Origin of the sequence: Myxococcus sp. XM-1-1-1, assembly GCF_020037095.1 — a bacterium.
GTDB lineage: Bacteria > Myxococcota > Myxococcia > Myxococcales > Myxococcaceae > Myxococcus > Myxococcus fulvus.
Genome location: NZ_JAIQDH010000013.1, coordinates 171,533 through 265,390 on the forward strand (window position 1 = coordinate 171,533; position 93,858 = coordinate 265,390).

The following is a 93,858-nucleotide window of genomic DNA, read 5'->3' on the forward strand; positions in this document are numbered from 1 at the left end:
CGACGCCGTTCCGGGCCTCGAACCTGGCGCGCCGGTACGACGTTCCCCGGGAGAACCGGTGGCTGGGTGGAGTGCGGGTGCGGTGAGGTCCGTGCTCGCCGTCCTGTGCCTGCTGGGCACGGCGCCTGTCGCCGCGAGCACGCCGGGGGGCGAGCAGGAGCCCGTGAAGCGAGGCTCGCCGAGCACGGGCATCTCGGAGCCGAAGTCTCGGCGCGCGGCCCGGGCGAGCGACCTGGCGCGGCCTGATTCAAACCTGGTGCGCCCTGGTGCGAGTCCGAACACCGCGCCATCGGGCACTCCGAGCGTCGTGGGCGCGGGCACTGCCACCGCGAAATCGAGCACTGCGCCATCGAGCGCATCACGCGCAGGTCGCGCGGGCACGCCCGCAGCGAAGTCGGGCCCCACGTCATCGAACGCGTCTCGTGCCACAAGCGCGAGCGACGCCGCGAAGTCCGGCGCAAGCCCCTCCGCGGACACCGGACCACGCTTCGCGTGGCCGTCGCTGCGCGTGCTCGAACAGGTGGACGCCAGCGAGGTGCTCGACGCCAACGGCGTACCCGTGGTGCTCCGCGCCGTGGTGGTGAAGGACTCCGCGCAGGACCTGGTGCAGCGCTTCGCGGATGCCTTCCGCGCGGGCGGCCTCCACGTCCCTCCAGGCTCCGAGCAGCCGCAGCTCGCCAGCGGCGCGGCCATGCTCACCGGCGTCGACATGTACCGGGGGCTCACCTACACCGTCATCCTCCAGCCTCAGGAGGGCGGCGTCACGCTCGTGTACCTGGGCGAGGCCAACCACGCCCTGGCCCGCGAGCCGAGCCTCGCCGGTGACGTCGCCACGCTCCCTCCCGGCGCGCACGGCGTGATGCGCGTGAGCGACGAGAGCTCCAGGACGCTGTCCTTCCAGGTCCCCATGTCCGAGGCCGAGGTGCGCGCCTTCTACGCCCAGGCGTTGGGGCGCGACGGCTGGCGGCTCGCCGACGGGGAGACGTCCGTCTACACCCGTCCCGGTGAGGAGCTGCGCATCATCCAGGCACCCGCCGAGAAGGGGCTGCGCTCCGTGGTGCTCGTGCACCGGGGTCGACTTCGCGGGCCCTGAGGCGCGTGTCGTCGCGCCACGTCCCGTCGGACACCACCCTTGCGACTCAGGCGCGCAGCTTCTCGCGCAGCGCCTTGGCGCGGCCCTGCATGTCCGGGTCCATGCTGGTCAGCTCCACCGACTTCAGCCGCTGGTCCAGGCTCTGCGGCTTCTTCTGCAGCTTGCCCTCCTCCACCAGCACCTCCAGCCGGGCCAGCGCCTTGTCGACGATGCGCTCGCGCGGGTGGTCCAGCAGGCTGTCGAGGAAGTACGCGTCCTCGGGCAGCTCCGGGTACTTCTCCAGGTAGTCCACCACGGCCTTCACCCAGTCGGCGCGCGTCTCGGACTCCGTCACCTTCTGCATGGCCTGCTTCTGGGCCTTGCGCTTGCCCTCCGGGTCGAACGTCTTCGCCAGGCCCTCGGGCAGCTCGCCGCCCGTGAAGAGCGCGTCCGCGGCGGCCTTGTACTTCTGGTAGCTCGCGCTGCGTTCAATCTTCTGCTGCGCGGGGTCATCCTGGCGCGAGTGGTACTTGCTGCCCTTGGCGCGGCCCGCGTCGATTTCGCGCCACGTCTTGTTGCGCTTCCCGGAGAAGCCGCCGCCGTCGTCGTTGTCCTTGGCCATCCTTCATCTCCCCTTGCGTGCGCCCCAGAGCGCCGCGAGTCCGCGTTGGACGAGGGTGCGCACCACCTCCAGCTCCTGTGCGGTCAGGGGCTGCTCCTCGTCCTGCTCCGCCTCGAAGAGCGCCTCGGCCGCGTACGTCCGCAGCGACTCGGGCACCGGTGGAGCCGTCGTGTCCGCCACCAGCGCCGCCGGGCGCACCGAAGCGACTCCCGGCGACCAACCCAGCTCCAGCATGGCGTACAGCTCGAAGAGCAGGTGGCGGGCGACCCCGTATCCTTCGTCCGTGAGCCCCGCGGCGTCAAGCGCGCCCAGCAGGGCATCCTGTCGGTTCTCGAAGGCGTGCATCAGCCGCGTGCGCGCCTTCTCGTCATCCTCCAGATAACGCCAGGCCGTCTCGATGAATTCGCTCGAGGGCTCGCCCGGGTGGAAGTCCGCAGGCGCGACGGGCCGGCTCTTCTTCGGCCGGGGCGGCCGCTCCCCGTCCTCCAGGCGCACCCCGCGCCCCTCCACCACCAGGTCCCAGAGCCCCAAGAGGTTCTGGTAGAGCTTGCGCGCGATGTCCGGCGACGGGAAGCGCGGCTCGCCCTCGAAGAGCCCCGGGATGACGTCGCCCTGGGGGCGGCCCCTGGCGTGCGCCGCCTGCATGCGGGCGAACACCTCCGCGGTGTCGTACGGGCTGCCGGACAGCTCCAGCAATCCATCCAGCATCGACGCGCCCTCGAACTGGCGCTGGAAGTCACTGCCTCGGTCCTTGGAGCGGCTCATGGCGGCGGGACGCTTACCCCGGCGGGCTGCCGAGCGCACGCGGCATCAGGAGTCCTGGGGCCACTCGCCCATCAGGTCGTCCTGGCGCTCCTTCGGGTTGGACGTCCACTCGAAGTCCTCCGGGACGTGGCCGCCGCCGTGCTGGCGCGTGCCGTCCCAGCTCACCTGTCCGGTGAGGAAGTGCTCGTCGGGCTCCCCCGTGATGGGCGCGCGCTCGTCGGGCAGCGTGAAGGGCGTCTCCAGGGGTTCTTTGGGGATGAGGATGGGCATGGCGGACCTCGCTGCGCAGGCGTCGGGCGCGCCAGGTGTTGGCTGGCGCACGCGCCCGTCACCCCTTCAACGTGGGCAGGCGGCCGCGGCCGCGGGAGCCTTTGGGGGCGGGCGGGCGGGGGCATGGCCGCCTTCCGTTTCGGAGCCGGCGCACTTAGTCTCCCATCCCGAATGGCCGAGTCCTCGCCGGAGACGTTGAAGACCGCGGTGCTGGCCCTCTCCCGCGTCCACGCGGTGGAGGGTCCGCCGGGAGAGAACGGGCTGCGCACCGTCTGGCACATGGGGACCGACGGCGCGGAGCTGATGTCCCAGGTGGACTCCGACGGGCGCGTGCGCAGGCAGGAGCTGACGCTGCTGGAGGACCACTACATGTGGGCCAGCGGCGAGGGCGTGCGCACCGGCCGCGTGGAGGCCCACGGCGGCCCCACGGTGCCCGTGGTGAAGGCGGACCCTCAGCTGGTCCCCCACCGGCTCGTGCGCGCCGCCCAGGCGATGGGCACGTACACCGGCCAGGACCGCTACATCCTCCACATGCAGCGCGTGCTGGCGCTCGCCCGCGAGGGCCTGGAGATGGCCGGCGCGGGCGTCATCGTCCGCGAGTCCCAGCGCCCGTCCGAGCCCACGTTGCCCTCACTGGAGTCCGCGCCCGTGTCCCCGCCCGTCACGCCCGAGCCGTCGTCGCAGGAGGAGCAGGTCCAGTACGTGTTCGGCGCGCCGCATCCTCACGAGGTGGCGCCGCCGGTGTCGCGAGGCTCCGAGGGCATGGTGATGCTCGCCGTGTTCGGCGTGGGGGTGGTGGTGGGCCTCCTGTTGCTCATCTGGCTGCTCTGAGCGGGGGCGATTTCCAGGCCGAGCAGTCGCAGCATGTCCAGCGTGGTGGGCACCGTGTCTCGGGGCAGGGTGACGTGGGTGGTGCGCGCCACCGAGCGCACCGGGTGCAGGTCCATCACCAGCAGCGCCGTCACGGCGGCCGCGGGCACCAGCCTGGGGACCCAGCGCGGCCTGCGGTGGGAGGGGTCCTGGCGGCTGAGGCCGCGCGCCAGCAGCATGATGCCCAGCACGACCAGCACCGACGTGCACATCCACCGCAGCTCGCGCAGCCGCACGGCGGACTCCATGCCGAAGGACACCCACTCCTCGCGCCCGGCATGGGGCACCTCTCCCAGGCCGGTGAGCATCTCCAGGAAGTGACGCGCCTCCAGCGCGCCCACCGCCGCCACGGACGCCAGCGCCGCCGTCACCCCGCTGGCCAGCAGCAGCCCCCGGGCACGCCGCGCGCCCCCGGCCTCGTCCGCGCACGCAGGGCCGAAGCGCGCCAGCGCCAGCCCCAGCGAGAGTCCCAGCAACAGCGCGGTGCTCGTCCACGCGCCCAACAGTCGGGGGGCCATGGCCTGGCCGGTGCTCAGGGCGACATCCAGCGCGGTGTCCTGCGTGGACAGCCGAGTCAGGCTGGACATCGCGCGGCCCACCAGCACCTCGGTGCCGAGCAGCCCCACCATCCACGGCAGCGTGGCCATGCCCAGCATCACCGCCAGCGGTACCCGACGACCCAGCCCCGTGCTCGCCAGGGCCAGCGACAACAGCGGCAGCTCCACCAGCAACGACAGGGCCACCATCGCGGCGAAAGGACCCGCTGCGTCCACCACCTCCGCCAACGCCTCCGGGCCGTTCATCAGCGGTGCGAGCGTGAAGCACCACACGACGACAGTGACCGGCACGGCCGAGGCGACGCAGAGTGCAGGGGCGAGACGGGGCCGCAGAGTAACAAGCATTCCCGGATAGACTAGTCTCTCCAGGTAATTCTTGGAATTCAGACTGGGGGACGACCGATGAGCCAGTACACGACGGTGGAGAGCGCGCCGGCGATGGGGGAGGCGAGCACACCCAGCAGGTAGAGCTGCGGGCACCCGCCCTCGGCGCAGCCGATGCGGCCGTAGGCGAGGGCGCCGGCGAGCAGGAGCGGCACGTGCATGCCGATGAAGAAGATGCCCAGGCCCCGCACGACGAGCCCGCGGTACCAGGTGCGGGTCCACAATCGGAAGACGACGGGGACCAGGACGAGGGTGCTGGTGGTGGCGGCGGCGAGCACCCCCTGGCGCGCGGACACCGCCACGCACGCGAGGGCGGCGAGTGCCAGGGAGGGCACCAGGAGCAACGCGTTGAGGGACAGGGGCTCCCGGTGACGCATGACGCGCTCGGGACGCTGGCAGAGCAGGTGCCCGGAGGCAAGCACCGCGCGCGCGGGTGTCCGGCACTTGCCGCGAGGCGGGAGCGCTCCTTCTGGTATCTGCGTGAAGGAGAACCCACGGAGGTCGCGGATGCTGGAGCGGGGCGAGGGGAATCTGTTGGACGCGAAGGTGGACGCGCTCGTCAACGCGGTGAACACCGTGGGCGTCATGGGCAAGGGGCTCGCGCTCCAGTTCAAGCAGGCCTTCCCGGAGACCTTCGCGCCCTATGTGCATGCGTGTGAGACGGGAGCGCTCTCCATCGGACGTGTGCACGTGGTGCGGCGCACAAGCCCTCCGCGCTTCATCATCCACTTCCCGACCAAGGCACATTGGCGAGAGCCGTCGCGGCTCGAGTACATCCGCGATGGGCTGACGAGCCTCGTCGCCGTCGTGCGCGAGCAGGGGATTGGCTCGTTGGCGCTGCCAGCGCTCGGCTGTGGCCTGGGTGGGCTCGACTGGGCGGACGTGAAGCCAAGGGTGGAGCGCGCCTTCGCGGACCTGCCCGACGTGCGCGTCGTGGTGTTCGAGCCCGGTGGACCCCAGGCGCCGGCGAAGCAATCCCGGCGGCGCGGTCCGACACGCAAGCCCTGACCCGCGCGCGCCCTTGCTTGCGGCCTCGCGGCGCGTGTGCGGCTTCCGCGTGAGTGTTCTCCGCGATGAAGCGGGCCTTACGCTGCGACCGCGCCCTCACCCAGCAGTCGCGTGTACCGGCCGCGCAGCGCGAGCAGCTCCGCGTGGGTGCCCGCCTCGACGATGCGGCCTTCTTCCACCACGGCGATGACGTCCGCGTCGCGCACGGTGGACAACCGGTGCGCAATCACCAGCACCGTGCGCCCGCGCATCAGCGTCTCCAGCCCCGCGCCCACCGCGGCCTCGCTCGCCGCGTCCAGCGCGCTCGTGGGCTCATCCAGCAGCAACACCGACGGCTTGCACAGGAACGCGCGGGCCAGCGCCAGCCGCTGCCGCTGGCCACCCGACAGCCGCGCGCCGCGCTCGCCCACGGACTCGTCCAGTCCCCCCGGCAGCGCGCGCACGAAGTCCTCCGCGTGCGCCAGCTTCAGCGCCTCCCACAGCTCCGCGTCCGTCGCCTCCGGCCGTCCCAGCCGCAGGTTGTGTCGCACCGTCCCCGAGAACAGCACCGGCTCCTGCGGCACCCACGCCAGCTGCCCGCGCACGCTCGACGGCTTGAGCGACGACAGCGGCGCGTCGTCCCACAGCACCTGTCCGCCCGATGTCGGCAGGAAGCCCAGCAGCACGGAGAACAGCGTCGTCTTCCCCGCGCCGGACGGCCCCACCAGCGCCACGCGCCTGCCCGCGGGCACCACCAGGTCCACGCCGCGCAGCGCCTCGCGCCCGTCCTGGTACGTGGCCCTCACGTCCTTGAGCACCAGGGCCCTCGACAGCGGCCGGGCGTCGTCCCCCGTGTCCGGCGGCGAGGGCTCGTCCGCGATGGCGAACAGCCGCTCCGCCGCGGCCAGGCCCGTGAGCACCTGCGACAGCGTGCCGCTCAGCGACTTCACCGGCTGGTACAAGAGCAGCGCCGCGGCCAGGAACGACAGCAGCCGTCCGGCCAGCTCCGGGTCCGCCGACACCGCGCGCGCCCCCCACGCCACCGCCATGGCCACGCCCGCGATGCCCAGCAGCTCCACCGTGGGGCTCACCGCGCCGCGCAGGAACAGCGAGCGGCGCATCTCGCCCAGGTACTTGTCCGCCTCCACGTCGAAGGCCTCGAGCGCGCGCGCCTGCCCGCCGTAGGCCTGCACCACCGGCAGGTTCTGGAGCTGCTCGGCCATCAGCGACGTCTGCACGCCCAGGCTCTGCAGCGAGCGGGCGGCGACCTTCTTCAGCGAGCGGGCGAAGCGATTGATGGGCAGCACGGTCACCGGCACCACGATGAACGTGAAGAGGAAAAGCTTCGCGTCGATGAGGAAGCACGTCGTCAACAGGGCCAACGCCTGCAGCCCGTCCTTCACGTACGATGACAGCGCCTGCGTGATGGAGAACTCCACCAACGGTACGTCCGACGTGAAGCGCGCGAGCAGCTCTCCCGAGTGACGCCGCTCGAAGAACGCGGGCGGCTGTCCGAGCAGGCGCCCGTAGAGGAAGCCTCTCAAATCCGCCATCACCCGCTGGCCCAGCCGCTGCATCAGCCCGCCCTGGAGGAACTGGGCCGCGGCCTTCACCAGCGCGAGCGCGATGACCACCAGCGGCAGCCGTCGCAACAACGCATCACCCGGCAGCGACACGCCCGCCACCGTGACGGGCTGACTCGTCAGCACCGCGCGCAACAGGGGGCCGACGACCCACGCGTACGCGGACGTGGCCATCGCGGCCACCAGGGACGCGCCCACGCCCGCCGCGAGCAACGGGCGGTAGGGTCGCAGATAGCCGAGGAGTCGGCGGTAGACGTGTGCGGAAGGACGAGGAGCCACTGTTCGGCGGCGGACTCTGTCACCGAGTCGTCGGGAGGTCCACGTCCAGGGGCGACCGGAGCGTCGTGCCTCGTCGCCTGCCCTGCCACCAAGCATCATTGGCAGGCAAGCCCATTCCATTGCCCCCCTCCATCCCTGCGGACAGCTTCAGGGGAGCCATGGACACCAATAACGAAAAAGAGGTCCTTTTCAATCCGGGCTGCGAGCCGGTGGTTGAAGACGAGGAGCGCCGCCGGCTCCTGTGGCTCATGGCCGAGTACTTCCGCACCATCGGATACACGGACATCAAGGCCCGTCTCCCCGGCTTCATGCCGCCTCCCATCCTGTCGGGCACCATCGAGGATGCGCGTCCCGACTTCACCTGCCGCCAGTCCGACTCGGCGCGCACACCCATCATCCTGGAGATCGTCACCCCGAGCATGGTCGAGGAGCCGACCGCGGAGAACCGCTGGAGCCTGCTCGCCAGCGCCGCCAAGCTCTACAACGCGGAGCTGCACTTCGTGGTGCCCAAGTGGGCCTCCACCGGCGCCGTGGACCCGACGCTCAAGCGTCGCCTCGCCCGCATGGAGCTGACCGCCAACCGCGTGTGGACCGTCTAGGCCCACCCGCCCCAACCGAGGCTCGACGCCCTCTTCGACCGCCCGGCGGGCCCCACGGCCCCCGGGCGGCCCTCGTTTCCGCCCCCTGGATTGCTGGCGCGTTCGGCTGCGTTATAGTGACTCAGAGTTTTTCGCTGAGTCAAAAAGTCCAGCAAATTCCAGGGGTTGAAGCGAATGCCAGCGGCGGCGGGACAGAAACGCGACTACTACGAGGTCTTGGGTGTGGCCAAGACCGTCTCCGCGCAGGAGCTCAAGAGCGCGTTTCGCAAGGTGGCGCTCCAGTACCACCCGGATCGCAACCCGGGGAACAACGAGGCCGAGGAGAAGTTCAAGGAGGCCTCGGAAGCCTATGAGGTGCTGAGCGACCCCGACCGGCGGGCGAAGTACGACCGCTTCGGGCACTCGGGCAACCCCTTCGAGGGCTTCGGCGGCGCGGGTGGCGGGTTCCAGGGCGTCAACATCAACGACATCTTCGGCGAGATCTTCGGCGACATCTTCGGCGGCGGCCGGGGTGGCGGACGTCGCACCAGCTCGCGTGGCGCGGACCTGCGCTACAACCTGGAGATCACCTTCGAGGAGGCCGCGTTCGGCAGCCGGCCCAAGGTGACGATTCCCCGGCCGAAGAAGTGCGAGACGTGCAGCGGCTCGGGCAGCAAGAGCGGCGCGGGTCCGCGGCCCTGCGGCACCTGCGGTGGCAACGGCGAGCTGCGCTACACCCAGGGCTTCTTCGCGGTGTCGCGGCCGTGCGGTGACTGCGGCGGCACGGGCGCGGTGGTGCCGGACCCGTGCGCGCGCTGCAAGGGCTCGGGCAAGACGCCGTCCGAAGAGGTCATCGAGGTGGCCATCCCCGCGGGCGTGGACAACGGCACCCGCGTGCGGCTGACCGGCATGGGCGAGCCCGGCGACCGGGGCGGCCCCGCCGGCGACCTCTACGTCACCGTCATCGTCAAGGAGCACCCGCTCTTCCAGCGCGAGGAGTACGAGGTCTTCTGCGAGGTGCCCATCTCCTTCACGCACGCGGCGCTGGGCGCGAAGATCGACGTCCCCACGCTCGACGGGAAGGTGAAGATGACCATCCCCGCCGGCACCCAGTCCGGAAAAGTCTTCAGGCTCAAGGGCAAGGGCATCCCCCATCTGCACAGCCAGCAGCGCGGAGACCAGCACGTGCGCGTGGTGGTGGAGACGCCCACGGAGCTGTCCTCCAAGCAGCGCGACCTGCTCGAGAAGCTCGCGGAGCTGTCGGGCGAGGAGTCCCATCCCCAGTCGAAGAGCTTCTTCGCCAAGGTGAAGGAGCTGTTCGGCTGAGGCGTGTGAGGCCGGACCTGCCGTGTCCGGCCGGCCGCCCCACGTGGAGGCCCGGGAATCCATGGAGCGTGGCCCCCGGGCCGCGCGGGCGTGGTCCGGGTGCCGCGCCAACGTGAGGAAGTCAACGCGGCCTGGGGCAAGCGGCCGCATGGGCATGAAGGGTGCAGCAGGGGAGGGGTTCCGCGAGGAATCTTCTCCCCGCTCCGTTGTCGACGGAGGCGCGTCGCCGCTGCTATGCACCCCACTGCCATGGAAGTCCTGCCTACCTTGCGCCGCTCGCTCATCGTCGCGCTGGCCCTGCTGCTGACGGCCTGTCCTCGTTCCTCCCGCATCCCGTCCGGTGGCACCACGGGCGAGGACGTGCCCACGGGGGACCCGTTCCCGAAGAAGCCCGCCATCGAGGTGCGCAAGGACGCGTCCGCGGACGCGGCGCTCGCCCAGGCGCGGCAGACGGCCCAGGCCACGCCGGACAAGAAGCGGGCCGCGGAGGCCTACCTGTCCGTGCGCAAGGCGTACCCGGCGACGACGGCGGGCCAGGACGCGCTCTATCAGGCGGGTGTCCTGTTCTTCGAGTCGAAGGACTACGTCAACGCGCGCAAGTCCTTCAACGAGCTGCTCTTCGAGAACCCGCTCTACACCCAGGCCGAGGACGCCAAGCGCAAGCTGGCGCTGTCCGCCATGGAGGTGGGCGCGTACCGGGACGCGTACCAGACGCTGTCCAGCCTGGCCGAGCGCGCCGAGGGCGCCGAGAAGGAGCAGCTGCTGCGTGACGCGGCGCGCGCCGCCGAGGGCGCGGGCCTGTACGGCCAGTCGCTGACGATGGCGGTGGAGGAGGCGGGGCAGGCCAAGACGCAGGCGGAGCGTGACGCCGCGGTGGCCCGGGTGGAGGCGCTGGTGGAGGGCCGCGCGGACTTCGTGGACATCGCGCGCGTGGCGGACGGGCTGTCGCCGTCCAACCCGGCCTGGCCCGTGCTCACCTTCAAGCTGGCGCGCGTCTACTACCACCTGCGCGAGTGGAACCGGCTGGAGGAGACGCTCAACCGCTTCCTCGCGGAGGCGCCTGGCAGTCCGTTCGCGCCCCAGGCCCGGGAGCTGCTCGCGCGCGCCACGCGGCGCGTGGAGGCCAAGCCCCGCACGGTGGGCGTGCTGCTGCCCATGACGGGCCGCTACCAGCCCATCGGCGAGGCGGTGCTGCGCGGCATCCAGCTGGGCCTGGAGGGCAGCGACATCGAGCTGGTGGTGAAGGACACGCAGGGCGACGTGAACAAGACGGGCCAGGCGATGGAGCAGCTCGCGTTCGACGACGGCGCCATCGCTGTCTTGGGGCCGGTGCTCGCGGAGGACTCCAAGCGCGCGGCGCTGGTGGCCGAGGAGCTCCAGGTGCCGCTGCTGACCATGACGCGGCAGGATGGCGTCACGGACCTGGGCGCGTACGTCTTCCGCAACATGCTGACGAACGCCGCGCAGGCCAACGCCGTCGCGGACTACGCCATCAACGTGAAGGGCTACAAGAAGTTCGCCCTGCTGTACCCGAACATCCCCTACGGCGTGGAGCTGGCGAACGAGTTCTGGGACCAGGTGGTGGACCAGGGCGGCGTGGTGCGGGGCGCGGAGCGCTACTCGCACGACCAGACGACGTTCACCCAGGAGGCCAAGAAGCTGGTGGGCCGCTACTACCTGGAGGACCGCGGCGACTACGTCGAGGGCGTGAGGGATTTGCAGGGCGAGAACCTGGACGCGTTCCGCCGCCGCAAGGCGCTGGAGAAGGTGAAGAGCAACGTCGAGCCCATCATCGACTTCGAGGCCATCTTCATGCCGGACGACTGGCGGCGGGTGAGCCTGGTGGCCCCGGCGCTGGCGGTGGAGGACATCGTCACCAACGCGTGCGACCCGCGCGATTTGGAGCGCATCCGCAAGACGACGGGCAAGAAGGAGCTGAAGACGGTGACGCTCTTCGGCGCCAACCAGTGGAGCAGCCCCAAGGGGCGCTCGGGCCTGCCGGAGCTCATCGAGCGCGGCGGCAAGTTCGTCACCTGCTCGGTGTACGTGGACGGCTTCTTCGTGGACTCGCAGCGGCCGGCCACGCGCAACTTCGTGCGCAAGTACCGCGAGTCGTACAAGCAGGAGACGGGCAAGGACCCGGGCCTGCTGGAGGCCATCGGCTACGACTCCGGCCGCATGCTCCGCCAGCTGGTGGAGAAGAAGGAGGGCGCTCCGCGCACGCGCGCGCAGATGCGTGAGTCGCTCGCCAACCTGAAGGACTTCGACGGCGCCACGGGCCGCACCTCGTTCAACGACAAGCGCGAGGCCGTCAAGCAGCTCTTCCTCCTGTCCATCGACAACAAGGGCGTCACCGAGATCAACGTGGACAAGGAGCGCGAGAAGGCGGCCTCCGCGACGGGAGGCTCGGGTTCATGAGGGGTGGGGTGGGGCTGCTGGCGGCGGCGCTGCTGGCGGCGGGCGGTGGTGGGTGCGCGCATGGTGTCGCGACGCTGCCTCCGGACGTGGTGTCCCGGCTGGACGAGACGCCGGGCGCCTATGTCACGGGCGCGACGGCGGGGCTGGGCAAGGGCGCGGTCCTCAACCGGACGGACTTCATCTGGGGCCTGGACTTCTCGCCCCGGCAGCGGCGCGTGGCGTACACGCGGCTGGGCTCGCGCTCCTACTTCCTGACGCTGTGGGCGCTGGAGACGCCGCCCCGGAAGCTGGGCGACCCGGCCATCAACCCGTACGAGTTCGACGTGGAGGGCGTGGCCTTCTCGCCGGACGGCAGCCTGGTCGCCACCGCGGGTCGTGACGGCGCGGTGCGCCTGTTCGACGCGGCCACGGGCGAGCCCAGGGGCGTGCGCGCCACCGAGGAGCCGCTGTCCGTCGTGGCCTTCCACCCCGAGGGCCAGTGGCTGGTGGCGGGCGGCGTGAAGGGCCTGCTCACGGTGCTGGCGGTGCCGGACCTGGCCTATGTGTCCGAGGAGCGCGGGCACGAGGGGCCGGTGAGCGGCGTGGCCTTCTCTCCGGATGGGACGCTGTACTCGGGCGGCTGGGACAAGCACGTGCGCGCGTGGACCACCGAGGTCCAGTCGCTGTCGCCCCAGGAGGCGCGCGTGCGCTTCGAGCGGCGGGGGGGCTCGGCCATCGTGGTGGGCGCGCTCAACGGCAAGACGCCGGTGGGCTTCACGCTGGATGCGCGCGTGCCCCAGGTGGTCATCACCCGCGAGGCCGCGTCGCAGGCGGGCATCGACCTGTCGCAGCTGAAGGACACGGTGGATGTGCCGGGCGCGCTGGGCACGACGCAGGCGCGGGTGGCGCGGGGACAGTCGCTGCGCTTCAAGTCGCTGGAGGTGCGCGACGTGGACGTGTCGGTGTGCGACGCGTGCGTGCCGCAGGGCTTCCAGGGCGTGCTGGGCGCGCCGTTCTCCGACAAGGTGGACGTGGCCTTCGACGAGCAGACGCTGGAGGCGCGCCTCGCGCTGAAGGGCGGTGCCCAGGCGGGCGCGGCGGTGGTGGACACGCTGGTGCTCGCGCGGCGCTCGGACTTCACGTTCCCCGCGTACGTCAGCGACGTCACGGTGGACGCGCGGGGCGCCCGGCTGGGCGTGGGGTTGTCGGAGCAGAAGCCGGAGAGGGACCGCGCCGTGTACGAGCGCGAGCGCAAGGGCGTCGAGGAGCCTCGGGGCGACTTCAACGCGGGCGCGCTGGTGGACGCGGCGACGGGGAAGGTGCTGCACAAGTGGCCGGTGCACCGGGGCGTGGTGTCCACGACGGCGATTTCTCCGGATGGGCGCTCGCTCGTGTCCGGGGGCTGGGACAAGCAGGTGCACCTCTTCACCGAGGGACAGGAGGCCGCGCGGGGCTCGTACGGCTTCGATTGGTCCGTGCGCCGCGTGCGCTTCAGCCCGGATGGGCGCATGGTGGGCGTGGCCGCGTGGACGCCGCAGGTGGCCAGCAGCTCCGGTGAGAGCGACCCGTCCGCGGTGCTGCTCGACGTGGGCTACGTCGACGGCGCCACCGTGGTTCCTCCAGGGGCGCCCGTCGCTCAATAGTTGAAGAAGATGTGCTCGCGGGGCACGCCGCGCTCACGCAGTGCCTCGATGACGCCCTGGGACATGCCGGGCTGTCCGCAGACGAAGGCGCGGGCATCCGCGACGGCCTCCTCGCCCAGGTGCGTCTGCACGTAGCCGGTGAGCCCCTGCCAGCCGCTGGCGCCGGGCTGGCTGACGGTGCGCACCACCTGGACGCCGCCTTCCTCCCACGTGTGCAGCTCGCCCTGGTACGCGAAGGCCCCGGGCGTGCGCGCGCCGAAGTAGAGCTTCACGCGGCCGAAGTGCGAGCGGTCCCTTCGCACGGTGGCGATGACGGGCCGGATGGCGGAGATGCCGGAGCCGGTGGCGAACAGCAGCACGTCGTGCCCGCGCGCTCGCTCCACGGGGAAGCCCTTGCCCTCGGGCGCGGACACCTGCACCGGCGCGCCGAGCGGCAGACGGATGAGCGCGTCGGGCAGCGGGCTGCCGTCCTTGAGCAGGAACTCCCAGCGAAGCCCCTGGGCCTCGGGCGGGGAGGCGATGGCGAACATCCCCGGCTGCAGCCCGGGCAGGCACATCCGGACGTACTGGCCGGGGTGCGCGTGGGTTCCCACCAGGGGTGTGCCCTGGATGTCGAGCACGAGGTCGGTGAGCCCATCGGCTGCGGGGGTGCGGGCGGTGACGGTGGCCGGATGCCAGTCGGGCATGGTGAGTGCGGTTCTAACCCGTGTGTCGGGCGCGTGCTGCCCCTGGTAGCCTGGGGCGGTGAAGAGTCTCTTGTGGATAATCCTGTTCATGCTCGGCCTGGCCGGCGTGCTCATTCCGCTGACGTATCTCTATACGGCCAGCAAGCTGCCCCAGCTCGAGAGCGAGTTCGACGTCGAGAAGCTGCTCAAGCACAGCATCGAGGGCGAGCGGATGAGCCTGCGCGCGGGCCAGTTCGAGCGCAACCCGCGCCCCATCACCTTCAACCGGCCTGACTTCTCCCGGCTGCCCAAGGACCTGGTGGCGCTCTACATCCGCCACATGGACTGCCCGCGCTACTTCCAGACGCCGCGCGAGGACGGCGCGGCCTGGGCCTGGCGCTTGTTCGTGGGCGCCACGATGGGCTCGTCCCCGCCGGGTGAGGGCGCCTGTGAGCGGCTGCTGGCCATGCGCATCGCCCAGTCGCTGGGCATCTCCGGCAAGCTGGAGCTGACGGTCGCAGCGCACCGGCTGCACACCTTCATGCAGAAGGACCAGCTCATCGCGTACGACCTGGCCATCCTCTACTTCGAGCGAGGCATCGTCGGCGTGGAGGACGCGGCCTTCCGGCTCTTCAAGAAGGAGCTCAACGAGCTGCAGCTGGCGGAGTTCGCCGAGCTCCAGCTCGCGCTGCCGCCGTTCTACCGCTACTGGGACATCCGCCAGTGCAAGAACCCCACGGTGCTGCGGCAGGACCGCGACACGCTGCTGGGGGACCTGGCCGGGTGGAAGCTGGTGAGCGAGGACCGCGCGCGCAACGCGACGTCCCAGAAGCTGGGCTGCATGGAGTGAGCGGGACGCTCGGGCGCGCGTCGGTCCGCCCGGGCCTCACTTCTTGATGAACATCCTCTCCAGCAGGTCGATGCCCTGCTGGACATTGCGGAGGGACTCGGCGTCGCCGGCGTCCTTGGCGGCGATGCGGAGGTTGTCCAGCCGATTCAACATGGCGCCCGGGCTCGTCACCCGCTTCTGAGCCAGGAGCTCGGGCAGGGCTTCCTCCAACGATTCGATGCGCTTGAGCACCTTGGCGCGCGACTGCGGGTCCAAGGGGGTGGTGGTGGGCTTGCTCGCGCTCGAGGGCCGTCCGGCACGGGCCAGTGTCTCCGGCTCGTCGGTGGTGGAACTCGTCTCTCGCGTGGACTTCGCGAGGGCCAGTGATTTCCTCGTGGCGGTTGCCGAGCCCTCGGACCCTGCTTCGGACTCGGACGGGGCTGCGACGGGCGCGCTCGCGACGGTGGGAGCCTGCTGTGCGGTGGAGCCCGCGGGATTCTGGCCATCACCGACGGCCGAGGTTCCGACGGCGCCACCCACCCCAGGGACCTGCTGCCCGGCGCGGGTTTCATCCCGGGGAAGCGCGGCGAGCTGCGAGGTGCCAGCCTCGTTCCGAGCCGCCCCGGCGAGCTGCGCAGACCCAGCCTCGTTCCCCGCCGCCTCGGCGTGGGCTTCGTCCCGAGCCTCCGCTGCGAGACGCTCGGCGGGAGCTTCGTTCTCCGCCGCCGCGGCGTGGGCTTCGTCCCGAACCTCCGCGGCGAGCCGGTCGGCGCGAGCGTCCACCTCGCGCTGCGGCGTGAGCGGCACGGCGCGGGCCGGCTCGCGCAGTATCAACGCCGCGGCGCCGACGAGCAGCAGCGCGGCCGTCCCCACCGCCACGGCCACGGGCAGGTGCTTGCGCGCGGGCGCATCCAGCACGGCCGTCGGCCGCAGGCTCCGCTCCGCGCCCAGCTCCGTCGGCGCGGGCACGGGCGCGGTGGGCCTGCGCGAGGCGGCGTCGTCCGGGACGGACGGCTTCGGCTGGGTGGGGGCGAGCGCGCTCGCGTTGGAGTGCGTGGTGGAGCGCAGGGAGCGGCGCAGCTTGTGGAGCTGCTGCCGGAGCGCGTCCGCCGAGTTGGGGCGCGCCTCCGGGTCCTTGGTCAGCATCTGCAGGATGAACGCATCCAGCGCGGGCGGCAGGTCGGGCACGAACTCCGACGGCCGGGGCGGACGCGCCTCCACGTGCTTCATCAGCAGGTCCACCGGCGAGCTGCCGATGAAGGGCAGCCGCCCCGTCACCATCTCGAAGGTGACGACGCCCAGCGCGTAGAGGTCGGTCATCGGACCCACCTCCTGGCCTCGCGCCTGCTCCGGAGCCATGTACTCCGGCGTGCCCACCACCATGTCCGTGCGCGTCTGCGCGGTGCGGCCGGTGGGGCCCTGGCCCCGCTTGGCGAGGCCGAAGTCCAGCACCTTCACGTACCGCGAGCCGTCCGGCTGGTGGACCATGAAGATGTTGCTCGGCTTCAAATCCCGGTGCACCACGCCCGCGCCGTGCGCCGCGGCCAGCGCCGCCAGCACCTCGTCCAGGATGGGCAGCGCCTCCAGCACGGGCAGCCGCGTCCGCTCCGAGAGCACCGCGTCCAGCGGCTGGCCCTCCAGGTACTCCATGACGATGTACTGCCGGCCGTCAGGGACCTGGCCGAAGCCGAAGATGTCGATGATGCCGCGGTGGCGGATGGCGTTCACCGCGCGCGCCTCGGCGAGCAGCCGCTCCACCTGCTCGGTGGAGTGCGCCAGCTCCGGGCGCAGCACCTTCACCGCCACGCGCTTGCCGATGAGCGGCTGGATGCCCTCGTACACCAGCCCCATTCCGCCCACGCCCACCCGAGCGCGCAGCTCGTACTCACCAAGCTTCAGGCCGATGAGCGGGTCCCGCAGGGACTCCGCCGAGGCCTCCAGGGTGCTCTGCACGATGACCTTCGGCTCGTCGGCCTCCGGCGATGCCGGTGCCGGCGGTGGGACGTGGAACGCAGCGAGTGCCACGGTGCCATCCCGCGGGCACACACCGGTGTCGGCGGGGACGGGGAGACCACAGGTTTCGCAGTTCAGCTCGGAAGCCATCTCGGGAAGAAAGGCCAGCGTAGCAAGACCGGGAGGGGGGCGCGATGGGCTTCGGACCTGGGTGCAGGGCGAGCGTTCAGGCGACGCACACCCCAAGTGTCCCCGACGCCCCTCCAGCGTCGGTCAGCCGACGGATGTCCCTCACGGTGAGGTCGGGCAGCCCAACGTCGGCACCGACGCGCCGGGTTCGCCCGCAAGGCCCGTGCTCGGTCCACCATCGCCGCCCGGACCCTGGGTGATGGTCGTCCCCGCGTCGTCCTGCGTCACCTGCGAGCGTGTGCACCAGATGCCCACCGAGGGGCCGCCGCCACCACCGCCGCCAGGCCCGCCCGCGCCTCCGTTGCCGCCCTTTCCGCCAGGGCCGCCGGCGCCACTCTTGTAGGTCATGTCCTCGAGGTTGGTGCGCCCCACGGTCAGGCCTCCCTCCCCGCCGGCCCCCCCGCGTCCACCCGTGCCTCCCCGGCCACCCGCGCCGCCGCCGAGCGTCTCGATGGACGTGGCCGTCTCCAACGCCACGTTCGAGTCGAACACCAGCAGGCCGATGGACGCACCGCCGCCACCGCCACCCGCGCCGCCCTGGCCGCCGCAGCCGCCCGCGCCGCCGCCGCTGCCTCCGGGGCTGGCGGGCTCGGTGATCTGGGGGCTCGACTGGATGAGGCAGCTGCCACCGCTGCCGCCGCCGCCACCACCCGTACCGGACGTCCCCGGCTCACCCGCGCCGCCGTTCTGGCCCGCGCCCACCGTCCACGTCCCGTCGACCTCCGACAAGGTCCCCATTCCCGCGCCGAACGCGCCCGCGTCCCCGGGGATGCCCGCGACGCCCGCGTCTCCCGCGAAGCCGTCGCCAGCGGTACAGCTGCAGGAGGAGGGGGAGGCCCGGCAGTCCTTCGTGTCCAGGGCGCCACCCGCGCCGCCCGTCCCTCCCGTCGGAGGACCTCCCGCCTGGGGCTGCCCGGGGGCTCCGTCGTTGCCCACGGTCTTGTGGACTCCGGGGGCGCCGTCTCCGCCTGAGCGCGAGCCCTCCTCGCCGGGGCACGCCAGGTTGATGCCGCCCGCGCCACCCTCACCCGGCACGGTCGGGCTTTCTTGGAGGGTCTTGGTGCCCTCGCCGCCGTCGGGGCCCGGTGCTCCGGCGTCACCGTTCGCGCCATCCTGTCCCGCGGCGCCGTGTCCCGCCGTGAGCACGGTGTGGCGCAGCCGCACGTCCGAGCCGATGACGCGCAAGGCGATGGAGGGCTGTCCCGGCGCCTGTCCATCCGCGGAGCGCACGCGCAGGTACTCCAGCACGATGCCGGCGTCCGACAGTCCGCGAACGGTGAGCGCGGTGGGGCCGGCCTCCAACCGGGCCACCTGGGTGCCGGCGCGGCGCCAGCCGCCATCGCGTCCCGCGTAGCCGCCGTGGAGCGACACGGGCACGTCCAGCGTCAGCTCACCCTCCTGGTACTCCCCGCCCGCCAGGTACACCCGCGTGGGCGCGCCGCCGTCCCACTGGCGCACGAGCGACAGCGCGTGGCCGAGCGTGCGCAGCGGCGCGTCGCGCGTGCCGGTGCCGTTGACGTCGTCGCCCGTCACGGGGTCGACGAACAGGCCCTCGCTGGCGCGGCCGTCCACGCCGTCGCAGTCGGAGTCCTCGAAGGTGTCGTCCGGGGTGTCGTCGATGGCGGTGTTGGGGATGCAGCGCCCGGCGTCGGGCACCTGCTCGCACCGGCCTTCGTCGAGGCAGCGCTTCCGCGCGGCGTCGAAGTCGTAGCAACCGCCGGCGGCGAGCACCGCGCCGAGCGCCGCGCCCAGGGCGCCGAGCGTCCAGGTCTTCCGCATGGGTCCTCTCGAGGTCATGGCCACGTCCCGGACAGGCCCACCATGGCGCCACCCGACGTCACGGCGGCGGAGGGGACGACCTTCGCGGGAGGGTCGTCCTCCGGCCACAGGAACATCACCGCGCCGGCGACGAGCCCCGCCGCGCCCACCCCGAAGGCCACGCGGCTCACCGTCTGCGCGCTCTTGCCCTGGGACACCAGCGCGTCCGAGTCACGCAAGGGGATGTCCGCGCCGCCGGTCTCCAGCGTGTCGTAGCGGTCCTTCGCCTTCAGGTAGAACACCGTCCCCACGCCCGCGAGCACCACGCCGCCCGCCGCGGGCAGCCAGGCCCAGCGCCGCGCGGAGGAGGAGGTCTGCGCGAGGGCGGGCTCTGGCGGCACGGGCGTCGGCTGGGAGCCGGGGTCGGAGGTGCCAGGCCGGGTCACTCGCGTGGGCGGGGGAACGTCGTCGATGCGCGGCGGGGGAGGCGGTGGCCGCAGCGCGCGCAGCGTCGCGGGCAGCACCACGTCCAGCGTCTGCGTGAGCGCGTCCAGCAGGCCGTCCTCGAGCACGTCGGAGACGAAGTGCTCGGCGATGAGCGCGCCGTCCTTCGCCGCGTGGAGCTTCATTCCCGCGCGGTACCCCTGGGGCTTTCGCACCAGCTCCGTGACGAGCACGACCTCCGCCTGGCTGGTGGTGCCCAGCCATTGGATGCAGGGCGCCTCGGTGCGCTTGCAGCGCAGGAGCGCGCGCCGCTTCGTGGCGGGCAGCCTGCGGGTGACGTTGTCCATCCGGATGACGCGCACGCCTCGCGACTCGAGCTGCTCCGTGATGTGCTCGCGCGCGAAATCCACGACGTGAGTGGGAGTTCCCGTCGCGTCCGGGGGCGCGACCAACACGCTCAGGGGCCCCTGCGGGGCGGGGAGCGCGGGCGCCTGGGCGGCGACCACGGTGAAGACGGCGACGAGGGAGATCAACACGTGAGCACTTTCCCCCCGACAGGACCTCCTCGCAAGAAGGGGAATCAGGGGCGACCCACCTCGGGTGGCGTCACGCTCGCGGGCGGTGCGTGCGGTGACGGGAGACTCCACCACCCGGGTAGGGCGGCGGAGTCGTGACCCGTGGCCTCAGCGCCGAGGCCGCTCCGACGGAGCGGGGCGGATCTGCGTCTTCTCGGCGCCGCCCTGGGGCTCGGCCGTCGCGCCCGTGTCCTCGTCCTCGTCGTCCACGTGGGCGGGCATGGCCGGCGGGGGCCTGCGCGCGGCGAGCGCGGGGCGGGCCCCGGGAGGCGGAGGCCTGGGCGGCGGCGTGCCCGGGCGACGCGGCGGGGGAGGCCGGCCCGCGTCGGTGAGCAGCTCCTCGTCCACCTCCACCTTGGCCTCGGCGGCGTGGTCCATGCCGCTGGCGAAGGGGCTGCGGGTGGGCGGCGGCGTCTTGTCGTCGTCGCTCTCGGGAGGAGGCGGCGGGCGCGCGGCGGGAGGCCGGGCGGCGGCCTGTCCCGCGGGCGGCGTGGCGCTGGCCACCCTGGGAGGCGCGGCCGTCGTGGCGGGCTTCGAGGTGGGCAGGTTCGCGGGCACCTGCACCTGCACGGGCGCGGCGGCGGGCGCGGGCGCTCCACCAGCCTTGGCGGCCTTGGCCTCGCGCGCGCTCTGCTTGAGCTTCTCCTCGAACGCGGACCACTCCTGCTTGTAGTGCGCGGGGTCCGGCTGTCCCTCCTCGCGGTGCTTCAGCGAGGGCGCCCACCGCACGGTGTACGACTCACCGGCGTGGAACGTGGGCGGAGGCGGCAGACCATAGGTGGCCGGGTCGAAGAACGAGTCCTCCAAATCGCTGAAGCCATACGCCTTCGCCTTGGCGACGAAGTTTGGGATGATGCCCGTGGGCGCGTGGTAGCCGAGGATGTGGTCGTCCTCGTCCTTGGCCACCGGCGTGAAGACGAAGATGTCCTGCGTGCGGTAGTCGCCCTTCTCGTTGAGCGGCAGCACCTCCGACAGGGCAATCGTCTTGCGGCTGCCGTCGTGCAGGCGCTCGCAGCAGATGACGAAGTTGATGGCGCTGGCCACCTGGGCGCGCACGGCCACCATGGGCAGCTCCACGCCGGACATGAGGCACAGGGACTCGATGCGGCGCAGCGTGTCCGTGGGCGTGTTGGCGTGCGTGGTGGCCAGCGAGCCGCCGTGGCCCGTGTTCATCGCCTGCATCAGGTGGAACGCCTCGCCGCCGCGCACCTCGCCGACGACGATTCGGTCCGGACGCAGACGCAGCGCCGAGTGCAGCAGGTCTCCCATGTCCACGCCGCCCTTGCCGAACTTGTCCGGCGGACGGCTCTCGAAGGCGACCACGTGTGTCTGGTTGAGCTGGAGCTCGGCCGAGTCCTCGATGGTGAGGATGCGCTCCTCGTCGGGGATGAGCGAGGAGACGATGTTGAGCAGCGTCGTCTTGCCGGAGCCCGTGCCGCCGGCCACCAGCATGTTGAGCTTGGTGGCGATGCCCGCCTCGATGAGCCGCGCCATCTGCGGCGTCAGCGAGCCGAACTTCAGGAGCGACTGGACGGTCAGCTTCTCCTTGAAGAACTTGCGGATGGAGATGGTGGTTCCGCGGCGGGCAATCGGCGGAATCACCACATGGATGCGGCTGCCGTCCGGAAGGCGCGCGTCCAGGCGCGGGCGCTCCTCGGTGAGCATGCGGCCGACGAACTGGGCCATGTTGCGCGCGGCGCCGATGAGGCCTTCCTCGGTGAAGGCCGCGTCCGTCTTCGTCAGTCGGCCCTTCTTCTCGATCCACACGTCGGTGGGGCCGTTGATCATGATCTCCGACACCGACTCGTCGTCCAGATAGGGCAGGACGGGCTTGAGGAAGGCGCGGAGTGACTCGGTGTACATCGTCATGGCGCCTCGCAGGCTAGCGCGCCCGGGGCCTTCCCCCCAAGAACCCGTCCCGCCCGCCCGGTCGCTTCCAGTGCGGCTGTCACCCCCTGGACGCCGGGACGAAAGCGATGGGCCCCCCGCGCGGGCGGTGCTTCAATGCCCGACCTCGCAGGTCGGACGGGGAGTCACGCCATGTTGAAGGACGGGTTGCCGGAGGACTGGAAGCGGGAGCTGAAGTCCGCGCTCGATTCACCCTCGTTCCAGGAACTGGAGCGCTTCGTCGCCCAGGAGCGCGAGGCGGCCACCGTCTTCCCCTCGGAGGAGGACCTCTTCTCCGCCTTCCGGCTGACGCCCTACGCGGACGTGCGCGTGCTGCTTTTGGGCCAGGACCCGTACCACGGGCCCGGGCAGGCACACGGGCTGGCGTTCTCCGTGAAGCCCGGCGTGCCCTCGCCGCCCTCGCTGGTGAACATCTTCAAGGAGCTGGAGGCGGACGTGCAGGAGCCCCGTCCCAAGACGGGCTCGCTCATCCCCTGGGCCGAGCAGGGCGTGCTCCTGCTCAACGCCGTGCTCACCGTGCGCCAGGCCCAGCCCAACAGCCACGCGGGCCACGGCTGGGAGGACTTCACCGACGCCGTCATCCGCGCGGTGAGCGCCAAGCAGGACGCCGTCGTCTTCCTCCTCTGGGGCAAGTACGCCCAGAAGAAGAAGAAGCTCATCGATGCGAAGCGCCACGTCGTCATCGAGGGCACCCACCCCTCGCCCCTGTCGGCCAGCAGCGGCTTCTTCGGCAGCAAGCCCTTCAGCAAGGTGAACCAGGCCCTGGAGTCCAAGGGCCGGCCCCCGGTCGACTGGCGCCTGTCCCGGTGAAGCGGCGGGCCGCACCGCGCGTCCGGGCACGAAGGCCGTGCCTCCGGGACGAGGCTTGATACGGTGCGTCGCGACATGACCGCCGCCTTCGTCGCCGCCTCCACGCCCGAGCTGCTGGAACCCAACGTCTACCGCACCCGCTTCCACGCGGACTGGTACCAGGGGAGGGGGGCCTATGGCGGCGTGGTGGCGGGCACGGCGCTGCGCGCGCTGGAGCACACGCTGGCGGACGCGGCCCGGCCGGTGCGCTCCTTCACCATGCACTTCTGCTCTCCCGCGGTGGAGGGCGAGGCGCGGGTGCTGACGCGCATCGAGCGCGCCGGGAAGCTCGTCACCCACGCCACGGTGCGCGTGGAGAACGACGCGGGCGTGGTGGCCGTGGGCAGCGCGACGTTCGGCGCCTCGCGCGGCGGGGCCCTGGAGTACCTGGACCTGACGCCCCCCAAGGTGCCGCCCCCGCTGGACGTGCCGGCGACGCCCGACGACGTGCCCATGCCGGACTTCTGCCGCCACTTCGAGTTCCGCTTCTGCCTGGGCTCGGCGCCGTACTCGGGCTCGGACGTGGCCGAGACGGGCGGCTGGCTCCGCCCCCGTCAGCCCACGGTGCTGGACGCGCCCCTGTTGGTGGGGTTGATGGACGCCTACCCCCCGGCGGCCCTCTCCCGCGTGGAGGGCTTCCGCCCGGCGGCCACGGTGGACTTCACCGTGCACTTCTTCCACCCGCTGCCCAGGCCCGGGCTGAAGCCGGACGCCCACTTCCTGCGCACCGGGCGCTCGCGTCAGGCGGGCGAGGGCTACGCGGACGACTACCAGCAGCTGTGGACCGAGGACGGCGTGCTGCTGGCCCAGTGCCGCCAGCTCTTCGTGGTGATGGGCGGCTGAAGTCCCGCCATCTGGTAGTGTCGGCGGCGTGCAAGTGCTCTGGGTCGTCGTCACCGCCATCGCCGCGCTGCTCGCCGCGGTGGGTGTCCTCTTCGTGGTCGCCGGTCTCAAGGACGTCCAGCGCGCCCGGCGCACCCTGAGCTGGCCCACCGCGCCCGGCACCATCCGCTCCGCCGAGGAGTTCGAGCGCCGCCTCCCCGTCGCCGGCCCGGCCGAGCCCCGCATCCACTACGAAGCCGTCATCCAGTACGAGTACACCGTGGGCCGCGTCCTGGTCGGCACCTCCACCCTGCGCGTGGACCCCGCCGCGTACACCAACCCGGAGCACGCCCAGTCCGTCCTCCGGCGCTATCCTCCGGGACAGGCCGTCCGGGTCGCTTACAACCCGGCGGACCCCACCGACGCGGTGCTGGAGCCCGGCGCGCACGCGCCCAGCTTCGTGCGGCTGGGCGTGGGGCTGGGGCTGGTGGCGCTCGGCGCCTGCATCCCGCTGGTGGCGCGCTGGTTCGCGGCGCGCCTGTAGGAAAATCTCCGTCCTGGACGCAACTGATCCACGTCCCCCGCGACAATCCCTTCACATTCTTTCCCGGCCAGTCCCCGGCCGAGGTCCGCCATGAGCGATCGCTCCTCCATCCGTCGCGGTCAGCAGAACCCGGTTCGCACCACCCAGACGCCGCAGAACGCCGCGGTGGTGAAGAACACGACCACGGACAAGGTCGTCAAGGACACCAACACGGGTGTCCAGACCACCTTCGAGAACGGCCGGCTCCAGAGCCACTTCGAGCGTGAGAAGAGCACCACGCAGAACTGGAACACCAGCTACAGCCACGAGTCCCAGCACGAGTCCACGGGCCGCGTGACGGGCGCCATGGCGAGCCTGCTGGGCGCCATCCCGAAGGTCGGCATCGACGGCCAGTTCACCAAGGGCGCGGCGGTCAAGAAGTTCGAGGGCGGCTTCGGCGACGCCAACAGCGTGGCCCAGGGCTACGGCAAGGTGAGCCTGCTCGAGGCCGAGCTCAAGGGCTCCGGCGAGGTGGGCATCGAGGGCGGCAAGCTGTTCGCCCGCGGCGACCTGGACGCGAAGGCCACGCTGGTGGACGCCGAGGGCACGCTGCGCGCGGGTGTCGGCCCCATCCAGGCGGAGCTGCAGGGCAAGGCGTGGGTGGGCGCGAAGGCGGGTCTCCACGGTGAAGTGACGGTGGACCCCATCAACGGCAAGTACGCGGCCCGCGTCGGTGGTGACGCGTTCATCGGCGCCCGCGCCGGTGCCACGGGCACGGTGAAGCTGGGCGACTACGGCGGCGTCACGGGCCGTGCGGAGGCCTGGGCCGGTGTGGGTGTCTCCGCCCGCGCAGAGGCCAGCTGGGACAACGGCCGCTTCAAGGCCCGCGTGGACTTCGGCGCCGCCCTGGGCGTGGGCTTCAAGCTCGGCTTCGACGTGGACATCAACTTCGGGAAGATCGCCGACGCGGTGAAGAGCGTCGTCGAGAAGCCGGTCGAAGTGGTCAAGGATGTGGTGAAGTCCGTCGGGAACTTCTTCAAGGGGCTGTTTGGCTGATGGCGGAGACCGCCAGGTACGACGCACTTCTCGCAGCCGGGGAGCTGGACCAGGCACGTCGGGAGGCCGAGGCCGCGCTCAAGCGCGATGCCTCGGACCTGGCGGCCCGGGTCGCGCTCGCCCGGCTCGCGGCATTCGATGGCAACGAGGCCCAGGCCGAGTCATGGCTCGCGGGCGTGAGCGCGGAGGAGCCGGACGTGCAGCTGGTCCGGGCCGCGCTGCTCACCCGGCGAGGTGACGCGGCGGGCGCCCTGGCGCTCTACCGGAAGGTGGCGAAGGCGCGCCCCCAGAAGGCCGAGGCCTGGTTCGGCCAGGGCTACCTCCTGGCGGAGCAGGGCGACAACGCGGGTGCCCGCACCGCGCTCGAGCAGGCGGTGAAGCTGTCGCCGAGCACGGCCATCCATCACTTCCACCTGGGGCGCGTGCTCTTCGCCCAGGAGAACCTGAAGGACGGCTTCCACCACCTCCAGGAGTCGCTGCGCCTCAACCCGAGGCACGGGCCCAGCTACCTGGTGCTCGCGGTGGCGCTCCAGGCGGGCGGTGAGCTGGGCGCGGCCGAGGAGCTGCTGACCACGGGCATCAAGGCGCTCGACGGCGACCCGTACCTGCTCAACGCGCTGTGCAACGTGCAGCTGGCGCGCGGCAACCTGAGCGGCGCGGTGGCCACGGCGGAGACGCTGGCGCGCGTGGAGCCGGACGCTCCCGCGGCGCAGGCGAACCTGGCGCGGCTGCGGCTGGCGCAGGGGCGGCTGACCGACGCGCTGGAACTGTGCAGGAAGCTGGCGTCGCGCGGACAGGCCACCTCGCAGAGCCGCATGGTCGAGGGCATGGCGCTGGAGGCCATCGAGCCGGTGGACATCCCCGCCGCGCTGACGGCGTGGCGCGAGGCCATGAAGCTGGACCCGGACGACTGGGCCCCCGCCAACAACCTGGGCAACCTGCTGATGCGCATCCCCGAGGACGAGCTCCCGGGCGCGGGCCAGCAGGCGCTCGAGGCGCTGGAGGAGGCGCACCGCCGCGCGCCGGAGCGTCCCGAGCCGCAGCTCAACTTGGCGCTCGTGAGCGCGCGGCTGGGCGACAAGCAGCGGGCGACGCAGCTGGCTCAGTCGCTCTTGAAGCTGGAGCGCCTGGACCCCGAGTGGCGCGAGCAGGCCGAGCGGCTCATCAAGGCGCTGGCCTCCTGAGCTGAGGTGACGGACGGGCGCTCACGGGCGCCCGTCCGGTGGCGTCGCGGCACGCGGTGTGGTTCCCGCCACGGCGCGACAGCCGGGCCAGGCCACCGCACGGGTGTGTCGATGTCTCTGGCCTGCCGCGCGTGGCCGCCGTCCGAGCGCATCGATGCATCCGGCGCTCCGCTCGCGCGCGTGGCCATCGACCCGCCGCGTGGCGTGGCACCGCCTCCGCCTGTGAAACATGTATCGAGCCCGTCGCCGGTGGCTGTTTTCACCGCACGGGGCTCGGCGTTCACGCCGCCACGTTGGCGAGCTGCTTCATGAGCAGTCGAATCAGCTCCACGGGATGGATGGGCTTGGGCAGCAGCTCCGCGCCGTAGCGGATGGCGACGGGGATGAGGTCATCGAGCTGCTCGTGGCCGGTGAGGAAGATGAAGGGCGCGTTGCACTCCTTCAGCTCGCGCATGGCGATGAGCACGTCCGCGCCGTTCATCGACGGCATGTTGTAGTCGCACAGGATGGCGGAGATGTTCCCCAGCTCCTCCTGGAACGCGCTCTCGGGTGACTGCACCGTGCGCACCTGGAAGCCGGCGCTCTGCAGGATGTCCGTCACCAGCGAGAGCACGAACAGGTCATCGTCAATCACCAGCACGGTCTGCATCGCGCGCTCTCCCGGCAAGCCTGTCTCATCCTACGAGCCGGGCCAGCCAGGAGAGTAGGGCGAGCAACGCATTCCGTCAGCGCGGTGCGGGAGCCACGGGGTTCTGCTGACCCGGGGTGCCCGGCGACGGGATGAGCACCAGGTCCTCCTGCGGCGGAATCAGGTACTCGGCGCCCGTCTCGGTGACGACGGCCATCTCCTCCACGGAGAGGACCCGCATCGCGTCCGGGCCCTCCTTCCACGCGAAGAACCCGTCGAAGGCGAACACCTGTCCCGTCCGGATGATGCGCGTGGACTGGCCCTGCTTGGGCTTGTCCTTCGCCCCACCGGAGAGCGCGGGCCCCACGTCATGCGCCCAGTAGCCCACGGGGTGGCCGGTGCCGAACATGTTCATCGGCTCCGAGCCCGCCTCGTTCATCCACACGCGCTGCGCCTTGTCCACGTCCCAGCCGCTGGCGCCCGGCTTGAGCGCCGCCAGCGCCACGCGGTTGCCCTGCCGGCCCTTCTCCCACTTCTCCAGCGCGTCCTTCGGCACCTCTTTCTGCCCCGGCGCGAGCACGTAGGCGAAGCGCTGGATGTCCGTCACCCACAAGTGGCCCACGCGGATGCCGAAGTCCGTCTGGATGAAGTCCCCGGGCTGAATCACCTTCTCCGTGGCGTGCGAGTGGCCACGCAAGGGCCCGCTGTTGACCGCCGGGTTCTGGTCCGGCGCCCACGCGTCCCCCACGCCCAGCTCCGCCATGCGCTTCTTGAGGAAACGAGCGACGTCCGAGTCCCGCGTCTTGCCCGGCACCACCGTGGCGTACGCCTCGACTTGCAACTGCGCCGTGAGCGCCGCGGCCTTGCGCAGGATGTCCACCTCCTCGGGCAGCTTCACGGACAGCCACTCGGAGACGACGTCCTCGGACGACACCAGCTTCTTGCGCAGCGCGGGCGACAGCGCCTTCTCCAGCGCCGCGCGCTGCGAGGACGACAGCCCGTCCGCCACCGTGACGGACGTGGACGCGTTGATGGCGATGCGCGCGGGCTTCGCCGCCGCCAGCCGCGCGGCAATCTGCGCGTACAGGTCCTGCCCGCGCTCCACCGAGATGACCTCGTCCAGCGGCGCCACCTCGCGCAGCGCCGTGGCCTCGCTCACCGGCGACAGCGCGAGCGAGCGCACCGTGTCCCCCTGCCGCAGGAACAGGAACGCCGCGGTGCCGCCCGCGTTCTCCCCGCCGACGTGGATCGCCAGCGGGTCGTTGTCGTTCTCCCGGCAGAGCACCACCCAGGCGTCCACGTTGGCGCGCGCCATGGCCTGCGGCAGCAGCTTCTGGATGCGCTCCTTGCGGATGCGCGGCCACGGGTCGCCAGAGACGATGGAGTCCTTGCCCGCCGCGCTCGCCAGGGGGGCGGCGAGGAGCAGGGCGGTGACGAGAGCGGACCGGACGCGCTTCATGCTTCGGGAATCCTTTCGGGAGAAGGCGCCGCCATCATCCCCGACCTCGTCCGCCCCAGGCACCGCCCCCGTGTGAAGTCCCGTCGCGCCGTCATGAAGAAATGCCCGGGCAAACCGGAGAAAACCGCGAGCGCAAGCGCCACCGCCGTCGCTCGTTTAAGGTGATGACCATGGCCAAGAGCTCCTCTCGCAAGTCCGCCGCGAAGGCGAAGGTGAAGGTGAAGAAGCCCGCCGCCCCCCGTGCCGCCGCTCCCCGGAAGAGCCAGGCGAAGCGGCCCGCCCGGCCCCCCGAGCCGCCGCCCATCGTCCTCGAGGCCGAGCCCGTCTTCCCCGAGGAGCCCACGCTGGAGGACACCCCCAAGGCCCTGCCCGCGGGCGAGGAGGGCTCAGGCCGCGTGCTCCCCTTCGAAATCGACCCCAAGCGCATGGAGGAAGGCCTGCGCAAGCTCCAGGGCGAGGTGGTGCACTGGGCCAACAAGGGCCGCTACACCCGCGTGCGCTTCAAGTTCCGGGGCAAGCAGCTCTTGCCGGACCTGCCGCTCGCCGCCGTCGTGGCGGCGGAGGGGCTCACGTTCTACTGGGGCGGCATCCTGCGCGTGCTCATCGCCAACGTGGTGGGCGGCAGCGTGTTCCAGGTGGAGCTGGTGAACGACGCGGAGAAGCGCGTCCAGGCCGGCAAGGAGGCCCTGCTGTCGGGCGACGTGGACCAGGCCCTGGCCCTGTTCCGCGAGGCCGTCGCCATGGACCGCGACTCCGCGCCCGCACACCTCAACGTGGGCGTGGCCCTCAAGCTCAAGGGTGACAAGCAGGGCGCGCTCGCGGCCTTCGAGAAGGCCCGGGAGAAGGACCCCGAGGGCCCTGTCGGCACCGAGGCCGAACGCCTGGCCGCGCCCCTCCGTCCCTCGCCCGTCTAGCGTCCGTCCCGGGCGGCTCGGGAGGCCCGTTTTTCTTCGTCGGAAGCGGGCTGAAAACGGGGTGTTCGAGCGTTCAGTAGGGGGCGTTTTCCAGCGCTCCGTTGACTTGATTCCGGACCCCATCGCATGTGGGGTGTCCACCCCCTCGTTTCCCTTGTTGACGTAGGGAAATCCAGGGGTTACGAACGCTCCCTCACTGGACGGCGGCCCTTCACGGGGTCCCTCCGCGAACCTCCCAGAGCCCATGGCTGACGACACCACCGACAAGCCGGCCCCGCCCTCCCCGCCTCCTCCTCCGGACGGCGCTGGAGAGCTCATTCCCGTGAACATCGAAGACGAGATGCGCCGCTCGTATCTCGACTACTCGATGTCCGTCATCATCGGTCGCGCGCTGCCCGACGTACGCGACGGCCTCAAGCCCGTGCATCGCCGCGTGCTGTTCGCGATGAACGACCTGGCGAACTACCACAACCGCCCTTACAAGAAGAGCGCGCGCGTGGTGGGTGACGTCATCGGTAAGTACCACCCGCACGGCGACTCCTCCGTGTACGACGCCATGGTGCGCCTCGCGCAGCCGTGGAGCCTGCGCTACCTGCTGGTGGACGGTCAGGGCAACTTCGGCTCGGTGGACGGCGATATGCCCGCCGCCATGCGCTACACCGAAGCGCGCATGGACCGCCTGGCCGAGGAGCTGCTGGCGGACATCGACAAGGAGACCGTCGACTTCGGCCCCAACTACGACGACTCCCTCGAGGAGCCGCTCGTGTTGCCGGCGCGCTTCCCCAACCTGCTCGTCAACGGCAGCAGCGGCATCGCGGTGGGTATGACCACCAACATCCCGCCGCACAACATGACGGAGGTCATCAACGGGACGCTGCACCTCATCGAGAACCCCACGTGCACCGTGAGGGACTTGATGGAGTTCATCACCGGCCCGGACTTCCCCACCGGCGCGTTCATCACCGGCCGCGAGGGCATCCACCGCGCCTACGAGACGGGCCGCGGGCAGATCACCGTGCGCGCCCGGTCGGAAATCGAGACGTCGAAGAAGGGGGACCGCGAGTCCATCATCTTCACGGAGATTCCGTACCAGGTGAACAAGGCGCGGCTCATCGAGAAGATCGCCGAGCTGGTGCGGGAGAAGAAGCTCGAGGGCATCAGCGACATCCGTGACGAGAGCGACCGTCAGGGCATGCGCATCGTCATCGAGCTCAAGCGCGACGCGATTTCGCAGGTGGTGCTCAACAACCTGTACCAGTCCACGGCGCTGGAGACGACGTTCGGCGCGGTGATGCTGGCCATCGACGGTGGCCAGCCGCGCACGCTGAACCTCAAGGAGCTGCTGGACCGCTTCATCGCCCACCGCCGCGACGTGGTGACGCGCCGCACGCGCTACGAGCTGCGCAAGGCGCTGGCGCGCATGCACATCGTGGAAGGTCTGCTCGTCGCGCAGGACCTCATCGACCTCGTCGTCAGCCTCATCCGCGCGTCCAGGGATCCGGACGAGGCGCGCTGGGGCCTGATGAACATCCTGTCGCCCACGCTGTACGAGCACGAGCGCTTCGCGAACCTGCAGCGCATCGACTACGACAAGGCGAAGGCGCAGATGGAGCTGCTCGTCTCGCGCGCGCGCAACGAGGAGCCGCAGTACCGGGGGCTGGCGCACAAGTACGAGGGCGCGGGCTTCAGCCAGGAGCAGGCGCAGAACATCCTCGAGATGCGCCTGCAGCGGCTCACCGGCCTGCAGCGCGAGGAGCTGTTCCGCGAGCTCATCGGCCTGGTGCGCGACGTGGCGCGCCTGCAGGACATCCTCGCCAACGAGAAGAGCCTGCTCAACGTCATCAAGACGGAGCTGATGGAGATTCGCGAGCGCTACGGCGACAAGCGCCGCACCGAGATCATCGGCGCCGTGGACGACATCACCAGCGAGGACCTCATCGCCGAGGAGACGATGGTGGTCACGCTGTCTCACACCGGCTACGTCAAGCGCTCGCCGCTGTCGGAGTACCGGGCGCAGAAGCGCGGTGGACGCGGCAAGACGGGCGCGGCGACGAAGGAAGATGACTTCGTCAGCAAGCTCTTCGTGGCGAGCACCCACGCGTACCTGATGCCGATTACGACCAAGGGCAAGCTGTACTCGCTCAAGGTGCACCAGATTCCGGCCGCCAGCCGCACGTCGCGCGGCAAGGCGATGGTGAACCTGGTGCAGTTCGGCGAGGGCGAGAAGCTGGCCCAGGTGCTGGTGACGCGGGACTTCCCGGAGAGCCGCTACGTCTTCTTCGTCACGAAGAAGGGCGTGGTGAAGCGCACGGACCTGAGCGCGTTCGAGAACGTCCGCTCCAGCGGCATCATCGCGCTGGGCATCGACGAGGGCGACGAGCTGGTGGCGGTGATGATCACCGACGGCTCGAAGGACATCCTCCTGTCGACGGCCAGCGGCATGAGCATCCGCTTCCCGGAGTCGGAGGTCCGCTCCATGGGGCGTCAGGCCTTCGGCGTGAAGGGAATCACGCTGGAGGAGGGCGACGAGGTGGTGGGCGCCGTCGTGGTGGAGAACGAGTCCGCCATCCTCACGGTGACGGAGAACGGCTACGGCAAGCGCACCGAGGAGGCCGAGTACCGGCAGCAGGGCCGCGGCGGCAAGGGCATCATCGACATCAAGACCACCGAGCGGAACGGCAAGGTGGTGAGCGTGGTGCAGGTGAAGGAGTCGGACGAGGTGATGCTCGTCACCAACGGCGGGATGCTCATCCGCATGAAGGTGAAGGAGATCTCCGTCATCGGCCGCAACACGCAGGGCGTGCGCCTGATTGCGCTGGAGAACGACCAGGAGAAGGTGATGGCCCTCTCCAAGCTCCCCGAGGGCGAGGAGTCCGAGGAGGAGTCGGAGACGGCGACGCCCGCCGAGGGCGCTCCGGAGGGTGTGGTCGCGGAGGCCGTGGCCACCGAGGCCGAGGCCGCTCCCGCCGCCGAGGAGGCTCCTGCCTCCGAGACGCCGACCGAGGGCGGTGGCTCCGAGGAGCCGCAGGCCTGAGTCGGACCGTGATTTGAAACACCGAGGCCCCTCTTCCCCGTGCGTGGGGAGAGGGGCTTCGTCTTGGTGGGCGTGAGGCTAGAGAAGCCCGAGGAAGGTGAGAGTGGAGGGGCCGCTCAAGCGCCGCAGTCCCTCCGGGCCGCTGCACGCATCCAGGTCCGTGGAGAGGAACGTGGTGGTGCGCAGCACGGTGGCGCCCTGGAACTTGCCGGACTCCACCGAGCCGACGTGGGTCAGCGTGAGCAGGAGTCCCTCGACGCGAGCGGCGACGCGGGTCTGCACGAGCGTGGAGGTCTCGCCAGTGTTCCAGACGAGCGTCCCACGAGCCCGTCCGACCTCCAGCAAGTCGAGACAGGAGAAGGGCGAGGCCCCCAGGTTGCCCACGGTGTACGTGGCGGACGTCAGGGTGGGGTCGAGCAGGGCCAGGCAGTTGCTGAAGACCGACGTGCCCGAGATGCCCACGTCCTGGCGCTCGTTGCGAAGCGGCGGTGCGTAGTGGAGGTCTCCCGAGCCCACCGGGCAGCTCGCGAGTGTCAGCAACGCCTGCTCCGCTCGCGCGGGCGCCTCCGCTGGAGTGCCTTCGTTGTCCCGGGGCTCGGGAGGAGATCCGCAGGACATCAGTGCTCCACTGACGAGCAGGGAGATGGTGATGCATCGCAGCAGGTGTTTCATGCGCGTGCTCATGGCAGCCCCAGCAGTGTCAGCGTCGTCACACCGGACATGCCCGGGACGCCACGAGACGAGAAGCAGTCGAACAGGTTCACATCGAAGTACGTCAGGGTCCGGATGGCGGTCGCTCCCTGGAACTTCCCGGACTCGACCGTGCCCACGTAGGTGATGGCGACGGTGGCGTTGCTGACCTGGACGGAGCCTCGCGTCTGAAGCAGGGTGGAGGACTCGCCCGTGTTCCAGGTGATGTCCGCGCGTGCCGAGCCCACCTCCAGCAGGTCCTGACAGGCAAAGCCGGGCAGCTCGACGTGAACAGAGAGCTCGCCGGACGTCACCTCACCGGACAGTGAGACGCAGTTGGAGAACGTCGACGTCCCGGTGACGGTCGTGTCTCGAGGGACCACCGAGAGGGGCGGTGAAAAGCGATTCATCGTCGAGCCCACCGGACAGCTCATCACCGTCGGCAACTGCTGCCCCTGCGCGATGTCCTCGGTTGGCACGGGCGCGGGAGCTTCCCCACCGCAGCCCGACAAGACGCTTCCCATGAAACCTGACAGCAGCAGGGCGAGCCTGGACCCTCGACGCATGAGTGAACCTCCACGGAGTGCAAAGAGGCCGCAGGGATAGGGAGGACTTTCGACGTGGGCGACGTGGGACCCACACGCACCGTTCGCGCGTGGGCTCAGGGGTTGGACCTTCGTCCACTCCGGGAGGAGGAACGGTCAGGTCGAGGGCAGGACGTCCAAGCGCTTCGAGACATCCCTGCGGAAACGCCGCCCCGCACCACCGCCCGCATACGGTGTCTAGAGCAGCCCGAGCAACGAGAGGGTCGCCGTGCCGCTGTGCCGGGCGAGGCCCTCTGGGGAGGAGCAGGCGTCCAGGTCGGTGTTGAGCACGGTGGTGGTCCGAATCGCTGTGGCGCCCTCGAACTTGCCCGAGACCACCGAGCCCACATGCGTGAAGACGACGGAGAGCCCCTCCACCCGCGCGCCGAGCCGCGTCAGGGTCAGGGTGGAAGTCTCGAGGGTGTTCCAGGTGACGACCGAGTTTGTCGTGCCGATGTCCAGCAAGTCGGAGCAGGCGAAGCTGGGCCGGAAGACGTTGAGGGGGGTGTTGCCGGAGGTCACCCCGCCGAACAAGGAGTAGCAGTTGGAGTAGGTCGTCGTGCCCGTGGTCGTCACTGCCTGGGAGGTGTTCTTCAAGGGCGGGGAGTAGTCGAGCACCGTCGAGCCGATGGGGCAGGAGACGAGCGTCACCAGGCCCTGCTCCGCCGTCGCGGGCTCCTCGATGGGTTGTGGCGCGGCACTCTCCTCGAGCCCTCCGCAAGCGGTGAGGACACTTCCTGTCAGCATGAACACCACGACCGTGCCCCATGATGGGTGACGCATGATGGCCTCCTGGATGTGAGGCATTGGCTATAGTTGTCTCGGTTTGGCGCGTGCCAGTCACGGCGCGAAGCGCTGTTCGAGACGGCTCAAACGTCTTGGACTCCAGTACAGGCGTCCAGGCTCAGCGCAAGGGGGCCGGCAGCTTCGAGACCTCCACGCGCGGGACACCGACCTGTGTCACCGCCTGCGCGCCGAACCAGTTCGCCAGCTCCGCGCACTTCGTCATCGGCCAGCCCCGCAGCAGGCCCAGGGTGAAGCCCGCCAGGAAGCAGTCCCCCGCGCCCGTCGGGTCCACCTCCTCGACGGGGCTCGCAGGAAGCTCGAGCGAGTCCTTCGCCGTGAGCAGCGTGCACCCGCGCTTGCCCCGGGTGATGACCACACACGTCCTCGTGCGCACGGCGTCGAGGTCCAGCGCGCGCGCCTCCTCCTCGCTCGCCTTGAGCACGCGCAGGTGTCCCAGCAACTCCGCGTAGGGCGTGTCCTCCAGCCGCTGGTTCCACACGCGTCCTTCGTCATCCAGCGCGCGCAAGAGGCCCTGCGCGTCGGCGAGGACATGCCGGGCCCGCTGCGACATCCGGACGAGCGTCTCCGGGGACACCTCGCCCATCACCCCGCAGGCGAGCGCCACGCGCGCATCGAAGAGGATGTCCTCGGGAGCAATGCTCGCCGAGCGCGCGTCGACACGGAGCACGCGCTCCTCCCGGCTGAAGTCCGCGAGGAACCGCGTGGTGCGAGTCCCCGGGACGATGCGCGGTGGGTACCGGACGCGGTCCGCGTAGGCGAAGTCCTCGCCCGCCACGGCCACCACCGCGTGGTCCACCCCGGTGGCGTCAAACACCGAGGAGATGTACGCCGCCGAGCCGCCGAGCGTGTGCACCTCCCCACCTCCGACCGAGGGCAGCACGTCATGGCAGTAGTTGCCCACCACCAGCACGTCGCACGAGGAGCGTCCCGCCACGGGCGGCTACTTGCGCGTGAAGGTCGCGGGCACGGGCGCGCCGGCGGCCTTCTCGTCCGTCCAGGAGATGTGCAGCACCCACCAGCGCTGACCGTCGAAGACGAGCTGGATGTTGTTGACGCCCTTCGTGAGCACCGCGCCCTCCGGCGCCTCGCGGGCCTCGTACGCGCTCAGCACGTTGACCAGGTCGCCATAGCCATACACCTGACGGTGCGTCTCCTTCTCGAAGAAGCCGTGCGTCTTGAAGAACGTCTCGCCCCAGGCCACGTAATCATCCGGGGTGATGGGGGACACACCCGGGAGCCCGCCGGGCTTCGCGCGATGGACGGACGCCATCTGCGCGCCCGGATAGAACAGCGAGCGGAAGCGCTGCCAGTCACGCGCCTTGCCCGCGGGGCCGCTGATGACGTCATAGAGCGCGGCCAGCAGCGCCTCCTGCGTCTTCACGTCCTCCGGACGCCCGGGAGGATGTTGCTGGAGCGCCGCCTGGGTGCGCTCCGCCGCGAGCTTCATCGGGCTGGGCGCGGCGGGCGGCTTGGGCGCGACGGGCGGCGGCTTCGCGGACTGCGCGAGGGCGGAGGCGCAGCTCAGCAGGACGACGACGGGGACCGCGGTGATGAAGCGGGGCATGGGATGGACCTCCAGACGTCGAGGAAGCACCGCGCGGCACGTTACCCTGACGTCCGGGGAATGTCTGACGCGGTTCGAAGCGGGCGTGTGTGTTCGCGCTTCGACACTCGACGCACGGCGCAAAAGCCCGGGCTCCGGGTGGCACGGTGAGGGCCCGTCCGTTAGGGTGCCCCGCCATGATGCGACGACTCCTGCTGACCCTGTTGTTGTCCGTGTCCTCCACCGCGATGGCGGCGGAGACGCTCACCGTCTACTCCGGCCGCAACGAGAAGCTCGTGGGGCCGCTCCTCAAGAAGTTCACGGAGAAGACCGGCATCGAGGTGAAGGTGCGCTACGGCGAGACGCCGCAGCTGGCCGCCACGCTGCTGGAGGAGGGCGACAAGACGCCCGCGGACGTGTTCTTCGCGCAGGACGCGGGGGCGCTCGGCGCGCTGAGCAACGCGGGCCGCCTGCAGGCGCTGCCCAAGGCCACGCTCGACAAGGTAGACGCGCGCTTCCGCTCGCCGACGGGCCAGTGGGTGGGCGTCAGCGGCCGCGCGCGCGTGGTGGCGTACAACACCCAGAAGGTGAAGGCGGCGGACCTGCCCGACAGCATCCTGGGTTACACGGATGCGAAGTGGAAGGGCCGGCTGGGCTGGGCGCCCACCAACGCGTCCTTCCAGGCCTTCGTCACCGCGCTGCGGCTGCTCAAGGGCGAGGACGCGGCGAAGCAGTGGCTCCAGGGCATCCAGGCCAACGGCGCGCGCGTCTACAAGAACAACGCCGCCATCATCGAGGCGCTGGGCCGCGGTGAAATCGACGCGGGCTTCGTCAACCACTACTACCTGTACGCCGCGAAGAAGAACAACGCACAGCTGCCGGTGGCCAATGACTTCTCCGCGCCGGGCGACCCGGGCGCGCTGGTGAACGTGGCGGGCGTGGCCATCCTGAAGGGCTCGAAGAAGGTGGACGCGGCGCGCAAGTTCTCCGCGTGGCTCCTGGAGAACGACGCGCAGACGTACTTCTCCCAGCAGACGCACGAGTACCCGCTGGTGGCCGGCGTGAAGACGGCGCAGGACCTGCCGGCGCTGTCCAAGGTCGGCTCGCCGGACCTGGACCTGTCGAAGCTGGATGACCTGCGCGGCACGGTGAAGCTGCTGCAGGACACCGGCGTCCTCTAGAAGGAGCGGGCTTCGTGACACGGCGGGCTCCGCGGTGGTTGTTGATATCGGGCGGGCTGGTGGCGGCGCTCGCGGTGCTGCCCGCCGTGTACCTGGGGGTTCGCGCGGCGGAGGCCGACGCGAGCGCCTGGGGGCTGCTCTTCCGGGAGCGCACGTGGGGCCTGCTGTGGCGGACCTTGGGGCTCGCCGCGGCGGTGACGGTGCTCGCCGCCGCGGTGTCCCTGCCGCTCGCGTGGCTCACCACGCGCAGTGATTTGCCGGGCCGTCGCCTGTGGACGGTGCTGTTGTGCGTGCCGCTCGCGGTGCCCACCTTCGTCAGCGGCTATGTGCTGCTGGCCGCCTTCGGCATCGGTGGAGTGCTGGAGGAGGTGCTGACGCGCTGGGGGCTGCCGGTGCCGCCGGTGTATGGCTTTCCCGGCGCGCTCGTGGCGCTGACGGTGTCCACGTATCCGTACTTCTTCCTGGCGCTCCGGGCGGGACTGCTCGCGCAGGACCCCGCGTGGCTGGAGGGCGCGCGCAGCCTGGGGATGAGTCCGACGCGGGCCTTCTGGAAGGTGACGGCGCCGCTGTTGCGTCCGGCCTTCGTGTCCGGCGCGCTGCTCGTCGGCTTGTATGTGTTGTCGGACTTCGGCGCGGTGGCGCTGGTCCAGTACGACGCCTTCTCGCGCGCCATCTATGTGCAGTACGAGGGCGCGTATGACCGCGCCTACGCCGCGCTGCTCGGGCTGGCGCTGGTGGCGGTGACGGTGGTGGTGCTGGTGCTGGAGGTGCGGCTGCGCGGACGTGCCGGCTATCACCGCAGCTCCAAGGGCGCCGCGCGGGCCTCGGCCCCGGTGACGCTGGGGCGCTGGCGGGTGCCCGCGCTGCTGTTCTGTGGCGCGGTGGTGCTGGCGGGCGTGGTGCTGCCGGTGGGCGTGCTCCTGTACTGGGGCGCGCGAGGGCTGGCGCAGGACGAGGCGTCGCTGATGCAGCCCGCGCTGGGCTCGCTGCTCGCGTCGGTGCTGGGCGCGGTGGCGTCGGTGCTGGGCGCGCTGCCGCTCGCGTTCCTCGCGGTGCGCTACCCGAGCCGGCTCACCCTGGCGATGGAGCGCGTGTCCTACGTGGGCTACGCGCTGCCGCCCATCGTCCTGGCGTTGTCGCTCGTCTTCCTGGGCGTGCAGGCGCTGCCGTTCCTCTACGGGACGTTGGTGATGCTGGTGCTCGCGTACGTGGTGCGCTTCCTGCCGCAGGCGGTGGGCACGGTGCGCTCGGCGCTGCTGCAGCTCAACCCGCACCTCGCGGAGGCCGCCGCGTCCCTCGGCGAGGCCCCGGCGGGGGTGTTCCGCCGCGTCACCGCGCCGCTGCTGCGTCCGGGATTGCTGGCGGGAGCGGCGCTCGTCTTCCTCACGGCGATGAAGGAATTGCCGGCGACGCTGCTGCTCGCACCCATCGGCTACGAGACGCTGGCCACGCGCGTGTGGGGCGCCACCGCCGAGGGCCGCTTCGCCGAGGCCGCGCTGCCCGCGCTGGTATTGATGGCTGTCTCCGCGCTCGGTGTGGGGTTGCTTGTATCGCAGGAGGGTGACGCACCTCGGGGCTGAGACACGGCCTCGGAATCCGAGACACTGAGAGGTGCTTCATGTGGCTTGGCCTCCCCCTTTGCAGGCGGTATCACGTCGGGCTTCATGTCCCTGCCAGAGTCTGTCCTTCCTCCGCTCGCCGCCGACGCTTTCGCCACCACGGAGAATGCTCTCGGTGAGCTGCCCTGTGGCCCGCCGTACTCCGCGCGGCACGTCCAGTCCGTGCTCGAGGAGAAGAAGCCCACCACGTTCGACGGCGCGGTGAAGGCGCTGGGGTCCGCGGGCAGCTCCACGCTCGCGTTCGTGGCCTCCGTCTACAAGGACGCGCCGCGCACGGCCGCCACGCTGGCGGGGCCCTTCATCGTCACCGAGCCCACGGGGCATGTGGGGGATTTGCACGTCCAGGGGGACCTGACGCTGGAGAAGTCGCTCGTCGTCGTGGGCGACCTCACGGTGGACGGCGTGCTGCACGATGGCGAGCACACGAAGCTGGTGGTGGTGGGGCAGGTGCGCTGCCGCGCGATGCACACCTCGGGCTGGGTGACCATCATCGGCGGGCTGACGGTGGAGCACGCGCTGTATGGCCGCTACAACGATGACTCGGTGGAGGTGCTCGGCCCCATCACCGCGGGCCTCATCGTGAGCGACGACCACCTCATCTACGGCAAGCCGAAGACGGCGAAGCTGCGCCCGTCCCAGGGGGGCGCCTGGGGGCCGGACACCTTCGACGCCCGGGACCGGGCCCACAAGGCCGAACTGCCCAAGGTCCTGGTGGACGGCATCACCTCCCTCGACGAGGACGGAGAGGTGAAGGTGGACGGGGAGAAGCTGGTGGCCGCTCGGCCGCCCTGGAAGTAACGGCGGAACGCGGTAGGGTGCGTGGCGCTTTCGCCATGCCCCTGCTCTCGCTCGAAGCCCTGTCCCTTCGCTACTCCGCCAGCGGCACCGCCGCGGTGGATGGCCTGTCGCTGTCGATGGAGCCCGGTGAGGTGGTGGCCCTGCTGGGCCCCTCCGGCTGTGGCAAGACGACGACGCTGCGCCTGGTGGCGGGCTTCGAGCGCCCCGGCGCGGGCACCATCACCCTGGACGGCCGCGTGCTCGCGGGCCCCGGGACGTTCGTCGCGCCCGAGCAGCGCAGCGTGGGCATGGTGTTCCAGGACTACGCCCTGTTCCCGCACCTGTCCGTGCTGGAGAACGTGACGTTCGGCCTGTCGAGAATGCCGCGCGCGGAGGCCGAGAAGAAGGCGCGCGCGATGCTGACGCTACTGGGCCTGGGTGAGTTCGGCGCGCGGATGCCGCACGCGCTCTCCGGTGGACAGCAGCAGCGCGTGGCGCTCGCGCGGGCCTTGGCGCCGGGGCCTCGGGTGCTGCTGTTGGACGAGCCCTTCTCCAGCCTGGACAGCGCGCTGCGCGCCTCCACGCGGGTGGAGCTGCGGCGCGTGCTCAAGTCGCTGGGTGTCACGGTGCTGCTCGTCACGCATGACCAGGCGGAGGCCATGGCCTTCGCGGACCGGATGGCGGTCATGCGCTCGGGGCAGGTGGAGCAGGTGGGCACGCCGGAGGCCGTCTACTCGACGCCGCGCACGGCCTTCGTCGCGTACTTCCTGGGGGGCACCAACCTGCTGCCCGGGATGGGCTTCGGCGGCGCGGCGCGCACGGTGCTCGGCAACCTGCCGGTGGTGGGGCAGGCGCGCGGCAAGGTGCTCCTGTCGCTGCGCCCCGAGTCGCTGCGCCTTACGCCGGACACGGACACCGTGGCGGTGGGAGGCGCCCTGCGCGCGGAGGTGTTGTCGCGCGAGTTCCAGGGCCCCAGCGCCGAGTTCACCATCGCCTGCGGCGGCATGGAGCTGGTGGTGCGCGGCGCGCCGGAGCTGCCCCTGCGGGCCGGCGACAGGGCACGCCTGGAAGTGGTCGGCCGAGCGGGCGTCCTGGAGGACAGTCCCGACTAGCTCGGCTGTCCTCCGAGCGTGCGGACGGCATACGCTGTCGGTGTCCCCCGGGTGCAATCACCCGGGCTCTCCGTGCGTAGAGGTGGGTATGAACATCGCAGGTCTTCGTGGCATGGGCACCCGCTTCTTCCGGTACGTGAGAGACCCTCGCGTGTCGCTCTGGCGCAAGCTGGCCGGAGTGCTGGCGGTGGTCTACTTCGTGTCGCCCGTGGATGCGGTGCCGGACGTCATCCCCGTGCTGGGCTGGATGGACGACCTGGGCGTGCTGTCCGCGGCGGCGCTCTTCATGATGCGCGAGGTGCAGCGCTACCGACCCGAGCAGCCCTGGGACGGTGTGCCTCGCGACGAGGAGGGACACGAGCGCGTGCCGCCCACCGTCCGCAAGCACGTCTGAGCGGGAAGGTTCCGCCGGGAATCCCCGGCTCCAGCACTGTCCCAGGAATGTGACGCCGCGCGTCCGCGAGTTCCCGTGGTGCGCGCGGAAGGGACGCGGAATCATGGGCGTGCATGGACACGTCCCAGGGAAGCAAGGTGGTCCTCGTCACGGGAGCCTCCTCGGGTATCGGCGAGGCGTGCGCGGAGCTGCTCTCGGTGCGCAAGCACGTCGTCTACGGCACCAGCCGTCGTCCTCCGGAGACGCCGACGGTGGGCTACCGGATGCTGGCGCTGGACGTTACCCAGGAGGACTCGGTGCGCCGCGCGGTGGCGGAACTCCTGGAGCGCGAGGGCCGCATCGACGTGGTGGTGAACAACGCCGGCCACGCGCTGGCGGGGGCGCTGGAGGACACCTCCGTGGAGGAGGCCTGGCGCCAGCTCGACACCAACGTGCTGGGCGTGCTGCGCGTGTGCAAGGCGGTGCTGCCGCACATGCGGGAGCGGCGCTCGGGTCTCATCATCAACATCGGCTCGCTGGGCGGCGTGGTGGGGCTGCCGTTCCAGGGGCTCTACAGCGCCAGCAAGTTCGCGCTGGAGGGGCTGACGGAGAGCCTGCGCCAGGAGGTGGAGGCGTTCGGCATCCAGGCCTCGCTGGTGGAGCCCGGCGACGTGCGCACGCGGCTGACGGACAACCGCGTCCGCGCCGAGGGCTCGCGTGACGGGTCCGCGTACCGCGAGCCCTTCGAGAAGGTGCTGGCCATCATCCAGAAGGAGGAGCGCGAGGGCGTGCCCGCGGAAGCGGTGGCGCGCAAGGTGCTCGAGGTGATGGAGGCCAGGGAGCCCGACGTGAGGTACTCGGTGGGGAAGCTCTCCCAGCGCGCCGCGGTGGTGGCGAAGACGCTGCTGCCCGCGAGGACCTTCGAGGGCCTCCTGATGTCCATGTTCGGCCTGAAGCGCCGCTGAGCACGGTGCGACGTCGTCAGAACTGACCACCCATGGCGAGGCCCGCGCCGTTGCGACCCATCAGCGTGGGCGTCACCGCCACCGGAGGCAGGCGGCGGGCATCGAAGTTGCGCGTCAGGTAGGCCGTCAGCGCCAGGCCGCCCATGACGCCGATGCCCGTGCCGATGAGGATGGGGTCCTCGTCGTTGTTGCCCGTGAGCAGCAACATGGAGCTCGCGCCCATCAACCCGCCGATGATGCCGCCCGCGTCGATGATGAGCATGCGGCCCCGGCTCACCGGCAGGTTCCGCGACAGCAGCGAGAAGGCGATGATGCCCGCGGACGCCGACGCCATCTGCGCGCCGAACAGCGTCTCCGTGCTCTCTCCGTCGACGGTCCCCAGGAACAGCGTCGTCAGCACGCCGGCCCACAGGCCACCCGAATTCGCCATCGACACCTGCCCCGCGGTGGGCTTCAGGGTGGTGGCGAGCACGATGCCGATGCCGGTGAAGGCCGCGCCGCCCAGCGCCACCGAGCCGAACGCCTCGTCCTCCTCCAGGTCGAGCGCGATGAGCGAGGCGACACCGAAATAGAGCCCCCACATCGTGCCGGAGTTGATGACCGAGGCCTGCCCCGGGGTGACTCCGTCCTGGACCAGCAGCAGCGTGCTGAGCGTGCCCAGGCCCGCGCCGAGCAGCGCGGAGGCCGGATAGGCCCGGTCCGCGCACTCCGCGATGGCACACAGCAGCAGCCCCTGGACCGCGCCATGCATCGTCTGAATCACCGTGAGCGAGGCCGCCGCGCCTCGTGTCGGGCGCTCCGTGTTCTCGAACACCGCGGCCTGCGCCAGCTTCGCGCCGGGCTTGAGCCGCGCGCGGGCCAGCCGCTCCAGCTCGGGCGCATGCGAGTGCTGCGGACACAACTCCAGGACCTGGCGGAAGCGCTCCGCGGCCTGCTCGTCGTCGCCCTTGCTGAGCGCGTCGAAGCCTTCCTTGTAGAGCGTCTCCGACTCGGGAGGACACGCGTCCGGCGTGGCCATCAGCGGCGGCGCCGTGAGCGTGTCCGACGGGCGGACAGGGGCTTCGTCGTGGGAGGGGGAGACCTGGGCGGCACCGAGAGCGACGAGCAGGAAGGTGGCGAGCGTCATGTGCACCCGCCACTTTACGCGACGACCCCGGCCCGTCCACGAGGGGAGGGGCCGAGGTCGCCGATGACTTGCAGCGTCGAGCCAGACGACCCGGGGTCAGCGCGTGGCGAGCGTGTCCACGTGCTGACGCAGCTCGACGTCATTGCCCAGTCGGGCGGCGAGCCCGGACAGGGGCTTCGCGGCCTGCTCGATGCGGCCGCGGGTGCGGGGCCCCGCCGCCACGAGCCAGGCCACGCCCAGCGCCAGCTCGGCCACCTCGGGCGCGCCGGTGAGCTGGCTGGCGAGGTTGAGCAGCGCCTCCACCGCCTTCTTCACCTGGGCGCCGTGCAGCGCGTGGCCGCTGGTGATGCCCTCGCGCAAGAGCTCCAGCAGGGCGAGCGCCGTGCCGCGGGCCTGCCGCACGGGCTCGGGACCCGTGCCGGTGCCATCCCAGAGGCCGTTGGCCAGCTGGCGGCCCAGCAGCGCCTCCACGCCGCCCTCCTCGCGCTCCTCGGCCACGGGGGCCAGGTCGCGCGACTCGCGCATCACCGCGTCCTCCGCCAGCGAGTCGTCGTACGAGTCCATGGGCGCCATCTCCGCGCGCTCCATCTCCTTCGCCTGCTTGCGGGACTTCTTCATCCCGCCTCCGCCGAAGATGCCGCCGAGCAGTCCGCCCGCGCTCTTCGCCATCTCGCCGACGGCGCTGCCGCTGGGCATCATGGGGGACGCAGGCGGAGGCGCCATGGGCGCCGCGGCGGCGGGCGCGGGGATGCGCATGGGCGGGGGCGGAGGCGGAATCTGCGCCGAGCCTCCACGGCTGCGCGCCCCGGGGCGCTGCACGACGTTGCCACCCCCCTCGGCGGCCTCCTCCTGCTTGTCCTTGCCGAACATGGCCCAGCCCGCGGGCGCGTTCACCGGGACGACGCGCGTCTCCGGCTGGCCCGAGGCGCGGCGGTCGCCCGTGCGCTCCTCGACGACGACGAAGGACGTGTAGCGCGTGACGATTTGATGGGCGACGGCGAGCTCGATGATGCGCTTCTTCATCGACTCGGCGCGCCGGCCGATGAGGCCCGTGGACTCCCAGCCCTTGATGCGCTCGGCGGCCCACAGCTTCTCCACCGCGGGACGGTCCGACTCGGCGGGGAAGCTCACGCTCACGGTGAGCGCGAAGGGCTCCTTGCCCGAGCGTCCACGCAAGGTCAGCTTGCCCGAGCCCGGCGTGGTGTAGCGGCCGAGCAGCGTCCAGGGCACGCCGTCCACCATCGTCGGCAGCTCCGCGGGCGCCAGCTCCGTGCCCTCCACGCCCTCGAACGTCGCCTGCAGCTCGGTGACGCGGGGGGCGAGCGCGCGGGCGAACTGGGCCACGACCTTGTCGTCGATGCGCTCGCCGGGGTGGATGAACTCCACGTCGCCGCCCGTCTGGCGGGCCAGGTCGCGCAGCAGCGCGTCGCTCACGTTGGTGCCGATGCCGAACGAGTACACGCGCGCCGTCTTGCGCTCGGCGAGCACGGCGCGGAGGATTTCGTCCTCGTTGCCCACCTGGCCGTCGGTGAGCAGCACGAGCACGCCATCCGGCGCGGTGCGCGCGGCGGCCTGCATGGGCCCGAGCAGCTCGGTGCCACCGTCGGCTTGCAGCGCGGCCACCCACCGGTCCGCGTCCTCCAGCATGCGCTGGGTGAAGGGCACGGGCTGCGGCTGGAAGGAGCGGAAGCTGCTCTCGAAGGCGATGACGTTGAAGCGGTCACCCTCGCGCAGGTGGCGCAGGCACAGCCGGAGCGCGGCCTGGGCCTGGGGCAGGCTGTCGCCGTCCATGGAGCCGGAGACGTCCACCAGGAAGATGACCTCCTGCTTGGGCGGCGTGGACGCCATCGCGAGCAGGTCGGGCACCACGGTGAGCGCGAAGGTGCCGGGGTTGTCACCCTTGCGGTGGGTGACGAGCGGCACGAAGACGGCGCTGGTGTCGGGGCTGCGCAGGGTGAGGACCAGGTCGCGGTCCAGGGCCACCTCGCCGCGCGCGAAGCTCACGCGGCCCCGGGTGCTGCTCTCGCGGGTGAAGGTGATGGCGTGCGAGGGGCTCTCGACCACCACTTCGCGGCCCAGGTCGACGAGCAGGTCCAGGCGCAGGCCGTACTGCACCTGGCCGATGGGAGGGCTGATGCGGTCCGCGTCGGGGACGCGGGCGGTGGGCTCGGCGGCGCCGTGGCCGGTGCGGTCGCCGGAGGGGGCGCCGGGGATGTAGCGCGGGGCGACGAGCGTGGGCAGCATCCAGCGCACGCTGCCCTCCTCGGCGGTGACGGCCTGGAGGAGCTCCACCTCGATGACGGTCTCCTCGCCGGGCAGCAGGTTGCCCACCTGCGCGGTGAAGACGTTGGAGCGCTCCTCGTCGAGCAGCGCCGCGCCGTGGCCGGCGGTGACGGCGTCGTCGTAGGTGCGGAAGGCCTCCTCGCGCTCCTTGACGACGCCGTCGATGCGGCGGCCCGCGCACGTCATGGAGAAGGCGGACAGGGTGCCATCGGAAGGAAGGGGGAAGGTGTAGACGGCCTCGACGGGGCGCTTCTCGTCGTTGAGGTAGCGCTGGCGCACGCGCACGCGCGCATGACCGCCGAGCAACTCACCGGTGACTTCGACGCCCTGCAGCGGCACCTGCTTGCCTTCGCGCGTGAACAGCCCAGCTTGCTCCTTCGTCATGGCTTCTCCTTGTCCTGGAACTCTTCGATGAGGGCGCGCACCCGCTCGGCGAGCGCGCGAGTCTTGGCTTCCGCTGAATCCGACACGTGCAGCTCCAGCCCGGGAGCCAGCTCCCACCGCTGGTAATTCGACGCTCCGTTGGGACGCCGGACGGGCGGCGCCGGTGCCACGTTTTGTGGCTCAGGCGAGGTCGCCGGCCCGTACGTGGGCGGCGTGGGGGTGGGGGCCGACTCGGCGAGCTTTCGCAGTTCGTCGGGTGTCAGCCGGAGCAGCTCCGCCTGGATGGCGTCCAGGGGCAGGAACCGCGCCTGGAGGACCCGGATGGCCTTGAGCCGGATGAGGTGCTCCTCGCCATACACGGTGTCCGGTCCCTTGAAGGGAGGCGCGGGGAGCAGGCCCCGCTGGACGTAGTAGCGCACCGTGCGTGGCGAGACGCCCGCCTCCTCGGCCAGCTCCGCCAGCTTCCACTCGCTCTGTGTCTTCCGCGTGTTCACGACACGAACAGTAGGACTCGACATGGATGCTGTCAAGTCGACAGTGTCGAATTGTCGCGAGGGGAGTGTCGAGATGTAGGGCGGGTTGGTGTCGGATTGGACAGTGCTGGTGTCGAGATGGGCGGATGGGTTGCGTGGGGTGGGGAGGGGTGGAACAGAGGGGGGATGAACGGTGCGGAAGGGTTGGACGTCTCGTCGATACGGTTGATTGGGACGGCGGTGACGCCGGCGGTGATGGTGTCGGCGTGCGGCATCGTGGCGACGGGGTTGGACAATCAGATTGCGCGGATGACGACGCGGATGCGGGAGATGTTGAGGGAGGTGCGGCTGTTGCCGGAGGGGCACACGCGGCGGGAGGTGTTGCGGCAGGAGGTGGACATCCTGGACCGGCGGCACGCGATCCTGGCGAGGGCCATCGCGCTCACGTACACGGCGCTGTTGTCGTTCGTGGTGACGTCGCTCTTGTATCTGACGAAGCGTCAGCTCGACATCCCGGAGCCGTTGCCGGTGGTGGCGTTCGCGTTGGGCGTGTTGCTCCTGGGCGCGGTGGCGGTGCTGGCGCTGGCCTCGCTGCGGCTGAGCCGGCTGGCCATCCAACTGGAGCGCGAGGAGCTCTTCGGGAGCAAGCGCAGGCCGCGGTCGAGTTAGGTGAGTCCGCCCGCGGGAGGGCTCTCCTCATCGTCATCGAGTCCATGGCGTGAGTCGTCACGCGAGCCGAAGCCGCTCCGGGCCGCCGCGGCGCCGACGGCGCGCAGGATGTCGAGCGGGATGGGGAGGATGGTGTGGTTTCCGCCCGTCGTGATCTCCACCAGCGTCTGGAGATAACGAAGCTGGAGCGTGGCCGGGTTGCGGCTGAGCACGTCCGCCGCCATGGAGAGCTTCTCCGCGGCCTGATGCTCGCCCTCGGCGGCGATGATCTTCGCGCGGCGCTCGCGCTCCGCCTCGGCCTGTCGCGCGATGGCGCGCTGCATCTCCAGCGGCAGGTCGATGTGCTTCACCTCCACGTTGGAGACCTTGATGCCCCACGGGTCCGTGTGCGAGTCGAGCACCTGCTGGATTTCGCGGTTGATGCGCTCGCGCTCCGTGAGCAACTGGTCCAGCTCCACCTGCCCCAGGATCGCGCGCAGCGTGGTCTGCGCGAGCTGACTGGTGGCGTAGAGATAGTCCTCCACCTGGAGCACGGCCTTGTCCGCCTGGATGACGCGGAAGTAGACGACGGCGTTGACCTTCACGCTCACGTTGTCCCGCGTGATGACGTCCTGGGGCGGCACGTCCCGAGCCACGGTGCGCAGGTCGATGATGACCATGCGCTCCACGAAGGGGATGAGCCAGCGGAAGCCCGCGCGCTTCAGTCCCACGTAGCGTCCCAGCCGGAACACCACGCCGTTCTGGTACTCGGTGACGATGCGCACGCCGGAGAGGAACAGCAGGAAGACGGCGCCCAGGGGGATGAGGAACCCGAGCAGTCCGAATACGTCGGTCATGGCTTCACCTCGTCGACGAAGAGGGTGAGCCCGTCCACACGACGGACCACCACGTGGGTGCCCTGGCGGAGGGGCTTGGGAGAGGTGGCGCGCCAGCGCTCACCGTGGACGAAGACCTCGCCGTTCTCGGGCGAAGTGGGCGAGAGCGTGGTGCCCTCCTCGCCGACGAGCCCCGCGTCACCGCCGAGCTGCGGCAACTTGCGCGTCTGCGCGCCTCGCCACGCGATGTAGGCCGTGGCCCCCGCGAGCACCAGCGTGGTGGGAATCAACCAGGCCCACGTCACGCGGAAGGACGGGTCCACGAACCAGCCCGGGTCGAACCGGTCCACGAGGAACAGTCCACCCAATCCCAACAACACCACGCCCGAGGCCCCGAGCAGTCCACTGGTGACGAACAGCTCCGCGACGATGAGCGCCACGCCGAGCAGCAACAGCAGCAGCGCCCCCGTGCGAACGGGCAGCGCGGAGGACGCCATGAGCGCGAGCACCAGCGCCACCGCGCCGAGGAGCCCTGGAGCGATGCCGCCCGGATGGGTCAGCTCGACGACGAGCCCGAGCGCGGCCATGAGGAACAACAGGTAGACGAGCGAGGGATGCGCGAGAGCATGGACCAGTCTCTGTGACAGACCGGGCGTCAGCTCCACGAACCGCGCATCGCGGGTGTCCAGGTGCACGGTGTCCCCGCTGGCCACCTGGACCGCGCGTCCATGCACCTGGTCGAGGAACCCCTCTTCACTCGAGGACAGGTACTCCACCACGCGCAGCTCACGGGCCTGGTCCGCGCTGACGGCGACGCTGTCGCGCACGGCGGAGGCGGCCCAGGAGGCATTGCGCCCGCGCTGCTTCGCGATGCTCTCCGCGAAGGCGACGGTGTCGTTCTCTACCTTCCGCGCGAGCTGCGAGCCTCCCGCCGCCTCCGGGTCCTCGCCGGTGAGTCCCACCACGGGATGTGCGGCGCCGATTCGGGTGCCCGGAGCCATGGAGGCCACATTCGAGGCGAGGGTGATGAACACACCTGCGCTGCCCGCATGCGCACCAGAAGGGCCCACCCAGACGAGCACGGGCACGGACGAGCCCAGGAAGGCGCGCACGACGGCGTGCGTGGCCTCCAGCGAGCCACCCGGCGTATCCAATCGGACCAGCAGCGCCGAGTGCCCACCCAGCTCCGCGCGCCGAACGCAGTCGACCAGATATGCGCCCGAGCCGGAGTCGACCACGCCATCCAGCTCACAGCGAGCCACCGTGTCGTGAGGAACCTCTGTCGGCGGTGTCGCCGCGAGCAACCCCAGTGACAGTGACAGCAGGAGCCCCATCGCTCCGAGTCGCCGCGTGTGCTGGAGTGTCGAGGCTCCCATGGAACGAGAGGGCCACACGTCACACCTCCTGGAACTGGAGCGAGCCCTGGAGGGCGCCCCGCGGGGCGTCGAGCCGTCGCGGACAGACGTTGCTGCGCCGCCGCCAATCCGCCTCGGAGCCGGTGCTGTTGCCGCACGACCTCGGCCTCCACGCGGCTTCGACGCACCGGTCGATGTCGCGCGACCTCCGAAGGAGGAAGTTGCCGAGGCGCAGAGCGGACACTCCATCACCGTGGAAACCCTCCCAGTCAGTCTCGAGGCAATGGACGGAGCCGCGTGACTCCAGGGCGCGCAGGATGGCCGCGACGTAGCTGTCACCAAGCACTCCGCTCAGCGGCTCAGCGCGGCCTCCACGCAGGAGCGCGGCGCGGCGCGGAAGCACGTCGAGCGCGACGCCACGATGAATGGCGGGTGCTCGCTTGCCGGCATCGACGACATCCCGCATGGCCGTGAAGCTCCCAGGGGTGAGGCCCTCCCGACACAACGGTGCTCATGGCCGACGGCCTCTTCCTCCAGGGCGCTCCGCATGTCCGGTATCCGGCATCGTGAGCGGGCGCCCGCCTGCCAGGCCGCTCAACGGCTGGTGGGACCCGGCGTCATGCCCAGATTGGGTTCAGGAGGTTCGCGCGGCATGGGCCGCCACAGGCAGTCCCATCATCTTGGACGAGGAGGATTCATGCGCCGTGTCGTTCTCATCGCAGCCCTGGGCTTGGGTGCCACCGCAGCGTTCGCCTGTAAGACCACGCAGCCGCCCGGGACTGAGACGCAGGCGCCGATACAGGGACCCGATCAGGTGAGAGAGCCCGTGCAGACGGTGCCGAACGAACCGCCAGGTCCCGCCACGCCCATGCCCGCCGAGGCGGACGCGGGCACGACGCAGACGCCGTAGCGGCGAGCGCATGGCGGACCCTCGTCTTACGCAGCCATCATGATTCGAGCGGCACGGATGCCTCCGTAGGGACGTCCGTGCCGAGCCATCTGGATGCGGCCCGTGACAGCACGCCGAGGCTCGCGCACAGTGCGCGGGCACAGGCAAGCACCCACGGAGGCGCACGGTGGCGACCACGGTCTATCTGGCGGAGCGAATCTGGACACTGGATGCCGAGCATCCCCGGGTCCGAGCCCTGGCCGTGCGCGATGGCCGCGTGCTGGCAGTGGGCTCACCGGACGACGTGCGAGCCGCGGCTCCTGGCGCGCGAGAGGTGGACCTGGGTGACGCCACGGTGGTCCCCGGTCTGGTGGATGCGCACGCGCACATCCACGGGCTGGGCCGGAGCCTCACCACGGTGCGCCTGGAGAAGGCGCCCTCGGTGGACGAGGTGGTGCGTCGCCTGGCGCAGGCGCCTGCCTCCAGCTTCCAGGGGGACTGGTTGCTGGGACGTGGATGGGACCAGAACGAGTGGCCCGGCGGAGCCTTCCCAGGGCGCGAAGCGCTCGACGCACGCTTCCCGTCGACGCCGGTGTTCCTCACGCGAGTGGACCACCACGCGGCGTGGGTGAACGGTGAGGCGCTCCGACGCGCTGGCATCACCCGAGACACCCAGGACCCGGAGGGCGGCCGCATCTTGAGGGATGCGCGGGGAGAGCCCACGGGAGTGCTCGTGGACAACGCGATGGACGTGGTCGCCGCGGCGATGCCTCCGCCCACGAAGGACCAGCTCGAGACGCGACTGCGCGCGGCGCTGGAGCGCTGTGCCCGGGTGGGCCTGACAGGCATTCACGACGCGGGCATGGACCTGGAGGCCTTCCGCGTCCTCCAGCAATGGGACGCACAGGGCACGCTGCCCCTGCGAGTCTACGCGATGGCGGCAGGGCAGGGCGACGAGCGGCACGCGTACCTGGAGCAGGGTCCCTGGCAGGGGCGGATGCTGACGATGCGCGCGGTGAAGTTCCTCGCGGATGGCGCGTTGGGGAGCCGAGGCGCCGCGCTCCACGAGGACTACAGCGACGAGCCCGGCCAGCGCGGGCTGTTGTTGATGTCCCCCGAGGAACTGGAGGCGAGGACGCGCGCGTTCATGGCGAGGGGCTTCCAGGTCTGCATCCACGCCATTGGAGACCGTGCCAATACCTTGGTCGTGGACGTGCTGCTGCGAGCCTCCGAGGCGACGGGGACTCAGGCACTGCGACACCGTGTCGAGCACGCGCAGATACTTCGACGCGAGGACATCACGCGCCTGGGCGCGGCGAAGCTCGTGGCGAGCGTGCAGCCCACCCACGCGACCAGTGACATGCCCTGGGCGGAGGCGAGGCTGGGCCGCGAGCGGCTGCGCGGCGCCTACGCGTGGCGCAGCCTGAAGGATGCGGGAGCGAACCTCGCGCTGGGCAGCGACTTCCCCATCGAGAACCCGGACGTGCTGGCGGGCCTGTACGCGGCGCGCACTCGGCAGGACGCCACGGGCAGGCCCGAGGGCGGCTGGAGGTCGGAAGAAGTCCTGACCGGACAGGAGGCCCTGGAGGGCTTCACGCTCGGCCCCGCGTGGGCGTCGTTCGAGGAGGCACGGCGCGGACGACTGGTGACAGGGCAGGACGCGGACTTTGTGGCCCTGTCCGTGGACCCGGTGGAGGGCGCCGCGAGGGGCCTGGTGGACGCGCGAGTCCTCGCGACGGTGGTGGCGGGCGTGGAGGTGTTCCGCGAGTCGCCGTGACTGCCGCTCACACGCTGAAGATCTGCGAGCGCGCCGCCTCGGCGATGGCGACGACGGCGGGGTGGCGCAGGCGTCGCTCGACGGTGATGGCGTAGAAGCAGGTCTCGATTTCGTCGGTGCGCCCGATGACGGAGCAGTTGAAGGCGCGCTCCATCTGCGACTCGATGACGGAGGGCATGGCGAACACGCCGTGCCCGCTCTGCCCGAAGGCCTGGAGCAGCGCGCTGTCGTCGAAGTCGCCGGCGATGAGCGGGCGCAGGTTCTGTCGCTCGAACCAGAGGTCCAGCGAGCGGCGCACGGAGGACTCGTCCGAGGGGAGCAGCACGGGCGCGCCGTCGAGCGAGCGAGGGAAGTCCTTCTTCAGGTGGCGCAGGTTGTTGGCCGCGAAGAAGGACACGCCGCATTTGCCCAGCAAGTGATTGAAGGAGCGGACGCTGACCGGCTCGGAGCTGGGGGCATCGGCGAGCACCACGTCCAGCTCATGCAGCGCCAGGGAGGCGAGCAGTTGGGGCAGTGGGCCCTCGCGGCAGATGATGCGCAAGGAGGGCCCCGCCTCGAGCGCGGGCTTGAGGAGCTGCTCGGCCACCAGCTTCGGGATGACGTCGAGGATGCCCACGTTGAGCCGCAGCTGCTGACCCGGGGGGAGGCCCGCGACCACGTTCTTCAGCTCGTTGCCCAGGCGGAAGATTTCGTCCGCGTACCGCATGACGGTGCGACCCACGTCCGTGAGGACCAGCTTGCGGCCCTGTCGCTCGAAGAGCTTGTGGCCCAGCGACTCCTCCAGCAGCTTGAGCTGGCTGCTGATGGTCGGCTGGGCGAGGTGCAATTCCTCGCCTGCCTTGGCGATGCTGCCCGCCCGCGCAACCGTCCAGAAATACAGGAGATGGTGGTAGTTGAGCCAGCTCATGGACTTAGAAATAACCTATGGATTCAGTTCAAACTACCTAATTTTTTTAAGGATGGCGGTGGCTTATCTCTTGGGGCGTTCGCGGCGATTGGTTCGCCGCGAATGACCCGGAGGAGGTCCATGGAAGCCATCAAGGTGAGCGAGTTCTGCGAGTCCCCTGAGCTTGAGGTGCCGGGCGCGGTGGTCGAGGCGCGGGTACGAGAGCACCTGAATCTGGTGGAGCGGTTGGCATGGAAGTACCGCTGGACGGGGCTGCCGCAGGACGAGCTGGTGGCGGAGGGCAACGTCGGGTTGATGGAGGCGGCGGGGCGGTTCGAGGAGCGGGGGGTTCCGTTCGGGGCGTACGCGAGTCAGTGGATTCGGGCGCGCATCCGGGCGTACGTGGGGCGCAACTGGAGCATGGCGGGTGGGCGGGCGCCCTGGGTGGTGTTCCAGCTGCGGCGGGAGCGGGCGCGGCTGGAGGCCCGGTGGGGGGAGGGGCATCCGGAGGTGGTGCGGCGGCTGGCGGACGCGCTGGGCAAGAAGGAGGAGGACGTGGCCCGGGCGGCGGAGTCGCTGACGCGCGATTTGTCGCTGGACGCGCCGGTGACGCAGGACGGGGACGTGACGCGGCTGGAGGTGTTGGAGGGGGACTTCGAGTCGCAGGAGGACTCGGTGGACCGGGCGCAGTGGGCGGCGAGGCTGCGGGCGAGCGTGGAGGCGGCCTGGCCGGAGCTGGACGCGCGGGAGCGGGCGTTGGTGGAGGAGCGGATGATGGTGGAGGAGGGGGTGAGCGCGGAGTTCCTGGCCCAGCGCTTCGGGGTGACGGCGGTGCGCATCCGGCAGATCGAGCAGGGGCTGAGGGCGAAGCTGAAGAAGAGGCTCACGGCCAGTCTGACGACCTGGGACGCGGAGGCGATGCCGCGGGCGGCGTGACGTGGAGGTGAAGGGCCGTCAAATGGGTGCTTGACGGCCTGGGGACGGGCTCGATATGAGAGCGCGGCTTCTCGCGGTGACCCGTACGCCCAGGTAGCTCAGTCGGTAGAGCAGGGGACTGAAAATCCCCGTGTCGGTGGTTCGATTCCGCCCCTGGGCACACGTTGAAGACTTCAGGGCCCTGGACCTCTCTGGTTCAGGGCCCTTTGTTTTTCCGGCGGGTGTGCGGATTGAGCAGGGGCGGGCCGCAGGAGAGGGCGCCACCCTTCACCTGGTTCTCCAGGCTCAGGGCGGAGGCGCCGTCCGGGACCTGAACGAACCGGTAGCCGAGGTGCGCGTGGATGAACGCCTGGGTCCGCTCATCCAGTGACAGGGCTCCGCTCGAGACTTGCTGGATGTCCTCGGGTGACAAGGTGGGGAGCACCAGCCGGTCGCAAACATAGACACAGAACTTGTCTCCGCTGCGCCGTCCGCTGGCGTGGCTCCTGAGTCGGTCCGCCAGTCCCCTGGGTTTGGTGGAGGAGGGCTCTTCCACGAGCGGACCTCTGCCTGCCATTCCCACGTAGACGAGCTGCTGGTCTCTCCAGATGGAGTACACGCCCGCGGCGATGCTCGGCAGGGTGCGGTGGGGCCAGCCGGAGAACGCGAACAGCGGCCCGTGCTCGAGATGATGGAGTGCGGCCGTCCAGTCGGGTCCCTGGAAGCGTGGGCTCGTCATGATGTGTGCAGGCTATCCCGCGCGGCGTGGTGGGCCCATCGTCGAGCGAGGTGACGGCGAGCAGACGACCTCGTGCGAAGCCGGGTGCACAGGACGCCTGGGGCAGGGTAGAGAGAGGGCTCGGAGGAGTGACTCGAGATGGACGCGAACGCAGTGGCGGAGCTGGAGAAGGCGGGCGTGAAGGCGGATGCGCCGGACCGGCTGTTTGTCGCCGTGGAGTGGGACGCCGACAAGAAGCACGTGGTCCCCGTGGGCCCCCGCGCCCTGGTGCGTGATGGCGAGAAGCTCGCGCACGTCACGCTCCAGACCATCTCCAAGCTGTGGACCGGTGACAAGGTCCCCCCCGACTTCACCAAGACTCCGCCTCCCGAGTATCACCCGTTCTTCATGCTCCTCGAGGCCACGGCCGCCGGCTACTGCCGCGCCGTGCGCAACACGGAGACGGACCAGGAGTTCGAGCGGCTCTATCGCCACCTCGCGCGCCGCCCGGATGGCACGGACCGCAACCCCCTGTTCTCGTACCTGCAGGGCGCCGCGCGCCTCTACATGTCCCTGCGCGACGTGAGCAAGGCCGAGTTCGAGGCCGTCGTCCTCCGCCTGCACCAGTCCGCCAGGCACCACCAGACGCACGTCGGAAGCATCAACTACTTCCAGGACGTGCTGCGCGGTGTGCTCGGCGCCTGAGCGCGTCATCCTCCCCGCTCGGTAGGCCCCCCGCCCGAAAACGGAATATCGTGCCCCGCCGCCCGTTCCCGGGCGTCTTCCTCACCTCAGGAGCACGGATGTTCCGTCAGTCCCTCCTCTGGACGTCGTGCCTGGCGCTGCTGGCGGCTCCTGTCGCCGGCGCCCAGGCACAGGCCAAGGCCCCCAAGCCCGCCGCCGCGTCCTCCCAGAAGCTCGGCGCCAACGTCGAGACGCGCACCTTCAAGAACGGCCTCAAGGTCGTCGTCTGGCCGGACCACGACATCCCCAACGTCGCCCTCTTCAACTGGTTCCGCGTCGGCAGCCGCAACGAGTACCCCGGCATCACCGGCCTGTCCCACTTCTTCGAACACATGATGTTCAACGGCGCCAAGAAGTTCGGCCCCGGTGAGTTCGACCGCGTCATGGAGGCCAACGGCGGCTCCAACAACGCCTTCACCTCCGAAGACGTCACCGTCTACCAGGACTGGTTCCCCCGCTCCGCCCTCGACATCATCTTCCAGCTCGAGGCCGACCGGCTCCAACACCTGTCCTTCGACCCCAAGGTCATCGAGTCCGAGCGCGGCGTCGTCTACTCGGAGCGCCGCTCCAGCGTGGACAACAACAACATGGGCGCCCTCGCCGAACAGGTCCAGGCCACCGCCTTCGTCGCCCACCCCTACCAGTTCCCCGTCATCGGCTGGCCGTCCGACATCGAGTCGTGGCGCATCGAAGACCTCCAGCGCTACTTCAAGACCTACTACGCCCCCAACAACGGCACCCTCATCATCACCGGCGCCGTCACCCCCGCCGAAATCTTCACCCTCGTCGAGAAGTACCTCGAGCCCATCCCCTCGCAGCCCGCCCCCGAGCCCGTCCGCACCCAGGAGCCCGAACAACAAGGCGAGCGCCGCGTCGTCGTGAAGAAGGTCTCCCAGTCGCCGCTGCTCCAGCTCGCCTACCACGGCATCGCCGGCAACGACGCGGACGCCGAGGCCCTCACCCTGCTGCTCAACATCCTCGGAGACGGTGACTCGTCCCGGCTCCACCGCCGCCTCGTGGAGGAGGAGCGCGTCGCCATCCGCGCCGGCACCATGTACTCGCCCGGCTTCGACCCCGGCCTCGTCTGGCTCACCGCGGACCTGCCCGCCGGCGGCGACCTCGCCCGCGCCGAGGCCCTCCTCACCGAGGAGGTCACCCGCGTCGCCAAGGACGGCGTCACCGAGGCCGAGCTGCGCAAGGCGCGCAACATCACCCTCGCCAACCACTGGCGCTCGCTGGAGACCATCAGCGGCCGCGCATACACGCTCGGCGCCTCCGAGGTCTTCCGCGGCGACTACCGCAAGGTCTTCGACGCCCCCGCCCGCTACGAGCGCGTCACCCGCGAGGACGTCCGCAAGGTCGCCGCCCGCATCTTCGTCACCCAGCGCCGCACCGTCGGCTGGCTCGTCCCCACTGACGCCGCCGAAGTCGCCACCCCCGCCGCTCGCAAGGACGCCACGCGATGATCGCCCCCCTCACCTGGAAGACGGTCCTCGCCGCCGTCCTGCTCTCCTCGGGCACCGCCGCCGCCCAAGGCGCCGCGCCGTCCAAGCCCACCCCGACCGCCGCGCCCGCCGCCACCCAGGGCGTCAAGCTGCCCAAGCCCACCACCGTCACGCTCAAGAACGGAGCGAAGCTGCTCCTCGTCGAGCGCAAGGAGGTGCCCCTCATCGCCTTCAGCGCGTGGCTGCGCGGCGGAGCGCTCGCGGACCCGTCCGGCAAGGAGGGCCTGGCCGCCCTCACCGCGGAGCTGCTCCAGAAGGGCGCCGGCGCCCGCGATGCCCGCCAGTTCGCCGAGGCGGTGGACGGCGTCGGCGCGATGCTCGACACCCGCGCCGACCTGGAGAACCTGGTCGTCAACGGCCAGTTCATGTCCCGCGACAGCGCGCTGATGGTGGAGCTGCTCGCGGACCTGCTCACCCGCCCGCGCTTCGCCCAGGATGAGCTGGAGAAGACGCGCGAGCGCATGGCCTCCGAAATCACCGCCGCCAAGGATGGTGACCCGCGCGGCCTCATCAACACCTACTTCGAGGCGTACCAGTTCTCAGGCCACCCCTACGGCACCCCCGTGGGTGGCACCGAGGCCTCGCTGCCCACGCTCAGCCGCGAGGACGTGCTCGCCTACGCCAAGAACCAGCTCGGCGGTGACAGGCTCATCCTCTCCGTCGTCGGTGACTTCGACAGCAAGGCGCTCGCGGCGAAGCTGGAGGCCGCGCTCGGTGGTTGGGCCAAGGCGGCGAGCCCCGCGCCCCAGGTGCCCGCCACCACCGTCTCCCAGGGCCGCCGCGTCCTGCTCGTCGACAAGCCCGACGCCACGCAGACCTACTTCACCATCGGCAACACGGGCATCGCGCGCAACGACGCGGACCGCGTCACCGCCAACCTGGTGGAGACGGTGCTCGGCGGACGCTTCACCTCGCTGCTCAACACCGAGCTGCGCGTGAAGTCCGGCCTCACCTACGGCGCCCGCGCCTACTTCGCTCCGAGCGCCCACCCGGGCACCTTCGCCATCTTCTCCTTCACCCAGACGGAGAAGACGGACAAGGCCATCGACATGGCGCTGGAGGTGTACAGCCGCTACCGCAAGACGGGCATGGATGACGCCATGCTCGCGTCCGCCAAGTCCTACGTGCTGGGCCAGTTCCCGCCCCGGCTGGAGACGGGCGGCCAGGTGGCCAACAAGCTGTCGGAGCTGGCCTTCTACAACCTGGACGCGAGCGACGTGGATGGCTTCGCCACCGCCGTGTCCGCCGCCACCCGCGAGTCCGTGGGCGCCGTCCTCCAGCGCACGCTGCCCGCGCCGGAGAACCTGACCTTCGTCTTCATCGGCAAGGCCTCCGCCATCCGGGAGATGGCTCGCAAGTACGGCCCCGTCACGGAGATGAAGATCTCCGACAAGCGCTTCGCCCCGGCGGCCGCGCCCGCCAAGCGCTGAATCCCAGGCGGTCCCATCGCGCCCTCCGGGTCCGCCGACACCACGTCGGCGCCGGGGGGCGCGGTGCGTCCGGTCCATGGACAGACATCCTTGCGAGGAAATGGCCCGCAACACCTGACGGGCCTGGATTGCGCAAACCTCGCACGGATGCTTGCTGGATGTGATTCATCGCGAGCGCCCCCTGGGCCGTCTGGAGGGCCTCGGCTAGCGTGCCGGGGCTTTCTTCCGAAGGGGGCTCTCATGAAATCGCCGCGATGGTCTTTCCTGCTGGGCGCGACGTGCGTCGCGTGGCTGGCGGGATGTGGAAGTGGTGCGCCCGAGTCGAGCGGACTCGGCGCCGGGCTGGCTTCCGTCGATACGGACACGGACTCGACCGGGGATGGGACGTGGATGGGGGAGCCCATCGCCGAGGGCTGCGAGCCGGATGGCGGCGTGCCCACGGATGGCGGCGTGCCCTCCGTCGACGGGGGCGTGCCCTCGGCTGACGCGGGAGTGCCCTGGGGGTTGGTGTGGGTGAAGAGCACCACCCGTTTCCACACCTCCGTGGGCGTCGCCCAGCAAGAGGAGGACCTGTCCGCCAATCCTCCCGAAATCCTCGTGCCCACCGGCTCGACGTTCGAGCTGCACCTGGGCTCGGCACACCCGGAGGGTGGCTGGCTGTTCACCGGTATCCGCCAGGGGGCGTACTACCTGCGCAGGGGGTCCACCTCCCTCATCACGAGCGCGAGATACGTGGACGTCGGTCGCAACCGCCTGGGTCGCTCCGACGCGCAATACGTGGACGTGGCCTCCTCGCCGCTCCAGGTCAACCTGCTGAACCTGGCGCCGTGGCAGAACTGGGAGAGCGGCACGCAGCCCGGCTCCAGCCTCCAGCTCACCTCGTCGCAGGTGGACCTGTACTCCACCGCGAGCGTCTTCGACTTCATCCCGGATGGCGCGACGTCCATCGTCACGTCCAACGCCGTGATGGACTCGGGCCTGGGCAACCTTCCGGTCTTCGAGGCGGACAAGGGAGACCGGCTCTACGTCAACCAGCTCAGCGAGTTCAGCGCGGGCTCCCTCCCGGATGGACGCCCGCTGGGCTACACCGCCGTGGAGCGCTCCGCGCAGGTGGGAGCCTTTGACTTCCTGCCGGATGGCTTCACGCCCATGCCTGTCACCGGGCTGCTCCAGCCGGCGCGGATGCGGGAGTTCCCCATCGAGTGGCGGCTGCCTGACTTCGCGCGCTTCGCCTCGCACGTCCACCCCAATGCACAGCCGGGGATACCGCGCCTGGACCTGGTGCCCGGCCCCCACGGATTGCAGGAGGGGTGGATTGGCTATACCGGCGAGCTGCTCAGCCTGAGCCTGCCGCGTGGCACCGCGTATGACCTCACGGCGCGTCTGCGGTTCGGCAATCCCTATCCGTCGAACTGGGGCGTCATCGGCGTGGTGTCCTATTCGTTCCGCAACCAGGAGCGCATGCCGGATGGCTCGGGCCGGCTGGGCAGCATCACCGGGGGCTATACGGAGTGGGACTCCATCGACAACCTCATCGCCGGGCCCCTGGTGCCCAAGCTGTCGCCTCCGCTCGCCTTCACCATCGATGGCGTGCCCGCCACGATTCCGCGCAGGGTAGGGACCGTCAGTCCGGTGCTCGCATGGACGCCGCCGCTGGTGGGCACGCCCAGCGCCTACCGGGTCAGCATCCAGCGGTTCGACCCGGACCTCGGCTTCGCGTTCACCTGGCGGGTGCTCTACATGCCCGGCTCCGTCACCCAGGTGCGCCTGCCTCCGGATACCCTGGAGCCCGCGACCAGCTACATCGCCACGGTGAGCGCCATCGACAGCCCGAACGTCGCCATCGAGAACTTCCCCTTCCGGACGTTGGATCGACTGCCGTATCGCTCGTTCGCCACCACGAGTTCGTACTTCACCACGCCGTGACGCTCGGCGCGTGAGCTCGCCGGGGGCCCTCCGTGTCCGGGGCTCCCGGTGGACGGGTCACTTCGCGCCCTGGATGTCCCGGGCGCGAGGTGGCGGCTTCGTCGAGTCGCGGTAGCGGCCCTGGCACTTCTGGAAGCGCGCGTCGACGGAGCGGGCGAACCAGGCCGTGGTGCGCTCGCCCTTCAGCTTCGGGCTCTGGAGCGTCACCTGCGGCAGCTGCGCGTAGACGGGGGACTGGCCCGTCTGGTTCGCGAAGACGCGCTTCACCGCGCGGAAGGTCTCCGTGGACTCGAAGGACTCCTCCTTCTCCTTCTTCACGTCGCGGCGGACCTGGCGCTCGCTGAGGTCCGGGGCGAGCGTGCGACGGAAGGTGAGCAGCGCGGTCAGCGACTTGCTGTCCTGGCTCTTGGGCTCGCCGTTCTTGTCGTAGAGCTGGAGGTCTCCGTCGAGCACCAGCGACACGCCGGTGAGCTGGCTGACCTGGGCCTGGAGGGCGGTGTTGCGCGAGGCGTAGACCCCGGCGTTGTAGTCCGCGAAGCGGAAGAGGGGCTGGGGGTAGGCGGCCTCGAAGCCGAGCAGTCTCGCGGTGCCGTAGCGCACGCCGCCCGCGCGGGTGTACAGCGCGTCGCGCACCTTCACCGGGTCCGCGTCCTCGCCCGCCTTCTCCACCGCGTAGCGGACGCTCACCTGCATGGAGCCCGCGGTGGTGACGGGGTTCAAGTCCTCCAGTCGCCGCGAGGAGAACAGGGCGCTGGCCAGGTTCATCGTGGCGTAAGTGGTGGGGTACTCGGCCTCGTAGAACGCGAGCATGTCGCGGAAGAGCTTGTCGAGGTCCCGCTCGGTCTGCACGGCGCGCAGCCGCTCGTCGAACGTGCGCTTCTGGCCGGGCGCCTTGCCGGAGAGCACGGAGGCCAGGGCCTTGTGACCGAGCGGGCCCAGCGTGTCCGCGTGCTCCTCCAGCTTCGCGCGCACCATGCGCGAGAGGTTCGGCACGGCGGGGTCCGCCTTGTAGCCGGACTCCTGCTCGATGATGGCGAGCACGGAGCACACCGCGACGGGAGAAGGCGGCACGTCCTCCGCCTCCAGCGCGGCGAGCACGTCGCGGGCCCAGCCCTCCTTCTCCTTCACGTGCGTGGGGATGAGGCGGGTGACCTGCTGGACGGAGAGCCTGGGAGGGGGCGGGACGGTGGGCTCGGGCGTGCCCGCGCCTCGGGGGGCGCAGGCGGTGACGAGACACAGCAGGGCCCAGGCGACGCGCTGAGCTCCGCGGCGTCGCGTTCCGGTTCCACCTGGGCCTGGGTCATCCATCCGCGCGCCTCCGAGATGCGGCACACCGCTCCACCGATGTCGGACGGTGGAACAGCCCGTACGGCGACTTCCTCCCGCCGCCGTGCTCGTCGACGGCGGGACCGCGGAGGCATTCAGTCCGTGACTCGGGGCGTCATCCTACCTTGGCTCAGGTGGAGGCGGAATGTGTTCGCACGGGAGCGCGGGTGGGTCGCACCTCGCGTGCGACGTGGTGACGACTCCAGGATGGCGAAGCCCGATGGCTCGGGCGTGTCCTCGTGGCGTGATCGTCTGCACCTGCTTGGCCGTGGCGGAGGCGTGCGTCGCGGGGCACCGCGACCTTCCATGAAGACGAAGCCCGATGGCGCTCGGGCGTGTCCTCGTGGCGTGGTCGTGGACTCGGCTCGGCGAGAGGCGGACGTATGCTCCCGTCAGCAACTGCCTGTCAGCGGCGGATGCGCACGTCGCGCGCGACGCTGCGGCCTCCCATGAGGACGAAACCCGCTCGCACCGGCGTGCCCTCCTGGAGCTGGCGCAACGACACGCGCCGGCCCTGGCGCATGCCCTGGCTGCGCTCGTCGAGCGTGAGCACGTAGTCGTTGCCCTCGCGGTCTCGCACGGTGATGGTGTCGCGGCCCACGCGCTTGACCCGGCCGCTCACGGCGCTGGAGGCGATGACCACGTCCTCGAGGGAGCGGTTCGACGTGTCCTCGGGGAGAGCGGCCTGCGCCGCTCGCGCGGCTCCCTTGAACCAGTCCTCGTCCTCGCTCGCCTGCACCGCCTCGGTGCCAATCATGATGCGACCCGCGCCACCGGTCCCCGTGCTCGCGATGGCGTTGCCCTGCGCGCCCGTGCCTTGCGTGGTGCTGGTGTCCCGCGCGCCCGTGCTGGCGTTGCCCGTGCTCGCGGTGTTGCCCTGCGCGGTGCCCGTGCTCGCGGCGTTGCTCTGCGCGGTCCCCGTGCTCGCGGTGGCGTTGCCCTGCGCGTTGCCCGTGCTCGCGGCGTTGCCCTGCGCGGTGCCGGAGTTCCGCGCGCCCGTGCTGGCGTTGCCCGTGCTCGCGGCGTTGCCCTGCGCGGTGCCGGTGTTCCTCACACTCGTGGCAGCGTTGCCTTGCGCGGCGCCAGCAGTCCGCGAGCCCGTCGCGGTGTTGCCCGGGGCTGTACCCGTTACAGGGTTGCCTCGCGTGTCGCCGCCCGTGCTCGTGCCGGTGTTCTGCTCAGTACCCGTCGGAGTCCCGACGAGGCCCGCCAACTCGGGAGACTCGACCTGCTCGGACTGTCCACTCGTGGCGCGAGCCGCCCTTCCACCTTCGTGTCCCTGGCGCTCGGCACAGCCCGTGACGCACGCGCAGAGACCCAACATTCCCACCCACGCCCATCGACTACCCATCCGCGCACCTCGCGTTCTCATTCGGAGTGACCTGCGAGGAGGTCCGTGCAAACGCCGTGCTCCAGCCAACCAGCCCGGGGGCCCGTGCCCTCGTCAGTCCCTGACGGCGTCTGCTCGCCTGCCAGCCCTCGATGGGTCCCGCCCCGACGTCGCTCAGCGAGGGCTCGCCATCGCGCGCGCCACGGCCTTCACGTGGGTTCGCACCAGCTCGCGCGACGCCATCAGGTCCGTGGCGTTGTCGGGCGTGTAGCCCAGACACAGCACCACGTCGTCCTCGGGCGAAGCGCGCACACCGAGCTTCATGTAGTCGAGCATTCGAGGCACGGGCTCGCCCTCCGTGTCCTTCGTGAAGCGACCGAAGACGCCCGCCTTCGGGTCCCTGCGCGGCGCCGTCTCCTTCAGCGCGAACAACTTCCGCACCGCCGCGAGCACCCCGGGCTGCTCCACCATCTGCTCCGGCCGAGCCGGTCCACCCAGCTCCCACTCCAACAGCCGCAGGCAGCCACGCACGTACTCCACATCCGTGATGACCAACCCATACAGATACCAGTCCGCGCACGCCGCCTGGACCAGGCGCGCCTGCCCATCCGTCAGCCACCCGAACGACGGACACGTGAACGTTTCACACACCGACGCGCGATACACGCCGCAGTCCCGCAGGTCCGTCCCACCCGTCGTCAGCGGATGCCCCAGGCACCCCACCTGCTTGCGGTCCTTGTCCAGGAACCCCAGCAGCGGACACACCCTGACCGCCGGGAACATCGGCGCCGCTCGGCGCGCGTCCACCAGCTCCTTCGCCGCCGCGCTCCAGGCAGACGCCTCGTACGGCACCCGACGCAGCCGCTCGGTCTGCATCGCGAGCTGCTCCATCAGCGCCCCGCGCGAGTGGTCCCTGAAGTTGTAGAGGCCACAGCAGGCGCCACACGAGGCGCCCCCACCGGGCTGGCAGAGGTGGAAAGAGACAGACACCCTTCACATCTTACGAGCACCAACGATTAATGCAGCCGAAACGTAGCGAGCGAGCAGTCGTTTCACACACTCCGAGCAGGCGGCCGGGCGTCGGAGTGTGAAGCCCGAGTGGGGTGGGTTCAGAACCACTCGGGGCGCATCCGGGCGTAGGAGTCCTCGCCGGTGCGGCACAAGTCGACGAGCAGGGGCACGCGGGGCAGCTCCACCGCGAACCAGTACTGCGCGGCGGCGAGCTTCCCCTCGTAGAAGTCCGAGTCGCCCTGGCCGCGCGCCAGGCCCTCCTTCGCCGCGGCGGCCTGCTCCAGCCAGCGCCACGCCACCGCGAGGATGCTGAACAGCTCCAGGAAGTCCGCGCTGTGGCGCAGCATCAGCTCCACCTCGCCCGCCATGCCCTTGGCGCCGAGCTCCGAGACAAGCTCCGCCACCTCGCCACACGTCCGCTCCAGCGCGTCACCCCACCCAGCGTCCACGCCCGCCGTCTTCGCGCGCGCCACCGTGCGGCCCACCTCCCGCGCGAAGGTCGCCAGCGCCGCGCCGCCGCCCGCCACCACCTTGCGGCCGAGCAGGTCGAGGCCCTGGATGCCCGTGGTGCCCTCGTGGATGCTGTTGAGCTTCTGGTCCCGGAGCCACGCCTCCGGCAGGTACTCGCTGGAGTAGCCGTAGCCGCCGTGCACCTGCACCGCGAGCGCGTTCGCCTCGAAGCCGCGCTCGGCCGGGAAGCTCTTCGCCACCGGCGTGAGCAGGTCCACCAGCAGCCCCGCGCTCCGGCGCGTGTCCTCGTCCGTGGCGTGTGACGCGAGGTCCGCCTGGTACGCCGCCGTCACCAGCAGCGACAGGCCGCCCTCCACGATGGCCTTCTGTCTCAGCAGCATGCGCCGCACGTCCGCGTGCTCGATGATGGGCGACTGCGGCCGGGTGGCGTCCTTCGCCCCGGCGGGCCGACCCTGGGGCCGCTCGCGCGCGTACGCCACCGCCTCATGGTACGCCGCCGACGCGGTGGCCACGCCGTTGAGGCCCACCATGATGCGCGCCTCGTTCATCATCTGGAACATGCACGCGAGCCCCCGGCCCGGCGGGCCCACCATCCAGCCGCGACAGTCACCCGCCTCGCCGTAGTTGAGCGCGAGGCTGGGGATGCCCTTCCAGCCAATCTTGTGGATGACGCCCGCCACGCGGACGTCGTTGTCCACCAACGCGTCGCCCTCGCGCCGCCGCGCCGGCACCGCGAACAGGGAGATGCCCCGCGTGCCGCTCTCGGGGCCCTCGGTGCGCGCGAGCGTGAGGTGCACGACGTTCTCGGTGAAGTCCTGGTCGCCGCCGCTGATGAAGATTTTCGAGCCCTGGATGCGCCACGTGCCGTCCCCCGCGGGCGTCGCGCGCGTGCGCACGTCCGCGAGGCTGCTGCCCGCCTGCGGCTCGGTGAGGGCCATGGTGCCGGTCCACTCGCCCCGGTACAGCGGCTCCATGAAGGCCTGCTTCACCTCCGGCGAGCCGAAGACCTCCAAGAGGTGGGCCGCGCCGTGCGTCAGCCCCAGGTACGCGTACGCGCTGAGGTTGGCGGCCATGAGGTACGCGCTGGCCAGCGCGTGCACCGTCATCGGAAGCTGTTGTCCGCCCACGTCCGGAGGCCGGGTGGCGGTGAGCATGCCCAGCTCGACGAGCCGCGGGTACAGCTCGCGCATCAGCGGGTGGACCTTCACGCGGCCGCCCTGGAAGGACGGGGGCTCCAAATCCAGCGTGCGGTACGTGGGGTAGAGCACCTCGCGCGCGAAGCGGCGGGCGCTGTCGAGCAGCAGGCCGAAGGTCTCGCGCGAGTGCTCGGCGAAGGCGGGAAGCGTGCAGAGATGCTCGACGTGAATCACCTCGTCGAGCTGGAAGTCCACGTCGCGGTCCGACAGCAGCGGATTGGGGCGGGGCGCGCTCATGCCCGCGTTGTTAGCAGGAGCGCTACCAGGAGGCGATGGCCTCGTCGAAGTCCACGGCCTCCTCGTCGTCGTCGCGAGGCGCGTGGGTTCGCAGTGCGGAACGGCGCCACCGCTTGCCGGGACCGCGAGGCGTCTGGTGTCGCTCGCCCAGGACCTCCAGCAGGCCGGACGTCATCGCCGCTTCACCCAGGCCTTCCAGGCGCATGGGGCGACGCAGGCGCCCCAGGAGGCGTCGCCGCGCCGGGCCCGAATCCCAGTTCGAAGATGTTGTGCTCCACATGACACGCTCCTGCTCCGGGAGGCACCCGCTGCTGCTTGCACGTACGACTCCTCAACTTGGGTCTGCCCTCCGGTCCGTGCCATGTGGGGAGCGCTCGCCCCCTCGCCGGCCGCCGGCTGGACGACACGGAGACCGAGCGCCCGTCCGCTCGGCCCCCGGCCTCGAACGACCGCTCAGCTGTCCGCGTTGACCGTTCACCGGCGTCGTCCACGGAGGCACTGTCCGCTGGCGGATAACCCGGGGCATGCGACGCATGCTCCTGCTGCTGCTGGCGATGGCGGTGTGGGTTCCCTCCCTGCAACTGGGGTTTCGTCCCGACAATCCCCGGGACTGGGTGCCGGCGCTCGCCGCGCGGCAGCGGGCCCTGGCCCTGGTGGCGGAAAGCCCCGAGCGCGACGTGCTGCGTCGGTCCAATCCGGAGTGGGACCTGATGGCGCGCACCTTCTGCGTGCTCGCCTTCGCGAACCTGGCGCTCCACGAGCCGGAGCGCAGGGCGGAGCACCTGGCCGTCGTCGACACGCTCATCACGCGCACGCTGGAGGACGAGCGGGGAGGGGTGGACACGTTCCTCCTGCCGTACGTGCACGCCGCGCCGTTCAGGGACGCCTCGGGGCGCAGCCTCTTCATCGAGGGCGAGGTGGCGTTGATGCTCGCGGCCCGGCAGCTGGTGGAGCCGCGCGAGGCGTGGGCGTGGCCGCTGCGCGAGCGGGTGGACCGCATGGCCGCGCAGCTGGAGCGGGCCCCGCTGCTCTCGGCGGAGAGCTATCCCGACGAGGGCTGGATCTTCTGCAACACCGTGGCGCTCGCCGCGCTGCGCCTGTCCGACGCGGTGGATGGCCGCAGCCACGCCTCGCTGCGCGAGCGGTGGGTGCGCTCGGCGCGCGAGCACCTGCTGGACGCGCGCACCGGGCTGCTCGTCTCCAGCTTCACCCACGAGGGCGCGACGCGGGACGGACCCGAGGGCTCATCGCTGTGGCTCGCCGCGCACATGCTCCAGCTGGTCGATGCCGACTTCGCGCGCGAGCAGTTCGAGCGCGCCCGGGCGCTGCTCATCGGCGAGCGCCTGGGCTTCGCCTGGGCGGCGGAGTGGCCCGCGTCGGATGCGCGCGCGGGCGACATCGACTCCGGTCCCACGATTCCGCTGGTGAACGCGAACGCGGGCTCGAGCGGATTGGCGCTGGTGGCGGCCTCGGCCTTCGGCGACGAGGCGCTGCTCATGGGGCTGTCCACCAGCCTGCGATTCGCCGCGTTCCCCATCCTGGAGGACGGCGGCCTGCGTTTCGCGGCGGGCAATCCGCTGGCCGATGCCGTGTTGCTGTACTCCCTGACGCAAGGTCCGCTGTGGCGGCGAGCGCTGTCACCGCGAACGCTGGAGGCCCACCGATGATGCTCACCCGGATGTCGCGCGCGCCCAGGGTCTTCATGGCGCTGGTGTGGGTCGCCGTCTTCCTGCTGCTGCACCTGGCGGGAGGCCGGCAGTATGTCGGCGTGCTGTCGGGCACCCGCGTGGGGGGCGCGCCCGAGCTCGTCTTCGGGCTCCTGTACGCGCTCGCGTGGTTCGGCGCCGTGCTGCTGGCGCCCATCCTGCTCCTGGCGGGCCTCGCGGACGCGGCGCTGCCCCGGCCGCCTTCGGCGAAGCGGCGCTGAGCCTCAGTGGCTCAAGCGCTCGGTCAGCCAGACGCGCACGTAGGACCAGTCCCGGCGCGCCGTCGCCTGGGAGACCTCGAGCACCCCGGCCGTGTCGGGCAGGCTCAGGCCCGCGAAGTAGCGCAGCTCCACCAGCCGCGCGAGCCGGGGCTGGAAGGACTCCAGCTCCGACAGGGCCTCCTCCAGCTGGAGCACCTCCAGCTCGGCGCCCGCCGGCGCTTCGTCTCCCAGGTGACGCAGGCTCACCCGCTCGCGCCTCGCCGCGCGACGCAGGAGGAGCGGCGCCCGGGCCCGGTCCACCAGGACCTTGCGCATGGCGCGCGACGCGGCGCACAGGAAGCGGGGACGGGACTCCAGGGGGACGCCCGCCGCGAACAGCCGCGCCCAGGCCTCCTCCACCAGCCGCACGGGGTGCTGGGGCGTGAGCTCGGACACCTCCGGCGAGAGCCTCCACTGGAGCTCCCGACAGGCCGCCGCCATCAGCGCATCCCGAGCGCCCGAGTCCTCTTCCCGCGCCCCTTCCAGCAACTCCGCCAGCTCCGCCGTGCTCATGTATCCCCCTCGGTCCTACCTGGACCGCCCCCGGAACCATCTCCGTGCTCCTTCTTAACGACGGATTAGCCGGAAATCCTTGAGCGGCCGGAAGTAACCCTCACCGGGCAACAATCCCACCCGGGCAGGTGGGGAGGCGGCCCGGACCGTTGACCCGCTCGGCGGAGGGCCTCTTCGGGGCCGGCGCCCCGATACAGCGTGTCGACATGGATACATGCATGACACAGCTCGCGGTTTGTTCGTGATTGGCTCGCGTGACGCGAGTTTGTTCCATGAAGACAGTGGAGCAGTGTTCCAAGTGTCGACGTCCGTCTCGAGCCTGCTCACACGCGGGGAAGGAGCAGACGGGCGGGGTGGGGTGGACCCGTTTACAGCGATGTCTCGAACACACGAGCATCGCCATACATGTCTTGGTCTCCTGTCTCGCAGCGCGTGTCGTCGTCGTGTCGTGTCTCGCGTCGCGGTCCTGCTGTTTGCAGAGGGCGTCACCGCGTGTCGCAATCCACGCGTTGGCTGGTGGTGCTGTGCTGGATGCTGGTGCTGGCGTGGAGCTCCGCGGCCCAGGCGCAGACACGCGCCGCGAGCGTCATGGAGTTGAAGGACGGGTGGCTCCATCACTGGGGAGACTCACCGCTGGGGCCGGACGGCGTGCCCACGTGGGCGAAGGAGCCCGACAAGGTCGACTGGAAGTCGATGGAGGCGCTGAAGGTCCCGCCGGGTCGGGAAGCGCACACGATGTTGTGGGTGAGCATCCCCGTGCCTCGAGGTGGATGGGGTGAGCCCGCGCTGATGCTGGGCTCGGTGACCAACGCGTACGAGGTCTATGTCGACGGCCAGCGTGTCTACGCGAACGGGAAGCTGAACCCGTCGGGGACCGAGGTGCGCGAGTCCATCTGGGCGCAGCTGATTCCGCTGCCCGCCTCCGCGCAGGGCTCGCGGGTGCTGCTGCGCATCCAGAGCAGCACGGCGGCCATGGGCGTGAGCCAGCACGCGCGGGTGGGGCCTCGCCACGAGCTGCTGGCGCGGGTGGTGCGCACGGGGCTGGGCTGTCTCGTCACCGGCAACCTGCTGCTGGTCATCGCGCAGGTGGCGCTGGGCATGTCGCTGCTGGGGCGGCAGCGGCGCATGTTGTTGGCGCTCGGCGTGTTCTCCGGCGGCGCGGGCGTGCTGCTCGTGGGCATGAGCGGGGTGGTGAGCGCGGTGTGGGGCGTGGAGCTGTCGCTGTGGCGCGCCACGTTCCTCGCGGCCTACTGCGTGCTGCCGGGGCTGGGCTGGTTCATCCAGGAGGGCATCCTGGAGGGGCGCGCGCGCTGGTTCAGCGCGGTGGTGTGGACGGTGACGGTGCTCGCCGCGCTGCAGGCCGTGGTGGCCATGGTGGACCTGGGGACGGCGAGCCGGCTGTTCCAGGTGCTCATGCTGTACTCCATTCCGGTCCTGCTGACGTACGTCATCGTCGCGGTGGTGGCCGCGCTCCGGGGCAACGTCGACGCGCGCATCTTCAGCGCGGGCCTGGGGGTGCTCACCCTGGTCCTGGTGGCGGCGATGCTGCCGCTGTTGGGCTGGGTGAAGATGGAGGGGATGTTCATCCACTGGGGCTTCCTCGCCTTCACCGCGTCGCTGGTGGGAATCGTGGCGCGGCGCTCCTCGCATGTGGTGCGCTCGCTGTCGTCGCACGCGAGCCAGCTGGAGGCGCGGCGCAAGGACGTGCGCGAGCTGGCCGAGGGCATGGGCACCGGCGCCGGGGAGCTGGCCACGGTGGCGCAGCAGCTGCGCACCTCGAGCGAGGAGCAGACGGACGGCATCGGACGTCAGGCGACGGCGCTCAAGGAGCTGGAGCAGACGGTGCAGGAGATTCGCCAGGGCTCGCTGGTGACGGCGGACAAGGCGCGTGTGCTGGCCGAGTCCATCGTCGCCGCGGAGGAGGCGGGGCGCGACGGCGGCGCGGCGCTGGACAAGACGCTGACGAACCTGGAGGCCATCCGCGAGGAGGTGTCGGAGATGGCGCGGCGCATCCTCGCGCTCGATGAGCGGACGCGGGAGATCGCGGGCATCGTCGACACGGTGAAGGGCCTGGCGGACCAGTCCAACATGCTCGCGGTGAACGCGGCCATCGAGGCGGCGCGCAGCGGCGAGCACGGCCGGGGCTTCAGCGTGGTGTCTCGCGAGGTGCGCAGCCTCGCGGACCAGTCCATCCTGGCCACCCAGCGCATCCGCGAGGTGCTGGAGGGTGTGAGCAGCAGCATGCGCGAGGCGGCGAAGATGAGCGAGCAGGGCGAGCAGCGCGTCCGGGTGAGCGTGGAGGCGGTGCGCGTCTCCGGCACGCAGCTGCGCAAGCTCGCGGGCATCATCGGCGACACAAGTAACAGCGTGCGGCAGATCTCGGCGGCCGTGTCACAGCAGGACGCGGGCACGTCGCAGATCGCCGTGGCCATCCAGGACATGTCGGAGCAGATGCAGCAGACGCTGCGGGTCGTCGAGGAGACGCGCAACGTGACGCGCTCGGTGCAGACGCTGGCGCAGAGCATGGCCGGCTCGGCGCGCAAGGCGCTCGAGTCCGGCACGCTGGGCAGTTGAGGGAGTGCGTCTCGTCCACGCTCCTCGCGGCGTGGACGAGAGGGAGGAAGCGGCCTCAGTGGGCGGCTTCACCGCCGCCGCACAGGCCACTCCAGTAGTAGTAATAGGGCGTGGGCGTGGTGTCGCCCCAGGTCTGGATGACGCCGCGGCACTTGCAGATGACCACGCCGGTGGGCTCACCGCTCATCGAGGGGTCCGCGTAGTAGTAGTACTCCCAGGCCGTCGTGCCGTCGCAGACGTCGCTGGCGCTCCGGGACGTCCCGTCCTGGACCTGCTCCTCGCCGTCGTGAGCGACTCCACAGCCCGTGAGGACCGCGGCCGTCAGCATGACTCCCAGGAAGTTGCGTGGATGCATGTCGTGCTCCTTGAGGGGTGAGGAACAGATGCTATTCCATGACGGATGCCATCCGGATTACGGCTCGATGGGGCCGGCGCAGAGCGGGTGGAAGGGACCACACGCGAAGCGCTGGGTGCAGAATCCACCCCCCTGGGTGGGCCAGGCGTAGGCGACCGTCTCGGGGGCGCCGGGAGGGCAGTCGAGGGTGTGTGAGTCGACCCGGCACCAGTCCGCGGGGTCACACGTCCACGGGTCCGAGATTCGCTGGTGCGTGGACGTGTCCCGGGCCTGGGGACTCCCGGCATCGGAGTCCGGACCACAGGCCGTCAGGAAGAAGGCCACCACGACAACTCCACTTCGCTTCCGAAGGTTCATTGCGTGCTCCCTTTGCGTGAGAAGGCACAGCCTCGCCCGGAGGGCTGACACGCGGCCAGGGCCGTGAGGCGGGCGCCGTGGCCGGGTGCGTCACCCGGTGCCGAGGCCATGGCGCCGCGGGGCGGGAAAGGGGGGCTCCTCGCTCCCGGCGCATTTGCGTGTTTGCCACGCGGGTGTGGTCGAATCGCGCAAGAAACCGCGCTCCAGGACTCCTAGGGTTGCATCCGGGAGGTCCGGGTGGAGGGCTTGGTCCGCATGCGGCGCATTCGAGTCATCGACAGTCATACAGGGGGTGAGCCCACGCGGGTGGTGACGGAGGGCGGCCCGGAGCTGGGCACGGGCGACCTGGCGAGCTTGCGCGAGCGGTTCCGGGAGCGCTTCGACGACTTCCGCAAGGCCATCGTCTGTGAACCCCGGGGCTCGGACGTCATGGTGGGCGCACTGTTGTGCCCGCCCGTCAGCGCCTCGAGCGTCGCGGGCATCATCTTCTTCAACAACGTCGGCTACCTGGGCATGTGTGGCCATGGGACCATCGGCGTGGTGAAGACGCTGGAGCACCTGGGCCGCATCGGCCCCGGCGTGCACGCGCTGGAGACGCCCGTGGGCGTGGTGAAGGCCACCCTGCACCCGGACGGGAGCGTCAGCATCGCCAACGTGCCCAGCTACCGCTGGGCGCACGACGTGAAGGTGGACGTGCCCGGGCATGGCGAGGTGCACGGCGACATCGCGTGGGGCGGCAACTGGTTCTTCCTCTCGCGCGCGACGAACCCGCCGCTGGAGCTGGCGCGGGTGCCTGCGCTGCTCGCGTACACGTCCGCCATCAAGCAGGCGCTCGCGGACCAGGGCATCACGGGGGAGGGCGGCGCGGAGATCGACCACGTGGAGCTGTATGCGCCGTCGCCGACGCCGGGCGTGGATGCGCGCAACTTCGTGCTGTGCCCGGGGCTCGCGTATGACCGTTCTCCGTGTGGCACGGGGACGAGCGCCAAGGTGGCGTGCCTGGCCGCGGAGGGCGCGCTCGCCGAGGGCGATACGTGGGTGCAGGAGAGCATCATCGGCAGCCGGTTCCAGGCGCGCTACGTGCGTGATGGCGAGCGCGTCCTGCCCACGATTACGGGCACCGCGTCCGTCAACGCGGAGGCCACGCTGCTGGTGGACCCGAAGGACCCGTTCGCGTGGGGCATCGGATGAGCGCCTTCGACTGCGTCATCGTCGGCGGTGGCATCGTCGGCGCGGCGCTCGCGGAGGCGCTGTCCACCGAGGGGATGTCCGTGGCGCTCGTCGAGGCGCGCTCCATCGGCGCCGCGACCACCGCGTGCGGGATGGGACACCTGGTCGCGATGGATGACAACGCGGCGGAGCTCGCGCTGACCGCGTACTCCGTGTCGCTCTGGCGGCAGCTCGCGCAGGGGCTGCCGCGCACCGTGGAGTACGACGCGTGCGGCACCTTGTGGCTGGCGGCTGATGACGAGGAGATGGCCGCCGTCTCCGCGAAGGTCGCCAATTATCGCGCCGCGGGTGTTCGGGCCGAGGTGTTGGATGCGGCCGCGTTGTACGAGGCGGAGCCTGCGTTGGCCCCCGGGCTCGTCGGTGCGCTGCGGGTGCCGGATGACGCCGTGTTGTATCCGCCGGTCGCCGCGCGGACCTTCGCGCAGAGGGCGCAGGCGCGTGGGGCGAAGGTGATGACGGGATGTCCGGTCCGGGAGCTGCGGCCCGAGGGTGTCGTCCTGGCGAACGGAGAGGTACTGAAGGCCGGGCGGGTGGTGCTCGCGGCGGGCGTGGCGAGTCCCTCGCTCTGTCCGGAGCTGCCCATCTCTCCGCGCAAGGGCCACCTGCTCATCACGCGGCGCGGTGCTCCCGTGGTGCATCACCAGCTCGTGGAGCTGGGGTATCTCAAGAGCGCGCATGGCACGGATGGGGCGTCGGTCGCGTTCAATGCGCAGCCCCGGGTCACCGGGCAGTTGCTGCTCGGGTCGTCGCGGCAGCCCGGGGAGGCGAGCCGTGAGGTGGAGGCCGCCATCCTGGAGCGCATGCTGAAGCGCGCGGCGATGTTCCTCCCGGGACTCGATGGCTTGCAGGCGCTGCGCGTGTGGACGGGACTGCGTCCGGCGAGCCCGGATGGACTGCCGCTCTTGGGGGCGCATCCGGAGAAGCCGTGGCTGTGGCTGGCTTGTGGGCATGAGGGATTGGGCATCACCACCGCCACGGGGAGCGCGCGGTTGGTCGCGGACCAGATGCTCGGGCGGACGAGCGCCATCGATGTGTCGGCGTACTCGCCCTCTCGCTTCCTGGGTGGGGCGACTCGCGAGGTGGCACATGCGTGAGTGGGTGCCGCAGGGCGCCTCGACGGACGTGCGCCGCCCATGGATGGGCGCTTCGTCGCTCTACGCCGCCGGTGGGCTGATGCATGAGCAGGAGTCGCAAGGCTCCTGGAGGCCGCGTCGTCGCGAGGTGCCCCATGGGTGAGCCGTCGCGCAAGGCACCTGCCTCCGTCACGCTGCGTATCAACGGGCAAGCCGTCACCGTTCCCTCGGGCACCTCCGTGGCCGCGGCGCTCGCGATGACGGAGCGGTTCGTCAGCCGCGCGGACCTGGGTGGACGTCCTAGGGGCCCGCTGTGCGGCATGGGCGTGTGCTTCGAGTGTCGGGCCACCGTCGACGGCGTATCCGAGGTCCTCACGTGCCTGACGCCGTGTCGTGACGACCTGGAGGTGGTGACCGATGGGTGAGGGATTCATGCCCGGAGTTGCGCGTGTCTCCTCCTCGTTGCCGAGTGGGTGCGAGGCTCGCCGTCTCCTGTGCGTCACGGCCCGCTGTGTGTCCGAACAGGAGCGCCCCGATGCGTGAGACGTGTGACGTCGTCATCGTCGGCGCGGGACCCGGTGGGCTCGCCGCCGCCTGTCATGCGGCCGAGGCGGGATTGAAGGTCCTGGTCCTCGATGCGCAGCCCGAGCCCGGTGGGCAGATCTGGCGCGGTGAGGCACGGACGGGGAAGAACCCGCTCGCGCGCAAGTGGCTCACGCGCTTCGCGGCCTCGGGTGCTCGCTTCCGTCCTGGCGCGCGGGTCATCGCCTCGCCCGAGCCCGGTGTGCTCCTGGTGGAGGAGGGCGCCTCCTCGTTCACCGTGCACCATGGCCGCGCCATCCTGGCCACGGGTGCACGTGAGCGCTTCCTCCCGTTCCCCGGCTGGACGCTCCCCGGTGTGCTCGGTGTCAGCGGTCTCCAGGTGCTCGTGAAGGACGGCCTGCCGATTCGCGGCAAGCGCGTGGTGCTCGCGGGCACGGGGCCGCTGCTCCTCGCCGCCGCCGCGACGATTCAGTCCCACGGCGGAGAGATCCTCTCCATCGCCGAGCAGGCTCCCGCCGCGGACCACTGGCGCTTCGCGCTCCAGCTCTGGCGCCATCCCTCGAAGCTGCTCCAGGGCGCGGTGATGACCGCGAAGCTCATCAGCGTCCCCACGTCCACGGACGCGTGGGTGCTCGCCGCCGAGGGCACGGACCGCCTGGAGTCCGTGCGCCTGTCCGTGCGAGGCCACGAGGAGCACCTGCGCTGCGACTACCTGGGCGCGTCCTATGGCCTCGTGCCCAACCTGGAGCTGCCCCGGCTGCTGGGCTGCGAGGTCTCCCACGGCGCGGTCCTCGTGGACGACCGACTGGAGACCCGAGTCCCTCGCGTGCACGCCGTGGGCGAGCTGCTCGGCATCGGCGGTGTGGACCAGGCGCTCGTCACCGGCGAGCTCGCGGGCCTCGTCGCCGCGGGCCGTCCCGTCCCCGAGTCTCTCGCCCGTGCCTGGCGAGGCGTGCGCGACTTCTCCGTCCACCTCGCGCGGCACGACGCACCCCGCGAGGAGCTGCGCCGACTGGCCCGGCCCGACACCCTGCTGTGCCGCTGTGAAGACGTGCCCCTGTCCGCGCTGGAGGGCTGCACGAATCTGCGCGAGGCGCGCCTGTACGCCCGGCTGGGCATGGGCGCGTGTCAGGGGCGCACCTGCGGCCCCGCGGCGCAGACGCTCTTTGGTTGGTCGGGCGAGGACGTGCGCCCGCCCTGTCTCCCCGCGCGCATCGGCAGCCTGCGCCTTCCTCCCTCCGACGTTTCCCCTTCCCACACGAGCAAGTCATGAGCCTCTGGTCCGGTGTCCTCCCCGCCATCACCACCCCCTTCAACGCGGACCTGTCCGTCGACCACGGCGCGGTGCGCTCGCACGTGCAGTGGCTCATCTCGCAGGGCTGCACGGGCCTCATCCCCTGCGGCTCGCTGGGTGAGGGCGCGACGCTGACCTCCGAGGAGAAGGTCGCGCTGATGCGCACGTGCGTGTCCGCGGTGAAGGCGCCCGTCATCCCCGGCATCGCCGCGCTGTCCACCGCGGAGGCCGTGCGGCTGGCCCGCGCCGCCGAGGAGGCCGGGTGCGCCGGCCTCATGGTGCTGCCGCCGTATGTCTATTCCAGCGACTGGCGCGAGATGAAGGCGCACATGTCCACGGTCCTCCGCGCCACGAAGCTGCCGTGCCTGCTCTACAACAACCCGGTGGCCTACAAGACGGACTTCACGCCCGCGCAGTTGGCGGAGCTGGCCGCCGAGCACGACAATGCGGTCGCCGTGAAGGAGTCCTCCACCGATGCCCGCCGCGTCACCGGCATCCGCGCCCTGCTGGGCGACCGGCTGACCCTGGGCGTGGGCGTGGATGACTGCCTCGTCGAGGGCGTGGAGGCGGGCGCGCGCTTCTGGGTGGCCGGGCTGGTGAATGCCTTCCCCGCCGAGTCGGTGCGCCTGCTCGAGCTGTCCCTGGCCGGCAAGAAGGACGCTGCGTTCGCGCTGTACCGGTGGTTCCTGCCGCTGTTGCGCCTGGACACCGTCCCCAAGTTCGTCCAGCTCATCAAGCTGGTGCAGCAGGAGATGGGCTGGGGCCACGAGCGGGTGCGCGGGCCCCGGATGGAGCTGGTGGGCGCCGAGCGTGAGGAGTGCCTGCGCGTGCTGCGCGAGGCGTTGGCGAACCGCCCCGCGCTGTAGGGCCGATTCGTGGTGTGACGTAGCCGAGGTCGAAGCTTCGAGGGGCACGCCCGTGTCCCTCCCCGACGTGAGGTAGTGGCATGAGCTGGATGGGATTGTCGTTGATTGGCGCCGGGCGCGGCGAGCCCGGTGGCGCGACGTTCACCGGATGGAACCCGGCGGAGGGCGTGGCGCTGGAGGTGCGCTTCCACGCCGCGCGGCCGCATGAGGTGGAGCGGGCGTGCTCGCTCGCGGCGGAGGCGGCGCCGTCGCTCGCGGCCCTGTCCTCGCGGCAGCGCGCGGTGTTCCTGGAGCACATCGCCGAGGCGCTCCTCGCGGCGGAGGCGGACTTCCTCGCGGTGACGCCGAAGGAGACGGGCCTGCCTCCCGCGCGCATCCAGGGGGAGCTGGGCCGCGCGGCGGGACAGTTCCGCCAGTTCGCGCGACTGCTGGAGGAGGGCAGCTGGGTGGACGCGCGCATCGACCACGCGCTGCCCGACAGGAAGCCCCTGCCGCGCGCGGACCTGCGCTCGATGCTGCGCCCGGTGGGACCGGTGGCGGTGTTCGGCGCGAGCAACTTCCCGCTCGCGTTCTCCGTGGCCGGAGGTGACACCGCGTCCGCGCTGGCCGCGGGCTGTCCCGTCGTGGCCAAGGCCCACCCCGCGCACCCGGCGACCTCGGAGCGCGCGGCCCTGGCCATCCGCGCCGCCGTGTCCGCGTGTGGCCTGCACGAAGGTGTGTTCTCGCTCCTGTTCGACGCGGGCACGGAGGTGGGCGCGGCGCTCGTGCGTCACCCGGCCATCCGCTCGGTGGGCTTCACGGGCTCGCGTCAGGGAGGACAGGCGTTGATGGCGTTGGCCGCCTCCCGTCCCCTGCCCATTCCCGTCTTCGCGGAGATGGGCTCCATCAATCCCATCTTCGTGTTGCCGGAGGCCCTGGCCGCGCGACCCGAGGCGATGGCGGACTCGCTGGCCGCGTCGATTCTCCAGGGGGCGGGACAGTTCTGCACCTCGCCCGGCCTGGTCGTGGCGGTGGAGGGGCTGGGGTATGAGGCCTTCCGCGCGCGGCTGGCGGAGAAGCTCGGTGCGGCGTCGCCCGCGCCCATGCTGACGCCGAACATCGCCGAGCGCTTCCGTGAGGGCGTCGGCCGGCTCGCGGCGCGCACGGACACCCGGACCTGTGTGCGGGGTGAGTCTCGGGCGGCGCTCGGGGCCGCGGCGCTGTTCGAGGCGCCAGCCACGGTGGTGCTCGCGGAGCACGCGCTGACCGAGGAGGTGTTCGGCAGCTGTGCGGTGCTGACGCCGGCGAAGGACGCGGCGGAGCTGGTGCGCGTGGCGTCCGGGCTGGAGGGACAGCTCACGGCGACGGTGTTGATGGACGCGGGGGACACGGCGGTGGCGGCGGAGCTGTTCCCCGTGCTGACGGACCGCGTGGGGCGCGTGCTGGTGAACGGGGTGCCCACGGGCGTGGAGGTCTGCCCGGCGATGGTGCACGGCGGGCCCTTCCCGGCCAGCTCGGATGGGCGCTTCACCGCGGTGGGCACCGGGGCCATCCGCCGCTTCGTGCGGCCCGTGTGCTACCAGGACGTGCCGGACGCGCTATTGCCGGTCGAACTGCGCGAGTCGAACCCGCTGGGCCTGTGGCGCACGGTGGATGGCGTGCTGAAGCGGGAGTGACTCGACTCCCAGGTGGCGCCACGTCCACCCGGGAGTCGTCCCTCGTCTTACGGCCCCGTGTCGAAGCGGGCCTCCAGCTTCACGCCCGAGTACGGCGTCCGGGCGTTGAGCATCAGGTAGATGTAGCTGCCGGTCGGCGGTGACGGGATGTCCACTGTCTCGTCATTGCCTGACAGGTAGGGCCGGTGGTCGTATGTCGTGAGGCTGGGCCACGTCGAGGCGCGCACGTACAGGTCCGCGTTGCCCGTGCCGCCGCTCATCTGGAAGCGCAGGTTGCGCGCGCCATTGGGCACCCACAGGTAGAAGTACTGCAACCCGCTCGTCGCGGACAGCGGCCCGCGGTAGCAGCCATTGCCCAGCATCCTGGAGTCGGAGCCCGTGCACGGTGTCCCCGTCCCTGGCCCCGGACCCGGATTCACACAGGTGCTCGGGTCGCTCGCGGTGGCCACGCACGTCAACCACTCGTGGAACTCCGGGTCGTTCGCCGTGCCCAGCGCGTCGAGTGACTGGCGATACGCGGCGTAGCTCCCCGCCCGGAACTGTCCCAGGAACGTGCCCACCTGGTCCGCGTGCCGCTCGAACATGAAGCGCACCGCGAGGTAGCCCCACGTGTACACGCGCTCCGTGCCGCTGTTGTAGTCGTTGCGCAGAATCTGGCTGAGCTGGAACGCCTTGCCGGCCCCCACCGCCACCGCGCTCGCGTTGTCGCTCTTCTTCGAGATGTACTCAGCCAGGCCCTCAATCCACCAGATGGTGGGCTGGCTCACGCTGGCGCCGAAGTCGCCCTTCATGTCGAAGCGGCCATCCAGGTAGTGCACGTACTCGTGCTCCAGGTTCCATATCTGGAACGTGGGCCGCACCCACTCCGCCTCGTAGGCGATGAACCGCGCCTGGTTGCCCGACGCGGAAGGGTCTCCCTCCAGGTACATTCCACCGTTGTTCGTGTCGATGCCGAACAGCGCCCCCGCGTACGTCTGATAGTCCAGGCTGCTGTCGAAGATGACCATCTCCAGCGCGGTGTTGTTGTCCCCGGCCACCGGCACGCGCCCCGTCTTCAGCATGTCGTGGAAGTACGTCTCCTGCGCGGCGAGCTTGGCGCAGCTCTGGCTGAACTGCGAAGAAGTCATGTCCTGCGCGCGCATGCGCAACGTCGCGCCGCAGTTGTACGTCACGCGCAACACCGCCTGCTCCAGCGTGCGACGGAAGTCACAGATGCCGTAGTACGCGCAGTTCGCGCCGTCGTAGTAGTCCGCCATCTCCGCGGCGCCCACCCAGACGCCCGCCGTGGGCCCCGTCATCTGGTGGTTCGCGATGAGCGCCCGCACCTTGGGACGCGACTTGTCCTGGAGCGCGCCCGGGTACTGGAGGAAGCGCGCCAGCTCGCGCGCGGCGTTGACCGTGAGGTACTGGTTGTCCGTGCCCAGCAGGTGCTCGGTGCGCAGGCCGAAGGACTCCAGCGCGTCGATGATGGCGCTGTCCTGCTGCACGGCCGCGATGAAGGCCGCGTCGTAGTGTCCCCGGAACAGGCCGACGAAGACGTTGTTGGTGGCGGCGCGCATGTACCAGAACGTCTCGGCGGTGGTGTTGAAGCGGTCCAGGAGCCCCTTGAACGTCGCCAGGTGCCGCGCGCTCTCCCCCGCGCTGTCGATGAGCGTGACGAACTCCCGCAGCACCGCGCCGTGCGCGTCGTTGACGTCCCGGAAGTGGCTGTTGGCGACGAAGGCCGCCAGCGCCGGACGGATGGCGTTGCCGAGCGCCGTGCCGTACGCCCCCACCACGTCCGGGCTGTAGAACTGCACGTAGTACCCGGCCCGGAGGAACAGGATGAGCTGGAGCGTCTGCCCGCTGTTGTCCCCCACGTAGGCCTGTGCGCTGGTGGTGAGCGCGTTGGCGATGGTGACCATCTTGCTCTCGATGAACACCTGCCGCGCCAGCGTGCCGGTGACACCGAACAGCGTGTTGACGCACGCCTCCGTGGAGCCCTTCACCAGGGTGACGAGCGCCGCGCCGCTGGCCGAGCCGAAGGCCGCCGTGTCACAGGCGGCCAGCAACGCCCGGGCGGGAGGCGGTGGGGCGAGCTCCTGACGGAGTTGCTCCGGCGCGACGTCGGGCGAGCGCTCGTCGGGCAGGATGCGCTGATGGGCATGCTCCAGCCCGTGAAGGCGCTGGGCGGACCCGGTCGGCGGGGGAGCCCCGGGGCGGGCGTCCGCTCCAGGGGCGAAGACTCCGATACAGAGGGCGAGGACGATGTGACAGCGACACCAATCCGTGATTGGACTGCGCATGCTCGTGCTCCTCGGGGTGGGGGCTTTGCCGCACGGTGTCGACAGGACTGGACGACGCCGACGTGGGTTTCACGCGGTGTTCAAGGTATTCCTGGGCCGGTGCGCTGTTCTTGTGTCTTTCCCACGCGGGGATGAATGGAAACGACCAAAGGGCGAGAGGCGTTGGAGCACTGGCGGGTGGACTTCATGGGGCGGGTGACGAACCCGCTGTTCGCGGAGGCGCTGTTCGACCGGGTGCCGGACATCGTCTTCTCGGTGAAGGACATCCAGGGCCGGTACGTGTGCATCAGCGAGGCGTGCGCGGAGCGCTGCGGGCTGAAGAGCAAGGCGGCGGCGGTGGGGCGCACGGCGCACGAGCTGTTCCCCCAGCACATGGCGGACCGGTACGTGCGGCAGGACGAGAAGGTGTTCCGCACGGGGCGCCCGCTGGTGGACAACCTGGACCTGACGCTGTTCAACAACCGCGAGCCGGGCTGGTGTCTGACGAGCAAGGTGCCGCTGTTCGACGCCACGGGCGACGTGATGGGGCTGGCGTGTCTGTCAAAGGACATCCACGAGCCGGGGCGCGCGGGGCTGGTGGACGAGCGCTTCGCGGCGACTATCGACTTCATCCAGGCGAACTACGGGGAGCGGCTGCGCATCGACTCGCTGGCGCGGCGCGCGGGCATGTCCGCGGCGCAGTTCGAGCGGCGGATGCGGCGCATCTTCCAGCTCTCCGCGGGGCAGTTCATCATGAAGACGCGCATCGACGCCGCGGCGGAGCGACTGGTGGAGGACGTGCGCGAGCCCATCGCCGCCATCGCGCTGTCCGTGGGCTTCTGCGACCAGAGCGCCCTGTCACGCCAGTTCAAGCAGGTGACGGGCCTGAGTCCCCGCGAGTACCGGCAGCTCGTCGAGTCCGTCCCTGGCACCGCCGTGTCCCGGCGCAAGCGCTGAGGGGCCTGGGGGCTTCCCCAAAGCCTGGCAGGTGTGATGCGCTCCGGGCTGGTCATGAAAGCCTTCACGCTGCCCGTGTCCACCGTCCTGTTCCATGTCGTGGCCCTGGGGTTCTTCGGGGCCTGCGCGGCGTGGCTCGTCCAGGAGTCCCTGCTGCTCGGCGGACGTCGGGCGATGATGGGGTTCGCGGTGGCCGTGGCCTCGGGCGCGCAGGTGCTGTTGTCCTTGAGCACCGTGAGGGGGCTCTGGGTCGCGCGACGCTGCTGTCCGCCCGCGCGCGGGTGGTGACGTATCTTCAGTTCAGGGGTTGGTGCTGGGGCCGTCCTCTCGCTGACGCTCACTTCCGGGCGGTGGGCGCGGGGACCGCACGCTTCTTCCACGGGTCTCCGCCCACGCCGGAGTCCACGAGCTGGAAGGGACTCTCTCCGCTCATCCGCACCAGCCCGAGGCTGGGCACGGAGGCGGACCACCCGGCGGTGATGCCGCCGCAGTAGGAGTACTCGCTCACCTTCAGTGTCCTACCGGCGAGCGTCTCCAGTTGGATGATGCCCAGCACCCTGAAGACCCTCATCGGCACGACGATGGCGGTCTCCACGGCGGCCTGTCCGGACTGCCTCCCGGCAATCCCGTGTCTGTCATTCGAGTTCGTGGCCCTCCGGCCGGTTGAACCCAGACTCGCTGGAGGCGCGTGCCGTGCTGGAGATGTCAGGCATTGGGGTGCAATGAAATGACAGGTCGCGTGTCTGGTGTCAGGTATGGAGCGAGGGATTCCCAGCGGGTCGCAGCCGTCCCTCCCGGGGAGGGAGCCGCCGGGGCCTTGTCCCTGGGGACGATTGTCGGATGGTGGAAAACCCAGGGGTGCCGAAAGGGCGGTCCCTGTGCGGACTGTTAAGGTCACGTGCGCTCCATGTCCCCTCCCCACTCCCCCCCGGAGGCGCCGGTCCCCACCGTGGACCTGTCCCCGGGCGCGCTGTCCCTCCAGGTCCTGGAGAGCCTCCCCCAGCTCGTCTGGATGACCCGCCCCGACGGGCACCACGTCTACTTCAACCGCCGCTGGTACGAGTACACCGGCCTGACGCCCGAGCAGGCGCTGGGCGACGGCTGGTGGCGCATCTTCCACCCGGAGGACGCGCAGGAGGCCGGCAGGCGCTGGGCCCACTCGCTCGCGACGGGGGAGCCCTACGAGGTGGAGTTCCGCTGCCGGCGCCATGATGGCGCCTGGCGGTGGATGCTCGGCCGCGCCAGCCCCCTGCGCGACGCCAAGGGCGACATCCTCCAGTGGTTCGGCACCACCACGGACATCGAGGAGCCCAAGCGCGCCTCGGAGTCCATGCGCTTCCTGGCGGAGGCGGGGGCGCTCCTGTCCTCGTCCGCGCTCGACCTGGACGACACGCTGGCGCTGCTGGCGAAGCTGGCGGTGCCGCAGCTGGCGGACTGGTGCGCGGTGGAGCTGGTGGAGGAGGACGGCGGCACGCGCCAGGTGGCGGTGGCGCACGTGGACCCCAGCCGGGTGCGGCTGGCCGAGGAGGTGCGGGTGCGCTACCCGCCCCGCGAGGACGACCCGAACGGCGTGCTGGCCGTCATCCGCACGGGCAGGCCCGTGTTGCTGGAGTCCGTGTCCGACGACGTGCTGGCCCTGGCGGCGCGGGACCGGGAGCACCTGCGCTTCCTCACGGCGCTGGGCCTGCGCTCGGCCATGCTCATCCCCCTGAAGGCGCGCGGCCGCACCCTGGGCGCGCTCACGCTGGTGACGGCCGAGTCCAGCCGGCGCTTCGGACGGGCGGACCTGGCCTTGGGCGAGCAGCTCGCCTCGCGCGCCGCGCTGTCGGTGGACACCGCGCGCCTGTACCGCGAGGCCCAGGCCTCGCTGCGCCGCAGCCAGGAGGAGCGGCGCACCGCCCAGACGCTGCTGCGCATCGGCGAGACGCTGTCGTCGGAGCTGGACCCGGGCGTGCTCGTCCAGCGCATCACCGACGAGACGGTGGCCCTCACCGGCGCGGGCTTCGGCGCCTTCTTCGAGAACCGCGTGGACGAGCGCGGCGAGTCCTACCTGCTCTACACGCTGTCGGGCGCGCCCCGGGAGTCCTTCGCGCACCTGCCCATGCCGCGCAACACCGCCATCTTCGGCCCCACCTTCCGGGGCGAGGGCTCGCGGCTGTACGACGACGTGACGCGCCAGCCCGACTACGGCAGGAGCGCCCCGTACCACGGCATGCCCCAGGGGCACCTGCCGGTGAGGAGCTACCTGGCGGTGTCCGTGAAGAGCCGCTCCGGGGAGATTCTCGGCGGGCTGTTCTTCGGGCACGCGGAGCCGGGGCGCTTTGGCGAGGAGCACGCGCGGCTGGTGGAGGGCGTGGCGTCCCAGGCCGCGGTGGCGCTGGACAACGCGCGCCTGTTCCGCGACGCACGCCGGGCCGAAGAGCGCTTCCGCTCGCTCGTCACCGCCACCGCGCAGGCCGTGTGGGTGACGCGGCCGGATGGCTTCATCGAGGAGGACAGCCCCTCCTGGCGCGAGTACACCGGCCAGTCGTACGACGAATGGAAGGGCACGGGCTGGCTGGACGCCGTCCACCCCGAGGACCGGGACGCGGCCAGCCGCGCCTGGACGGCGGCGGTGACGGACGTGAAGCCGTACGAGGTGGAATACCGGCTGCGCCGTCCGGACGGGACGTACTCGCCCACGCTGGCGCGCGCGGTGCCGGTGCTGCACTCGGACGGCAAGCTGCGCGAGTGGATTGGCACCAACACGGACATGACGGCCCAGCGCCGCGTGGAGGAGGGCCTGCGCCGGCTGGACCGCGAGCAGGTGGCCCGCAGGCTGGAGGCGCTGCGCGCGGAGATGAGCGGCGCCCTGGCGAAGGAGGGCTCCGTCGCCGACATCCTCCAGGGCTGCGCGGAGGCGCTGGTGCGCCACCTGGACGCGCAGGTGGCCCGGCTGTGGCTGTACTCGCGCAGCTCCGCCATGTTGGAGCTGGTGGGCAACGCGGGCGTGTTCGCGCCGCCGCGCGAGAAGTGGGCGCGCGTGGCGGTGCACGGCGGCAGCCTGGTGGCGGAGGTGGCCCGCACGCGCGAGCAGGTCTGGGTGGACAAGATGGAGCACGACGCCCGGGTGCTGGACCCGACGTGGATTCGCGAGACGGGGCTGCGCTCGTTCGCGGGCATCCCCTTGCTGGTGCGCGGGCAGCTGGTGGGCGTGATGGGGCTCTACAGCAGGACGGTGCTGGGCGAGGACAAGGTGGCGGCGCTGGCGGCGGTGGCGGACGCGCTCGCGCAGGGGCTGGAGCGCAGGCGCGCGGAGGACTCGCTGCGGCTGCGCGCCAAGGAGCTGGCTCGCTCCAACGAGGAACTCCAGCAGTTCGCCTACGTGGCCTCGCACGACCTGCAGGAGCCGCTGCGCATGGTGGCCGGCTACACGCAGCTGCTCGCGCGGCGCTACCAGGGCAAGCTGGACGCGGAGGCGGACACCTTCATCCACTACGCGGTGGACGGCGTCACGCGCATGCAGCGGCTCATCCAGGACCTGCTGACGTACTCGCGCGTGGGCACGCAGGGCCGCGAGCCGCGCGCGGTGGACGCGGGGCGCGCGGTGGAGCGGGCGCGGGCCAACCTCCAGGTGGCGCTGCAGGAGTCGGGCGCCCAGCTCGAGACAGGCCCGCTGCCGATGGTGCTCGCGGACGAGACGCAGCTGGTGCAGCTGTTCCAGAACCTCATCGGCAACGCGCTCAAGTTCCACGGGGCCGCGCCGCCCAGGGTGGAGGTGGCCGCCGAGGTGAAGGGCGCGGAGGCGCGCTTCACGGTGAGGGACTGGGGCATCGGCATCGACGCGCAGGACTTCGAGCGCATCTTCGTCATCTTCCAGCGCCTGCACGGCAAGGAGTCGTTCGCCGGGACGGGCATCGGGCTGGCCATCTGCAAGAAAATCGTGGAGCGTCTGGGAGGTCGCATCGGCGTGGAGTCCAAGGTGGGCGAGGGCAGCACGTTCTGGTTCACCCTGCCGCTGGCGCCGTCGGTGCCCGCGTCTTCCGAGGTGTCGTCATGAGTGACATCGGCACCGAGGAGCGCCCGCTGCGGCTGTTGCTGGTGGAGGACAACCCGGGCGACGCGCTCCTGCTCCAGGAGGAGCTGCGCGAGGTCACCGCCACGCGCTTCGAGGTGCTCCACGTCGAGCGCCTGGCGGACGCGGTGCGCGTGGTGAGCGAGGGGCCGCCGGTGGACGCGGTGCTCCTGGACCTGTCGCTGCCGGACGGGCACGGGCTGGGCAACATCCCGCCGCTGCTCCAGGCCGCGCCGTCGGTGCCGCTGGTGGTGCTCACCGGCACGGACGACGAGCGCCTGGCGGTGCGCGCGGTGCACGAGGGCGCGCAGGACTACCTGGTGAAGGGCCAGGTGTCGGGGCCGCTGCTGGTGCGCGCGCTCAGGTACGCCATCGAGCGCAAGCGGGTGGAGGAGGGGCTCAAGCGCGAGGAGGCCGCGCGGCGCACGGCCACGTTCCGCGAGCAGTTCCTGGGCATCCTCGGCCATGACTTGCGAAACCCCCTGCAGGCCATCGCCGGCAACGCGTCACTGCTGCTGCGTCACGGGGGCTTGAGCGAGCCGCAGCGCAAGGCCATCAACCGCATCTCCATCTCCGCGGACCGCATGGCGCGGATGATCAATGACTTGCTCGACTTCACGCGCACGCGGCTGGGCGCGGGGTACGTGCTGGAGCGGGCGCGGATGAACCTGCACGAGGTGCTGCGCCAGGTGGTGGAGGAGCTGGAGGTGGCGCACCCGCGCCGCCAGTTCGAGCTGTCGCTCACGGGCAACGGCTGGGGGGACTGGGACGGGGACCGCATCGCGCAGGCGGCGTCGAACCTGGTGGGCAACGCCGTGCAGTACTCCCCGGAGGACACCGTGGTGCGCGTGACGGTGGCGGACGCGGAGGGCGGCGTGCGGGTGGAGGTCCACAACTGGGGCCTGCCCATCCCCGCCGAGCGCCTGGGCTCCATCTTCGACCCCTTCGGCCGCGCGCAGGACAAGCGCAGCGCGCAGCGCAACGGCCTGGGCCTGGGGCTCTACATCACCCACGAAATCGTCCGGGCCCACGGGGGCCTCTTGGGCGTGTCGTCCTCCGCCCAGGAGGGGACGGCCTTCTGGCTGAGCCTGCCGCGGCAGTTCGTCACCGAGGAGTGAAGGGACACCCCGGCAACCCCCTGGCCGCCCGCCCGCTGACTCGAGGGGCGGGCCTGGCGGGCGCGCGGCACGGGTCGCGGCGGGAAGAAGGAGGACACACCCTTCAGGGGTGCGTTCAACCTGGCCGGCGCTCTTCGGGTGGCGGCCCCCAACCTCGAGGTCCAGCGATGACCATTCTCGGCGCGGCGCTCATTGGAACGCTCCTCTTCGGCCTCATCATCTTCGCCGTCATCCTCTTCGGCGCGGCCGGCAACAAGTGGGAGAAGGACATCCGCGAGGTGACTGAAAACCAGCGGGCGCGCGGCATCGTCGGTGACGTGACGATGAACGACCAGGACGATGAGCACCACCACCCCGGCCCCCACGTGCACGCGCACGCCTGAGGCGGCGGCCTACCTGGGCCGCGGGCTGTAGTAGCGACGCAGCCAGCGGCTCAGCCCGTCCAGGCCGGGGAAGAGCACCCGCTCGGTGAGGTTCGCCTGGTCCAGCTTGTCGCGCACCTCCCACTTGAGGTCCGCGGGGATGATGAGCCGGCGCACCCCCTGCTTGCGCCGCTCCAGGAAGCTGTCCAGGCGCGCGTCCGGCCCGTTCATCACCGAGAAGAGCGCGAACTGGTTGACGATGCGCGCGTCCAACGACGGCGGCTCGAAGAAGAGCACGAACGGGTGGCTCGCCAGCCGGTCCAAATCAGAGATGGACGGCGCCACCTCCGCCAGCATCTCCCCGGAGAACACGTCCGCGCCCTCGCGCTTGAGCAGCGTCTTGAGCGGGCGGGGCAGCAGCCGGTTCGTCTCCCGGTAGTCCACGCACCACACCACGCCGTCCTCGTGCGCCAGGTCCGAGTCCTCGGTGAGGAAGTGCAGCGCGACGTAGGGGCTGAACGTCCAGTCCAGCATGCGCGTGGGCAGGCCGTGGTGCTGCGCCAGGGCGAGCCAATCCCAGACGGAGTCCAGGGGCTCACGGGGCGTGCCGCGCGCGTACTTGCGGAAGGCGCGCAGCAGGTCCTTCTCCTTGCGGACGAACAGGCCCCGGCGGTTGAGCGCGGTGGACAGGTCGTGCTCGGCGTGGGGCATGCCGCGGAACACGTAGCTGGCGCGGTGGCGGCCCAGCGCCTCGTTCCAGGAGTCCGCGAACAGCGCCTCCTGGAGCTCCAGCCATGAGCTGACCCGGTGCTCTTGCATGCGAAGGCCCGTGTCCCCACGACAGGGGACACACGGCCTTCAAGATGCGGCGCGAGGGGCTGCTTGGGAAGCCGCGCGTCAGACGACGCGCGAGTCGGTGGGCGCGAAGGACCGGGCCGGCGTCGTGGAACGCGTCGGGTGGGTGAGCCGGTGGAGGATGCGCGACAGCTCGGTCGAATCGAAGGGCTTGCGCAACAGGCACACCGCGCCCTCGAAGCTGGGCAGCTCCAACTCCAGCCCCGTGGTGAGCACCACCGGCAGGTCCGACAGCTCACGCTGCGCGTGCAGGAGCCGGATGAGGTCACGGCCCTCGATGTCGGGCAGGAGCCAGTCGAGCACCAGCACGTCCACGCGGGGCTCGGCGAAGAAGGCCTTGAGGGCGGAAAAGCCGCTGTCGCACGGCACGACGCGGTAGCCCTCCAGCTCCATGGCCTCGGCCACCGCCTCTCGAAGGAGGCCATCATCCTCGGCCAGGACGACGACGGGACGGTAGGTCATGCGCTCGGGCTCACAGCGGCCGGAAGGAGACATCCAACGAGCGGCGCGTGGGTCCGGCGCTCCCACCGCCTTGCGAAGGACAAGAACCCCGGAGGCCCCCGGCCCTCCTCCCGCACCTGGAGGGAGGGCCGGTCCAGCGGAGTCCGGACGGGCGGCCTAGGGCCTGCCGTTCTCCGCGGGCTGGTTGAAGGCGTACTGGTCCGCGCCGGGCGCGGTGTCCTGCTGGAACAGGGGGCACCTGGAGCAGGTGAAGCTGTCCCAATCCTGGCGCACCGCCACGTCGATGCAGCCGCCATAGAAGCGGCAGTGCACGTTGCGGTGCTCCTCGATGGAGAAGGACTCCGCGCGCATGGGCAGGCGGAACTCGGTGGGACGTGGCTGTGGACAGGACATGATGACTCTCTTGCCCCCCTCGTGGGTGCGATGAACCGTTTACCGGCTGGTGCGACGCGTCATTCCCATCTGCGAGTCCGGAGCGCGGGCACCACGAGGTGCACCTGATAAGGGCCAGCAGCAAGGGTTGCCAACCCGCGGGGTCGTCCGTTCGAGGGGCGAGGCGCCAGGCGTGTGGGAGGGGCCTGGCGGGCGCGGGCGGGGAGGGCTGGCTTCATCCGAACACTTCACCCGGTGGCGCCTTTCCCGGAAGATGCGGGCGTGTCCGCTCCCCCCCGTCCCCCTCGTCCGGCTCCCTCGTCGTCCCGCGGCGCGCTCGGCGCCTTCGCCCTGGCCGCGCTGCTGGCCCTGACGGCCTGCTCGGCCTTCTCCCGCGCCGTGAAGGAGGGCGACACCGCCAGCCAGCAGCAGAAGTGGGCGGAGGCGGAGGCGGCCTATCTGCGCGCGCTCGCCGCGGACCCGGAGGCCTCCGAGGTGACGGTGAAGCTGCGCGAGGTGCGCCGCGCCTGGAGCCAGGTGGTGCTGGAGGAGGCCCGGAGCGTCCATGACGCGGGCGACCTGGACGGCGCCATGAAGCGGCTGGTGCGCGCCCTGGAGCTGGACGCGGAGAACGTGGCGGCCAGGGAGCTGCTCAACGTGACGCTGGACGAGCGGGTGGCCGTGGCGCTCACCGCGCTCAAGGCGGACAAGCTCCAGGAGGCGCGCGCGGAGCTGGACGCGGTGCTGGCGGTGGCCCCGGACCACGCGGGCGCCAAGAAGGCCCTGGACGCGGTGCAGGTGGCGTGGGCGAAGCGCTGGTTCAACACCGGGGACGGGCTGGAGAAGGCGGGCAAGCTGGGCAACGCGCTCGTCGCCTACGTGCGCGCGGACCAGGAGCGCGTGGGCGCCACCGCGGCGCGCGAGCGGGCGGAGGCGGTGCGCCAGAAGCTGCGCGACGAGGTGGCCTTCCTGGTCGTGGCGACGCCGGTGGAGGACCGCGCGGGCGCGCCCGACGTGGCGCAGCGGCTGGCGGCGGGGCGGCTGGCGGCCATGCTGCCCACGCACCTGCCCTTGCGCGTGGTGACCGAGGCCCCCGAGGGGCGCGAGGGCGTGAAGCTGGACCTGTCGCTGGAGCGCGTGCTGCCGCTCAAGGCGGTGGAGGACTCGCAGCGCTCGCACCGCTACCTCGCGGGCAAGACGTCCGTGCCCAACCCCCGCCGCGCCGGCTTCGAGACGAAGCTGCTGCAGGCCGAGCGCACCCAGGAGGAGGTGGACCGCAAGCAGGCCCAGGCCCTGCGCGAGTACCTGCGCCTGCAGACGGAGCTCAACCTGCTGCGCGCGGGGACGGAGCGCTGCCGCGAGCGCGAGCGCCGCGAGTGCCTGGAGGCGCTGAAGGAGTGCGGCGAGGCCGCGCGCGAGGCGGAGAAGCCCGGCACGCTGCCCGGGGAGTGCAGCCCCGCCCGCTGCGCCTCTAGCTCCTGCGCGAAGGAGGAGCAGGCGCTGGCGCTGCTGCTGGCGGCGGTGAAGGTCAAGGAGGCCAGCCTGGAGGCCGCGCTGGAGAAGTCGGAGACGCAGCGCATCGAGGTGCAGCGCCACCGCGACACCACGTTCCGCGAGCCCGTCACGGTGGAGGAGCCGATGTACTCGGACTTCGTCTACGACGTGCAGCTCCACCGGCTCACCGTGACGGCCTCCGTCACCGCGGTGATGCGGGACCTGCTCAAGTCCCAGGTGCCCGCGCCGCACACGGATGACTTCTCCGTGATGCACGAGGACCTGGCGCACAAGGGCTACGACCGGTACGGCGTGCTGGCGGACCCGGTGCAGCTGCGCAACGAGCTGGAGCTGCGCGTGGAGGTGGGCGACAAGGCCGTGTCGGACCTGGCCCGCCGGGTGAAGGAGCGCTTCGATGCGTACCGGGGCAAGCGCGTGGAGGACGCGCGCCGGGGCATGGTGCGCCCGGGCGCCGAGGACGTGGTGGAGACCGCCGTGCGCGCGCTGCTGCTCACCGCGGACGCGCCCCCCGCGGATGTCCTCCAGCCCCTGGCCCGCGCGCGCGGCCTCAACCGGCCGGAGACGCTGCTGGGCCTGTAAGTCGCCGCTGCCCCTGTAACCAGAGTCCGTACGGACCCGCGACACCTTTCGACTCAGGTGTCCTGTCCCAGGACACTTTGGTTACGGGGTTGTAACCATTTGGAATCAAAGGACACGGACTTCAAAGTGTCATGAGTCTTTACGCCGCGGTCCCCGAGGCGTGGAGTCCAGGCGCTCCGTGGATACCGGGTGTTTCAGTGGGAAGCTAAGGGAAATCCGCTAGTTACCTGGATGGCATGACACCTGCTCAGGGCAGGGGTCCCCGGGCTGTGGGAGTCCGGGAGCCTCATTCCTCTGCGAAGAAGGATGTTCATGTCCCAGTCCAAGATTGTCGGTGCCCTCGCGGGCCTGGCGCTGCTGGCCGGTTGCGGCGGCGAAAACACCACCCCTCCCCCCTCCGAGGAGGTCAGCCAGGGAATGTCGTGGGAGGAGTTCCTCGCGGGCGTGTACCAGGAGCCCGACACCGGCATCTTCATCGCGGATGGTGACACGCCGTTCGCCAGCGAGAAGCACCTGCGCGAGTTCTATGAGAACAACGTGCGCAACGGGCAGCTCATCGTCCACACCGCGGGCGGCGTGGACGCGGCCTGGAACGCGACGCAGAAGAAGAACATCACCTACTGCGTGAGCTCCTCGTCGTTCGGCACCCGGTACAACACCGCGGTGGCGGCCATGAAGAGCGCGGCCGAGGCCTGGGAGGCCGTGGCCAACGTGGACTTCGTGCACGTGGTGGCGCAGGACGGCAACTGCACCGCGAGCAACGGCAACGTCGTCTTCGACGTGCGCATCGTGAACTCGGGCAACCAGTACCTGGCCCGCGCGTTCTTCCCGAACGACACGCGCGCCAACCGCAACGTGCTCATCGACACGTCGGCCTTCGGCAGCATCCCGCCGTGGACGCTCGAGGGCATCCTGCGCCACGAGCTGGGCCACACGCTGGGCTTCCGCCACGAGCACACCCGTCCCCAGGCCGGCACGTGCTTCGAGGACAACAACTGGCGTCAGCTGACGGCGTACGACTCCGCGTCCGTCATGCACTATCCGCAGTGCAACGGCACCCAGAACGGGGACCTGGTCATCACCGCGCTGGACGCGCAGGGCGCCGTGGCGCTCTACGGCGCACCGGGCGGCACGGACCCGGAGCCGCCGGGTCCTGGCACGGGCACCCCGACGACGACGACGCTCACGGGCTCCGTGGCGGCGAGCACCAACAACGCCTTCCCGGCCATCAACGTGGTGCCCGGCACGGCCTTCAACGTGACGATGACGGGCACGGGTGACCCGGACCTGTACGTGCGCTTCGGCGCGGCCCCCACCACGACGACGTACAACTGCCGCCCGTACCTCAGCGGCGCGTCGGAGTCCTGCAACCTGACGGTGCCCGCGGGCGTGACGACGGCGTACGTCATGGTGCGCGGCTACACGGCCGCCACCTTCACGCTGACCATCAACTACACCCGTCCGGACGCGGGTGGCACGCCCGCGACGGACACGAAGTCGGGCTCGGTGGCCTCGGGCAGCGTCACCGACTTCCCCGCGTACACCGTGGTCGCGGGCAGCACGTTCAAGGTCGTGATGACGGGCTCGGGTGACCCGGACCTCTACGTCCGCTTCGGCTCCGCGCCCACCACCACGGCGTACAACTGCCGCCCGTACCAGACGGGCGCCGCCGAGACGTGCGAGCTGACGGTGCCCGCCGGCCAGACGAGCGCGTACGTCCAGGTCCGCGGCTACACGGCGGGCACGTACAACCTGGCCATCAGCTACACCAAGCCGTAGTCCACGCTCCCGACACCCGGGAGTGAAACACGGGCGGTCTTCCCGAGTCGGGGAGGCCGCCCGTGGTCTTTTCAGTCGATGAGCGGGCTCAGCTGCGCGCCCACCGCGCGCTGGGCATCCAGGCGGCGCCGGCGGGCGGGGGCGATGACGAGCTGCCACACGGCGCAGACGAGCCCCAGCACCAGACACCCGAGCCACAGCGCGGACGTGCCCGCGCGCCCCAGCACCCGCCCTCCGAGCGCGGGCGCGGCGCTGGAGGCCAGGCCCCAGAGCATGTGGTACGCGCCCTGGTAGCTGCCGCGCAGCCGCGTGGGCGCCAGGTCCGCGACGACGGAGGGCGCGACGGGGGCCTGGGCCATCTCGCCGAGCGTCCAGATGGCCACCGCGAGCGCCGCGAGCGCGACGTTGCCCGTCAGCGCGTGCAGGCCGAAGCCCAGGCCGGTGAGGGCCGCCGCCAGCGCGAGCGAGTGCGCGCGGCGCAGGTGCTTGAGCGCCCGGTGGGACAAGGGCTGGAGCGCGACGATGAGCAGGCCGTTGACGGACAGCACCGCGCCGAACTGCGCCTCGCTCAGGCCGCGCGCGCTCAGGTCGAGCGGGAGCGACACCTGGCTCTGATGGAAGATGATGGCCACGCCGAGGATGGGCAGCGCGAAGGCGACGAAGGTCGGGTCCAGGAAGGGCGTCAGGAGCGAGCGCAGGGCGCCGGGGGCCTGGGCGTCCTCCGACGCGGTGCGGGCGGGGCGCGTCTCCGGCAGGAGCAACCAGATGCAGCACCCGTAGGTGAACGTGGTGATGGCGTCGGCCACGAACAGCGTCACGTAGCCGAAGCGGACCATCAGCCCCGCGAGCGGCAGCGCCACGGCGAAGCCCACGTTGATGACCCAGTAGAGCAGGCCGAAGGCGCGCTGCCGGTCCTCGGGGGTGACGACGTCCGCGACCGCGGCGGACACGGCGGGACGGTAGAGCTCTCCGAGGATGCCCAGGCAGAAGGCGGCGAGCGCGATGGAGGAGGGCTCGCGCGCGAAGCCGAGCAGGAGCATGCCCACCGAGCCGAGCCACAGGCCGCCCGCCAGCGTCAGGCGCCGGCCCACGCGGTCCGCGAGCATGCCGCCCAGGGGGCTCGCGATGACCGCGCCCACGCCGTAGAGCGACACGGTGAGGCCCGCCTGCTCCACGCTGAAGCCCCGCTCGCGCGTGAGGTACAGCGCGAGGAAGGGCACCACGAAGCTGCCCAGTCGATTGACCAGGGTGCCCACCCACAGCACCCAGTAGGTGCGCGGCAGGCCGCCGGCCATCTCATGCACGGCCCTGCCCAGCGCGCTCGTCGTCCATCGCGAACTCATGTGCGCACGCAGCATGTGTCAGCGCGAACGCCCTTGCACGAGCGGCCGCGGGAGCCCGTGGAACGTGGTGCTGCTTGGTGCTCCGAGGAGTTCAGGTGGGGCGGATGGGGGAGGTCGGGCATGGGCGGGAGGGCGGTGGGAGTAGGGGGCTTCGCGCTGGGCTAGAGGCTTCGGGGACGACCTCTCAATGAGGCCCTGACGGAGGCAGGGGCGAACCGAGTCCACGGGGTGTGCTGGGCTCCCGAGTGGGTGTGGTGCGCGGGCCTCGTTGGGGCGCTGGCGAGGGTTGCTCGCCTTGAGTGAGGTGGCGCGGGCCGCTTGCCGGGGCGCTGGCGCGGTTGACTTGCCGGGCCTATGAGTGAGCGCGGGGTGGCGTGGGCCTCGCGGACACTGACGGCTGAACTTGCCGGAGCCTGTGAGTGAGCGCGGTGGCGTGGGCCTCGCGGACACTGGCGCGGCTGAACTTGCCGGAGCCTGTGAGTGAGCGCGGTGGCGTGGGCCTCGCGGACACTGGCGCGGCTGAACTTGCCGG

At 70.9% G+C, this 93,858-nt stretch carries 86 protein-coding genes and 1 tRNA gene (1 of these 87 running past the window's edge); 47 read left to right on the forward strand and 40 right to left on the reverse strand.

The window, feature by feature from the left end:
* Positions 1-86, forward strand: the end of a protein-coding gene (locus K8640_RS24515) for a hypothetical protein (protein WP_223749265.1). The gene continues 871 nt to the left of window position 1, outside the view; 86 of the gene's 957 nt are visible here — the last part of the coding sequence; its start codon lies beyond the left edge, outside the window; it ends in the stop codon at positions 84-86.
* 422 nt (positions 87-508) lie between these two features.
* On the forward strand, positions 509-1,093 hold the full coding sequence (locus K8640_RS24520; protein ID WP_223749266.1) for a hypothetical protein: 585 nt from the start codon (positions 509-511) through the stop codon (positions 1,091-1,093).
* Positions 1,094-1,139: 46 nt separating this feature from the next.
* On the opposite strand, the gene K8640_RS24525 is transcribed toward K8640_RS24520, so the two are convergent.
* Genes K8640_RS24525 through K8640_RS24535 form a run of 3 tightly spaced genes read right to left on the reverse strand, consistent with a single transcriptional unit; the run spans position 1,140 to position 2,729 of the window.
* The gene (locus K8640_RS24525; protein ID WP_223749267.1) at positions 1,140-1,694 is read right to left on the reverse strand and encodes a hypothetical protein; all 555 of its coding nucleotides are present in this window, start codon (positions 1,692-1,694) and stop codon (positions 1,140-1,142) included.
* 3 nt (positions 1,695-1,697) lie between these two features.
* Entirely contained in the window at positions 1,698-2,459 is a 762-nt protein-coding gene (locus K8640_RS24530) for a hypothetical protein (protein ID WP_223749268.1), read from the reverse strand.
* A gap of 45 nt (positions 2,460-2,504) precedes the next feature.
* Positions 2,505-2,729, reverse strand: a complete 225-nt coding sequence (locus tag K8640_RS24535; RefSeq protein ID WP_141326892.1) for a hypothetical protein — start codon at positions 2,727-2,729, stop codon at positions 2,505-2,507.
* 171 nt (positions 2,730-2,900) lie between these two features.
* Here K8640_RS24535 and K8640_RS24540 point away from each other — a divergent pair, with 171 nt between their 5' ends.
* The gene (locus tag K8640_RS24540) at positions 2,901-3,560 is read left to right on the forward strand and encodes a hypothetical protein (protein WP_141333115.1); all 660 of its coding nucleotides are present in this window, start codon (positions 2,901-2,903) and stop codon (positions 3,558-3,560) included.
* Here the strand turns inward: K8640_RS24540 and K8640_RS24545 are convergent.
* Together K8640_RS24545 and K8640_RS24550 are read right to left on the reverse strand one after the other, a co-directional pair.
* Positions 3,452-4,447, reverse strand: coding sequence for a hypothetical protein (locus tag K8640_RS24545; RefSeq protein ID WP_223749269.1), 996 nt, complete (start codon positions 4,445-4,447; stop codon positions 3,452-3,454). The genes K8640_RS24540 and K8640_RS24545 overlap by 109 nt on opposite strands.
* A gap of 92 nt (positions 4,448-4,539) precedes the next feature.
* Positions 4,540-4,917 (reverse strand): hypothetical protein, encoded by a 378-nt coding sequence (locus K8640_RS24550; protein WP_141333117.1) that lies wholly within the window; start codon positions 4,915-4,917, stop codon positions 4,540-4,542.
* A 130-nt stretch (positions 4,918-5,047) separates the two neighbouring features.
* Between K8640_RS24550 and K8640_RS24555 the strand changes: the two genes are divergently transcribed.
* Positions 5,048-5,548, forward strand: a complete 501-nt coding sequence (locus tag K8640_RS24555) for a macro domain-containing protein (protein WP_223749270.1) — start codon at positions 5,048-5,050, stop codon at positions 5,546-5,548.
* A gap of 77 nt (positions 5,549-5,625) precedes the next feature.
* Here the strand turns inward: K8640_RS24555 and K8640_RS24560 are convergent, their stop codons facing one another.
* Positions 5,626-7,389 carry an ABC transporter ATP-binding protein gene (locus K8640_RS24560; protein WP_223749271.1) on the reverse strand — a complete coding sequence of 588 codons (1,764 nt, stop codon included), beginning with the start codon at positions 7,387-7,389 and terminating at the stop codon, positions 5,626-5,628.
* 158 nt (positions 7,390-7,547) lie between these two features.
* On the opposite strand from K8640_RS24560, the gene K8640_RS24565 reads away from it, so the two are divergent.
* The 4 genes from K8640_RS24565 to K8640_RS24580 all read left to right on the forward strand — a co-directional run bounded on the left by K8640_RS24565 (position 7,548) and on the right by K8640_RS24580 (position 13,333).
* Positions 7,548-7,988 carry a hypothetical protein gene (locus K8640_RS24565; RefSeq protein WP_046710872.1) on the forward strand — a complete coding sequence of 147 codons (441 nt, stop codon included), beginning with the start codon at positions 7,548-7,550 and terminating at the stop codon, positions 7,986-7,988.
* Between the two features lie 174 nt (positions 7,989-8,162).
* Entirely contained in the window at positions 8,163-9,293 is a 1,131-nt protein-coding gene (gene dnaJ / locus K8640_RS24570) for a molecular chaperone DnaJ (RefSeq protein ID WP_223749272.1), read from the forward strand.
* A gap of 249 nt (positions 9,294-9,542) precedes the next feature.
* The gene (locus K8640_RS24575; protein ID WP_223749273.1) at positions 9,543-11,711 is read left to right on the forward strand and encodes an ABC transporter substrate-binding protein; all 2,169 of its coding nucleotides are present in this window, start codon (positions 9,543-9,545) and stop codon (positions 11,709-11,711) included.
* Positions 11,708-13,333 (forward strand): WD40 repeat domain-containing protein, encoded by a 1,626-nt coding sequence (locus K8640_RS24580; RefSeq protein ID WP_223749274.1) that lies wholly within the window; start codon positions 11,708-11,710, stop codon positions 13,331-13,333. The genes K8640_RS24575 and K8640_RS24580 overlap by 4 nt, the downstream gene beginning before the upstream one ends.
* On the opposite strand, the gene K8640_RS24585 is transcribed toward K8640_RS24580, so the two are convergent.
* Positions 13,327-14,019: an NAD-binding oxidoreductase gene (locus K8640_RS24585; RefSeq protein ID WP_223749275.1), complete on the reverse strand. Its 693-nt coding sequence runs from the start codon at positions 14,017-14,019 to the stop codon at positions 13,327-13,329. The two genes, K8640_RS24580 and K8640_RS24585, sit on opposite strands and share 7 nt — an antisense overlap.
* A gap of 88 nt (positions 14,020-14,107) precedes the next feature.
* Here K8640_RS24585 and K8640_RS24590 point away from each other — a divergent pair, with 88 nt between their 5' ends.
* Positions 14,108-14,848 carry a transglycosylase domain-containing protein gene (locus K8640_RS24590; protein ID WP_223749276.1) on the forward strand — a complete coding sequence of 247 codons (741 nt, stop codon included), beginning with the start codon at positions 14,108-14,110 and terminating at the stop codon, positions 14,846-14,848.
* 36 nt (positions 14,849-14,884) lie between these two features.
* Here the strand turns inward: K8640_RS24590 and K8640_RS24595 are convergent, their stop codons facing one another.
* The 4 genes from K8640_RS24595 to K8640_RS24610 form a co-directional block, all read right to left on the reverse strand.
* A complete protein-coding gene (locus K8640_RS24595) occupies positions 14,885-16,930 on the reverse strand; it encodes a serine/threonine protein kinase (protein ID WP_223749277.1) in 2,046 nt (681 codons plus the stop codon).
* A 141-nt stretch (positions 16,931-17,071) separates the two neighbouring features.
* On the reverse strand, positions 17,072-18,748 hold the full coding sequence (locus tag K8640_RS42565; protein WP_255653416.1) for a hypothetical protein: 1,677 nt from the start codon (positions 18,746-18,748) through the stop codon (positions 17,072-17,074).
* Positions 18,749-18,762: 14 nt separating this feature from the next.
* On the reverse strand, positions 18,763-19,707 hold the full coding sequence (locus K8640_RS24605; protein ID WP_223749278.1) for a hypothetical protein: 945 nt from the start codon (positions 19,705-19,707) through the stop codon (positions 18,763-18,765).
* Positions 19,708-19,854: 147 nt separating this feature from the next.
* Positions 19,855-21,615 carry a CpaF family protein gene (locus tag K8640_RS24610; RefSeq protein WP_223749279.1) on the reverse strand — a complete coding sequence of 587 codons (1,761 nt, stop codon included), beginning with the start codon at positions 21,613-21,615 and terminating at the stop codon, positions 19,855-19,857.
* A gap of 171 nt (positions 21,616-21,786) precedes the next feature.
* Between K8640_RS24610 and ung the strand changes: the two genes are divergently transcribed.
* The 5 genes from ung to K8640_RS24635 all read left to right on the forward strand — a co-directional run bounded on the left by ung (position 21,787) and on the right by K8640_RS24635 (position 26,088).
* A complete protein-coding gene (gene ung / locus K8640_RS24615) occupies positions 21,787-22,464 on the forward strand; it encodes a uracil-DNA glycosylase (RefSeq protein WP_223749280.1) in 678 nt (225 codons plus the stop codon).
* A 63-nt stretch (positions 22,465-22,527) separates the two neighbouring features.
* Entirely contained in the window at positions 22,528-23,346 is an 819-nt protein-coding gene (locus K8640_RS24620) for an acyl-CoA thioesterase II (protein WP_223749281.1), read from the forward strand.
* Positions 23,347-23,374: 28 nt separating this feature from the next.
* Positions 23,375-23,869: a DUF3592 domain-containing protein gene (locus K8640_RS24625; protein WP_223749282.1), complete on the forward strand. Its 495-nt coding sequence runs from the start codon at positions 23,375-23,377 to the stop codon at positions 23,867-23,869.
* A 90-nt stretch (positions 23,870-23,959) separates the two neighbouring features.
* Positions 23,960-24,904: a hypothetical protein gene (locus K8640_RS24630; protein WP_223749283.1), complete on the forward strand. Its 945-nt coding sequence runs from the start codon at positions 23,960-23,962 to the stop codon at positions 24,902-24,904.
* Positions 24,904-26,088 (forward strand): tetratricopeptide repeat protein, encoded by a 1,185-nt coding sequence (locus K8640_RS24635; protein ID WP_223749284.1) that lies wholly within the window; start codon positions 24,904-24,906, stop codon positions 26,086-26,088. Before K8640_RS24630 ends, K8640_RS24635 begins: the two co-directional genes overlap by 1 nt.
* 280 nt (positions 26,089-26,368) lie before the next feature.
* Here K8640_RS24635 and K8640_RS24640 read toward each other — a convergent pair whose 3' ends face one another.
* Both K8640_RS24640 and K8640_RS24645 read right to left on the reverse strand, forming a co-directional pair.
* Positions 26,369-26,737 carry a response regulator gene (locus K8640_RS24640; protein WP_141326776.1) on the reverse strand — a complete coding sequence of 123 codons (369 nt, stop codon included), beginning with the start codon at positions 26,735-26,737 and terminating at the stop codon, positions 26,369-26,371.
* A gap of 76 nt (positions 26,738-26,813) precedes the next feature.
* The gene (locus K8640_RS24645; protein WP_223749285.1) at positions 26,814-28,175 is read right to left on the reverse strand and encodes a Xaa-Pro peptidase family protein; all 1,362 of its coding nucleotides are present in this window, start codon (positions 28,173-28,175) and stop codon (positions 26,814-26,816) included.
* Between the two features lie 170 nt (positions 28,176-28,345).
* Here K8640_RS24645 and K8640_RS24650 point away from each other — a divergent pair, with 170 nt between their 5' ends.
* Both K8640_RS24650 and gyrA read left to right on the forward strand, forming a co-directional pair.
* Complete coding sequence (locus K8640_RS24650; protein WP_223749286.1) at positions 28,346-29,089, forward strand: tetratricopeptide repeat protein; 744 nt, start codon at positions 28,346-28,348, stop codon at positions 29,087-29,089.
* A gap of 244 nt (positions 29,090-29,333) precedes the next feature.
* Positions 29,334-32,123, forward strand: a complete 2,790-nt coding sequence (gyrA, locus tag K8640_RS24655; protein ID WP_223749287.1) for a DNA gyrase subunit A — start codon at positions 29,334-29,336, stop codon at positions 32,121-32,123.
* 78 nt (positions 32,124-32,201) lie between these two features.
* Here the strand turns inward: gyrA and K8640_RS24660 are convergent, their stop codons facing one another.
* The 5 genes from K8640_RS24660 to K8640_RS24680 form a co-directional block, all read right to left on the reverse strand.
* Positions 32,202-32,795 carry a hypothetical protein gene (locus K8640_RS24660; protein ID WP_223749288.1) on the reverse strand — a complete coding sequence of 198 codons (594 nt, stop codon included), beginning with the start codon at positions 32,793-32,795 and terminating at the stop codon, positions 32,202-32,204.
* A gap of 8 nt (positions 32,796-32,803) precedes the next feature.
* Positions 32,804-33,292, reverse strand: coding sequence for a hypothetical protein (locus K8640_RS24665; protein WP_223749289.1), 489 nt, complete (start codon positions 33,290-33,292; stop codon positions 32,804-32,806).
* A gap of 303 nt (positions 33,293-33,595) precedes the next feature.
* Positions 33,596-34,180: a hypothetical protein gene (locus tag K8640_RS24670; protein ID WP_223749290.1), complete on the reverse strand. Its 585-nt coding sequence runs from the start codon at positions 34,178-34,180 to the stop codon at positions 33,596-33,598.
* 121 nt (positions 34,181-34,301) lie between these two features.
* Complete coding sequence (locus tag K8640_RS24675; RefSeq protein WP_223749291.1) at positions 34,302-35,138, reverse strand: PfkB family carbohydrate kinase; 837 nt, start codon at positions 35,136-35,138, stop codon at positions 34,302-34,304.
* Positions 35,139-35,144: 6 nt separating this feature from the next.
* On the reverse strand, positions 35,145-35,768 hold the full coding sequence (locus K8640_RS24680; protein ID WP_223749292.1) for a nuclear transport factor 2 family protein: 624 nt from the start codon (positions 35,766-35,768) through the stop codon (positions 35,145-35,147).
* A gap of 176 nt (positions 35,769-35,944) precedes the next feature.
* On the opposite strand from K8640_RS24680, the gene K8640_RS24685 reads away from it, so the two are divergent.
* The 6 genes from K8640_RS24685 (at position 35,945) to K8640_RS24710 (ending at position 41,774) form a co-directional block, all read left to right on the forward strand.
* Positions 35,945-36,928: an iron ABC transporter substrate-binding protein gene (locus K8640_RS24685; RefSeq protein ID WP_223749293.1), complete on the forward strand. Its 984-nt coding sequence runs from the start codon at positions 35,945-35,947 to the stop codon at positions 36,926-36,928.
* 14 nt (positions 36,929-36,942) lie between these two features.
* Positions 36,943-38,508: an iron ABC transporter permease gene (locus tag K8640_RS24690; RefSeq protein WP_223749294.1), complete on the forward strand. Its 1,566-nt coding sequence runs from the start codon at positions 36,943-36,945 to the stop codon at positions 38,506-38,508.
* 84 nt (positions 38,509-38,592) lie between these two features.
* Entirely contained in the window at positions 38,593-39,345 is a 753-nt protein-coding gene (locus K8640_RS24695) for a hypothetical protein (RefSeq protein ID WP_223749295.1), read from the forward strand.
* Positions 39,346-39,380: 35 nt separating this feature from the next.
* A complete protein-coding gene (locus K8640_RS24700; protein WP_223749296.1) occupies positions 39,381-40,436 on the forward strand; it encodes an ABC transporter ATP-binding protein in 1,056 nt (351 codons plus the stop codon).
* Between the two features lie 88 nt (positions 40,437-40,524).
* The gene (locus K8640_RS24705) at positions 40,525-40,830 is read left to right on the forward strand and encodes a YkvA family protein (RefSeq protein WP_223749297.1); all 306 of its coding nucleotides are present in this window, start codon (positions 40,525-40,527) and stop codon (positions 40,828-40,830) included.
* Between the two features lie 113 nt (positions 40,831-40,943).
* On the forward strand, positions 40,944-41,774 hold the full coding sequence (locus K8640_RS24710) for an SDR family oxidoreductase (protein WP_223749298.1): 831 nt from the start codon (positions 40,944-40,946) through the stop codon (positions 41,772-41,774).
* A gap of 16 nt (positions 41,775-41,790) precedes the next feature.
* Here K8640_RS24710 and K8640_RS24715 read toward each other — a convergent pair whose 3' ends face one another.
* The 3 genes from K8640_RS24715 to K8640_RS24725 all read right to left on the reverse strand — a co-directional run bounded on the left by K8640_RS24715 (position 41,791) and on the right by K8640_RS24725 (position 46,061).
* Positions 41,791-42,900, reverse strand: coding sequence for a hypothetical protein (locus tag K8640_RS24715; RefSeq protein ID WP_223749299.1), 1,110 nt, complete (start codon positions 42,898-42,900; stop codon positions 41,791-41,793).
* A 96-nt stretch (positions 42,901-42,996) separates the two neighbouring features.
* On the reverse strand, positions 42,997-45,567 hold the full coding sequence (locus K8640_RS24720; protein WP_223749300.1) for a VIT domain-containing protein: 2,571 nt from the start codon (positions 45,565-45,567) through the stop codon (positions 42,997-42,999).
* The gene (locus K8640_RS24725; protein ID WP_223749301.1) at positions 45,564-46,061 is read right to left on the reverse strand and encodes a MerR family transcriptional regulator; all 498 of its coding nucleotides are present in this window, start codon (positions 46,059-46,061) and stop codon (positions 45,564-45,566) included. Before K8640_RS24725 ends, K8640_RS24720 begins: the two co-directional genes overlap by 4 nt.
* Positions 46,062-46,226: 165 nt before the next feature.
* Between K8640_RS24725 and K8640_RS24730 the strand changes: the two genes are divergently transcribed.
* The gene (locus K8640_RS24730) at positions 46,227-46,709 is read left to right on the forward strand and encodes a DUF2721 domain-containing protein (protein WP_223749302.1); all 483 of its coding nucleotides are present in this window, start codon (positions 46,227-46,229) and stop codon (positions 46,707-46,709) included.
* On the opposite strand, the gene K8640_RS24735 is transcribed toward K8640_RS24730, so the two are convergent.
* The 3 genes from K8640_RS24735 to K8640_RS24745 are packed head-to-tail and all read right to left on the reverse strand — an operon-like array spanning position 46,706 to position 49,345.
* Complete coding sequence (locus K8640_RS24735; RefSeq protein ID WP_223749303.1) at positions 46,706-47,545, reverse strand: slipin family protein; 840 nt, start codon at positions 47,543-47,545, stop codon at positions 46,706-46,708. The genes K8640_RS24730 and K8640_RS24735 overlap by 4 nt on opposite strands.
* Positions 47,542-48,900, reverse strand: a complete 1,359-nt coding sequence (locus tag K8640_RS24740; protein ID WP_267698185.1) for a nodulation protein NfeD — start codon at positions 48,898-48,900, stop codon at positions 47,542-47,544. The genes K8640_RS24735 and K8640_RS24740 overlap by 4 nt, the downstream gene beginning before the upstream one ends.
* Positions 48,901-48,919: 19 nt before the next feature.
* Positions 48,920-49,345: a hypothetical protein gene (locus K8640_RS24745; RefSeq protein WP_223749305.1), complete on the reverse strand. Its 426-nt coding sequence runs from the start codon at positions 49,343-49,345 to the stop codon at positions 48,920-48,922.
* 610 nt (positions 49,346-49,955) lie between these two features.
* Here K8640_RS24745 and K8640_RS24750 point away from each other — a divergent pair.
* A complete protein-coding gene (locus K8640_RS24750; RefSeq protein ID WP_223749306.1) occupies positions 49,956-51,545 on the forward strand; it encodes an amidohydrolase in 1,590 nt (529 codons plus the stop codon).
* A gap of 7 nt (positions 51,546-51,552) precedes the next feature.
* Here K8640_RS24750 and nhaR read toward each other — a convergent pair whose 3' ends face one another.
* On the reverse strand, positions 51,553-52,452 hold the full coding sequence (nhaR, locus tag K8640_RS24755) for a transcriptional activator NhaR (protein ID WP_046710904.1): 900 nt from the start codon (positions 52,450-52,452) through the stop codon (positions 51,553-51,555).
* Between the two features lie 120 nt (positions 52,453-52,572).
* On the opposite strand from nhaR, the gene K8640_RS24760 reads away from it, so the two are divergent.
* Together K8640_RS24760 and K8640_RS24765 are read left to right on the forward strand one after the other, a co-directional pair.
* Positions 52,573-53,367 (forward strand): sigma-70 family RNA polymerase sigma factor, encoded by a 795-nt coding sequence (locus K8640_RS24760; protein ID WP_223749307.1) that lies wholly within the window; start codon positions 52,573-52,575, stop codon positions 53,365-53,367.
* Between the two features lie 87 nt (positions 53,368-53,454).
* Positions 53,455-53,527 (forward strand) — tRNA-Phe (locus K8640_RS24765).
* A 36-nt stretch (positions 53,528-53,563) separates the two neighbouring features.
* Here K8640_RS24765 and K8640_RS24770 read toward each other — a convergent pair.
* Positions 53,564-54,085 (reverse strand): hypothetical protein, encoded by a 522-nt coding sequence (locus tag K8640_RS24770; RefSeq protein WP_223749308.1) that lies wholly within the window; start codon positions 54,083-54,085, stop codon positions 53,564-53,566.
* Positions 54,086-54,223: 138 nt separating this feature from the next.
* Between K8640_RS24770 and K8640_RS24775 the strand changes: the two genes are divergently transcribed.
* The 4 genes from K8640_RS24775 to K8640_RS24790 all read left to right on the forward strand — a co-directional run bounded on the left by K8640_RS24775 (position 54,224) and on the right by K8640_RS24790 (position 59,669).
* Positions 54,224-54,769 carry a hypothetical protein gene (locus tag K8640_RS24775; protein WP_223749309.1) on the forward strand — a complete coding sequence of 182 codons (546 nt, stop codon included), beginning with the start codon at positions 54,224-54,226 and terminating at the stop codon, positions 54,767-54,769.
* A 98-nt stretch (positions 54,770-54,867) separates the two neighbouring features.
* Positions 54,868-56,274 carry a pitrilysin family protein gene (locus tag K8640_RS24780; RefSeq protein WP_223749310.1) on the forward strand — a complete coding sequence of 469 codons (1,407 nt, stop codon included), beginning with the start codon at positions 54,868-54,870 and terminating at the stop codon, positions 56,272-56,274.
* Positions 56,271-57,743, forward strand: coding sequence for a pitrilysin family protein (locus K8640_RS24785; protein WP_223749311.1), 1,473 nt, complete (start codon positions 56,271-56,273; stop codon positions 57,741-57,743). The genes K8640_RS24780 and K8640_RS24785 overlap by 4 nt, the downstream gene beginning before the upstream one ends.
* Positions 57,744-57,983: 240 nt before the next feature.
* A complete protein-coding gene (locus tag K8640_RS24790) occupies positions 57,984-59,669 on the forward strand; it encodes a hypothetical protein (RefSeq protein WP_223749312.1) in 1,686 nt (561 codons plus the stop codon).
* Positions 59,670-59,726: 57 nt separating this feature from the next.
* On the opposite strand, the gene K8640_RS24795 is transcribed toward K8640_RS24790, so the two are convergent.
* From K8640_RS24795 to K8640_RS24815, 5 genes are all read right to left on the reverse strand, one after another.
* A complete protein-coding gene (locus K8640_RS24795) occupies positions 59,727-60,977 on the reverse strand; it encodes a DUF1615 family protein (RefSeq protein ID WP_223749313.1) in 1,251 nt (416 codons plus the stop codon).
* A 424-nt stretch (positions 60,978-61,401) separates the two neighbouring features.
* A complete protein-coding gene (locus tag K8640_RS24800) occupies positions 61,402-62,049 on the reverse strand; it encodes a hypothetical protein (RefSeq protein ID WP_223749314.1) in 648 nt (215 codons plus the stop codon).
* A 450-nt stretch (positions 62,050-62,499) separates the two neighbouring features.
* Positions 62,500-63,315 carry a hypothetical protein gene (locus K8640_RS24805; RefSeq protein WP_223749315.1) on the reverse strand — a complete coding sequence of 272 codons (816 nt, stop codon included), beginning with the start codon at positions 63,313-63,315 and terminating at the stop codon, positions 62,500-62,502.
* Positions 63,316-63,434: 119 nt separating this feature from the next.
* Positions 63,435-65,240: an acyl-CoA dehydrogenase gene (locus K8640_RS24810; RefSeq protein ID WP_223749316.1), complete on the reverse strand. Its 1,806-nt coding sequence runs from the start codon at positions 65,238-65,240 to the stop codon at positions 63,435-63,437.
* A gap of 22 nt (positions 65,241-65,262) precedes the next feature.
* Positions 65,263-65,445 (reverse strand): hypothetical protein, encoded by a 183-nt coding sequence (locus K8640_RS24815; RefSeq protein ID WP_223749317.1) that lies wholly within the window; start codon positions 65,443-65,445, stop codon positions 65,263-65,265.
* 319 nt (positions 65,446-65,764) lie between these two features.
* Between K8640_RS24815 and K8640_RS24820 the strand changes: the two genes are divergently transcribed.
* Positions 65,765-66,907, forward strand: a complete 1,143-nt coding sequence (locus K8640_RS24820; protein WP_223749318.1) for a hypothetical protein — start codon at positions 65,765-65,767, stop codon at positions 66,905-66,907.
* Positions 66,904-67,167, forward strand: a complete 264-nt coding sequence (locus tag K8640_RS24825; RefSeq protein ID WP_223749319.1) for a hypothetical protein — start codon at positions 66,904-66,906, stop codon at positions 67,165-67,167. The genes K8640_RS24820 and K8640_RS24825 overlap by 4 nt, the downstream gene beginning before the upstream one ends.
* Before the next feature lie 3 nt (positions 67,168-67,170).
* On the opposite strand, the gene K8640_RS24830 is transcribed toward K8640_RS24825, so the two are convergent.
* Positions 67,171-67,719, reverse strand: a complete 549-nt coding sequence (locus tag K8640_RS24830) for an ECF-type sigma factor (RefSeq protein WP_223749320.1) — start codon at positions 67,717-67,719, stop codon at positions 67,171-67,173.
* Between the two features lie 492 nt (positions 67,720-68,211).
* On the opposite strand from K8640_RS24830, the gene K8640_RS24835 reads away from it, so the two are divergent.
* Positions 68,212-70,293 carry a methyl-accepting chemotaxis protein gene (locus K8640_RS24835; RefSeq protein WP_370640387.1) on the forward strand — a complete coding sequence of 694 codons (2,082 nt, stop codon included), beginning with the start codon at positions 68,212-68,214 and terminating at the stop codon, positions 70,291-70,293.
* Positions 70,294-70,348: 55 nt separating this feature from the next.
* Here K8640_RS24835 and K8640_RS24840 read toward each other — a convergent pair whose 3' ends face one another.
* Both K8640_RS24840 and K8640_RS24845 read right to left on the reverse strand, forming a co-directional pair.
* On the reverse strand, positions 70,349-70,648 hold the full coding sequence (locus K8640_RS24840; protein WP_223749321.1) for a hypothetical protein: 300 nt from the start codon (positions 70,646-70,648) through the stop codon (positions 70,349-70,351).
* 57 nt (positions 70,649-70,705) lie between these two features.
* Positions 70,706-71,005: a hypothetical protein gene (locus K8640_RS24845; RefSeq protein WP_223749322.1), complete on the reverse strand. Its 300-nt coding sequence runs from the start codon at positions 71,003-71,005 to the stop codon at positions 70,706-70,708.
* 255 nt (positions 71,006-71,260) lie between these two features.
* Between K8640_RS24845 and K8640_RS24850 the strand changes: the two genes are divergently transcribed.
* The 7 genes from K8640_RS24850 (at position 71,261) to K8640_RS24880 (ending at position 77,666) form a co-directional block, all read left to right on the forward strand.
* Positions 71,261-72,196, forward strand: a complete 936-nt coding sequence (locus K8640_RS24850) for a 4-hydroxyproline epimerase (protein ID WP_223749323.1) — start codon at positions 71,261-71,263, stop codon at positions 72,194-72,196.
* Complete coding sequence (locus K8640_RS24855) at positions 72,193-73,329, forward strand: FAD-binding oxidoreductase (protein WP_223749324.1); 1,137 nt, start codon at positions 72,193-72,195, stop codon at positions 73,327-73,329. The genes K8640_RS24850 and K8640_RS24855 overlap by 4 nt, the downstream gene beginning before the upstream one ends.
* A complete protein-coding gene (locus K8640_RS24860) occupies positions 73,322-73,471 on the forward strand; it encodes a hypothetical protein (protein WP_223749325.1) in 150 nt (49 codons plus the stop codon). Before K8640_RS24855 ends, K8640_RS24860 begins: the two co-directional genes overlap by 8 nt.
* Positions 73,464-73,733: a (2Fe-2S)-binding protein gene (locus K8640_RS24865; protein ID WP_223749326.1), complete on the forward strand. Its 270-nt coding sequence runs from the start codon at positions 73,464-73,466 to the stop codon at positions 73,731-73,733. Before K8640_RS24860 ends, K8640_RS24865 begins: the two co-directional genes overlap by 8 nt.
* Positions 73,734-73,843: 110 nt before the next feature.
* Positions 73,844-75,124, forward strand: coding sequence for an FAD/NAD(P)-binding oxidoreductase (locus K8640_RS24870; RefSeq protein WP_223749327.1), 1,281 nt, complete (start codon positions 73,844-73,846; stop codon positions 75,122-75,124).
* A complete protein-coding gene (locus K8640_RS24875; protein WP_223749328.1) occupies positions 75,121-76,011 on the forward strand; it encodes a dihydrodipicolinate synthase family protein in 891 nt (296 codons plus the stop codon). Before K8640_RS24870 ends, K8640_RS24875 begins: the two co-directional genes overlap by 4 nt.
* An 80-nt stretch (positions 76,012-76,091) precedes the next feature.
* Complete coding sequence (locus tag K8640_RS24880; RefSeq protein ID WP_223749329.1) at positions 76,092-77,666, forward strand: aldehyde dehydrogenase (NADP(+)); 1,575 nt, start codon at positions 76,092-76,094, stop codon at positions 77,664-77,666.
* 47 nt (positions 77,667-77,713) lie between these two features.
* Here the strand turns inward: K8640_RS24880 and K8640_RS24885 are convergent, their stop codons facing one another.
* Positions 77,714-79,951 (reverse strand): M9 family metallopeptidase, encoded by a 2,238-nt coding sequence (locus K8640_RS24885; protein ID WP_223749330.1) that lies wholly within the window; start codon positions 79,949-79,951, stop codon positions 77,714-77,716.
* 135 nt (positions 79,952-80,086) lie between these two features.
* On the opposite strand from K8640_RS24885, the gene K8640_RS24890 reads away from it, so the two are divergent.
* Complete coding sequence (locus tag K8640_RS24890; RefSeq protein ID WP_223749331.1) at positions 80,087-80,887, forward strand: AraC family transcriptional regulator; 801 nt, start codon at positions 80,087-80,089, stop codon at positions 80,885-80,887.
* A gap of 54 nt (positions 80,888-80,941) precedes the next feature.
* Positions 80,942-81,175: a hypothetical protein gene (locus tag K8640_RS24895; protein ID WP_223749332.1), complete on the forward strand. Its 234-nt coding sequence runs from the start codon at positions 80,942-80,944 to the stop codon at positions 81,173-81,175.
* 49 nt (positions 81,176-81,224) lie between these two features.
* Here the strand turns inward: K8640_RS24895 and K8640_RS24900 are convergent, their stop codons facing one another.
* A complete protein-coding gene (locus tag K8640_RS24900; protein WP_223749333.1) occupies positions 81,225-81,395 on the reverse strand; it encodes a hypothetical protein in 171 nt (56 codons plus the stop codon).
* Positions 81,396-81,794: 399 nt separating this feature from the next.
* On the opposite strand from K8640_RS24900, the gene K8640_RS24905 reads away from it, so the two are divergent.
* The 3 genes from K8640_RS24905 (at position 81,795) to K8640_RS24915 (ending at position 86,442) form a co-directional block, all read left to right on the forward strand.
* Entirely contained in the window at positions 81,795-84,926 is a 3,132-nt protein-coding gene (locus K8640_RS24905; RefSeq protein WP_223749334.1) for a GAF domain-containing protein, read from the forward strand.
* Complete coding sequence (locus tag K8640_RS24910) at positions 84,923-86,059, forward strand: HAMP domain-containing sensor histidine kinase (protein WP_223749335.1); 1,137 nt, start codon at positions 84,923-84,925, stop codon at positions 86,057-86,059. Before K8640_RS24905 ends, K8640_RS24910 begins: the two co-directional genes overlap by 4 nt.
* 167 nt (positions 86,060-86,226) lie before the next feature.
* A complete protein-coding gene (locus K8640_RS24915; RefSeq protein ID WP_223749336.1) occupies positions 86,227-86,442 on the forward strand; it encodes a hypothetical protein in 216 nt (71 codons plus the stop codon).
* Between the two features lie 9 nt (positions 86,443-86,451).
* Here the strand turns inward: K8640_RS24915 and K8640_RS24920 are convergent, their stop codons facing one another.
* The 3 genes from K8640_RS24920 to K8640_RS24930 form a co-directional block, all read right to left on the reverse strand.
* Positions 86,452-87,240 (reverse strand): FRG domain-containing protein, encoded by a 789-nt coding sequence (locus K8640_RS24920; RefSeq protein ID WP_223749337.1) that lies wholly within the window; start codon positions 87,238-87,240, stop codon positions 86,452-86,454.
* A 78-nt stretch (positions 87,241-87,318) separates the two neighbouring features.
* The gene (locus K8640_RS24925) at positions 87,319-87,738 is read right to left on the reverse strand and encodes a response regulator (RefSeq protein WP_223749338.1); all 420 of its coding nucleotides are present in this window, start codon (positions 87,736-87,738) and stop codon (positions 87,319-87,321) included.
* Positions 87,739-87,894: 156 nt separating this feature from the next.
* Positions 87,895-88,131, reverse strand: coding sequence for a hypothetical protein (locus K8640_RS24930; protein WP_046710939.1), 237 nt, complete (start codon positions 88,129-88,131; stop codon positions 87,895-87,897).
* A 261-nt stretch (positions 88,132-88,392) separates the two neighbouring features.
* On the opposite strand from K8640_RS24930, the gene traC reads away from it, so the two are divergent.
* Both traC and K8640_RS24940 read left to right on the forward strand, forming a co-directional pair.
* Positions 88,393-90,204, forward strand: coding sequence for an outer membrane exchange accessory lipoprotein TraC (gene traC, locus K8640_RS24935; protein WP_223749339.1), 1,812 nt, complete (start codon positions 88,393-88,395; stop codon positions 90,202-90,204).
* A gap of 312 nt (positions 90,205-90,516) precedes the next feature.
* On the forward strand, positions 90,517-91,983 hold the full coding sequence (locus tag K8640_RS24940; RefSeq protein WP_223749340.1) for a M57 family metalloprotease: 1,467 nt from the start codon (positions 90,517-90,519) through the stop codon (positions 91,981-91,983).
* Between the two features lie 71 nt (positions 91,984-92,054).
* Here the strand turns inward: K8640_RS24940 and K8640_RS24945 are convergent, their stop codons facing one another.
* Positions 92,055-93,326 (reverse strand): MFS transporter, encoded by a 1,272-nt coding sequence (locus K8640_RS24945; protein ID WP_223749341.1) that lies wholly within the window; start codon positions 93,324-93,326, stop codon positions 92,055-92,057.
* Positions 93,327-93,858: the final 532 nt, after the last annotated feature.

Bases quoted from the DNA above. Each gene is read 5' to 3' on its own strand.
- K8640_RS24920 (WP_223749337.1), bottom strand. From the start codon at position 87,240: ATGCAAGAGCACCGGGTCAGCTCATGGCTGGAGCTCCAGGAGGCGCTG.
- K8640_RS24580 (WP_223749274.1), top strand. From the start codon at position 11,708: ATGAGGGGTGGGGTGGGGCTGCTGGCGGCGGCGCTGCTGGCGGCGGGC.
- K8640_RS24875 (WP_223749328.1), top strand. From the start codon at position 75,121: ATGAGCCTCTGGTCCGGTGTCCTCCCCGCCATCACCACCCCCTTCAAC.
- K8640_RS24745 (WP_223749305.1), bottom strand. From the start codon at position 49,345: ATGCGGGATGTCGTCGATGCCGGCAAGCGAGCACCCGCCATTCATCGT.
- ung (WP_223749280.1), top strand. From the start codon at position 21,787: ATGTTGAAGGACGGGTTGCCGGAGGACTGGAAGCGGGAGCTGAAGTCC.
- K8640_RS24810 (WP_223749316.1), bottom strand. From the start codon at position 65,240: ATGAGCGCGCCCCGCCCCAATCCGCTGCTGTCGGACCGCGACGTGGAC.
- gyrA (WP_223749287.1), top strand. From the start codon at position 29,334: ATGGCTGACGACACCACCGACAAGCCGGCCCCGCCCTCCCCGCCTCCT.
- K8640_RS24590 (WP_223749276.1), top strand. From the start codon at position 14,108: ATGCTCGGCCTGGCCGGCGTGCTCATTCCGCTGACGTATCTCTATACG.
- K8640_RS24795 (WP_223749313.1), bottom strand. From the start codon at position 60,977: ATGGATGACCCAGGCCCAGGTGGAACCGGAACGCGACGCCGCGGAGCT.
- K8640_RS24940 (WP_223749340.1), top strand. From the start codon at position 90,517: ATGTCCCAGTCCAAGATTGTCGGTGCCCTCGCGGGCCTGGCGCTGCTG.
- K8640_RS24565 (WP_046710872.1), top strand. From the start codon at position 7,548: ATGGACACCAATAACGAAAAAGAGGTCCTTTTCAATCCGGGCTGCGAG.
- K8640_RS24885 (WP_223749330.1), bottom strand. From the start codon at position 79,951: ATGCGCAGTCCAATCACGGATTGGTGTCGCTGTCACATCGTCCTCGCC.
- K8640_RS24825 (WP_223749319.1), top strand. From the start codon at position 66,904: ATGATGCTCACCCGGATGTCGCGCGCGCCCAGGGTCTTCATGGCGCTG.
- K8640_RS24905 (WP_223749334.1), top strand. From the start codon at position 81,795: ATGTCCCCTCCCCACTCCCCCCCGGAGGCGCCGGTCCCCACCGTGGAC.
- K8640_RS24645 (WP_223749285.1), bottom strand. From the start codon at position 28,175: ATGAAGCGCGTCCGGTCCGCTCTCGTCACCGCCCTGCTCCTCGCCGCC.
- K8640_RS24770 (WP_223749308.1), bottom strand. From the start codon at position 54,085: ATGACGAGCCCACGCTTCCAGGGACCCGACTGGACGGCCGCACTCCAT.
- K8640_RS24575 (WP_223749273.1), top strand. From the start codon at position 9,543: ATGGAAGTCCTGCCTACCTTGCGCCGCTCGCTCATCGTCGCGCTGGCC.
- K8640_RS24685 (WP_223749293.1), top strand. From the start codon at position 35,945: ATGATGCGACGACTCCTGCTGACCCTGTTGTTGTCCGTGTCCTCCACC.
- K8640_RS24855 (WP_223749324.1), top strand. From the start codon at position 72,193: ATGAGCGCCTTCGACTGCGTCATCGTCGGCGGTGGCATCGTCGGCGCG.
- K8640_RS24945 (WP_223749341.1), bottom strand. From the start codon at position 93,326: ATGAGTTCGCGATGGACGACGAGCGCGCTGGGCAGGGCCGTGCATGAG.
- K8640_RS24845 (WP_223749322.1), bottom strand. From the start codon at position 71,005: ATGAACCTTCGGAAGCGAAGTGGAGTTGTCGTGGTGGCCTTCTTCCTG.
- K8640_RS24525 (WP_223749267.1), bottom strand. From the start codon at position 1,694: ATGGCCAAGGACAACGACGACGGCGGCGGCTTCTCCGGGAAGCGCAAC.
- K8640_RS24830 (WP_223749320.1), bottom strand. From the start codon at position 67,719: ATGAGCACGGCGGAGCTGGCGGAGTTGCTGGAAGGGGCGCGGGAAGAG.
- K8640_RS24585 (WP_223749275.1), bottom strand. From the start codon at position 14,019: ATGCCCGACTGGCATCCGGCCACCGTCACCGCCCGCACCCCCGCAGCC.
- K8640_RS24865 (WP_223749326.1), top strand. From the start codon at position 73,464: ATGGGTGAGCCGTCGCGCAAGGCACCTGCCTCCGTCACGCTGCGTATC.
- K8640_RS24870 (WP_223749327.1), top strand. From the start codon at position 73,844: ATGCGTGAGACGTGTGACGTCGTCATCGTCGGCGCGGGACCCGGTGGG.
- K8640_RS24880 (WP_223749329.1), top strand. From the start codon at position 76,092: ATGAGCTGGATGGGATTGTCGTTGATTGGCGCCGGGCGCGGCGAGCCC.
- K8640_RS24730 (WP_223749302.1), top strand. From the start codon at position 46,227: ATGAACGGTGCGGAAGGGTTGGACGTCTCGTCGATACGGTTGATTGGG.
- K8640_RS24820 (WP_223749318.1), top strand. From the start codon at position 65,765: ATGCGACGCATGCTCCTGCTGCTGCTGGCGATGGCGGTGTGGGTTCCC.
- K8640_RS24595 (WP_223749277.1), bottom strand. From the start codon at position 16,930: ATGGCTTCCGAGCTGAACTGCGAAACCTGTGGTCTCCCCGTCCCCGCC.
- K8640_RS24710 (WP_223749298.1), top strand. From the start codon at position 40,944: ATGGACACGTCCCAGGGAAGCAAGGTGGTCCTCGTCACGGGAGCCTCC.
- K8640_RS24695 (WP_223749295.1), top strand. From the start codon at position 38,593: ATGTCCCTGCCAGAGTCTGTCCTTCCTCCGCTCGCCGCCGACGCTTTC.
- K8640_RS24680 (WP_223749292.1), bottom strand. From the start codon at position 35,768: ATGCCCCGCTTCATCACCGCGGTCCCCGTCGTCGTCCTGCTGAGCTGC.
- K8640_RS24635 (WP_223749284.1), top strand. From the start codon at position 24,904: ATGGCGGAGACCGCCAGGTACGACGCACTTCTCGCAGCCGGGGAGCTG.
- K8640_RS24660 (WP_223749288.1), bottom strand. From the start codon at position 32,795: ATGAAACACCTGCTGCGATGCATCACCATCTCCCTGCTCGTCAGTGGA.
- K8640_RS24540 (WP_141333115.1), top strand. From the start codon at position 2,901: ATGGCCGAGTCCTCGCCGGAGACGTTGAAGACCGCGGTGCTGGCCCTC.
- K8640_RS24850 (WP_223749323.1), top strand. From the start codon at position 71,261: ATGCGGCGCATTCGAGTCATCGACAGTCATACAGGGGGTGAGCCCACG.
- K8640_RS24760 (WP_223749307.1), top strand. From the start codon at position 52,573: ATGGAAGCCATCAAGGTGAGCGAGTTCTGCGAGTCCCCTGAGCTTGAG.
- K8640_RS42565 (WP_255653416.1), bottom strand. From the start codon at position 18,748: ATGCGGAAGACCTGGACGCTCGGCGCCCTGGGCGCGGCGCTCGGCGCG.
- K8640_RS24610 (WP_223749279.1), bottom strand. From the start codon at position 21,615: ATGACGATGTACACCGAGTCACTCCGCGCCTTCCTCAAGCCCGTCCTG.
- K8640_RS24915 (WP_223749336.1), top strand. From the start codon at position 86,227: ATGACCATTCTCGGCGCGGCGCTCATTGGAACGCTCCTCTTCGGCCTC.
- K8640_RS24910 (WP_223749335.1), top strand. From the start codon at position 84,923: ATGAGTGACATCGGCACCGAGGAGCGCCCGCTGCGGCTGTTGCTGGTG.
- K8640_RS24895 (WP_223749332.1), top strand. From the start codon at position 80,942: ATGAAAGCCTTCACGCTGCCCGTGTCCACCGTCCTGTTCCATGTCGTG.
- K8640_RS24785 (WP_223749311.1), top strand. From the start codon at position 56,271: ATGATCGCCCCCCTCACCTGGAAGACGGTCCTCGCCGCCGTCCTGCTC.
- K8640_RS24650 (WP_223749286.1), top strand. From the start codon at position 28,346: ATGGCCAAGAGCTCCTCTCGCAAGTCCGCCGCGAAGGCGAAGGTGAAG.
- nhaR (WP_046710904.1), bottom strand. From the start codon at position 52,452: ATGAGCTGGCTCAACTACCACCATCTCCTGTATTTCTGGACGGTTGCG.
- K8640_RS24815 (WP_223749317.1), bottom strand. From the start codon at position 65,445: ATGCGCCTGGAAGGCCTGGGTGAAGCGGCGATGACGTCCGGCCTGCTG.
- K8640_RS24840 (WP_223749321.1), bottom strand. From the start codon at position 70,648: ATGCATCCACGCAACTTCCTGGGAGTCATGCTGACGGCCGCGGTCCTC.
- K8640_RS24530 (WP_223749268.1), bottom strand. From the start codon at position 2,459: ATGAGCCGCTCCAAGGACCGAGGCAGTGACTTCCAGCGCCAGTTCGAG.
- K8640_RS24700 (WP_223749296.1), top strand. From the start codon at position 39,381: ATGCCCCTGCTCTCGCTCGAAGCCCTGTCCCTTCGCTACTCCGCCAGC.
- K8640_RS24630 (WP_223749283.1), top strand. From the start codon at position 23,960: ATGAGCGATCGCTCCTCCATCCGTCGCGGTCAGCAGAACCCGGTTCGC.
- K8640_RS24535 (WP_141326892.1), bottom strand. From the start codon at position 2,729: ATGCCCATCCTCATCCCCAAAGAACCCCTGGAGACGCCCTTCACGCTG.
- K8640_RS24925 (WP_223749338.1), bottom strand. From the start codon at position 87,738: ATGACCTACCGTCCCGTCGTCGTCCTGGCCGAGGATGATGGCCTCCTT.
- K8640_RS24930 (WP_046710939.1), bottom strand. From the start codon at position 88,131: ATGTCCTGTCCACAGCCACGTCCCACCGAGTTCCGCCTGCCCATGCGC.
- dnaJ (WP_223749272.1), top strand. From the start codon at position 8,163: ATGCCAGCGGCGGCGGGACAGAAACGCGACTACTACGAGGTCTTGGGT.
- K8640_RS24640 (WP_141326776.1), bottom strand. From the start codon at position 26,737: ATGCAGACCGTGCTGGTGATTGACGATGACCTGTTCGTGCTCTCGCTG.
- K8640_RS24705 (WP_223749297.1), top strand. From the start codon at position 40,525: ATGAACATCGCAGGTCTTCGTGGCATGGGCACCCGCTTCTTCCGGTAC.
- K8640_RS24715 (WP_223749299.1), bottom strand. From the start codon at position 42,900: ATGACGCTCGCCACCTTCCTGCTCGTCGCTCTCGGTGCCGCCCAGGTC.
- K8640_RS24720 (WP_223749300.1), bottom strand. From the start codon at position 45,567: ATGACGAAGGAGCAAGCTGGGCTGTTCACGCGCGAAGGCAAGCAGGTG.
- K8640_RS24555 (WP_223749270.1), top strand. From the start codon at position 5,048: ATGCTGGAGCGGGGCGAGGGGAATCTGTTGGACGCGAAGGTGGACGCG.
- K8640_RS24670 (WP_223749290.1), bottom strand. From the start codon at position 34,180: ATGCGTCACCCATCATGGGGCACGGTCGTGGTGTTCATGCTGACAGGA.
- K8640_RS24890 (WP_223749331.1), top strand. From the start codon at position 80,087: ATGGAAACGACCAAAGGGCGAGAGGCGTTGGAGCACTGGCGGGTGGAC.
- K8640_RS24790 (WP_223749312.1), top strand. From the start codon at position 57,984: ATGAAATCGCCGCGATGGTCTTTCCTGCTGGGCGCGACGTGCGTCGCG.
- K8640_RS24860 (WP_223749325.1), top strand. From the start codon at position 73,322: ATGCGTGAGTGGGTGCCGCAGGGCGCCTCGACGGACGTGCGCCGCCCA.
- K8640_RS24735 (WP_223749303.1), bottom strand. From the start codon at position 47,545: ATGACCGACGTATTCGGACTGCTCGGGTTCCTCATCCCCCTGGGCGCC.
- K8640_RS24740 (WP_267698185.1), bottom strand. From the start codon at position 48,900: ATGGGAGCCTCGACACTCCAGCACACGCGGCGACTCGGAGCGATGGGG.
- K8640_RS24780 (WP_223749310.1), top strand. From the start codon at position 54,868: ATGTTCCGTCAGTCCCTCCTCTGGACGTCGTGCCTGGCGCTGCTGGCG.
- K8640_RS24550 (WP_141333117.1), bottom strand. From the start codon at position 4,917: ATGCGTCACCGGGAGCCCCTGTCCCTCAACGCGTTGCTCCTGGTGCCC.
- K8640_RS24775 (WP_223749309.1), top strand. From the start codon at position 54,224: ATGGACGCGAACGCAGTGGCGGAGCTGGAGAAGGCGGGCGTGAAGGCG.